Source organism: Methylobacterium sp. JK268, assembly GCF_054052225.1.
Map to the genome: position 1 here is coordinate 1 of NZ_JBSVZN010000035.1, position 110356 is coordinate 110356.

General features: G+C 72.5%; 97 protein-coding genes and 3 pseudogenes. 47 read left to right on the top strand and 53 right to left on the bottom strand.

What is annotated here, in order from left to right; translation table 11 throughout:
* Positions 1-230: 230 nt before the first annotated feature.
* Complete coding sequence (locus tag ACW9J6_RS27875; RefSeq protein WP_457119601.1) at positions 231-701, bottom strand: hypothetical protein; 471 nt, start codon at positions 699-701, stop codon at positions 231-233.
* Positions 702-1054: 353 nt separating this feature from the next.
* Between ACW9J6_RS27875 and ACW9J6_RS27880 the strand changes: the two genes are divergently transcribed.
* Positions 1055-1417 carry a hypothetical protein gene (locus ACW9J6_RS27880; protein ID WP_457119602.1) on the top strand — a complete coding sequence of 121 codons (363 nt, stop codon included), beginning with the start codon at positions 1055-1057 and terminating at the stop codon, positions 1415-1417.
* Positions 1418-1613: 196 nt separating this feature from the next.
* On the opposite strand, the gene ACW9J6_RS27885 is transcribed toward ACW9J6_RS27880, so the two are convergent.
* Complete coding sequence (locus tag ACW9J6_RS27885) at positions 1614-2939, bottom strand: SDR family oxidoreductase (RefSeq protein WP_457119603.1); 1326 nt, start codon at positions 2937-2939, stop codon at positions 1614-1616.
* A gap of 2 nt (positions 2940-2941) precedes the next feature.
* Positions 2942-3418, bottom strand: coding sequence for a DUF2269 family protein (locus ACW9J6_RS27890; protein WP_457119604.1), 477 nt, complete (start codon positions 3416-3418; stop codon positions 2942-2944).
* 180 nt (positions 3419-3598) lie between these two features.
* Here ACW9J6_RS27890 and rocF point away from each other — a divergent pair, with 180 nt between their 5' ends.
* Positions 3599-4528, top strand: coding sequence for an arginase (rocF, locus tag ACW9J6_RS27895; RefSeq protein ID WP_457119605.1), 930 nt, complete (start codon positions 3599-3601; stop codon positions 4526-4528).
* Positions 4529-4547: 19 nt separating this feature from the next.
* Here rocF and ACW9J6_RS27900 read toward each other — a convergent pair whose 3' ends face one another.
* Positions 4548-5177, bottom strand: coding sequence for a LysE family translocator (locus ACW9J6_RS27900; protein WP_457119606.1), 630 nt, complete (start codon positions 5175-5177; stop codon positions 4548-4550).
* 11 nt (positions 5178-5188) lie between these two features.
* On the bottom strand, positions 5189-5611 hold the full coding sequence (locus tag ACW9J6_RS27905) for a VOC family protein (protein WP_457119607.1): 423 nt from the start codon (positions 5609-5611) through the stop codon (positions 5189-5191).
* 425 nt (positions 5612-6036) lie between these two features.
* Between ACW9J6_RS27905 and ACW9J6_RS27910 the strand changes: the two genes are divergently transcribed.
* Positions 6037-7737, top strand: a complete 1701-nt coding sequence (locus ACW9J6_RS27910; protein WP_457119608.1) for a putative bifunctional diguanylate cyclase/phosphodiesterase — start codon at positions 6037-6039, stop codon at positions 7735-7737.
* A gap of 19 nt (positions 7738-7756) precedes the next feature.
* Entirely contained in the window at positions 7757-8572 is an 816-nt protein-coding gene (locus ACW9J6_RS27915; RefSeq protein WP_457119609.1) for a BLUF domain-containing protein, read from the top strand.
* 256 nt (positions 8573-8828) lie between these two features.
* Here ACW9J6_RS27915 and ACW9J6_RS27920 read toward each other — a convergent pair whose 3' ends face one another.
* Positions 8829-9482: a Pr6Pr family membrane protein gene (locus ACW9J6_RS27920; RefSeq protein WP_457119610.1), complete on the bottom strand. Its 654-nt coding sequence runs from the start codon at positions 9480-9482 to the stop codon at positions 8829-8831.
* A gap of 47 nt (positions 9483-9529) precedes the next feature.
* Entirely contained in the window at positions 9530-10465 is a 936-nt protein-coding gene (gene gcvA, locus ACW9J6_RS27925; RefSeq protein WP_457119611.1) for a transcriptional regulator GcvA, read from the bottom strand.
* 187 nt (positions 10466-10652) lie between these two features.
* Here gcvA and gstA point away from each other — a divergent pair, with 187 nt between their 5' ends.
* Positions 10653-11252 (top strand): glutathione transferase GstA, encoded by a 600-nt coding sequence (gstA, locus tag ACW9J6_RS27930; protein ID WP_457119612.1) that lies wholly within the window; start codon positions 10653-10655, stop codon positions 11250-11252.
* 31 nt (positions 11253-11283) lie between these two features.
* On the opposite strand, the gene ACW9J6_RS27935 is transcribed toward gstA, so the two are convergent.
* Both ACW9J6_RS27935 and ACW9J6_RS27940 read right to left on the bottom strand, forming a co-directional pair.
* The gene (locus ACW9J6_RS27935) at positions 11284-12024 is read right to left on the bottom strand and encodes a sigma-70 family RNA polymerase sigma factor (RefSeq protein ID WP_457119613.1); all 741 of its coding nucleotides are present in this window, start codon (positions 12022-12024) and stop codon (positions 11284-11286) included.
* Between the two features lie 120 nt (positions 12025-12144).
* Positions 12145-12843: a glutathione S-transferase family protein gene (locus ACW9J6_RS27940; protein ID WP_457119614.1), complete on the bottom strand. Its 699-nt coding sequence runs from the start codon at positions 12841-12843 to the stop codon at positions 12145-12147.
* A gap of 577 nt (positions 12844-13420) precedes the next feature.
* Here ACW9J6_RS27940 and ACW9J6_RS27945 point away from each other — a divergent pair.
* From ACW9J6_RS27945 to ACW9J6_RS27975, 7 genes and pseudogenes are all read left to right on the top strand, one after another.
* On the top strand, positions 13421-14074 hold the full coding sequence (locus tag ACW9J6_RS27945) for a 2Fe-2S iron-sulfur cluster-binding protein (RefSeq protein ID WP_457119615.1): 654 nt from the start codon (positions 13421-13423) through the stop codon (positions 14072-14074).
* A gap of 8 nt (positions 14075-14082) precedes the next feature.
* Entirely contained in the window at positions 14083-15048 is a 966-nt protein-coding gene (locus tag ACW9J6_RS27950) for an FAD binding domain-containing protein (protein ID WP_457119616.1), read from the top strand.
* A 16-nt stretch (positions 15049-15064) separates the two neighbouring features.
* Entirely contained in the window at positions 15065-17287 is a 2223-nt protein-coding gene (locus tag ACW9J6_RS27955) for a molybdopterin cofactor-binding domain-containing protein (RefSeq protein ID WP_457119617.1), read from the top strand.
* A 25-nt stretch (positions 17288-17312) separates the two neighbouring features.
* Positions 17313-18527, top strand: coding sequence for an oxalate decarboxylase family bicupin (locus tag ACW9J6_RS27960; protein WP_457119618.1), 1215 nt, complete (start codon positions 17313-17315; stop codon positions 18525-18527).
* Between the two features lie 21 nt (positions 18528-18548).
* Positions 18549-18842 (top strand): annotated as a pseudogene (locus ACW9J6_RS27965) (transposase); the annotation flags it as partial.
* A gap of 227 nt (positions 18843-19069) precedes the next feature.
* The gene (locus ACW9J6_RS27970; RefSeq protein WP_457119619.1) at positions 19070-19393 is read left to right on the top strand and encodes a nucleotidyltransferase family protein; all 324 of its coding nucleotides are present in this window, start codon (positions 19070-19072) and stop codon (positions 19391-19393) included.
* A complete protein-coding gene (locus ACW9J6_RS27975) occupies positions 19390-19779 on the top strand; it encodes a HEPN domain-containing protein (protein ID WP_457119620.1) in 390 nt (129 codons plus the stop codon). Before ACW9J6_RS27970 ends, ACW9J6_RS27975 begins: the two co-directional genes overlap by 4 nt.
* Before the next feature lie 349 nt (positions 19780-20128).
* Here ACW9J6_RS27975 and ACW9J6_RS27980 read toward each other — a convergent pair whose 3' ends face one another.
* The 5 genes and pseudogenes from ACW9J6_RS27980 to ACW9J6_RS28000 form a co-directional block, all read right to left on the bottom strand.
* The gene (locus tag ACW9J6_RS27980; RefSeq protein ID WP_457119621.1) at positions 20129-20488 is read right to left on the bottom strand and encodes a hypothetical protein; all 360 of its coding nucleotides are present in this window, start codon (positions 20486-20488) and stop codon (positions 20129-20131) included.
* 151 nt (positions 20489-20639) lie between these two features.
* Positions 20640-21110 (bottom strand): annotated as a pseudogene (locus tag ACW9J6_RS27985) (IS66 family transposase); the annotation flags it as partial.
* 162 nt (positions 21111-21272) lie between these two features.
* Complete coding sequence (locus ACW9J6_RS27990) at positions 21273-21503, bottom strand: hypothetical protein (RefSeq protein ID WP_457119622.1); 231 nt, start codon at positions 21501-21503, stop codon at positions 21273-21275.
* Entirely contained in the window at positions 21500-22279 is a 780-nt protein-coding gene (locus ACW9J6_RS27995; protein WP_457119623.1) for a Crp/Fnr family transcriptional regulator, read from the bottom strand. The genes ACW9J6_RS27990 and ACW9J6_RS27995 overlap by 4 nt, the downstream gene beginning before the upstream one ends.
* A gap of 66 nt (positions 22280-22345) precedes the next feature.
* The gene (locus ACW9J6_RS28000; protein ID WP_457119624.1) at positions 22346-23056 is read right to left on the bottom strand and encodes a Crp/Fnr family transcriptional regulator; all 711 of its coding nucleotides are present in this window, start codon (positions 23054-23056) and stop codon (positions 22346-22348) included.
* A gap of 316 nt (positions 23057-23372) precedes the next feature.
* On the opposite strand from ACW9J6_RS28000, the gene ACW9J6_RS28005 reads away from it, so the two are divergent.
* Positions 23373-24200: a Crp/Fnr family transcriptional regulator gene (locus ACW9J6_RS28005; protein WP_457119625.1), complete on the top strand. Its 828-nt coding sequence runs from the start codon at positions 23373-23375 to the stop codon at positions 24198-24200.
* A 98-nt stretch (positions 24201-24298) separates the two neighbouring features.
* Entirely contained in the window at positions 24299-24640 is a 342-nt protein-coding gene (locus ACW9J6_RS28010) for a hypothetical protein (protein ID WP_457119626.1), read from the top strand.
* On the opposite strand, the gene ACW9J6_RS28015 is transcribed toward ACW9J6_RS28010, so the two are convergent.
* Positions 24622-25320, bottom strand: coding sequence for an RraA family protein (locus ACW9J6_RS28015; RefSeq protein WP_457119627.1), 699 nt, complete (start codon positions 25318-25320; stop codon positions 24622-24624). The genes ACW9J6_RS28010 and ACW9J6_RS28015 overlap by 19 nt on opposite strands.
* Before the next feature lie 160 nt (positions 25321-25480).
* Between ACW9J6_RS28015 and ACW9J6_RS28020 the strand changes: the two genes are divergently transcribed.
* The gene (locus ACW9J6_RS28020) at positions 25481-26740 is read left to right on the top strand and encodes an allantoate amidohydrolase (RefSeq protein WP_457119628.1); all 1260 of its coding nucleotides are present in this window, start codon (positions 25481-25483) and stop codon (positions 26738-26740) included.
* Positions 26741-26910: 170 nt separating this feature from the next.
* Here the strand turns inward: ACW9J6_RS28020 and ACW9J6_RS28025 are convergent, their stop codons facing one another.
* The 5 genes from ACW9J6_RS28025 to oxlT form a co-directional block, all read right to left on the bottom strand.
* The gene (locus tag ACW9J6_RS28025; protein ID WP_457119629.1) at positions 26911-28995 is read right to left on the bottom strand and encodes a methyl-accepting chemotaxis protein; all 2085 of its coding nucleotides are present in this window, start codon (positions 28993-28995) and stop codon (positions 26911-26913) included.
* Positions 28996-29157: 162 nt separating this feature from the next.
* Positions 29158-29850, bottom strand: a complete 693-nt coding sequence (locus ACW9J6_RS28030; protein ID WP_457119630.1) for a GntR family transcriptional regulator — start codon at positions 29848-29850, stop codon at positions 29158-29160.
* A gap of 261 nt (positions 29851-30111) precedes the next feature.
* Positions 30112-30270, bottom strand: a complete 159-nt coding sequence (locus tag ACW9J6_RS28035) for a hypothetical protein (RefSeq protein WP_457119631.1) — start codon at positions 30268-30270, stop codon at positions 30112-30114.
* Positions 30271-30449: 179 nt separating this feature from the next.
* Positions 30450-30734, bottom strand: a complete 285-nt coding sequence (locus ACW9J6_RS28040) for a hypothetical protein (RefSeq protein ID WP_457119632.1) — start codon at positions 30732-30734, stop codon at positions 30450-30452.
* Positions 30735-30838: 104 nt separating this feature from the next.
* On the bottom strand, positions 30839-32113 hold the full coding sequence (gene oxlT / locus ACW9J6_RS28045; protein ID WP_457119633.1) for an oxalate/formate MFS antiporter: 1275 nt from the start codon (positions 32111-32113) through the stop codon (positions 30839-30841).
* Positions 32114-32597: 484 nt separating this feature from the next.
* Between oxlT and ACW9J6_RS28050 the strand changes: the two genes are divergently transcribed.
* Entirely contained in the window at positions 32598-33152 is a 555-nt protein-coding gene (locus ACW9J6_RS28050; RefSeq protein WP_457119634.1) for a L,D-transpeptidase, read from the top strand.
* 810 nt (positions 33153-33962) lie between these two features.
* On the opposite strand, the gene ACW9J6_RS28055 is transcribed toward ACW9J6_RS28050, so the two are convergent.
* The gene (locus ACW9J6_RS28055; RefSeq protein ID WP_457119635.1) at positions 33963-34166 is read right to left on the bottom strand and encodes a hypothetical protein; all 204 of its coding nucleotides are present in this window, start codon (positions 34164-34166) and stop codon (positions 33963-33965) included.
* 87 nt (positions 34167-34253) lie between these two features.
* Between ACW9J6_RS28055 and ACW9J6_RS28060 the strand changes: the two genes are divergently transcribed.
* The 5 genes from ACW9J6_RS28060 (at position 34254) to ACW9J6_RS28080 (ending at position 41021) form a co-directional block, all read left to right on the top strand.
* The gene (locus ACW9J6_RS28060) at positions 34254-36224 is read left to right on the top strand and encodes an aconitate hydratase (RefSeq protein WP_457119636.1); all 1971 of its coding nucleotides are present in this window, start codon (positions 34254-34256) and stop codon (positions 36222-36224) included.
* A 32-nt stretch (positions 36225-36256) separates the two neighbouring features.
* Positions 36257-37495 (top strand): CaiB/BaiF CoA transferase family protein, encoded by a 1239-nt coding sequence (locus ACW9J6_RS28065; protein ID WP_457119637.1) that lies wholly within the window; start codon positions 36257-36259, stop codon positions 37493-37495.
* Positions 37492-38418, top strand: coding sequence for a hydroxymethylglutaryl-CoA lyase (locus tag ACW9J6_RS28070; RefSeq protein ID WP_457119638.1), 927 nt, complete (start codon positions 37492-37494; stop codon positions 38416-38418). The genes ACW9J6_RS28065 and ACW9J6_RS28070 overlap by 4 nt, the downstream gene beginning before the upstream one ends.
* Positions 38419-38661: 243 nt before the next feature.
* Positions 38662-40017, top strand: a complete 1356-nt coding sequence (locus ACW9J6_RS28075; protein ID WP_457119639.1) for an MFS transporter — start codon at positions 38662-38664, stop codon at positions 40015-40017.
* Between the two features lie 62 nt (positions 40018-40079).
* Positions 40080-41021: a LysR family transcriptional regulator gene (locus ACW9J6_RS28080; protein WP_457119640.1), complete on the top strand. Its 942-nt coding sequence runs from the start codon at positions 40080-40082 to the stop codon at positions 41019-41021.
* 252 nt (positions 41022-41273) lie between these two features.
* Here the strand turns inward: ACW9J6_RS28080 and ACW9J6_RS28085 are convergent, their stop codons facing one another.
* Positions 41274-42185 (bottom strand): alpha/beta fold hydrolase, encoded by a 912-nt coding sequence (locus ACW9J6_RS28085; RefSeq protein ID WP_457119641.1) that lies wholly within the window; start codon positions 42183-42185, stop codon positions 41274-41276.
* 305 nt (positions 42186-42490) lie between these two features.
* Here ACW9J6_RS28085 and ACW9J6_RS28090 point away from each other — a divergent pair, with 305 nt between their 5' ends.
* The 4 genes from ACW9J6_RS28090 (at position 42491) to ACW9J6_RS28105 (ending at position 49276) form a co-directional block, all read left to right on the top strand.
* Positions 42491-45214, top strand: coding sequence for a bifunctional diguanylate cyclase/phosphodiesterase (locus ACW9J6_RS28090; RefSeq protein WP_457119642.1), 2724 nt, complete (start codon positions 42491-42493; stop codon positions 45212-45214).
* A gap of 77 nt (positions 45215-45291) precedes the next feature.
* Positions 45292-46596 (top strand): cytochrome c, encoded by a 1305-nt coding sequence (locus ACW9J6_RS28095; RefSeq protein ID WP_457119643.1) that lies wholly within the window; start codon positions 45292-45294, stop codon positions 46594-46596.
* A complete protein-coding gene (locus ACW9J6_RS28100; protein ID WP_457119644.1) occupies positions 46593-47078 on the top strand; it encodes a (2Fe-2S)-binding protein in 486 nt (161 codons plus the stop codon). Before ACW9J6_RS28095 ends, ACW9J6_RS28100 begins: the two co-directional genes overlap by 4 nt.
* The gene (locus ACW9J6_RS28105) at positions 47075-49276 is read left to right on the top strand and encodes a molybdopterin cofactor-binding domain-containing protein (RefSeq protein WP_457119645.1); all 2202 of its coding nucleotides are present in this window, start codon (positions 47075-47077) and stop codon (positions 49274-49276) included. Before ACW9J6_RS28100 ends, ACW9J6_RS28105 begins: the two co-directional genes overlap by 4 nt.
* Positions 49277-49574: 298 nt before the next feature.
* On the opposite strand, the gene ACW9J6_RS28110 is transcribed toward ACW9J6_RS28105, so the two are convergent.
* On the bottom strand, positions 49575-50978 hold the full coding sequence (locus ACW9J6_RS28110) for a diguanylate cyclase domain-containing protein (protein ID WP_457119646.1): 1404 nt from the start codon (positions 50976-50978) through the stop codon (positions 49575-49577).
* 512 nt (positions 50979-51490) lie between these two features.
* On the opposite strand from ACW9J6_RS28110, the gene ACW9J6_RS28115 reads away from it, so the two are divergent.
* Positions 51491-52051 (top strand): sigma-70 family RNA polymerase sigma factor, encoded by a 561-nt coding sequence (locus ACW9J6_RS28115; RefSeq protein ID WP_457119647.1) that lies wholly within the window; start codon positions 51491-51493, stop codon positions 52049-52051.
* Between the two features lie 6 nt (positions 52052-52057).
* Here the strand turns inward: ACW9J6_RS28115 and ACW9J6_RS28120 are convergent, their stop codons facing one another.
* The 9 genes from ACW9J6_RS28120 to ACW9J6_RS28160 all read right to left on the bottom strand — a co-directional run bounded on the left by ACW9J6_RS28120 (position 52058) and on the right by ACW9J6_RS28160 (position 60235).
* Positions 52058-52684 (bottom strand): 2,3-bisphosphoglycerate-dependent phosphoglycerate mutase, encoded by a 627-nt coding sequence (locus ACW9J6_RS28120; RefSeq protein ID WP_457119648.1) that lies wholly within the window; start codon positions 52682-52684, stop codon positions 52058-52060.
* 55 nt (positions 52685-52739) lie between these two features.
* A complete protein-coding gene (gene dapB / locus ACW9J6_RS28125) occupies positions 52740-53537 on the bottom strand; it encodes a 4-hydroxy-tetrahydrodipicolinate reductase (RefSeq protein ID WP_457119649.1) in 798 nt (265 codons plus the stop codon).
* A gap of 71 nt (positions 53538-53608) precedes the next feature.
* Entirely contained in the window at positions 53609-54346 is a 738-nt protein-coding gene (locus ACW9J6_RS28130; protein ID WP_457119650.1) for a MarC family protein, read from the bottom strand.
* A gap of 7 nt (positions 54347-54353) precedes the next feature.
* Entirely contained in the window at positions 54354-55106 is a 753-nt protein-coding gene (locus tag ACW9J6_RS28135) for a class I SAM-dependent methyltransferase (protein WP_457119651.1), read from the bottom strand.
* A gap of 198 nt (positions 55107-55304) precedes the next feature.
* Positions 55305-56084 carry an ABC transporter permease gene (locus ACW9J6_RS28140; protein WP_457119652.1) on the bottom strand — a complete coding sequence of 260 codons (780 nt, stop codon included), beginning with the start codon at positions 56082-56084 and terminating at the stop codon, positions 55305-55307.
* A 2-nt stretch (positions 56085-56086) separates the two neighbouring features.
* Complete coding sequence (locus tag ACW9J6_RS28145) at positions 56087-57262, bottom strand: ABC transporter permease (protein ID WP_457119653.1); 1176 nt, start codon at positions 57260-57262, stop codon at positions 56087-56089.
* Positions 57259-58326 carry an ABC transporter ATP-binding protein gene (locus ACW9J6_RS28150; protein ID WP_457119654.1) on the bottom strand — a complete coding sequence of 356 codons (1068 nt, stop codon included), beginning with the start codon at positions 58324-58326 and terminating at the stop codon, positions 57259-57261. Before ACW9J6_RS28150 ends, ACW9J6_RS28145 begins: the two co-directional genes overlap by 4 nt.
* Before the next feature lie 148 nt (positions 58327-58474).
* Positions 58475-59467 carry an ABC transporter substrate-binding protein gene (locus ACW9J6_RS28155; RefSeq protein ID WP_457119695.1) on the bottom strand — a complete coding sequence of 331 codons (993 nt, stop codon included), beginning with the start codon at positions 59465-59467 and terminating at the stop codon, positions 58475-58477.
* A 219-nt stretch (positions 59468-59686) separates the two neighbouring features.
* Positions 59687-60235 carry a cupin domain-containing protein gene (locus ACW9J6_RS28160; RefSeq protein WP_457119655.1) on the bottom strand — a complete coding sequence of 183 codons (549 nt, stop codon included), beginning with the start codon at positions 60233-60235 and terminating at the stop codon, positions 59687-59689.
* 175 nt (positions 60236-60410) lie between these two features.
* On the opposite strand from ACW9J6_RS28160, the gene hisD reads away from it, so the two are divergent.
* The 5 genes from hisD (at position 60411) to ACW9J6_RS28185 (ending at position 65904) form a co-directional block, all read left to right on the top strand.
* A complete protein-coding gene (gene hisD / locus ACW9J6_RS28165) occupies positions 60411-61706 on the top strand; it encodes a histidinol dehydrogenase (RefSeq protein ID WP_457119656.1) in 1296 nt (431 codons plus the stop codon).
* 868 nt (positions 61707-62574) lie between these two features.
* Positions 62575-63342: a hydroxyacylglutathione hydrolase gene (gene gloB / locus ACW9J6_RS28170; protein WP_457119657.1), complete on the top strand. Its 768-nt coding sequence runs from the start codon at positions 62575-62577 to the stop codon at positions 63340-63342.
* The gene (locus tag ACW9J6_RS28175) at positions 63342-63779 is read left to right on the top strand and encodes a thiol-disulfide oxidoreductase DCC family protein (RefSeq protein ID WP_457119658.1); all 438 of its coding nucleotides are present in this window, start codon (positions 63342-63344) and stop codon (positions 63777-63779) included. The genes gloB and ACW9J6_RS28175 overlap by 1 nt, the downstream gene beginning before the upstream one ends.
* Entirely contained in the window at positions 63776-65464 is a 1689-nt protein-coding gene (locus ACW9J6_RS28180; RefSeq protein ID WP_457119659.1) for a DUF4166 domain-containing protein, read from the top strand. The genes ACW9J6_RS28175 and ACW9J6_RS28180 overlap by 4 nt, the downstream gene beginning before the upstream one ends.
* On the top strand, positions 65461-65904 hold the full coding sequence (locus ACW9J6_RS28185) for a cupin domain-containing protein (RefSeq protein WP_457119660.1): 444 nt from the start codon (positions 65461-65463) through the stop codon (positions 65902-65904). Before ACW9J6_RS28180 ends, ACW9J6_RS28185 begins: the two co-directional genes overlap by 4 nt.
* Before the next feature lie 363 nt (positions 65905-66267).
* Here the strand turns inward: ACW9J6_RS28185 and yddG are convergent, their stop codons facing one another.
* Together yddG and ACW9J6_RS28195 are read right to left on the bottom strand one after the other, a co-directional pair.
* Complete coding sequence (yddG, locus tag ACW9J6_RS28190; RefSeq protein WP_457119661.1) at positions 66268-67149, bottom strand: aromatic amino acid exporter YddG; 882 nt, start codon at positions 67147-67149, stop codon at positions 66268-66270.
* Positions 67150-67205: 56 nt separating this feature from the next.
* Entirely contained in the window at positions 67206-70691 is a 3486-nt protein-coding gene (locus ACW9J6_RS28195) for an AsmA family protein (protein WP_457119662.1), read from the bottom strand.
* 216 nt (positions 70692-70907) lie between these two features.
* On the opposite strand from ACW9J6_RS28195, the gene ACW9J6_RS28200 reads away from it, so the two are divergent.
* The 4 genes from ACW9J6_RS28200 to ACW9J6_RS28215 all read left to right on the top strand — a co-directional run bounded on the left by ACW9J6_RS28200 (position 70908) and on the right by ACW9J6_RS28215 (position 74172).
* Positions 70908-72683, top strand: a complete 1776-nt coding sequence (locus ACW9J6_RS28200) for a carbamoyltransferase family protein (protein WP_457119696.1) — start codon at positions 70908-70910, stop codon at positions 72681-72683.
* Positions 72684-73074: 391 nt separating this feature from the next.
* Positions 73075-73353: a type II toxin-antitoxin system TacA family antitoxin gene (locus ACW9J6_RS28205; RefSeq protein ID WP_457119663.1), complete on the top strand. Its 279-nt coding sequence runs from the start codon at positions 73075-73077 to the stop codon at positions 73351-73353.
* A complete protein-coding gene (locus tag ACW9J6_RS28210) occupies positions 73350-73877 on the top strand; it encodes a GNAT family N-acetyltransferase (protein ID WP_457119664.1) in 528 nt (175 codons plus the stop codon). The genes ACW9J6_RS28205 and ACW9J6_RS28210 overlap by 4 nt, the downstream gene beginning before the upstream one ends.
* A 40-nt stretch (positions 73878-73917) precedes the next feature.
* Entirely contained in the window at positions 73918-74172 is a 255-nt protein-coding gene (locus tag ACW9J6_RS28215; RefSeq protein ID WP_457119665.1) for a hypothetical protein, read from the top strand.
* Between the two features lie 188 nt (positions 74173-74360).
* On the opposite strand, the gene ACW9J6_RS28220 is transcribed toward ACW9J6_RS28215, so the two are convergent.
* Complete coding sequence (locus ACW9J6_RS28220) at positions 74361-74705, bottom strand: hypothetical protein (RefSeq protein ID WP_457119666.1); 345 nt, start codon at positions 74703-74705, stop codon at positions 74361-74363.
* A 540-nt stretch (positions 74706-75245) separates the two neighbouring features.
* Positions 75246-78122: a preprotein translocase subunit SecA gene (gene secA, locus ACW9J6_RS28225; RefSeq protein ID WP_457119667.1), complete on the bottom strand. Its 2877-nt coding sequence runs from the start codon at positions 78120-78122 to the stop codon at positions 75246-75248.
* Between the two features lie 320 nt (positions 78123-78442).
* On the opposite strand from secA, the gene ACW9J6_RS28230 reads away from it, so the two are divergent.
* Entirely contained in the window at positions 78443-79672 is a 1230-nt protein-coding gene (locus ACW9J6_RS28230) for an ABC transporter substrate-binding protein (RefSeq protein WP_457119668.1), read from the top strand.
* Positions 79673-79793: 121 nt separating this feature from the next.
* Positions 79794-81839 carry a right-handed parallel beta-helix repeat-containing protein gene (locus tag ACW9J6_RS28235; protein WP_457119669.1) on the top strand — a complete coding sequence of 682 codons (2046 nt, stop codon included), beginning with the start codon at positions 79794-79796 and terminating at the stop codon, positions 81837-81839.
* A gap of 286 nt (positions 81840-82125) precedes the next feature.
* Here ACW9J6_RS28235 and ACW9J6_RS28240 read toward each other — a convergent pair whose 3' ends face one another.
* The 14 genes from ACW9J6_RS28240 to ACW9J6_RS28305 all read right to left on the bottom strand — a co-directional run bounded on the left by ACW9J6_RS28240 (position 82126) and on the right by ACW9J6_RS28305 (position 96822).
* Positions 82126-83007, bottom strand: coding sequence for a 3-hydroxybutyryl-CoA dehydrogenase (locus ACW9J6_RS28240; RefSeq protein ID WP_457119670.1), 882 nt, complete (start codon positions 83005-83007; stop codon positions 82126-82128).
* A gap of 178 nt (positions 83008-83185) precedes the next feature.
* A complete protein-coding gene (locus ACW9J6_RS28245) occupies positions 83186-84136 on the bottom strand; it encodes an electron transfer flavoprotein subunit alpha/FixB family protein (RefSeq protein WP_457119671.1) in 951 nt (316 codons plus the stop codon).
* A gap of 29 nt (positions 84137-84165) precedes the next feature.
* Positions 84166-84915: an electron transfer flavoprotein subunit beta/FixA family protein gene (locus ACW9J6_RS28250; protein ID WP_457119672.1), complete on the bottom strand. Its 750-nt coding sequence runs from the start codon at positions 84913-84915 to the stop codon at positions 84166-84168.
* Between the two features lie 200 nt (positions 84916-85115).
* The gene (locus ACW9J6_RS28255; RefSeq protein ID WP_457119673.1) at positions 85116-85691 is read right to left on the bottom strand and encodes a cob(I)yrinic acid a,c-diamide adenosyltransferase; all 576 of its coding nucleotides are present in this window, start codon (positions 85689-85691) and stop codon (positions 85116-85118) included.
* A gap of 102 nt (positions 85692-85793) precedes the next feature.
* Positions 85794-87551, bottom strand: coding sequence for a PAS domain-containing protein (locus ACW9J6_RS28260; protein ID WP_457119674.1), 1758 nt, complete (start codon positions 87549-87551; stop codon positions 85794-85796).
* Between the two features lie 91 nt (positions 87552-87642).
* Positions 87643-88227 (bottom strand): acyloxyacyl hydrolase, encoded by a 585-nt coding sequence (locus ACW9J6_RS28265; protein ID WP_457119675.1) that lies wholly within the window; start codon positions 88225-88227, stop codon positions 87643-87645.
* A gap of 186 nt (positions 88228-88413) precedes the next feature.
* Positions 88414-89457, bottom strand: a complete 1044-nt coding sequence (locus ACW9J6_RS28270) for a transporter (protein WP_457119676.1) — start codon at positions 89455-89457, stop codon at positions 88414-88416.
* Positions 89458-89459: 2 nt separating this feature from the next.
* Positions 89460-91100, bottom strand: coding sequence for an inorganic phosphate transporter (locus ACW9J6_RS28275; RefSeq protein ID WP_457119677.1), 1641 nt, complete (start codon positions 91098-91100; stop codon positions 89460-89462).
* 195 nt (positions 91101-91295) lie between these two features.
* The gene (locus ACW9J6_RS28280; protein WP_457119678.1) at positions 91296-91970 is read right to left on the bottom strand and encodes a hypothetical protein; all 675 of its coding nucleotides are present in this window, start codon (positions 91968-91970) and stop codon (positions 91296-91298) included.
* Between the two features lie 145 nt (positions 91971-92115).
* On the bottom strand, positions 92116-93597 hold the full coding sequence (locus ACW9J6_RS28285; RefSeq protein WP_457119679.1) for an amino acid permease: 1482 nt from the start codon (positions 93595-93597) through the stop codon (positions 92116-92118).
* 124 nt (positions 93598-93721) lie between these two features.
* Positions 93722-93967, bottom strand: coding sequence for a hypothetical protein (locus tag ACW9J6_RS28290; protein ID WP_457119680.1), 246 nt, complete (start codon positions 93965-93967; stop codon positions 93722-93724).
* Between the two features lie 209 nt (positions 93968-94176).
* Entirely contained in the window at positions 94177-95121 is a 945-nt protein-coding gene (locus tag ACW9J6_RS28295; RefSeq protein ID WP_457119681.1) for a hypothetical protein, read from the bottom strand.
* Positions 95122-95198: 77 nt separating this feature from the next.
* Complete coding sequence (locus tag ACW9J6_RS28300) at positions 95199-95873, bottom strand: alpha-ketoglutarate-dependent dioxygenase AlkB (RefSeq protein WP_457119682.1); 675 nt, start codon at positions 95871-95873, stop codon at positions 95199-95201.
* A 43-nt stretch (positions 95874-95916) separates the two neighbouring features.
* A complete protein-coding gene (locus ACW9J6_RS28305; protein ID WP_457119683.1) occupies positions 95917-96822 on the bottom strand; it encodes a LysR substrate-binding domain-containing protein in 906 nt (301 codons plus the stop codon).
* A gap of 169 nt (positions 96823-96991) precedes the next feature.
* Between ACW9J6_RS28305 and ACW9J6_RS28310 the strand changes: the two genes are divergently transcribed.
* The 9 genes from ACW9J6_RS28310 to ACW9J6_RS28350 all read left to right on the top strand — a co-directional run bounded on the left by ACW9J6_RS28310 (position 96992) and on the right by ACW9J6_RS28350 (position 105767).
* Positions 96992-98029 (top strand): ABC transporter substrate-binding protein, encoded by a 1038-nt coding sequence (locus tag ACW9J6_RS28310; protein ID WP_457119684.1) that lies wholly within the window; start codon positions 96992-96994, stop codon positions 98027-98029.
* 245 nt (positions 98030-98274) lie between these two features.
* On the top strand, positions 98275-99348 hold the full coding sequence (locus ACW9J6_RS28315) for an ABC transporter ATP-binding protein (protein ID WP_457119685.1): 1074 nt from the start codon (positions 98275-98277) through the stop codon (positions 99346-99348).
* 38 nt (positions 99349-99386) lie between these two features.
* A complete protein-coding gene (locus ACW9J6_RS28320; RefSeq protein ID WP_457119697.1) occupies positions 99387-100262 on the top strand; it encodes an ABC transporter permease in 876 nt (291 codons plus the stop codon).
* Complete coding sequence (locus tag ACW9J6_RS28325; RefSeq protein WP_457119686.1) at positions 100259-101083, top strand: ABC transporter permease; 825 nt, start codon at positions 100259-100261, stop codon at positions 101081-101083. The genes ACW9J6_RS28320 and ACW9J6_RS28325 overlap by 4 nt, the downstream gene beginning before the upstream one ends.
* A gap of 17 nt (positions 101084-101100) precedes the next feature.
* Positions 101101-102240 (top strand): NAD(P)/FAD-dependent oxidoreductase, encoded by a 1140-nt coding sequence (locus ACW9J6_RS28330; RefSeq protein WP_457119687.1) that lies wholly within the window; start codon positions 101101-101103, stop codon positions 102238-102240.
* Between the two features lie 326 nt (positions 102241-102566).
* Entirely contained in the window at positions 102567-102863 is a 297-nt protein-coding gene (locus ACW9J6_RS28335) for a (2Fe-2S)-binding protein (RefSeq protein WP_457119688.1), read from the top strand.
* The gene (locus ACW9J6_RS28340; RefSeq protein ID WP_457119689.1) at positions 102860-104278 is read left to right on the top strand and encodes an FAD/NAD(P)-dependent oxidoreductase; all 1419 of its coding nucleotides are present in this window, start codon (positions 102860-102862) and stop codon (positions 104276-104278) included. Before ACW9J6_RS28335 ends, ACW9J6_RS28340 begins: the two co-directional genes overlap by 4 nt.
* The gene (locus ACW9J6_RS28345) at positions 104275-105390 is read left to right on the top strand and encodes an NAD(P)/FAD-dependent oxidoreductase (RefSeq protein WP_457119690.1); all 1116 of its coding nucleotides are present in this window, start codon (positions 104275-104277) and stop codon (positions 105388-105390) included. The genes ACW9J6_RS28340 and ACW9J6_RS28345 overlap by 4 nt, the downstream gene beginning before the upstream one ends.
* Before the next feature lie 29 nt (positions 105391-105419).
* Positions 105420-105767, top strand: a complete 348-nt coding sequence (locus ACW9J6_RS28350; RefSeq protein WP_457119691.1) for a RidA family protein — start codon at positions 105420-105422, stop codon at positions 105765-105767.
* A 377-nt stretch (positions 105768-106144) separates the two neighbouring features.
* Here ACW9J6_RS28350 and ACW9J6_RS28355 read toward each other — a convergent pair whose 3' ends face one another.
* Both ACW9J6_RS28355 and ACW9J6_RS28360 read right to left on the bottom strand, forming a co-directional pair.
* Complete coding sequence (locus tag ACW9J6_RS28355; RefSeq protein WP_457119692.1) at positions 106145-106861, bottom strand: PhoH family protein; 717 nt, start codon at positions 106859-106861, stop codon at positions 106145-106147.
* Positions 106862-107251: 390 nt separating this feature from the next.
* Complete coding sequence (locus tag ACW9J6_RS28360) at positions 107252-109609, bottom strand: ATP-dependent helicase (RefSeq protein WP_457119693.1); 2358 nt, start codon at positions 109607-109609, stop codon at positions 107252-107254.
* A gap of 159 nt (positions 109610-109768) precedes the next feature.
* Between ACW9J6_RS28360 and ACW9J6_RS28365 the strand changes: the two genes are divergently transcribed.
* Complete coding sequence (locus ACW9J6_RS28365) at positions 109769-110029, top strand: hypothetical protein (protein ID WP_457119694.1); 261 nt, start codon at positions 109769-109771, stop codon at positions 110027-110029.
* A gap of 203 nt (positions 110030-110232) precedes the next feature.
* Here the strand turns inward: ACW9J6_RS28365 and ACW9J6_RS28370 are convergent.
* Positions 110233-110356, bottom strand: a pseudogene (locus tag ACW9J6_RS28370) (IS110 family transposase); the annotation flags it as partial.

Here is a 110356-nt window from a genome sequence, read left to right on the forward strand (position 1 = left end):
CCACCCGGAACGATGCGGACGTCGAGGGTCTTTGCGGCGACGTCCACTCCACAGATGATCTGGGTCACGGTAACCTGCCTTGTGCGTGCGATGGGCGATCAGGCGACTGTCCGGTCGTGCGTGACAGTGGCGACGGTCCCAAAGCTCACCAGCGGTTGCAGCCAGAGGGGGCGCGGGAGCCGTCCGCCACGCGCGGGGACCGGCGGCCGCCGGTCCCCGCGCAGCCCTCATCACATCATCCAAAAGGGCCGGCTTCCAGATACAAGGGGGCGTCCCTGCAGGAAATGGCCGTCGGCCGAGTACAGGTAAGGCGCGTCGTCCGGCCCCTTGCCGTAGAGGCAGTCGAGATCGAAGCGCGGCGTGCGGAAATCGACCAGGCCCTCCGGGTCGTCCTGCTGCTGCAGGCTGCTCGCCGGATCGAAGGTGAGGTCGTGGTCGACGAACTGGCCGAGATAGGTGTAGGCGGCCGGGATGCCGCTCTCCTCGGGGTCCGGCCCGTCCTTCACAGAGTCGGGCTTGGCCACCATCGCGGCGCCGAGCTTCCTTAGGTTCACCTCCGTCTCGCTGTCGCTCTCGCCGAATTCGCCCGGCGGCAGCGCGCGGAACATCCGCCCGAACTGACCACCGAAGAACTTCGATTCGCGCGGCAAGTTGAGCCCGCGCACCGTCGTCCCGTGAGTGTTTCTCTGCGGCCCTGCCATTGCTGTCTCCCACCCTGATGCTCTACGCGCTTTGGCGCAGCGACTTCCATGTTCGTCCTTATGATATGATATCAAAGCATGATTGCTCACAAAATGAGATAAACTGCAGCTTATCCGGCGTAAATCATATGAGTCGCGATCCTGTTCTGCATCATTCAAATTGATGACACGTGCAACTATAGGCCAAGGATGCGGATTAGCGGCCGTCGGCGCAGCATCCCGGGCCCAAGGCCCGGCGGCCGGTCTCCCGCGGCGCGGGCGGCCTGTGCCGGAACGACCCGCCCGACCTTGCGGTTGTGCCGGCGAGGGTCCGGTCGGGAAGCGGCCGGCCAGCCCACGGCACGAGGTAGAGCATGGCCGAGACCCGCACGGATCTTCCGCCGACCCACACGATCAAGCCGATGGCGCCGCCGCCCGCCGAGGGCGCCACGACGGCGCAGCTCAAGGCCGACATCGACAGCGGCCGCACGGGCGACAAGACGGAGGTGTTCGATCCCGGCCTGTCGCCGCTCGGCACCGACGACGAGGCGGCCGGCCACCCGCCCTCGCCCGAACGGGTGGCCCTGGCGCGGGCAAACGAGGGCGGGGCGCGCTGGCAGGGCGGGGCCGAGAAACCCTCCTACGCCCATCACCGGCAGAACAAGGTGCTGCCGTTCTTCATCGGCTTCATCGTGCTGGCCGCCGTGATCTTCGCCGTCGCGATGGGATTCAGGTAGGGGCGGGTGGACACCGGCCTGCGGAGCGATCGAGTCGGCGGGTGGCTCCCCTCCCTTTGCCGGATCTCTTGCGTGGGCGCTGCTCCGGGTCAGCAGTCCCGGTCAGCCAAATGCAGACTCTGACCAGGGCCGGGAGCAGCCCTTTCGGCACGCCGGCGACGGCCCCGTTGGTCGCGCACCGCGCGCCGAGGCCGCATCACCGCTCCTCCAGGATGGCGAGCGCCACGCCCGTGAGGATCAGGATCGGAATGACCTTGACCAGCGACCCGAGCGGGTCGAGCCACAGGTCGGGTGCCACCACCACCGCACCCGCGAGGTAGCCGAGCGCCAGGGCGAGGCCGGCGCGCAGGCCCGCCCGGCAGGTGCGGCGACGGGCGATCGCGACACCGACCGCGATGTCGGCGAGGGCGGTGGCCGCGGTGAGCGCGCGGGCGAGACCGCCGGGCAGGCCGTGCGCCGTCAGGATGGCGGCGGCCGGCGCGAAGGCGGGGAGCAGGGCGACGAGGCCGGAGACGAGCCAGAACGCCGCGAGCCCCCCGATCACCAGCGGCTTGAGGAGGAACAGCCGGGCGAACCAGCGCTCCTGCACGGTCGCCGGCAGGGCCGCGAGCGCGGCCTCGAGGCCGGTCGGCGCGAGCCCGGTGGCGGCCGTCCAGCCCCGCGGGTCGCCCGCGACCCCGCGCCTCATCTCCGCCAGCGCCGTCGTCCGCACGGGCGGGGACCAGCCGAGCCGCGCGACCGCGTCGCCGGCCCGGGCGCCCGCCCGGAGCAGCGGGGCCGGCAGGGTCAGGCGCGGGGCGGGGCCGCCGAAGCGGCGGCGGAAGGCCTCCACGACGGTCCCGACATCGGGCGGCGGCGCCTCGATCGGGTCGAGCACGGCCCGCCAGTCCCGCTCCCCCGCCTCCCAGCGCCGGGCCAGCACGGCGATCGTCCCGGCGATGTCCGCGAGCGCCGTCGTGCCGAAGGGACGCGCGGCGACGGCCCCGGGCAGCCGGACCGGGAGAGCGGCGAGCGCCCGGACGAGCGCGCTGCCGCCATAGGCGGCCGGCGCGATCACGAAGCCCGGCCGCAGGATCACGAAGCACGGGCAGTCCCGCAGGATCGCGGCCTCGGCCTCCCGCTTCGTCCGGCTGAAATCGGTGAGATCCTCCGCCGGCGTGCCGGGCACCGAGACCTGGACCAGGAGGCAGGGACGCTCCCGCGCCGAGAGGGCCTGGACGAGCCGCCGCGCGAAGCCGCCATGCACGTCCCGGGTCGCGCCGCCGGGCCCGTCCTGCAGGATGCCGACGGCGTTGACGACGATCTCCGCCCGCGTCGCGGCGATCAGGTCCGCGAGGGCGGCCGCGTCGAGGGCGACGACCGGGCGCGTCACCGCCCGCGGGCCGTGAAGAACCGCCTGGGCCGGCGTGAAGCGCCGGGCGACGGCGATGACCGGGAACCCCTCGCGGTGCAGGGCCTCCGCCACGCCCCCGCCGATCAGGCCCGCGGCGCCGAGGATCGTGATCCGCACCGGTTCGGCCATGGTCAGCTCCCGAGACCCGGCTTGGCGACCATCAGCCAGAGGATGGCGAGGACGGCGCCGAAGCCCGGGATGCCGCAGGCGAACCACAGCCGGAAGAGCCGGTGATAGGCCGGCGGCAGCGGCGCGCCGGCGGCGGCGGCCCCCGCGGCGAGGTCCCGCATCCGCGCCTGCATCCACACGACGGGCAGCCAGACCAGGCCGGCGGTGCCGTAGAGGGCGAGGGAGGCCGCGAGCCAGCCCTCGCCGAGACCGAACCCGGCCTCGCGCGCCAGCAGCAGGCCGCTGACCGGCTGCGCGATGACCGCCGTCGCGGTGAAGAGCGCGTCGGCCACCACCACGGTCCCGGCGGTGCGGGCCACGAAGGCGGCATCGCGCGAGCGATGGGCCATCAGCATGAAGAAGGCGATCCCCGTCCCGGTGCCGAGGATCACCGTCGCCCCGAGGATGTGCAGGGTCTTGAGGATCGGGTAGGCGCTCACCGTGAGGGATCCGAGGCGGCGCGCCGCGATGGGGCCGCGTGGCTGCCGGGTGCGGCCGGCGCGGAGGTCCGGGGCGATGCCCGGTCATCCGATCGGCACGCCCGGACGTTAGGGAACAGGGAACGGGTTGCCAATCCGGCGCGTCCGCCGGGCCGGACCGCGAGGAGAAGGGAGTCGGGCATGCGCGGAGCGCGATGCGTGCTGGTGGGGGTTCCGGTGCAGGAGGGGACCGGCCGGCGCGGCTGCGACATGGGGCCGAGCGCCTACCGGGCCGCCGGGATCGCCGAGGCGGTGAGCGACCTCGGCTTCGCGGTGGTCGATGCCGGCAACCTCTCGGCCCCGCCCTGGCCGGCGCAGATCCACCCCAACCCCGCCATCCGCCACCTGCCCGAGGTGGCGGGCTGGACGGCGACCCTCGCGGAGGCCGCCGAGCGGCTCGCGGCCGACAGCCTGCCGCTCTTCCTCGGCGGCGACCACAGCCTGTCCGCCGGCACGGTGGCGGGCCTGAGCCGGCGGGCACGGGCCGAGGGACGGCCGCTCTTCGTGCTCTGGCTCGACTCGCACCCGGATTTCCACACCCTCGACAGCACGCAGAGCGGCAACCTGCACGGCGTGCCGATGGCCTACGTCACCGGACGGCCGGGCTTTGCCGGCTACTTCCCGCCCCTCGACTCCCCCGTCGACCCGCGCCGCGTCTGCATGATCGGGCTGCGCAGCGTCGACCCGCCGGAGCGCGCGGCGCTCGCCGCGGCCGGGGTCACGGTGCACGACATGCGCAGCATCGACGAGGAGGGCATCGCCCGGCCGCTCGCCGGCTTCCTCGACCGGGTCGCGGCCGAGGGGGGCCTGCTGCATGTCAGCCTCGACGTGGACTTCCTCGATCCCGGCATCGCGCCGGGCGTCGGCACGACCGTGCCGGGGGGCACGACCTTCCGGGAGGCGCATCTCGTCATGGAGATGCTGCACGACAGCGGCCTCGTGCGCGCCCTCGACCTCGTGGAACTCAATCCCTTCCTGGACGAGCGCGGGCGCACGGCGCTGCTGATGGTCGACCTCGCCGCGAGCCTGCTCGGCCGGCGCGTCCTCGATCGGCCCACCCGCAGCTACTGAGCCGGTCGCGCGGACGGGATCAGGTCCGCGCCGCGAGGAGCCGCAGGCCGGCGCAGGCGAAGAGCACCGCGAACGTGCCCTCGATCCAACGGCGCAGCCGCGCATAGGCCGCGATCATTGGGGCCGTCGAGAAGACCACCGCGTAGGCGCCGAACACCAGGATTCCGAGGAGGGCGCAACCGAGCACCATGGCCGGCAGGATCCCGGCGGAGGCGTCTGATCCCAGGCCCAGGGACATGATCGCCGCCCAGGCGATCACGGCCTTCGGGTTGCCCACATGCATGAGGAATCCCTGCCGGAAGCGGGACCCGGTCGTCCGACCGACCGGCCCGCCGGCCCTCGCCGGGGCCGCCTCCGGCCGGAGCGCGGACCGGCCGGAGCGCCACGCCAGGTACAGGAGGTAGGCCCCGCCCCCGACCCGCAGCGACCAGAGCACCGCCGGAGAGGCCGCGAGCAGTGCGGCGATGCCGCTCGCCGCGACCATCGCCCAGGTCATCGAGGCCGCGACCACGCCCGCGGCCAGGACCAGCGCGGGGCGCCGCCCCTCCCGCATCGCCGTCCCCATGATCGCCATATTGCTCGGCCCCGGGCTGGCCGTCGCCACCAGGTAGGCCGCGTAGACGGGAAGCAACTGACTGGCCTGGCTCATGGGTCACGCTCTCAGGGATGGGGCCGAACGGGAAGGGACGGGAGGTCGCCACGGAACACGACGTGGATCTTGTTGCCGTCGGGATCCCGCAGGTAGGCGCCGAAATAGCCCCGCCCGTAATGCGGGCGCGGTCCCGGCGCGCCCTCGTCCGTCCCGCCGGTGGCCAGCCCCGCCATGTGCGACGCCGTCACGGCCGCTTCGGCGGGAGCCAGGAACGCGACCATGCTCCCGTTTCCGACGCCCGAAGGGGCGCCGTCGAACGGCAGGCACGCGTAGAAGCGCGGGAGCACGTCGTCGCCGACCCAGCAGAGGCTGGGTGCGCCGCCGTCGGGGGTCACCGGGCGCTGCTTCAGCCCGAGAGGGGCCAGGACGGCATCGTAGAACCGGGCCGCACGCCCGAGGTCGCGAACACCAACCATGACATGGCTGAACATGACACCTCCGGTGGGGCGCGGTCCCGGGCGGAACGATGCCGTCTTCCTTGCGGAAGGCGACGGCGAAAGACGTCGACAGCTTCTGCGCCTCACCCCGACGATGCAAGGGGCGGCACCGAGAGACCGGCCAGTTCGTGCGGCGCCTGCGGGGGCCGTCCCTTCCATTCCGTCAGGGAGGCCACGAAGGATCCGCGTCCGGGTGGCAACGGCACGGATCGCGACCATCAGACCGCTCCTTTAACAAATGTCTTCCGCGCCTTTGAAAATAACATGAGCGATCAGATCCGTTATTATCAACAAAACACGCGCCCGGATCCGAAGCGTTCTCCTGCCGTCAATTGTTCATTAGGACTTGCCCCCTACTCCGTGACAGTACTCTGGCCGGCCCGGGCGGCGGGGCGGTGAGGATCCGGAGACTGACCGTGATGGCGTCGGGTGCGCGGCTCGTCGAGGCTTCCACGATGCGGCCGGACCCGGCCGGACGGGCGCTGGGACCGCCCGCGCTGCTCGCCTGCCTCGACACGCTGCGGCCCGGCCTCGTGGTCGTCGATGGGGCGGGGCGCATCGGCCTGTGCACCGCGCCGGCCCGCGCGCTCCTCGCGGCGATCGCGCCGGAGGGGGAGGCGCCGCGCTCCGGGCGCGGGTTGATCCGCGTCCTCGACCGGACCGGCGCCCTCCCGCGGGCCGAGCTGCTGCGCGCGATCCGCCGGGCGCGGGCGGGCGAGGCGGCCACCCTCGACCTGCGCCGCGGCGACCGCGCCGTCCAGATCTCCCTCGCCCGGGTTCCGGGGACGGGCCTCCTCGTCACCCTGGAGGATGTCAGCGACCGCCGGGCCGCGGAGGCGAGCGCCGCCGACACGGCGCGGCGCGACCCCCTGACGGGGCTGCCGAACCGCCTGCTCCTGCGCGAGCGCCTCGCGGCCGCCCTCGGGGCGGGGGACCGCGGGCAGGGCTGCGCGCTCCTCCTCGTCGACCTCGACCGGTTCAAGCCGGTCAACGACACGCTCGGCCACCCGGTCGGCGACGCGCTGCTGGAGAAGGTCGCCGACCGCCTGCGCTCGGCGGTGCGGGCCGAGGACACGGTCGCGCGGATCGGGGGCGACGAGTTCGTGATCCTGCAGGCCGGGCTGCGGGACCCCGCGGCGGCCGAGGCCCTGGGCCGGCGGATCGTGGACCTCGTCGGCCGCGCCTACATGGTCGAGGGCCACCTCGTCAGCATCGGGGCGAGCGTCGGCATCGCCCTGGCCCCGCGGGACGGCGAGGATCCCGACCGCCTCCTCAAATGTGCCGACCTCGCCCTGTACTGCGCCAAGCACGACGGGCGCGCCACCTTCCGGTTCTTCGAGCCGACCATGGACGCGCAGATGCAGGCGCGCCGCCGGCTCGAACTCGACATGCGCCAGGCCCTGGCCCGGCGCGAATTCGCGATCCACTACCAGCCCCAGCTCAACCTGCAGGAGAACCGCCTCACCGGCTGCGAGGCGCTGCTGCGCTGGCACCATCCCGAGCGCGGACTGGTCTCGCCCGCCGACTTCATCCCGGTCGCAGAGGAGATCGGCCTGATCGTGCCGATCGGCGACTGGGTCATCCGGCAGGCCTGCCACGACGCCGCGCGCTGGCCGCAGGCCCTCACGGTCGCGGTCAACGTCTCGCCGGCGCAGTTCAAGGGCGAGCGCCTCGTCGACACGGTGACCTCGGCGCTGGCCCGCGCCGGCCTGCCCGCGCGGCGGCTGGAGATCGAGATCACCGAGGGGCTGCTGCTGCAGGACGACGCCCACACCCTGCGCACCCTCCACCGCCTGCGCGACCTCGGGGTGCGCGTCTCGATGGACGATTTCGGGACCGGCTACGCGTCGCTCAGCTACCTGCGCGCCTTTCCGTTCGACAAGATCAAGATCGACCGCTCCTTCGTGCGCGACATGGCGCAGAAGCCGGACGGCGACGCGATCATCCGGGCGATCGCCGGTCTCGGGCGCAGCCTCGGCATGACCACGGTCGCCGAAGGCGTCGAGACGGAGGAGCAACTGCGCCGCATCCGGCAGGAGGGCTGCACGGACGTGCAGGGCTACCTCGTCAGCCGCCCGATCCCGGCCGACGCCCTCCTGGCGCTGCTCGCCCGCTCCTGATCCCCCGCGGAGTTCCCCGATGGAAGACCTCTACCGCCTCGTCTATGCCAGCCGGAACCTGCTGAAGCCCGGCGAGGCGGAGGCCGCCATCGCGCAGATCCTCGACGCCTCCCGGCGCAACAACCGGACGGCCGGGGTGACGGGCGCCCTCATGTTCAACGCGGGCGCCTTCGCGCAGGTGCTGGAGGGGCCCCGGCGCGGCGTGGAGGCGACCTTCGAGCGCATCCAGCGCGACCTGCGCCACAGCGACGTCACGGTGCTGCAATGCGGGCCCGCCGAGCGGCGCGGCTTCGCCGACTGGGCGATGGCCTTCGTCGGGCAGTCCGAGGAGGGGCGGGCGCGGTGGAGCCGGCTCGCGCGCGAGAGCGGCTTCGACCCCGGGCGCCTCGACGGCGACGCGGTGCTGGCCATGCTGCACGGCCTCGTGCTGGAGGAGGAGGATCTGTGCGGCCCCCCCGGCCCGCTCCCGGAGGCGCCGGCCGAGCCGTCCGGATCCTTCGACGCGGACCAAGTGCGGGCCGAACTCGTCGCCCTGCACCCGGCCCCTCCGCCCGCCGCCCCGCCCGCCGCCGCGTCCGCCTCCGAGGGGGCGCTCGCCGTCCTGCGCGCGGCGCTCGCCGAGGAGCGGGGCCGCACGACGCAGCTGCGGGAGGAGGTCGACGGGCTGCGAATCGCCCTCGCCCTCGCCCGCGACGAGGCGGAGGTCCTGGCGCGCGAGCGCGGCGCCTGGGCCGAGCGCGCCCGCCTGCTCGCGGCCGCTCTCCACCAGGAAGCGGCGGCGGCGGTGGCGGAAGCCGGGTCGGCGACGGGCCGGACCGCCCGAACGGCCGCCTGACAGGGCCGATTTGCGCACAAAAATGCCAGGAGCCCTGCCCTGGCGCACAATTGTGCTTGTCGGGCCCGCCCGTGCCGTCTAAGACACTGGGGCCCAAGGCAGAAAAAAAGGCCGCCCTTGCGAGCGGCCCGAAGTCTAGGGAGGAAACGCCCAAAGAGGGCAATCGCCGCCGCGACGCCATCGCGGCGGCGATGTCGTTTGTATGCCACGTTGCAGTGCAGCACACAACCCACTTGCCGCTGGGGCAGCCATGCCGTTACCGCATGGCGCTGCGCGCGGCCGCGCGCCGGGCGAGGGCGCGATCGGCGACGACGAGGAGCCCACCCGCGGCCAGGAAGGACAGGGCGATCCCCGCCGCGTTGCCGGTGACCGCCGACCAGCCGATCCGGTCCGGGTTCATGAACGGGTAGGGGTAGCGCCCGGTGAGCCCGCCGCGCAGGAGCGCGTAGGCGAAGTAGGCGAGGGGATAGAGGGCGATCAGCAGGGGATCGCGGGGCCGCAAGACGCCCTTGGGGACGAGCGCCAGCCAGTAGGCCGGGACGGCGATCGGCAGGACGGCGTGCAGGGCGATGTCCGCCACCACGTCGGCGCCCTGGAGCGGGCGCAGGCCGCGCAGCAGCAATCCCTGCACCACGCCGACGAGGATCGTGCAGAGCACGGCCGCCCCGACCCAGCGCGCGGCCGCGAACTCCGTCCGCCCGGACTGCGCGACGCCCGTCCGCGCGAGGGCGGTGAACAGCACCGCCACGAACAGGCCGGTGGTGTTGGTGAAGTAGCCGAGCATGATCCAGGCGGCGAGGCCCGGCGACCCGGTGCGGCCGAGCACACCCGCGAAGCCCGCCGCGAGCCCGATCCAGGCGGCGAGCGCGATCAGGGCCGCGGCGGCACGGGGGAGGGTCGGTCGTCGCATGGCGCGGTCCGGGAGACGTGGCGCCGCGCTCCTGGCAGCGCTTCGCGTCACGGGCGTGACGGGGCGCCCATCGCCGCCGCGGCGAGCAGCCAGGTCCGGAACGCCCGGACGACCGGCCGGTCCGCCGTCTCCCGCGGCGAGACCACGTAGAATCCCGCCCGTGCCGGAACGGTCGCCGCGAAGGGCGCCACGAGGCGACCGGCGCGGAGATCGGCCTCCACGTAGGCCGTCCGCCCGATCGCGACGCCCAGCCCGTCGATCGCCGCCTGGATCGTGACGAGGTTGAGGTCGAAGGTCAGGGCCGGTCCGCGGAGGGCCGATCGGGCCAGCCCGGCGGCCGTCAGCCAGTCGTCCCAATCGGTCCCCGTGACGCCGCTGGTCCGCAGCAGGGTGTGCTGGGCGAGGTCGCCGGGCGTCCGCAGGGCGCCGCCCCGGCACAGCGCGGGGCTGCAGACCGGGAACAGCGCGTCCGCCATCAGCCAGTCGGCGCGCAGGGCGTCCCAGGTTCCCGCCCCGTAGCGGATGGCGACGTCGACGCCGTCGCGCCCGAACGTCGTCAGCCCCGTGCCGGTGACGACGCGCAGGTCCACCTCCCCGTGCCCGGCCCGGAAACCCTCCAGGCGCGGCAACAGCCACTTCGCGGCGAGCGACGCGAGCGTACTCACCACGAGGACCGGGCCGCGACCGCGCCCCGGCAGCCGGGACGTCGCGTCCGCCAGTTCCCGGAAGGCGTGGCCGACGCGCGCGAGGTACTGCGCGCCGTCGTCGGTCAGCGACAGCGCATGGCTGCGCCGGACGAAGAGCCGGATGCCCAGGTCCTTCTCGACCCGGCCGACCTGGTGGCTGACGGCGCTCGGGGTGACGTGCAGTTCCTCGGCCGCCCGGGTGACGCTCAGGTGCCGGGCGACGGCCTCGACGACTCGCAAACCGTTCAACGAGGGAAGTCGGTCTCCCACGCCGTGCTCCGCATGAGATTTTCTCATGTCCTAACGGTGCCGATGTCGTTTGCCAAGCATCGCGACCGCACCGTAGTCATCGACACGATCTCGACCGGAAACGACGTCGCCGACCCGCCGCATCACGGGCGATCGCCGCGTCGTGAGCAGATGTCGGTCGGCACGAAGCCCTCGATATCGGCCGGGATCATGAATTGGCGCCGGGAGAGGACCCATGAAGCTGTTTTACGCGCCCAACACGTGTTCCCTGTCGCCGCACATCGTGCTTCGCGAGCTGGGGCTGCCGTTCGACCTGGTTCGCGTCGACAACCGGGCGAAGACGCTGCCGGACAGGTCCGATTACCGGACGATCAACCCCAAGGGTTACGTGGCGGCGCTGCAACTCGCGAATGGCGACGTGCTCACCGAGGGTCCCGCGATCGTCCAGTATCTCGGCGACCTGCGGCCGGATGCGGGCCTGGTTCCGCCCAACGGCACCTGGCCGCGCGTCCGGCTCCAGGAGTCGCTGAACTTCATCACCAGCGAGCTCCACGCGGCGTCGAGCCCGCTGTTCGACCCCGCGCTGCCCGACGACACGCGAGAGCGATTCCGCTCGAAGCTGCTGAAGCGGCTCGAGATCGTCGCGGGCGATCTCGCGCCGACCGGGCACCTTCTCGAAGGCCGGTTCACGGTGGCCGACGCCTACCTGTTCACGGTCCTGCTGTGGATGGACGGCTTCTCCATCCGCCTCGATCCTTGGCCCTCGATCGTCACCTTCATGGAGCGGATCCGGGCACGGCCGAGCGTGCAGGCCGCGCTCGCCGCGGAACGGTGAGCGGCCGCGCGGTCCGCGACGCCGAGCGGCCTCACCCCCGCGGGGCGGTCCGCGAGGTGAGCGCGGATTGGATCAGCGCGTCCGCCTGCAACTCCCGGCCGGTATAGCCGAGCAGGCCGGCGAGGCGCGTGCGGGCGCGATTCACCCGGCTCTTGATGGTGCCGACCGCCACGCCCATCATCGTCGCCACCTGCTCGTAGGTGAGTTCCTGCACGCCCACCAGGACCAGGGTCTCGCGCATGTCGGGCGGCAGGCGGCCCAGCGCCTCCTGGACCTCCACCAGGCTCACGCCGTGGTCCTGCCGCGGCGCCACCGCCAGCGTCGCCGCGTACTGGCCCTCGTCGTCCTCCACCTCCCGCGACCGCTTGCGCCGCAGCGAGTAGAAGTGGTTGCGCATGATGGTGAAGAGCCAGGCATCGAGGTTGGTCCCCGGCGTGAAGCGGTCGCGGTTCTGCCAGCCGCGCAGCACCGTCTCCTGCACGAGGTCGTCCGCCTCCGCGGTGCGGCCCGCCATGCTGATCGCGAAGGCGCGCAGCGACGGCAGCGCCTTCAGGAGCCCCGCGTGGAAGGCGCGCAGGTCCGCGTCGGATTGCGCGTCGAGGGCGTCCGTGAGTTGGTCGAGGAGCGCCCTCAGGGACGGCGACAGGTCCTCGGACACGTGGGTCCGGTAGAGTTCCCGCAGGGCGTGGCCGAGATGGTCGCGGACCGGCTCGGGCAGCAGGGCGCCGTCGCCCGCGTCGGGGGATGCCGGGGCATCGGGGGAGAGGAGCACGGGGCCTCCGCATACTAGCAAGGAGTATATATGCGGAGGCAGCTATGGCGACCAGGTCCGGCGTCAAGGCGCCGGACGGCAGGTCGGGCCGCCGCGGGCGCGGCGGCCGGGCCGGGATCCTCAGGCGGGCAGGAAGCGGAACATGTGCCGGCGCGCCTCGTCGTCCATCTCGGTCTTGAAGGCGTGGCGGTCCTTGATGGCGAGGGCCGCCTGGGCGGCCGGGCGGGCCGAGACCGTGTCGAGGAGCCGCTTCAGGTTCGGGAAGTCCGGCCAGACGCTATCGTCGGCCGGGCTGGCGCCGAGCACGAAGGGCACCATGCGGGCCCAGCCCCACACCGCCATGTCGACGATGGTGTAGGTCTCGCCGAGCACGAAGGGCCGGTCCTTGAGTTGCGCGTCGAGGATCGTCCAGTGGCGGCGCGCCTCGAAGGCGTAGCGGGTCACGCCGTAGTCCTGCGGCTGCGGCGCGAAGTGGCGGAAATGGACCGACTGGCCCGAATAGGGCCCGATGCCGGTGGCGACGAACATCAGCCAGGACAGGAGGTCGCCGCGGGCGGCGGGCGTGGCGGCGGGCAGGAACCGGCCGGTCTTCTCGGCGAGGTAGAGCAGGATGGCGTTCGAATCGAACACCCGGGCGCCCGTCTCCTCGTCCAGGATGACCGGGACCTTGGCGTTGGGATTGAGCGCCGTGAAGGCGGGATCGTGCTGCTCGCCCTTGCGGGTGTCGACGGGCTTGGCCGTGTAGGGCAGGCCCATCTCCTCCAGGCAGAGGGCGACCTTCATCGGGTTGGGCGCGAGGCTGTAGTAGAAGGTGATCACGCGGGCTCTCCTCTCGGGCGGATCGTCGCGGATCCGCGAGGCGGACAGGACATCGCACGGCGCGGCCGCAACCTGAAGGGGTGGGGCGGTTCGCGCCTCCCCGTGTGCGGGGGCGCGGATTCACGAATCCTTGCGGCCGGCCGATCAGCGGAACGCTTCTGGAACGCCCAACACCCCTCATGCTGAGGTGCGACCACAGGGAGCCTCGAAGCACCCCTGACCGTTCATCCAAGACAACGACGACCTGGACAGACTGTTCTGGGGTGCTTCGAGGCTCCCTATGGTCGCACCTCAGCATGAGGATGGGGTCGCCTGCCATCAGCGTGGTCTGATGCGGTCGCTCACCATGATCTGTCCGGATGAAGCCCGCCGGTCCTCAGACACATCGAGCTTGACGGCGCCCCACACACCCACACGGCCCTTCCTTCCTGGGGGACGTGGACGGCTCAACCCAAACGCCCGCACCAGGACCTCTCGCCGCAGCCGGATCTTCCCCTCGCAACGGCGCGTTGTGCCGGCTGATCTCCCGGCGTTGCTCCCCTCGCGACGCCGCCCCCCGAGTCCCGGAACCGCATCCATGGACGACGCCACCGTCTCGCGTCCGACCCGGCGCACCGTGCTGGAGAGCGGCGTCGCCGCGGCCGCCCTGCTCGGCCTGTCGGGGCCGAGCCCGGCGCGGGCCGACGCCGCGCCGCAGCCCGGCGATCCGCCGCTGCAAGAGCTGCCGGTGACCCTGCGGATCAACGGGGAGGCGCGGGCGCTCACCCTCGACACCCGCACCACGCTGCTCGACGCCCTGCGCGAGCATCTCGCGCTCACCGGCACCAAGAAGGGCTGCGACCACGGCCAGTGCGGCGCCTGCACGATCCTGGTCGACGGGCGGCGGATCAACGCCTGCCTGACGCTGGCGGTGATGCACGAGGGCGACGACATCCGCACCATCGAGGGCCTCGCCTCCGGCGACACGCTGCACCCGCTCCAGGCTGCCTTCCTGCACCGTGACGGCTTCCAGTGCGGCTACTGCACGCCGGGCCAGATCTGCTCGGCCGCCGGCATGCTCGCCGAGGTCAAGGCCGGCTGGCCGAGCCACGCCAGCCCCGACCTCGCCGCCGCCCCGACCCTCACCGACGCGGAGATCCGCGAGCGCATGAGCGGCAACATCTGCCGCTGCAGCGCCTACCCGAACATCGTCGCGGCGATCCGCGACGCCGCCGGCTCCACGGCTCTCTGAGGCATCCCATGAAGGCCTTCACCTACGAGCGCCCCGACAGCGCCGCCGCCGCCACCCGGGCCGCGGCCCGGCCGGAGGCCCGCTTCATCGCCGGCGGCACCAACCTCCTCGACCTGATGAAGCTGCAGGTCGAGACGCCCGCCCACCTCGTCGACGTCAACCGGTTGCCCCTCGGCGAGATCGCCCCCACGCCGGAGGGCGGATTGCGGGTCGGCGCGCTGGTGCGGAACGCGGACCTCGCCGCCGACCCGCGCGTGCGCCGCGACTACGGGGTCCTGTCCCGGGCGCTGCTCGCGGGCGCCTCCGGCCAACTGCGCAACAAGGCGACCACCGCCGGCAACCTGCTCCAGCGCACCCGCTGCCCCTACTTCACCGACACGTCCCGCCCCTGCAACAAGCGCCAGCCGGGCTCGGGCTGCTCCGCCCTCGACGGGTTCAACCGCAACCTCGCGGTGCTCGGCACCAGCGAGGCTTGCATCGCCACCCACCCGTCCGACATGGCGGTGGCCATGCGGGCGCTGGACGCCACCGTCGAGACCGTGACCGGCGAGGGCAGCGAGCGCCGGATCCCCATCGCCGCGTTCCATCGCCTGCCCGGCGACACGCCGCAGATCGAGACGGTGCTGCAGCCCGGCGAACTCATCACCGCCGTCACCCTGCCGCCGCCGGTGCCCGGCCGGCACATCTACCGAAAGGTCCGCGACCGGGCCTCCTACGCCTTCGCCCTCGTCTCGGTCGCCGCGGTGATCGACGTCCGCGGCGGCAAGGTCGGCGCGGCCCGCCTCGCCTTCGGGGGCCTTGCCCACAAGCCCTGGCGGGTCGAGGCGGCGGAGGCGGCGCTGGTGCGGGACGGCGCCGGGGCGGCCGGGGAGGCGGCCCTCGCGGGCGCCGCCCCGCGGGGCGCCAACGCCTTCAAGATCCCCCTCGCCCAGCGCACGCTCGCGGCCGTCGTCGCCGAGGCGACCCGGGCCTGACCGCAGGAGATCCGTCATGGAGATGAACCAGCCGGTCGGCGCGACCCCGCTCGATCGCGAGGGCGGCCTCGTCGGCCGGCCGATCGACCGTGTCGAGGGCCCGCTCAAGGTCACGGGCCACGCTCCCTACGCCTACGAGAGCCGGGAGCTGGGGAACCCGGCCTACGGCTTCGTGGTGACGGCGAGCATCGCCCGCGGACGCATCCGGGCGATCGACGCGGGCGCCGCCGAGGCGATGCCGGGCGTGGTCCACGTGCTCACCCATCGCAACGCGCCGCCCCAGGGCGAGAAGAAGGAGCAGGTGGCGCCCCTCCTCACCGGCCCCGAGATCCGCCATGTCGGCCAGCCCGTCGCCCTGGTGGTGGCGGAGACCTTCGAGCAGGCCCGGGCGGCGGCGGCCGCGATCCGCATCGCCTATGACGGCGAGGCGCCCCGCGCCGTCCTCCGGGACGCGATCCCGGACGCGCAGGTGCCGCCCCAGGCCGCGAGCCCGCCGGATTCGAGTCGCGGCGACTTCGACGCCGGCTTCGCCGCGGCCCCGGTGAAGCTCGACGTCACCTACACGACGCCGGTGCAGTCGCACGCCATGATGGAGCCGCACGCCACGATCGCGGCCTGGGCGGGCGACCGGGTCACGCTAATCACCGCCAACCAGATGCCGAACCGCGGCCAGGGCTCCCTCGCCTCCGTGCTGCGCCTGCCGAAGGAGAATGTCCGGCTGATCAGCCGCTACATCGGCGGCGGTTTCGGGGCGAAGCTGCAGCCGCAGGCGGATGCCATCCTGGCGGCGCTCGCCTCGCGGAACCTCGGCGGGCGCCCGGTGAAGGTCGCGCTCACCCGCCAGCAATGCTTTGACGCCACCACCCGCCGCTCCGACACCGTGCAGCGGATCCGCCTCGGGGCGGAGCCGGACGGGAAGCTCCTCGCCATCGCGCACGAATCCTGGTCGGACACCACGACGGGCGATTCCTTCTACGAGACCGCCGCCAACGCCACCCGCGCCCTCTACGAGGCGCCGCACCGGCGCACCGCCCACCGGCTCGCCCATCTCGACCTGCCGGTCTCCTCCTCCATGCGGGCGCCCGGCGAGGCGGTGGGGCTGCTCGCCCTCGAATGCGCCATGGACGAACTCGCCGCGGCGCTGAACCTCGACCCGGTCGAGCTGCGCATCCGCAACGAGCCCGCGCAGGATCCCGAGAAGCAGGTGCCGTTCTCCACCCGCGCCCTGGTGCCCTGCCTGCGGGAGGGCGCGCGGCTGTTCGGCTGGGAGAAGCGCCAGGCGCGGCCCGGCTCCGTGCGGGACGGGCAGTGGCTCGTCGGGATGGGGATGTCGGCGGCCGCGCGGCTCAACCCGCTCCAGCCCGCCAAGGCGCGGGTGCGGCTCGACCCGGACGGCACGCTCACGGCCCGGATGGCGATGACCGATATCGGCACCGGCACCTACACGATCCTGAGCCAGATCGCCGCCGAGATGCTGGGCCTGCCGGTGGCGCAGGTGCGCATGGTGCTGGGCGACACCGCCGACCCGCCCTCCTCGGGCTCGGGCGGCTCCTTCGGGGCGGCGAGTTCGGGCTCGGCCCTCTACGTCGCCTGCGAGGAATTGCGCCGGCAGATCCTGGCGAAGACCGACCTCGAACCGGCGAATGCCGTCTTCGCGGAGGGCCGCGTCGCCTCCGGCAACCGCTCGCAGGACCTTCGGGCGCTGATCGGCGCCGGCCTGGAGGCGGAGGGCGAGATCAAGCCCGGGCAGAACAGCAAGGCGTTCTCGCAATATTCCTACGGCGCCCATTTCGCGGAGGTCGGGGTCGATGTCGACACCGGCGAGATCCGCCTGCGGCGGATGCTCGGCGTCTTCACGGGCGGCCGCATCCTCAACGCCAAGCTCGCCCGCTCGCAGGCGATCGGCGGCATGACCTTCGGGGTGGGCGCCGCCCTGATGGAGGCGGTCGAGGTCGATCCGCGCTTCGGCCACTTCGTGAACCACGACCTCGCCGAGTACCACGTGCCGGTCCACGCGGACCTGCCCGCGATCGACGCGGTGTTCCTGCCCGAGCGCGACGAGCGGGCGAACCCGCTCAAGAGCAAGGGCCTGGGCGAGCTCGGCATCTGCGGGGCCGGGGCCGCGGTGGCGAACGCCGTCACCAACGCCACCGGGGTCCGGGTGCGCGATTATCCGTTGACCCTCGACAAGCTGCTCCCCGGCCTCGCCGAGCGGGAGGCAGGACAGCGCCGCGCCTGAGGCGCGTTTCCGAAAGGCAGACCGAATGACCGACCTCTCGCGGCGGGGATGGCTGGCGGGCGCCGCCGGCGGCGCGCTCATCGGCGCGCAGGCGCGGGCCGCCGGCGCCGCGGAGCCGCTGCGCGGCCGGGACGGGGCCGACATCCTGGGACCCCGCAACCCGTCCCGGCAGGGCGAGGAGCCTTTCACCACCGCCCCGCCCCGGACCGATCACGGCACCCTGCCGAACCTGAAATGGTCCTTCACCGACAGCCACATGCGGCTGGAGGAGGGCGGCTGGGCGCGCCAGACCACCGTGCGGGAGCTGCCGGTCTCCACCGCGATGGCGGGCGTCAACATGCGCCTCAAGGCCGGGGCGGTGCGGGAGATGCACTGGCACAAGGAGGCCGAGTGGGCCTACATGCTCAAGGGGCGCGCCCGCATCACCGCCGTCGACCAGGCCGGCCGCACCTTCGCGGACGACGTCGGCGAGGGCGACCTCTGGTACTTCCCCTCCGGCATCCCGCACTCCATCCAGGGCCTCGCGGGCGGTGAGGACGGCTGCGAGTTCCTGCTCGTGTTCGACGACGGGCACTTCTCGGAGGATTCGACTTTCCTGATCACCGATTGGCTGGCCCACACGCCCCGCGACGTGCTGGCGAAGAACCTCGGCGTCGCCGAGGAGGCGCTGCAGTCGATCCCGGAGAAGGAACGCTACATCTTCCCCGCCCCGCAGCCGGGCCCCCTCGCGCAGGACCGGATGGGCGGGGCCGGGCCGGTGCCGCAGACCTTCAGCCACCGGATGCTGGCGCAGTCCCCGATCCAGACGAAGGGCGGCACCGTGCGGATCACGGATTCGGCGGTCTTCCCGGCCTCGAAGACCATCGCGGCGGCGCTGGTCGAGCTCGCGCCGGGGGGCCTGCGCGAGCTGCACTGGCACCCGAACGGCGACGAGTGGCAGTACTACCTGGAGGGCCAGGGCCGCATGACGGTGTTCGGCTCGGAATCGAAGGCGCGCACCTTCGACTACCAGGGCGGCGACGTCGGCTACGTGCCCTTCGCGATGGGCCACTACATCGAGAACACCGGCACCGCGCCGCTGCGTTTCCTGGAACTGTTCCGCAGCCCGGTCTACGCGGATGTCTCGCTCAACCAGTGGATGGCGCTCACGCCCCACGCCCTGGTGCGCGCGCATCTCGGGCTCGACGAGGCCGTGCTGGCGGCGCTGCCGGAGGGCAAGGTGCCGGTGCTGCCGGGCTAAGCTGGTTGGCACACCACGTCGGCCTTGCAGGTGGCGGAGGCCATCACGATCCTGACCTTGCCACCGTACTCGCCGGAACTGAACCCGGCAGAGACCATCTGGCAGTCCTTGCGTCAGAACGAGCTCGCCAATCGGCTGTATGCCTCCGACGAGGCGATGGTCGAGGCGTGCTGCGACGCCTGGAACAGCTTCGCCCAGGCGCCGGACCTGATCCGCTCCATCGCCGGGCGCGATTGGGCAAAAGTGTCAGGAATTTTGGCGGTTCGTATTATGTCTCGAAAAACATCGTTCCGGTATCCGACCTGCCCTGACTGATCGCGTCCGTCCACGCTGCGCTGAGCGGCCTTGGCCAGCCGGTGCCGACACCCGAAAGCGGCTGTTCACGCGCCGGCCCCTCGCGGTTGTCCGAAGAAGGCACGTGCCACTGCGGAATGACACCGCGCCGGGTTGAACGCCACCGCCGCGCGCCGCACACGCCTTGGGGCGCAAGGTGGTATCGTTTCGCAACCATCGGCGGCCCGGTTGTGCTATCATGATGGCCGATGACGTCGCCAATTACCCACGATCCGATCCTTTCCCGCTTTCGCGCAGCACTCGCCGAAATCTACGGCGCGCGCCTCGATCGCGTGGTGCTCTACGGCTCGCGCGCGCGGGGCGACGCGCGGCCCGACTCGGATTACGACGTGGCCGTCTTCCTCAAAGACGATGCCGGTCTCTGGCAGGAGAGCGGAGTCCTCGCCGAAATCGAAACCACGATCCTCAACGACACGGGGGCCATCATCAACGCCCTGCCGTTTCCGGCTGTGGCCTATACGGCGCGAACACCGCTGATGCATGAGCTACGCCGGGACGGACTCGACCTGTGAAGCGCCCCGAAACCGCCGCCTACCTCGCCAAGGCCCGTCAGTCGCTCAATGAGGCCGCGATCGTCGCCGCGAATGGTTTAGTCGAGGCGGCCGGCCGTGCTGCCTATCATGCCGCCTATCATGCCGCCCAGGCTTACATCTTTGAGATTTCCGGCCGTGCGGCGAAAACGCATAATGGTGTCCGCAGCGAATTCGCACGCCTCGCCAGAGAAGAACCGCGCATCGAGCGGTCACTTTCGACTTTCCTGGCTCGCGCCTACTCCCTCAAGGAAGCGGCCGATTATGCCATTGGCCACGATCCTCACCTCACCCTTGCTGAAGTCGAGCAGGCTATAGAAACCGCCCGAAATTTTGTTGACAGCATCAGCGATCTGCTTGGAGCATAGCAACAACTATCGAACTTTAGGTAGATTTCTACTTGGATTGCACATGCATCACACGACGCTATGATGTCGGTTTATATGTAATACATCCAGCTTTATGATATTTTGCGTGGATCTCTAAGTTTTTGAATCGTTCTCTTTCGGCTTACGATCAATCATCTTATGTTTCTCGTCAAGTGTGGTTGCGCCTTTTCTGAATTCATTAAGTAAATGGAAAAGTCCCAAAACAAATAAGACAAAGGCCGCTGCCGCAAATAAACCTTAAACTTGACAATCATTTATACTCATTGGCAGTGCAACGATATGAGCAGTCATGGCGAGAAAAATCAGCCATAAAGCTACTCTTAAATCTTTATAGCGCTTTAAAAGAATAATCATTCTGAGTATAAATACTGTTAAGGCGCATCTCAAGAAGGTCAGCGGGCCCTGTTTTTGAATCAGTTGTCGTATTATTGATATTTTCAATCTTCCTGTCCACGTACTCTCGGCTGAACAGGCGGAACCGAGTTGCTATGTCAGACTGCTGAATGTTCACCATCGCCAGAACAGTCGTGCAAGCGGCGATGAACGGTGTACCGGCAACCCCAATGACAGAGCAACTAAGATCGCAGAACGACTTGACAGGAGGCACCATCGCGGCGTGTCCGGCGATATCCGTAAATTGATCAAGCGAGTGTTTCGCCATCGAGTCAAGGCCCGTTGAACTGCGCATCGAGCAGTGATTTCCGATTTTTCCGGCCCGCACCGACTCCCTCAAGGAAGCGGCCGATTACGCCATCCGCCATGATCCTCGCTCCACCCTTGTCGAGGTCGATCCGGCTATAGAAACTGCCCGATGCCTTGTTAATGGGTAAGCGATGTTCTCAGGCTGCGGCCGTCGCTGCGTGGGTGGTGGGATAGGCCCAGGGGAGCAGGTCGTCGCGGCGGCTGTTGGGATGCCCCTCGACGATGCGGGTGATCACGTCGGCGAGGGAGGCGCGCGGTTCGATGCCGGCGAGCTTGCACGTCTCGACCAGCGAGGCGGTCACCGCCCAGTGCTCCGCGCCGCCGTCCGACCCGGCAAACAGAGCGTTCTTTCTCGTGAGAGCCAGGGGTCGGATGACGCGCTCGACCACGTTCGAGTCGATCTCGACCCGCCCGTCGGCGAGGAACAGGCTCAGCCCCACCCAGCGGTTCAGGGCATAGCGGATCGCCCCGGCCAGCTTGCTCTTCTGGCTGATGAGCCCAAGCTTCTCGCGCAGCCAGGGCTCCAGAGCCTCGAGAACCGGTCGGCTGCGGGCCTGACGCGCGGCGCGGCGCTCCTCCGCCGGGCGGCCGCGGATCTCGGCCTCGATCCAGCTCTGAGGTGACGCGCGGGTTGGAATATTCGGCGTTGACGGTATCCTCGTCGGCAGGTTGCCCGGGGATCGCTTCGCCAAACACGGTGGTGGAGGTGTGACGAGCGGCCGGTTCGAGCCTTGGAGCGCAGCTCCGAGCGCCTCGACCGCCCGCCGATCCTACTGGCAGTTGGCCACGGAGTTCGCGAAGGTATGGTCGAAGGCGGCGTGAATGACGCCATCGCAGGCTGCGGCGCCCGCGCGCAGGCTACCGAGGTCTTCATGGTCGCCCCGATGGGCCTCGGCGCCGGCGGCGAGCAGTTGCCGGGCTCCTGCATCCGAACGGGTCAGGCCGAGGACGTGATGCCCGGCGCCGATCGGTTCGGGCACGAGCTTGGCGTGGCGGCTCACGCCTCGGCCTCGATGAGGCGGGCATGCTCGGCCTCGGGGACGCCGTAGCCCTCGCCGGCCACCCCCATCAGCGCCGGCCGGTCGAGGAGCGTGATGCGCCCGCGCCGCGCCCGGATCGTCCCGCGCCCCTCCAGGGCCTGGAGGGCGAGCGTCACGCTGGTGCGCTGCACCCCGAGCATCAGGGACAGGAACTCGTGGGTGAGGAGGAGATCCTCGCTCTCGGTGCGGTCCTGGCACATCAGCAGCCAGCGGGCGAGGCGCGCCTCGATCTGCTGCGTGGCGTTGACGAAGGCGGTCTGCGCCATCTGGACCATCTGCACCTGCACGGTGCGCAGGAGCAGGCGGCGCAGGTCCGGGGAGGCCTCGACGGCGTCGAGGAGCGCGGCGCGGGCGATGCCCAGCATCAGGCCGGGGCTCTGCACCCGGTGCTCGTAGGGAGCCCGGTCGCCGCCGAGCAGCACCGGCGCGGCGCCCACCAGCCCCTCGTGCCCGACGAGGGCGATCTCGCCGCGGCCGCGCGGGCCGACGGTGGTCATGGAGCTGTAGCCGGTCTCCGGGAAGTACAGGGTCTCGATCGGGAGATCGGCGGCGATCAGGAGCTGGCGCAGGGCGGTCTCGACCGGCCGCAGATGCGGCCGCAGCCGCGCGAAATCGGCGGGCGCGAGCCGGCGCAGCAGGCGGTTGCGCACCGCCTCCCGGCGCGGCCCGTCCGGGTCGCCCCCTCCGGCGGCCGGAACCGCGGCGCCTTCGCCCGGGACGTGCGACCCGCTGACCATCGCGATCCTCCTTCTTCGCCAGCCCGGACGACGGCGTCGCGCGGGGAAAGCCCCGATGCTCCGGCATCAGGCCTCCCCGAACAAACGCCGGTACTCGGCCTCCGGTACCCCGTAGGTCCCGGCGGCGGCCGCCTCCAGGGCGTCGCGCGCCAGGATGGCGATCCGCCCGCGCCGCGCGCGGATCAGGCGCTCGCCCTCCAGGGCCTGCAGGGCGAGCGTGATGCTGGTGCGCTGCACCCCGAGCATCAGCGCCAGGAACTCGTGGGTGATCGGGAACTCGTCGCCCTCGCTGCGGTCGTGGCACATCAGCAGCCAGCGGGCGAGGCGCGCCTCGATCTGGTAGCCCGCGTTGACGAGGGCGGTCTGCGCCGCCTGGACCAGCTGCACCTCGATGTAGGACAAGAGGAGGCGCTGCAGGCGCGGGCGCCGCGACGCGGCCTCGCTCAGCACGGCGGCGTCCACGGCCAGGAACGCGCCCGGCCCCTGCACGAAGTGAAGGCAGGGCGTGGATTCGGCGCCCAGCAGCACCGGGGCGGCGCCCACCACGCCCTCCGGGCCGATCAGCCCGACCTCGGCCTGGACCCGCCCCGCCGTGACGACGGACACGAAGCCGGTCAGCGGGAAGTAGACCTGCCGCACCGGCTCGTTCGGGGCGATCAGCACCTGCCGCAGCGTCGTCGCGACCGGTCGGAGATGGGGCTGCAGGGCGGCGGCATCGTCCGGGGTGAGGTGCCTGAGCAGGGTGTTGCGCGGGACGGGGAACTGCAGCGGGACCACGACACGTTCCAACGCGGGCGGGAGCGCACATCGCCTCCCGACTGCCCCGCGCCCATAACTGGGGTCCAGTCGAGGGTTTATCGCCATCACGGCCCACAAAGGCAATTTGCCGTTTCGGCTCTGTCTGATACCCGACACTTCGCTGAATGTCGGGTATCACACTGAGCCTGCATTGGAGCGTCCAGGTAATTGACGACGCTTCACAGCCCCCGCCATTTATTCACGGGCGGAAATTCGGTTCGACTTGGGAAATGGCTGCGGACAGTACTGGAAAGGCGGGTCCGGTGCCGAGGGCAGGAGCGGTGCGTCGGGTGCGATGAAACGGTTCGACAGGTCCGGGCCCCGACACGGGGAACCGCATGACGACGAGGCGCCGGGGAACGGCGCCGCCGACGCCCCCTCACTCCTCGGCGAGCCCGATTGCGGCGGGCCCAACGCCTTCCTGCGCCGGATGGCGCTGAGCGTCGCGCTCTCGCCGGCGGAGAGGATCGTGCTCGGCCGCCTGGGCACGGCCGCCCGGGCGATCCGGCCGCGCACCGACCTCGTGCGGGAGGGGGAGGATCCCGGCGGCGCCACCGTGATCCTCGCGGGCGCGGCCTGCCGCTACAAGCTGCGCCCGACCGGGACGCGCCACATCGTCGGCTACCTGCTGCCGGGCGACATCTGCGAGGCGGACGCGGTGCTGAACCGCCGGGCCGACGCCTCCTTGGCGACCCTGTCGCCTTGCACGATCGTCTCCCTGCCGCGCGCCGCCCTGGCGGAGATGCTGTCCCTTCACGCGGGCATCGCCCGCGGCCTGCGCGCCGCCAAGCTCGTCGAGGAGGCGACCCTGCGGACCTGGCTCGCCAATCTGGGCAGCCGGTCGGCCCTGGAGCGCACCGCGCACCTGTTCTGCGAGATCGGCACCCGCCTGCGCATGATCGGCCTCGCGCAGGAGGCGCAGGTCGACCTGCCGATGACGCAGCTCGACCTCTCCCTGACCCTCGGGATGTCGACCGTGCACATGAACCGGACCCTGCACGAACTGCGCCGCCGGGGGATCGCCGACCTGCGTGGCCGGACGCTGCATCTCCTCGACCGGGCCAGGTTGGAGGCGGTGGCGGAGTTCGACCCGGGCTACCTGTCCCCGGTGCTCGCGCCCTGAGACCGATTCCCGCGGACGGGGGATCCGGCCGCGCGGGGCGTTGCGCCGCCGGGCGGTTCGGGCTCTCCTGGGTGCCCGCCGCCAGCCCGGGAGGACCCATGATCCGCCGCCTCGCCCTCGCGCCCTGGCTGATCCTCGCCCTCGGCCTCGGGCCGGCCCCCGGCCAGCCCGAGGCGGCGCGCACCTTTCTGCGGGCGGGCACGGGCGAGACCCTGCGCCTCGGCCCCGGCCCCGCGGTGGCGAGCGGGGCGCTGGGCGCGATGACGGCCCAGGCCTGCACGTCGCCGCAGGCCACCCTGTGCGTGTCGGGCGCCGGCGCGATCTGCAGCTTCCGGACGGTCCTGGCCGAGGGCGGGGCCGGCCTGACCCTCGACCTGATCGCCGGCAACCCGCCGGAGGCCTGCGCCCGCCTCGCGGGACGCTACACGCCCGCGCCCTGATCCGACTTCGGCGCGGGGACCGGCGCGGGGAGGCCGAAGGTCTCGCGCATCGAGCGGCCGGCGGCGAAGCTCGCCTCCCAGCCGGCCTCGCGGGCGAGCTTGGCCTCCGCGTCGCCGATCCGGGCGCGGGCCTGGTCGGGCGTGAGGACGACGAGCCCGTCATCGTCGCCGATGACGAGGTCGCCCGGCGCGACGAGGGCGCCGCCGACCACCACGGCGGCGTTGACCGCGCCCCGTTCGGCCGAGGACGGCCCGCGCGGGGTGACGCAGCGGGTGAAGACCGGCAGGTCATCGAAGCCCGCGAGCACGCCCACGTCTCGCACCGCGCCGTCGCAGACGAGCCCGACCCCGCCGCGCCGCCGCAGGTGGCCGCCGACGATCTCGCCGATCATCGCCGTCTCGGCGTGGCCGCCGGCGGCGATCACCAGCACGTCGCCGGGGGCGATCGCGTCCACGGCGTGCAGCACGGCGCCGAAATCCGGCGGCTCGCACAGGGCCGTGACCGCCCGCCCGAACAGGCGCGGCTGCTGCCCGGCCGGGCGCAGCGGGCGGATCGCCGGGTCGACCTGGCCGATGGCGCGGGCGAGGTCGACCGCGACCGCCACCGGCACGGCGCGCCAGCGCGCGACCAGGTCGTCCGGGAGGCTGTCGGCGGGGGCGGCATGGAGGGTCACGGGCATGGTGGCGTCTCTTCCCGGGATGGGCGGCGCGGTCCGCCGCTCCCGTGAGGAGTGCCACGCGACCGCCCGGATGTCTCGCCCCGCCCGAGGCGGTTTCCCGCACGGCGCGTCCGGGCTAACCCTGGCACCGGCGAACCGCCCGCCCCGGGAGCGAGACCGCATGACCGATGCCCACCGCCTCGGCGCCCGCGTGATGGCGCTGATCGACGACCTCGCCCAGCACACCGACGAAGCCGGCCGGCTGACGCGGCTCTACCTGTCTGTCGCCCACCGGGCCGCTGCCGAAACCGTGGCCGGCTGGTTCGCGCAGGCCGGCTTCGCGACCCGGATCGACGCCGCCGGCAGCGTGATCGGGCGCCGCGAGGGGCGGGAGCCCGGCCTGCCCGCCCTGATCCTCGGCTCGCACATCGACAGCGTGGTGGATGCCGGGCGCTACGACGGCCCCCTCGGGGTGCTCGGCGCCCTCGTGGCCGCCGAGGCGGTCCTGGCCCGCGGCGCGGACCTGCCTTTCGCCCTCGAACTCGTGGCCTTCGGCGACGAGGAGAACGTCCGCTTCCCCACCAGCCTCTCGACCGCGAAGGCGCTGGCGGGCCGCTACGACCCGGCCTGGCTCGACGCCCGGGACGCCGCCGGCACGCCGCTGCGGGCCGCGCTCGCCGCGTTCGGGGGCGACCCGGGCGGCATCCCCGCCCTCGCCCGCGCCCCGGGGAGCGTCGCGGGCTACCTGGAGATCCACATCGAGCAGGGCCCGGCGCTGGAGGCCGCGGGCGAGCCCCTCGGCGTGGTCACGGCCATCGCCGGGGTCACCCGGGCGCAATGCAGTGTCACCGGGGAGGCGAACCACGCCGGCACGGTGCCGATGGGGATGCGCCGGGACGCGCTGGCGGCCGCCGCCGCGATGGTGCTCGCCGTCGAGCGCTGCGCCGCCGCGGAGGCCGGCGCGGTGGCCACGGTCGGTCGCCTGCGGGTGGTGCCGGACGCGATCAACGTCATCCCGGGCCGGGTGGACTTCTCCCTCGACCTGCGGGCGCCCGACGACGGCGTGCGCGGCCGCCTCGCCGCCGCGATCGACGACGCCTGCCGGGAGATCGCGGCGGAGCGGGGCGTCGGTCTCGCGGTCGAGCGGTTCATGGACACGCCGGCGGTGGCTCTCGACCCGGCGCTCGGGGCGGTGCTGGAGGCGAGCGCCCGCCGTCTGGGCTACGCGCCGCCGCGCCTTGCCTCCGGCGCCATCCACGACGCCGCGGCGATGGCGGCGATCGCGCCGGCCGCGATGCTGTTCGTCCGCTGCCGGAGCGGGATCAGTCACAATCCCGCCGAGTCGATCACCGTCGCGGATGCCGATGCGGCGACGCGGGTGCTCGTGGACGCGGTGCTCAGCCTCGCGGCGGCGCGCGGCGGGGCGGGGCAGGGCGCCTGAGGCGGGGAGCGCAGCACGCCCGCAGCGGTCGCGGCAGCCCGCGATGGAGGCACTTGGCAAAGGGCCGCAGGCCGAGCACCAGGAGCGCGGCGCGGCCGTCCGCGATCTCCGCCTCGTAGGAGCCGTCGACCGGGGCTCGCCGCGGGATCACGTGGCGGCGCCCGCGATCCTCAGGCGGCCCGCACGCCGGAGAGGAACCGTCCAACCTCCTCGCGCAGGTACTCGGACTGTCCCGACAGGTTGGCCGCCGCGTCGAGCACCCGGCCCGCCGCCGCGCCCGCCGCGGCGGCCGCGTTCGCGGCTCCCGCAATATTGTCCTTCACGGCGCCCGTGCCGGCGGCGGCCTGCGCGACGTTGCGGACGATCTCCCGGGTCGCCGCGCCCTGCTCCTCCACCGTCGCCGCGATCGTGGTCGCCACGGCGTTCATCTCCTCGATGCGCGTGGTGATTCCGCGGATCGCCCCGACCGCGCGGCCGGTCGAGGCCCGGATCGCCGCAACCTGGTCGGTGATCTCCTCGGTGGCCTTGCCGGTCTTGGAGGCGAGGGCCTTGACCTCCGCGGCGACGACCGCGAAGCCGCGGCCGGCCTCGCCCGCCCGCGCCGCCTCGATCGTGGCATTGAGCGCGAGCAGGTTCGTCTGACCGGCGATCGAGGAGATCAGCCCCACCACGTCGTCGATGCGGGTGGCCGCAGCGGTGAGGTCCTGCACCAGGGCTCCGGTCTCGCCGGCCGCCGTCACCGCCGCCTGGGCGAGGTTCGCCGAGCCTTCGACCTGCCGGCCGATCTCCTCCACCGAGGCCCCCATCTCCTCGGCCGCCGCCGCCACCGTCGCGACATTCGCGGCGGCGCGCTCGGCCGCCGCCGTCGCATCCGCCGAACGGCCCGTCGCATCCCCGGCCGTGTGGGCCATGGCCTCGGCGGTGGACCGCAGGTCGGTGGCGGCGGATGCGACGGAGCCGAGGATGCCGCCCACCGCCTGCTCGAAGCCGTCCGCCATCGCGCGCATCGCCTGCCGCCGCTGCGCCTCGGCCTCGCCCCGCGTCCTCGCGGCCTCGGCCTCCAGCGCCCGGTTGCGGATCAGACCCTGCCGGAAGACTTCGACGGCCGCTGCCATCTCGCCGAGCTCGGTCCCCTGCGCCGCGCCCGGGATCGCCACCTCCGTCTCCCCGGTCGAGATCCGGGCCATGGCGACGGCCATGCGCCGCATCGGCGTCGAGACCTGGCGCACGCAGACCACGCTCACCATCAGGCAGAGGACGAGCCCCGCGAGGCCGCCGAGAAGGTTCCAGACCAGCTCCGACCGGGACGCGCCGATGCGCCCGTCGACATGCTCGTCCAAGTGGGTGAGGAACGCGTCGCGGAACGCCACCAGGGCACCCATCGCGGGCACGTATTGTCCGACGAAGTCCTGGACCGTGAGACCGGGTGCCCGCCCGTCTGTGCTGTCCTGGACGATCCGCGCCAGGAGATTGCGCCCCTGATCGAAGTAGCGGTCGCTCACCTCGCCGATCAGGCTGTCGATCCGCGGGTCGCCCCCGAGCTTGCCGCGGGCGAGCATGAGCTCGCGCAGCTGCGCCTCGACCTCGCCGCTCAGCCGCTCGTAGCGGCGGATCTCCGCCAGCGTCATCGGCCTGCCGGCGACGAGGGCCGGCGTGAGGACCGACCCGACCCGGCCCGCGTAGTCGCGCAACTCGGTCGCGGTTCGCACGATCGTCAGCCAGGCGCCGAGCCCCGAGACGGCGCTCGTGGCCATGTCGTCGGTCGCGTCGAGCGCTCCGTCCAGGGCCGGGATCGCGCGGATCATCGCGTCGACCACCGCCGCGACCTCCTCCGCGCGGCGCGCGGCGCGCGGCCGGTCGAGGAGAGCATCGGCGCTCCGGCGCGCCTCGGCCAGGCTTCCCGCGGCGGCGTCGAGGGACCGAGTGGCGCGATCCCGCCAGCGCCGCGGCAGGTCCGCTGCATCGCGTGTCGCACGGGCGAGCGCCGCATCCGTCCGCGCGCGCTGGTCGGCCAGGATCGTCCGGGTCGCTTCGGGGAGCGGGACCTCGGCGCCGAGCGCCCCGTTGGTGGGGCCGCGCTCCGCGGATATCTGTGTCGAGGCGGCGAGGATCGCCCGCGTCACCGCCGCGCCCTGCCGCGCGGCGAGGTGGCTCCGGGAGATCTCCCACTCGTTCAGCAGCACGCGACCCGTCAGGATCCCGCAGATGACGCTGACGGACGCCATACCGAGCACGATCATGGTCGAGAGTCGCAAGGAAGATCTCCGTCAGGTCCTCGCGATATCGTAAGGGCAGCGCGCTAAGGATGACCTAACGATCACACGGGCGCGCGGGGGAGGCCGTCACGGCGGGGCTCCCGGCTTCGTTCGCCGATCCGCGATCGCGAGCGCCGCGCGTGGACGCGTCCCGATCGTGAGTCACTCCAGGAAGTCGCCGTAGCGCTCGACATGCTCGGCGAGGCCCAGCGCGTGGTCGCGCACGAGGCGCTCGGCCAGGGCCGCGTCCCGCGCCTCCAGGGCCGCGATGATGCGGCGGTGCTCCTCGATCGAGGTCTTGGCCCGGTCGCCCTGCGTCAGGGCGATGTTGCGGATGCCCCGCACGTGGATGAGCAGGTTGCTGGCGAGGCTCTCGATCACCTCGCAGCGGCCGAGCGCGATGATCGTCTGGTGGAAGCGGATGTTGGCGTCGGAATACTCGGTGAGGTGCTCCGACCGGGCGTCCTGGAAGAATTCCGGGAAGGCGGTGCGCAGGGCCCGCAGATCCTCGTCCGAGGCGCGCGCGCAGGCGAGACGGGCTGCCATGCTCTCAAGCCCCGCCCAGGCGTGGATCATCCCGAGGATCTCCCGCTTCGTCTTGCGGACGATGAAGACCCCGCGGCGCGGCTCCGAGCGGACGAAGCCCTCCTGCTCCAGCACCGTGAGCGCCTCGCGCACCGGCGTGCGGCTGACCCCGAGATCCTGCGAGAGCTTGCGCTCGTCGAGCCGGATCTCCTCGCCGCTGCTGTAGATGTCCATGTTCGTGATGGCCGATTTCAGAGCCTCGTACGCCAGGGTGCGCAGGCTCGAATTCGTCACGATCGGTTTAACGGCGAAACTCTTGTCGCTTGCCATCGCCTGCACCTGACGCTTGCCGCGGCCGGCGCCACTCCGGCCCTCCGGCCATCCCGGAAGGCGGGACGGCAGACGATCTCATAAAGCAGACGACCGTGGCATGCCAGCGAGACGATATGGCAGACCGGTCCACCGGACCGAGGGTCACCGGCTCGGCGGAGGGCCGGTTCACCCGGCCGAACCTCCGCGCATCTTCGGAGCGGCGCGCGAGACCCTGCCGGCCGGCGCCTCCGCGCGGAGACAAGCTCCGCGCTGCTTCCCTCAGGCGAGGCTGGCGTAGCGGCCGTGCGCCGGGGCGGCGGCGCGGGGGGCGGCATCGCGGCCGTCGGCGGCGGGCGTCAGCCGGTCGGCGAGCCTCACCACGAGGATCGCCTGGATGCCGATCAGGGCGGCGAGCAGGAACAGGGCGGAGAGGATCATCGGGCGGGTCCTGGTACGGCGTCCGGCCGCGGGGCCGAACGATGGTGCAACGCACATATGCCGTGGTGCGCCGCAGCTTGGTATACCAGACACCACAACCAGGGTATTCCGCCCCTGCATGGCTCCTCCGGCGGGACGCGCGTCCCGGGCGGGTGGGCCGCCGGAGGAGGGGAGGGGGATCAGGCGGCGCTCGCCTCGTCGCAGGGGCTGATGCGCAGGTCGTAGCCCTGCACGAACAGGCCGGTGGCGCGGGCGTGCCACGCCTGGCTGAAATAGGCCCGGCAGGCGGCGGCGCTCTCCCAGATGCAGATGCACAGGAGGTTGCCGTCGCGCACCCGCAGGTGCCGGGTGAGCAGGCCCGGCGTGATGCCGAGGGACGGCAGGAGGCTGCGGCTCGCGGCCGAGGCCTCGTCCTCGCCCTCGGCGGCCACCGGGCAGTTGAGGACGGAGAGATGCTTGTCCATGGCGACTTCCTCCCGTTGCGGCCCGCCCGTTCGGGGTCGTGGCCCGGATCCGGGCCGCCGGCCCGCAGCGCGCGCCGGTCGGCCCGTCGTGGTCCGCGGGCGGCTCAGGCGGCCGGGGCCGGCGTCAGCACGGCGGCGGTCTTGGTGTAGGCGGCCCGCATCGGCTTGAGCACGAGGAGCGCCATCAGGGCCGCCACGATATTGAGGGCGGCCGCCGCCAGGAACACCGCGTGCCAGCTCCCGGTCCAGGTGGTGAGCACACTCGTGTAGGGCACGATGAGCGCGGCGGTGCCCTTCGCGGTGTAGAGGAGCCCCGCATTCGTCGCCGCGTACTTCGTGCCGAAGGTGTCGCCGCAGGTGGCCGGGAACAGCGAGTAGATCTCGCCCCAGGCGAAGAACACGAGGCCGGTCAGCACCACGAAGGCGACCGGGTCGCTGCCGAACACGCTGAGCGCGTAGATCCCCAGCCCCTCGATGGCGAAGGACAGGAACATGGTGTTCTCCCGACCGATATGGTCGGAGACCCAGCCGAAGAACGGCCGCGTCACGCCGTTGAGCACCCGGTCCAGGGTGGCCGCGAAGGTGAGCGCCGGCAGGGTGACGCCGAGCAGGCTCACCGGCACGTCGGCGATCCTGAAGTCCTTGGCGATCGGGCCGAGCTGGGCCGTGGCCATCAGGCCGCCCGCCGCCATCATGACGAACATCGCGTACATGACCCAGAAGATCGGGGTGCGCACCATCTCGCCCGGCGTGTAGTCGCGCCGGCTCTGGCTGACGCGGGCCACCACCGGCACCGCACCCTTGGCGGGTGCGACCAGGAACAGGGCGAGCAGGCAGACGACGAGGCCCTGGCCGATGCCGAAGACGAAGAAGGCCTGCTCGTAGCCCTGGGTGCGGATCATCCACTGGATCGGCACCACGGTGAGGGCCGAGCCGGCGCCGAACCCCATCGCGGTGATGCCGGCCGCCAGCCCGCGCCGGTCCGGGAACCACTTCAGGGAATTGCCCACGCAGGTGCCGTAGACCGCCCCCGCCCCGGTGCCGCCGATCGCGGCCGCGACGTAGAGCACCGTCAGCGAGGTCGCGGAGGAGTTGATCACCCAGGCGATGGCGCAGAGCGCGCCGCCGATCAGCGTGACGATCCGCGGACCGTACTTGTCCACGAACCAGCCCTCGATCGGCACCAGCCAGGTCTCGGTGACCACGAACAGCGTGAAGGCGACCTGGATCGCCGCCCGCTCCCAGCCGTGCCGCTCCTGCATCGGGTTGACGAAGAAGGTCCAGCCGTACTGCATGTTGGCGATCATGCACATGCCGATCACCCCGAAGGTGAGCTGCAGCCAGCGGCCCCCCGGGGCCGTGCCTCCTGTCGTGGACATGGGCGTCTCTCTCCTGGTCGTTCCAGCGTCGAAGGTCGTCTCACGCACCGCGGCGGCTCTCGCGTCCGCGCGTCGGCACCAACCTGTCCGGGGAACGCCGGTCCCCGGGCGTTCGCCGCGTCTCCGCCCGTAGGTCGACGGTATACCAACAGAGTGTGGTCCGAGCGCGCCGCCGCTGTCAATCGGTCGCATCACCGGATCGTCCGGTTCGACCGGGCCTGGTCAGGATTTCACCCGGGCCGATCAAGTCATGCGAGCCATTCCGTCCAACGAACGGTGTCGATCTTGCCGTACCGCCTTGACCGCCCCCTCCTTCACGGGGCGAAGACTGAGGTTGGACGGAGTCACACCACAGGGCCGGGCCCTCCACAAAGGCGGACAATGGTCCAGATCGGCCCGCCGGCTTGACCCGCGCGGCGCGACGGGGAACCTTGACCTTGCGCGGTCGGCGTCCGGAGGGGCGCGGCCGACGGAGGATTCGACCATGGGACCGAGGGCAATCCTGGCGGCTTCGTGCCTGTGGCTGGCGGCGGGTCCGGCCTTCGCCGACCTGCTGGTGACGGTCGACAAGGCGGCCCAGCGCATGACGGTCACGGTGGACGGGCAGGAGCGCTACGCCTGGCCGGTCTCGACCGGGGCGGCGGGCTACGCCACGCCGACGGGCCAGTTCACCCCGTCCCGGATGGAGCGGGAGCATTATTCCAAGGAGTGGGACGACGCGCCGATGCCCTTCTCGATCTTCTTCACGGAGGCGGGCCACGCGATCCACGGCAGCCGCGCGGTCGGCCGGCTCGGCCACCCGGCCTCGCACGGCTGCATCCGGCTGGCGCCCGGCAATGCCCGGATGCTGTTCGGGCTGGTGCAGGCCCAGGGGCTTGGCCGCACCCGGATCGAGGTGAGCGGGGAGGAGGGGATCGCCGAGGGCGGGCCGGGCGTCCCGGGCGCACCGCTGGATTACCGGCGGCTGACCAGCTTCAATCCCCTCGTCACCGGCATCCTGGCGGGGGAGCCCGGCGTGAAGCCGCGGGCGGCGCCCTGACCCGTCGGGTGCGCCCTCCGGGGGATCGAGGAGCCGTCGGCCGTGCCCGGTGTGGGCCCACCTGTCGCGGCGGAGGCGCGTGACGGGTGAAAGGAACAGGCCCCTACGCGCTGCCGTGTGCACACAGCATTGGAAAATTTGTTTTTATCAAGAGGTTGATCGTTCCTCTCGATCAGATTCCGAGCGGATCCGTCATCGCTCAGCCGCATTCGCTGCGTGATCGCCAGAATGGCATCGCAGGGCTCGATGGACGCCGATCGGACTGAAGACCCGTCGATCTCATCCCGTCAAGCGACAGCGAGGTACAGCATCAGACCCGACTGATGGCAACAAATCCACGTCCTCATGCTGAGGTGCGACCGAAGGGAGCCTCGAAGCACCCCTGGCCATAAATCCAACACAAGACCTGCTTGGACCGTCTGTTCTGGGGTACTTCGAGGCTCCCTTCGGTCGCACCTCAGCATGAGGAGTGTTGTGTCGTCCAGAAGCGTTCAGCTGATGAGCCGGCTCCAAAGATGTGTGCATGCGGTCGCCCGCCTGGGAGCGGGGCCCGCCGCCCCGATCGACAGGAGATCCGATGACGCATCCCCTCGTCGCGCCGCCGCGCTCGCCGCCTTCCCGGGCGGCCTCGCGCTTCCGGCCCGAGCCCTGCCGCTCGCCGCGGGGCCGTCGTCGGCGATGCCCCGGCGGTGACGCCGGTCGCCAGCGGCCGCGGCCCGGGCTTTCATCGGCCCCTCTGGGGAGCCTGCCGCCCGAATGTCGGACCGCGCCCCTCTTGAGGCCCACGCCGCTTCGACGGCCCGCGCGGCTTCATCCGGCCAACCCCTGGGGACCGCGCCGGGTCTTGCCGCTCATCCGGACGGCGCGCCGCTCTCCCGGCGCGAATCCGCCGCGTCCACCCCGCCGGAGCGTGGCAATTCCGGTCATGGCCATAAGATCGAGCGATACCCGCAAGACGTAAATTGAATAATCGACTGTCTTGCCTGTCTGTTTCAGGCGCTCTACTTCAAGCATCGATCGCTTCCTTGCAGATCCGCCCCGCGGACATGCGCCCCGGCGCCCTGGAGCGACGATGGCCCGCCGCGTGCGGGCGAGGGAGGGATGCCCGTGGCTGCGAACCTGGCGCAGAAGCTGATCCGCTCGCACCTCGTTGAGGGACGCGCCGTCCCGGGCGAGGAGATCGCCCTGAAGGTCGACCAGACCCTGCTGCAGGACGTGCTCGGCACGCTCGTCATGCTCGAGCTGGAGGCGATGGGGATCGAGCGGGTCAAGGTCGGCCTCGCCGCCCAGTACGTGGACCACAACCTCGTCCAGAACGACCACCTCAACGCGGACGAGCACCTGTTCCTGCGCAGCGCCTGCCGCCGCTTCGGCGTCTGGTACAGCCGGCCGGGCAACGGCATCAGCCACCCGGTGCACATGCAGAATTTCGGCAGGCCCGGGGAGGTGCTGGTCGGTTCCGACAGCCACACGCCCGCGGCCGGCTCCCTCGGCATGCTGGCCTTCGGGGCGGGCGGCGTCGAGGTGGCGCTCGCCATGGCGGGCGAGCCGCTCTACCTGCGCATGCCGCGGGTCTGGGGGGTTCGCCTGACCGGCAGCCTGCCGCCCTTCGTCAGCGCCAAGGACGTGATCCTGGAGATGCTGCGCCGCCACGGCGTCGAGGGCGGGTTCGGCCGCATCATCGAGTATCACGGCCCTGGCCTCGCCGGCCTCTCGGCCATGGACCGGCACGTGATCGCCAACATGGGCGCCGAGCTCGGCGCCACAACCAGCGTCTTCCCCTCCGACGAGGCGACCCGCCGCTTCCTCGCCGGCCAGGGCCGCGAGGCGGACTTCGTGCCGCTCGCGGCCGACGAGGGGGCGGCTTACGATCTCCACGAGGAGATCGACCTCTCCACCCTCGAGCCGCTGATCGCCAAGCCGTCGAGCCCCGGCAACGTGGTGCCGGTGCGCGAGGTTGCGGGCGAGGAGATCTATCAATCCTACATCGGCTCCTCGGCCAACCCGGGCTACCGGGACATCGCGGTCGTGGCCGAGATGGTGCGGGGCCGCCAGGTCCACGACCGGGTCTCCCTCGACATCAACCCGTCCTCCCGGGCGGTGCTGGAGACGCTGATCCGCGACGGCCGACTCTCGGACCTCGTCCACGCGGGCGCGCGCATCCACCAGGCGGGCTGCAACGGCTGCATCGGCATGGGCCAGGCCCCGGCCTCGGGCCGCAACTCCCTGCGCACGGTGCCGCGCAACTTTCCCGGCCGCTCGGGCACCCGCGAGGACAGCGTCTTCCTGTGCAGCCCGGAGACCGCCGCCGCCTCGGCGCTCACCGGCGTGATCACCGATCCGCGCAGCCTCGGCCTCACGCATCCGACCGTCGCCGAGCCGGAATCGCCGGTGGTGAACCGCGCCATGCTGGTGGCGCCGCTGCCCCCGGCCGAGGCCCGCGCCGCGCGCCTGGAGAAGACCCCGAACATCACCACGCTGCCCGAGCTCGGGCGCATCGGCGACGCGATCCGGGTGCCGGTCCTGCTCAAGGTCGGGGACGACATCTCGACCGACGACATCATGGCGGCCGGCGCCCGGGTGATGCCCTACTGGTCGAACATCCCCAAGACCAGTACGTTCACCTTCGAGGGGATCGACCCGACCTACCCGGAGCGGGCCAAGGCCGAGACGCGCGGCCACGCCATCGTGGCGGGCACCAATTACGGCCAGGGGTCGAGCCGCGAGAACGCGGCGCTGGCGCCCCGCTACCTCGGCCTGCAGGTGGTGCTGGCCAAGGCCTTTGCGCGCATCCACTGGCAGAACCTCGTCAATTTCGGCGTCCTGCCGCTCGCCTTCGCGGATCCGGCGGAGTACGACGCGCTCCAGCCGGGCGACGTCGTGGCGATCGACGGGATCGCGGCCGCGCTCGCGGCCGGCCCCGACGTCACGGCGCGGGTGAACGACGGCGCCCGCACGCTTCGCCTGCGGCACGACCTCTCGCCCCGCCAGATCGACCTGCTCCTGAAGGGCGGCGTCATCAACTGGCTGCGGGAGCGGCTCGGCACCGCGCCCCTCGCCGCCAGCGCCTGAGCCCCGATCCATCCCATCAAGGAGCGCGCCCGATGTCCGCGACCCCGTCCCCCGCCTCCGGCCCGCTCGCCGGCCTCCGGGTCATCGAACTCGGCCACTTCGTGGCGGCGCCCTTCTGCACGCGGCTGCTGGCCGATCTCGGCGCCGAGGTGATCAAGGTCGAGCCGCCGGGCGGCGACCCGGTGCGGCAATGGGGCCGCCAGGTCGAGGGCGCCGGCGCGCCCTGGTGGTCCATGCACGCGCGCAACAAGCGCAGCATCGTCCTCAACCTGAAGCATCCGAAGGCGGTCGGGATCGTCCTCGACCTCGTGCGCGGCTGCGACGCGCTGGTGGAGAACTTCCGGCCCGGCCAGCTCGCCAAGATGGGGCTCACCCGCGACAAGCTGGAGGCGGCCCGCCCCGGCCTCGTCATCGCGCAGATCTCCGGCTACGGCCAGGACGGGCTCTACCGCGACCGCGCCGCCTTCGGGGTGATCGGTGAGGCGATCGGGGGCCTGCGCTACCTCACCAACCAGGCGGCCGGCACCTCGGACCTGCCGCCGGTGCGGGTCGGGGTCTCGATCGGCGACTCGATCGCCGGCCTCTACGCGGCCTTCGGGGTCGTGGCGGCGCTCTGGGCCCGCGACCGCCGCGAGGGCGGGGACGGGCGCGGGCGCGTCCTCGACGTGGCGCTCACCGAATCCGTGCTCTCGATGATGGAGGGCATGCTTCCCGAGTACGGCGTGTTCGGCACCGTGCGCCAGCCGGCCGGCGCCCGCATCCCCACCGCCGCCCCGTCCTCCGCCTACCCGACCGCCGACGGCGGCTGGATCCTGATCGCGGGCAATTCCGAGCCGATCTTCGAGCGCCTGACCGCGCTGATGGGCCAGCCCGAACTCGCCCGCGATCCCCGCTTCCAGGGCAACCGGCTGCGGGTGCAGAACGTCGAGGCCCTCGACCGCCTGATCGGCGAATGGTCCGCGCGCCACAGCGCCGCCGACCTCGACCGCATGCTCGCCGAGGCGGACGTGCCGGCCACCATCGCCTACACGGCGGCCGAGATCGCCGCGGACCCGCAGTTCCGCGCCCGCGGCATGGTGCGGGAGGTGGAGGATCCGGCCTTCGGCACCGTCCTGCAGGCCGGCATCGTCCCGCACGTGCCGGACGATCCGGGCACCGTGCGCTGGGCCGGCCCGGCGATCGGCGCCCATACCGACGCGATCCTGAGCGGGGACCTCGGCCTCTCCGCATCCGAGATCGAGACCCTGCGCGCCGAGGGAGTGGTGGCATGACGGAGAGCGTCACGATCGTCGAGGTGGGGCCGCGCGACGGCTACCAGGGCATCGGCCCCTTCATCCCCACCGCGCGCAAGCTCGACCTGCTGGAGCGCCTGCACGGGGCGGGGCTCACCCGGATCGAGATCGGCTCCTTCGTGAGCGCCTCGGCCCTGCCGCAGATGCGCGACACGCCGGAGATCCTGGCCGCCTGCAGCCGTTTCCCCGACCTCGCGCCGCAGGTGCTGGTGCCGAGCGAGCGCCGGGGCCGCGACGCGGTGGCGGCGGGCGCCGAGCGGCTCGTCTTCGTGCTCTCGGTCTCGGAGGCGCACAACCGCAACAACGTGCGCCGGTCGCCGGAGGAATCCGCCGAGGAATACGCCCGGCTCCTCGCGGCGATCCCCGCGACGGTCGCGATGCGCCTCGACCTCGCGACCTCCTTCGACTGCCCCTTCGAGGGCCGCATCCCGGTGGAGAAGGCGCTCGCCCTCCTCGACCGGCTGGTACCGGCCCGGCCCGACGCCGAGATCTGTCTCTGCGACACGACCGGTCGCGCCGACCCCGCCCACGTCGCGGACCTGGTCGCGGCGGCGCGGGCGCGCTTCCCGCAGGTCGGCGCCTGGGCGCTCCACGCCCACGACACCTACGGGCTCGGCCTCGCCAACGTGATGGCGGCGTACGGGCAGGGCGTGCGGGTGTTCGACGCCTCCTTCGCGGGGCTCGGCGGCTGCCCCTTCGCGCCGGGCGCCACCGGCAACGTCGCCACCGAGGACGTGGCCTGGATGTTCGCCCGCATGGGCGTGCCGACCGGCATCGACCTCGACGCGCTCATGCCCGTCGCGCTGGAGGGCGCGGCGATCCCGGGCGGGCAGTCGGGCGGACGGGTGCGCGCAGCGCTCTCGGGCCGGCCGGAGGCCTGCGCGGCGGTGTCGGCGGCTTGAGCCGACCGGACCTAACCCTCCCCCCTCTGCGGGGGAGGGTGCCCCGCGGAGCGGGGCGGGAGAGGGGAACCCCGGTGCCGGGTCGACCTGAAGGGTAGTGAAGGGCGCCCCATCGTGAGGCGTGGTTCCCCTCTCCCGGCTCACTCCGTTCGCCAGCCTCCCCCGCAGAGGGGGGAGGGTTCGCGTCAGCGCCACCCGCTCCACACCAACCAACGCTCAAACAACCCCCGAGGGAGGAACGCCATGTCCGTCACCACCGCCCTGCCGCAGGAGGGCGCGGCCGCGCCCTGGTACGCGGGGCTCACGCCGCGCCACTGGCGCATCCTCTGGGGCAGCTATCTCGGCTGGATCTTCGACGGCTACGAGGCGGTCGCCCTCGTCTACGCCCTCGGCCCGGCGCTCACCAGCCTGCTCACCCCCGAGCAGGCCCAGGCCAAGCCCTTCTACGTGGGCGCGGCGATCGGCATCACGCTGCTCGGCTGGGGCATCGGCGGGCTGCTGGGCGGCATCGCGGCCGACTACATCGGCCGCAAGCGCATGATGATGCTCTCGATCCTCGGCTACGCGAGCTTCACGGGGCTCACCGCCTTCGCGGACAGCTTCTTCACGCTCGCGCTCCTGCGCTTCATCACCGGCATCGCCATCGGCAGCGAGTGGAGCACCGGCATCGCCCTCGTCGCCGAGACCTGGCCGAACAAGGCGCGGCCGAAGGGCTGCGGCTTCCTGCAATCCGGCTTCGGCGCGGGCGCGGTGCTCGCCGCGATCGTCTGGCTGGTGCTCAGCGCCACCAACCCGCTCGGCGCGGAGAGCTGGCGCATCATGTTCGCGCTCGGCGCGCTCCCGGCCTTCGTCTGCCTCTACCTGCGCCGCGCGCTGGAGGAATCCGAGCGCTGGATGACGGCGCTGAAGGAGCAGCGCTGGGCCGCCACCGAGGAAGATGCCGAGCACGGCGCCGCCCGCACGAGCGCCCAGCGCCCCTTCACCCTGGCGGAGATCTTCCGCGAGCCGGAGAGCCGGCGGCGCGTGCTGCTCGCCACCGCGATGTCCTTCGCCACCACCGTCGGCTGGTGGGCGGTGTCGTCCTGGCTCCCGGCCTACACCGAGGCGCTCGCCAAGGCGGCGGGCGAGCCCGCGGGCGTCTGGGGGCCCCGCATGGGCATCATCTACAACATCGGGGCGATCTCGGCCTACGTGGTCTCGGGCTTCGTCGCCGACGCGATGGGCCGGCGGCCCTTCCTGCTCCTCACCTATCTGGGCTCGATCGCCACCTCGCTGCTGGCCTATCTGTGGACCGGGGGCCTCGCCCCGTTCATGGTCATCGCCTTCCTCAACGGCGCCTTCACGCTCGGCTTCGCCTTCAGCTGGATGGCGATCTACCTCGTCGAATTGTTCACCCCGGCCGTGCGGGCGACGGCGGCGAGCTTCGTGTTCAACGGGGCGCGGCTCATCGCCTGGGTCTTCCCGATCATCGCCGGCCAGATCGTGACCTCCTTCGGGGGCGTCTCCCGGGCGGCCCTGATCATGAGCAGCGTCTACGTGATCGGGCTGATCGTGCCGTGGTTCGTCCCCGAGACCGCCGGCAAGCCCCTGCCGGAGTGATCCCCGGCTTCGCCTCCCCGGCCGGACCCGCTAAGGTTGCGGCCTGCGGCGGGGGAGGGGCCATGGATCTGCGCCAGTTGCGCTACTTCGTGGCGATCGTCGAGCAGGGCTCGCTGTCGCGGGCGGCGCAGACGCTCCGGGTGGCGCAGCCGGCCCTGAGCCAGCACCTGCGCAACATGGAGGAGGAACTGGGCGTCGTGCTGCTCCACCGGGGCAGCCGCGGCGCCCTGCCGACGCCGGCCGGCACGCGGCTCCTCGCCCTCGCCCGCACGATCATCGCCGAGTTCGCCACGATGCGCGACGTGGTGCGGGGCGAGGATGACCTGCCCTCCGGCACCGTGCATCTCGGGCTGTCCGGCACGGTGAGCGAACTTCTCGGCGTGCCGCTGATCGAGGCGGTGCGCAGCCGCTACCCGGGGATCCAGCTGCGGGTGCGCGAGGCGATGAGCGGCTTCGTGCTCGACTGGCTGCGCAAGGGCGACCTCGACCTCGCGGTGGTCTACGGGGTCGCCGACCCGCGGGGCCTCACCGTCCGCCCCGTCCTGACCGAGGATCTCTGCCTGATCGGGGCGCCGGCTCTGCGGGGCGTGCTGGCCGGGGAGGGGGAGGAGATCCCGCTCCGCCGGGCCGCCGCGCTTCCCCTGATGCTGCCGAGTCCCGCCCAGGGCCTGCGCGCGGTGATCGACGCCGCGGCGACGCAGGCCGACCTCGTCCTGTCGCCCGAGATCGAGGTCGATTCCTACGCCCAGCTCAAGCTCCTGGCGGTGCGGGGGCTGGGCTTCGGCATCCTGCCGGAGGCCAACGTGCAGCAGCCGGTGGCGAGCGGGGTTCTGACGCGCTGGCGCCTCGTCGATCCGCCGATCCGCCGCGAGGTCTGCCTCGCCCACCCGGCCGAGCGCCCGCTCTCGGCGGCGGCCCGGGCCGTGGTGGAGACCGCCTGGGAGACGATGCGCCGGCTCGTCCGGGAGGGAATCTGGGCGGCGGTGCTCGCCGGGGAGGCGTGATTTTCATTCAGTTTGGCGATGGTGAGCCAAAGCATCATAGCCGGCAGATGGCAACAAATCGACCTCCTCATGCTGAGGTGCGACCAAAGGGAGCCTCTGGTGGGCCGCAGGCCCGCACGCACCCCTCAACAGCCCATCCAAGACGGCCTTCACTTGGATTGACCCTCGGGAGTGCTTCGAGGCTGCTGCGCAGCACCTCAGCATGAGGTGTGTTGTGTCTTCCAGAAGCGTGGGAGAGGGGCGGGCCGCCCGCTACCCCGCCGCCATCCGCCCCGCGAAGAACCGGGCGATTTCCTCCGCCGCGCGGTCGGGCGCCTCCACGTGGACGAAGTGCCCCGCCTCCTCGACGCGGTCCGCCTGGAGATCGGAGAAGGTCCGGTCGAGGCAATCCATCCACGCGACCCGGATGATCGGGTCGCGGGCGCCCCAAAGCACCCGGGTCGGCACGGGGATCGGCGGCAGGGCCGGGGCCTCGCCGGCGATCACCTGCTGGCGCGAGGGAGCCGCCGACAGGTACCAGTCGAACCCGCCCTGCAGGTTGCCCGGCCGCATGAAGTTGTCGATGAAACGGTCCATCATCGGCGCGAAGGCGGCCGGATGGGCGCTCCAATGGCGCAGGAAGTGCCCGATATAGGTCGCGCAACTCTCCCGCGAGGCGCCGACCAGCCCGGCCGCGAAGGGCTGCTGGTTGAAGTACTGGTACCACGTCTCCTTCAGGTGGGAGGCCTCGGCCCAGCGCGGCCCGATGCCCGGCGTCGGGCAGTTGAAGAAGAACAGGCCCGCCAGCCGCTCCGGATGCCGCCGCGCGAAGGCCTGCATCACGTAGGCCCCCACGTCGTGCCCCACGAGCCCGACCCGCGCGAGGCCGAGGGCGTCGAGGAGCGCCAGGAGGTCGGCCGCGTGGGCCTCGGCGTCCACGTGCGGGTCGGGCGGGGCCGCCGGGTCGCGGCCGGTCTCCCCGAACCCGCGCAGATCCGGGGCGATCAGGTCGAACCGCCCGGCGAGGCGCCCCATCAGGGGCTCCCAGGACGCCCAGAATTCCGGCCAGCCGTGCAGGAGCACCAGGGGCGGTCCCTCGCCCGCCCGCGCCACGTGCTGGCGCAGGGACGGGAGGGTGACCGTGGCGTGGCGGATCGCCGGGGCCGGACTGGTCGAGGTGGGCATGGCATCTCCTCCGGTCCGGGTGCGGGCCGCCGCTCTCCGGATCCCGACCTCATCTTAAGGCGGATCCCGCCCGTCGTCCCGGTCGGACCCGGAGCCGCGCCGAAAGTCGCAACGTGTCAAAGTTATCTCGTCATTCTGCGATCCATTTAATCTCCGATCAGCATTCAATCGCTATCCTCCATCCTTAGATCAATGCTGATCGGTCAGCATATCCAAAGACACTTCGTCGCTTCGGTCCGTCACCGCGGATCCGGGGCGCATCGGCGGGGGATGTCGCGACGTCACGCGGCGGGCGGGAGGGCAGGATGGAGCGAGGAGCGGGCGCCCGGATCACGCGCGGGGCGGGGGCGATGGCGACCGCCCTGCGCCCGCGCCCGGCCGCGCTCCTGGCGGCGGCCGGCGCGCTGCTCGCCCTGCTGATCGCCGGGGCCGCCGGCCTCCTGGTCAAGGACCTGCACGACCGGGCGATCGCGGATGCCGAGCAGGACCTGACCCGCCTGTCGATCGTGCTCGCCGAGCAGGCCGACCGGGCGCTCCAGGCGATCGAGATCGTGCAGCAGGGCGTGATCGACGACGTGCGCTCCGGCCCGGCCGTCACGGAGGAGGCCTACGTCGCGCAAGTCTCGACCCGCGCCATGCACGACCTGCTCCGGGCGCGGATCGCGGCGCTGCCGCAGGTCAACGCCATCACGGTGATCGACGCGACCGGCCGCCTGCGCAACTTCTCCCGCTACTGGCCGATCCCGGACGTCACCATCGCGGACCGCGACTACTTCACGGCGCTCGCCGCCGACCCGGCCCTGCAGCGCTTCGTGAGCCGGCCGGTGCAGAACCGCGGCGACGGCGCCTGGACGATCTACATCGCCCGGAAGGTCTCGGCGCCGGACGGCCGCTTCCTCGGCCTCGTCCTCGGGGCGGTGGAGCTGCGCTACTTCGAGCGCCTCTACGGAGAGATCGCCCCGGCCCCCGACTACGTGATGTCGATGTTCCGCACGGACGGCACGCTGCTGGTGCGCCATCCCCACCGCGAGGGCACGATCGGCCGCAGCTTCGGCGGCGCGGGCGCGCCGCTCATCGCGGCCCTGGGCGCGGCGAGCGGGGTGCTGCGCAACGTCAGCCCGATCGACGGCCAGGACCGGCTGATCGCGGCCCGCGGTCTCGCCAACGTCCCGGTCCTGTTCAGCATCAGCCGCACCACCGGCGCCGCCCTCGCCCCGTTCCGGCGGCAGGCGGCGGTGCTGGCCGCCGCCGCGCTCCTCCTCGATCTCGGGATCCTCGGGCTCGTCCTGCTCGGCGCCCGACAGTTCCGGGGACAGGAGCGGCTGGCCCGGGCCGAGGCGGCGCGGGCGGCGGCCGAGGAGCGCGAGCGCGGCGAGCGGGATCTGCGCACGCATTACGCCCGCTTCGGCACCGCCCTCGACAGCATGACCCAGGGCCTGTGCCTGTTCGACCGGGACGACCGGCTCGTCCTGACGAATGCCCGCTTCGCCGCCATGCACGGCGTGCCGCCCGCGCTTCGTCAGCCGGGCACGCCGCTCGCCGACCTCCTCGCCCACCTCGCCCGGGACGGGTCGGAGACCGCCCGGCGCCTGCTGCCCCGGCCGGGGGGACCGGACGCGCCGGCCGCCTTCACCTGCGACCTCGCGGACGGGCGGGCGCTGGGCGTCGTCTGCGCGGCGATCCCCGGCGGGGGCTTCGTCTGCACCCACGAGGATGTCACGGAGCGCCATCGCAGCGAGGCGCGCATCGCCCACATGGCCCGCCACGATTCCCTCACCGGCCTGCCGAACCGCATCCCCCTGCGCGAGTGGATGGAGGAGGCGCTGGCCCGGCACGGGGCCGGCGAGGTCGGCGCGGTCCTCTGCCTCGACCTCGACGGGTTCAAGATCGTCAACGACACGCTGGGCCACCCGGCCGGCGACGCGATCCTGCGCCGCGTCGCGGGCCGCCTCGCGGAGGTCGTGGGGGCCGGCGACCGCGTGGCGCGGCTCGGCGGCGACGAGTTCGCGATCGTGCAGGCCGGCGCCGCCCAGCCCGCCGGGGCCGCCGCCCTGGCGGCGCGGATCGTCGAGGCGCTGCGGCGGCCCTTCACCCTCCAGGGCCAGCAGGTGGCGATCGGCACGAGTCTCGGCATCGCCACGACGGGGCATGCCGCGCCCCATCCCGACGCGCTCCTGCGCAGCGCGGACGTCGCCCTCTACCAGGCCAAGGCCGCCGGCCGCGGCACCTGGCGGTTCTTCGATCCGGCCATGGACGCGGAGATCCAGCGCCGGCACCGCCTCGCCGCCGACCTGCGCCGCGCCCTCGACGAGGGCCAGTTCGAACTCCACTACCAGCCCCTCGTCGAGGCGAAGGGGTCCGCCCTGCGCGGGTTCGAGGCTCTCCTGCGCTGGCGCCATCCGGACCAGGGCCTCGTCAGCCCGGCCGAGTTCATCCCGATCGCGGAGGAGATCGGCCTGATCCGGCCCCTCGGCGCCTGGGTGCTGGCCCGGGCCTGCGCGGACGCCGCGTCCTGGCCGGCGCCGGTCAAGGTCGCGGTGAACCTCTCGCCGGTGCAGTTCAGCGGCGGCACCCTCGTGGAGGATGTCCGCGCCGCCCTGCTCGCCTCCGGCCTCGACCGCGGCCGGCTGGAGCTGGAGATCACCGAATCCGTGCTGCTGCAGGACAACGAGGCCACGCTCGCGGTGCTGCACGCGCTGCGGGCGCTCGGCGCGCGGATCGCCATGGACGATTTCGGCACCGGCTACTCGTCGCTGAGCTACCTGCGCAGCTTCCCGTTCGACAAGATCAAGATCGACCAGTCCTTCGTGCGCAGCCTCGCCGCCGAGGCGGGCAGCGTCGCGATCGTGCGGGCCGTGATCGGGCTCGGCCGGGCCCTGGGGATGAGCGTGCTGGCGGAGGGCGTCGAGACCCCGGAGCAGCTCGCCATCCTGCGCCAGGAGGGCTGCGACGAGGTGCAGGGCTACCTGTTCAGCCGGCCGCGTCCGGGCAGCGAGATCGCCGGGCTCTTCGCCGCGCGGGCGGCCTGACCCGGGAACCGCGGCGGCCGGCGAGCACTTGACGCCCAGGGTTGCGGTCGCGGCCGCCCCGCCCCGGAGCCCTCCGCTTGCGCCTGCGCCCCCTCGCGACCCTGGCCCTGGCCGCTCTCCTGCTCGCGGGGGCGGGCCTCGCGGCGCTGGCCTGGCACCCGGCGATCGATCCCGTCGAGGCCCAACCCGTCCCCGATCCGGCCCTGGTGCGCCGGGGCGAGCGGCTGGCCGGGCTCGGCTACTGCGCCTCCTGCCACACCGCCGAGGGCGGGCGCCCCTACGCGGGCGGGCGGCCCCTCGCCACGCCCTTCGGCACGATCCACGCCACCAACATCACGCCCGACCCGGGCACCGGCATCGGCCGCTGGTCGCTGGCGGCCTTCGCGCGGGCGATGCGGGAGGGCGTCGACCGGGAGGGCCGCCAGCTCTATCCGGCCTTCCCCTACACCCACTATACCGGCCTCTCCGACGAGGACGTGGCGGCGCTCTACGCCTTCTTCGCGAGCCGCGCGCCGGTGAGCGCCCCCGCGACGCCCAACGACCTCGCCTTCCCGTTCAACCTGCGGCCCCTCGTGGCCGGCTGGAACCTGCTCTTCCTGCGCGCACGCCGCTTCGCCCCGGATCCGGCCCGCGACGAAACCTGGAACCGGGGCGCCTACCTGGCCGAGGCGCTGAGCCATTGCGGCGCCTGCCACTCGCCCCGCAACGCGCTCGGGGCCGAGGTCGCCTCCCGCGCCTATGCGGGCGGCGAGGCCGAGGGCTGGTGGGCGCCGCCGCTCGCCCCCGCCTCGCCGGCCCCTCTCGCCTGGGACGAGGCGAGCCTCGCCCGCTACCTGCGCGATGGGGACCCGCTTCACGGCGGGGCGGCCGGCCCGATGCAACCGGTCGTCGCCGCGCACGCGGCGGCCGACGACGCCGACCTCCGCGCGCTCGCCCGCTACACCGCCGGCCTCTTCGCCGGGCAGCGGGCGCCCGGCCCGGTCGACCGGGCCGTTGCCGACGATCCCGCCCTGGCCCGCGGCGCGCGGATCTACGCGGGGGCCTGCGCGGTCTGCCACGAGAGCGGCGGCGGCGCCTTCGGCGGCGTGCCGTACACGACGCCGCATCTGGGCCACCGCACCGCCCTGGCGGCGCCCGACCCGCGCAACCTCCTGCAGGTGGTGCGCGACGGGGTCGCGCCGCGTCCCGGTGCGGTCGGGCCGATCATGCCCGCCTACGGCGCGACGCTCACGGCCGCGCAGGCGGCGGACCTCGCCGCCTACCTGCGGGCGCGCTTCTCCGCCGCCCCGCCCTGGCCGGACCTCGCCGGGACCGCGGCCCGGCTCTGGCCCGCCCCGCCCGCCCGGCGCATCGCCGACACGTCGAGGGAGACGCGCCCGTGACCACGCTCGCGCTCAACGGCGAGACCCGCCGCATCGAGGCCGACCCGGAGACGCCGCTCCTCTACGTCCTGCGCGACGCCTGCGGGCTCAACGGCGCCAAGTTCGGCTGCGGGCTCGGCCAGTGCGGCGCCTGCACGGTGGTGGTCGACGGGCGGGCGGTCCTGTCCTGCGTCACGCCGCTGGGCGTGCTGGAGGGGCGCGCCGTCACCACCGTCGAGGGGCTCGGCACCCCCGAGGCGCCCGGCCCCCTGCAGGCCGCCTTCATCGCCGAGAACGCCGCCCAATGCGGCTACTGCATCGCCGGCATGGTCATGCGCGCCCACGCGCTGCTCCTGGAGAACCCCAATCCCGACGCCGCCGCGGTGCGCGAGGCCCTGCGCCTCAACCTCTGCCGCTGCGGCACCCACAACCGGATCGTCGCGGCGATCCTGCGCGCGGCGCGCCGGCAGGCCGCCGGGCTTTCCGGGGAGGAGACGCCGTGACCGGCTGCACCGTCTCCCGCCGGGCGCTGCTGGGCGGCGGGGCCGCCCTGGTGGTCGGGTGCGCCCTGCCGCGCGCCGCCCCGGCGGCGGAGGTGCGGGCCGGCAGCCTCAAGAGCCTTCAGGCCGCGCCCGGGGTGGAGGCCTGGGTCCAGGTCGGCAGCGACGGGCGCGTCACGGTCCTCACCGGCAAGGCGGAACTCGGCCAGGGGATCAGGACGGCGCTCCTCCAGGTCGCCGCCGAGGAGCTCGGGCTCGACCCGGACGCCCTCACCCTCGTCACCGCCGACACCGCCCGCACCCCCGACGAGGGCTACACGGCGGGCAGCCACTCGATGCAGGATTCCGCCACCGCGCTCCGGCAGGCGGCCGCCACCGCCCGCGCCCTCCTCCTGGCGGAGGCCGGGACCCGCCTCGGCCTCGATCCCGGGACGCTGCGCCTCGACCAGGGCGCGGCGATCGCGCCGGACGGGCGGCGCCTTCCGGTGGCCGATTTGGCGGCGGGAGCCGCCCTGAACGGGCCGGTCTCGCGGGAGGCCGCCCTCACCCCGCCGGACCGCTACCGGGTGGTCGGCCGGGCGCTGCCGCGGGTCGACATCCCGGCCAAGGTGGCGGGCGGCCCGGCCTACCTGCACGATCTGCGCCCGGAGGGGCTCGTCCACGCCCGGATCCTGCGCCCGCCGCGGCCGGGGGCGCGGCTCGTGCGCCTCGACGCGGAGGCGGTGGCGCGCCGTCCGGGCGTGCTGGCGGTCCATCGCGACGGCGGCTTCGTCGCCGTGCTGGCCGAGCAGGAATACGCGGCCGTGACGGCCCAGCGCGCGCTCGCCCGGGCGGCCGTGTGGGAGGGCGGCGAGACCCTGCCGGCGGATCTCTTCGCGGATCTCGCCGCCCTGCCGGCGCAGCGCACCGTGATCCATTCGGCCGGGCCGGAGGCGCCGCCGCCGGGCCGGTCCTACCGGGCGCGGTTCCGCCGCCCCTACCAGATGCACGCCTCGATCGGCCCCTCCTGCGCCCTCGCCCTCTTCGCGGAGGGGCGCCTGACGGTCTGGAGCCACGCGCAGGGGATGTTCCCGCTGCGCACGGCCATCGCCGAGATGCTGGGGCTGCCCGAGGAGGCGGTGCGCTGCATCCATGCGGAGGGCTCGGGCTGCTACGGCCACAACGGCGCCGACGACGCGGCCGGCGACGCGGCGCTCCTCGCCCGGGCGCTTCCCGGCCGCCCGGTGCGGGTGCAGTACACCCGCGAGCAGGAGCATCTCTGGGAACCCTACGGCACCGCGATGATCACCGAGGTCGCGGCGTCGCTGGGGGAGGACGGGCGCATCGCCGGCTGGGACTACGTGGTGCGCAGCCCGACCCACCTGACCCGGCCGCCCGGCGCCGGCCAGCTCCTGTCGGCGCGCCTGCTCGCCAAGCCCTTCGCGCCGCCCCCGCCGAAGCCGATCCCGCAGCCCGAGGGCGGCGGCGACCGCAACGCCATCCCGCTCTACCGCCTGCCCCAGGCCCGCATCGCCCACGACTTCGTGCCGGCGATGCGCCTGCGGGTCTCGGCCCTGCGCAGCCTCGGCGCCTACATGAACGTGTTCTCGATCGAGAGCGCGATGGACGACCTCGCGGCGCTGGCCGGGCGCGACCCCGTCGCGTTCCGCCTCGACCACCTGGACGATCCCCGCGCCCGCGCGGTGGTGGAGGCGGCGGCGCGGGATTTCGGCTGGGGGCGGGTGCTCGACGCGGAGCGCGGGGCGGGCCTCGCCTTCGCGCGCTACAAGAATCTCGGCGCCTACGCGGCCATCGCGGTCGAGGTGGCGCTCGACCGCGACTCGGGGGCGCTGCGGCTCCTGCGCGCCCAGGCCGCCGTCGATGCGGGCCAGGCGGTGAACCCGCACGGCATCCGCGACCAGATCGAGGGGGGCATCATCCAGGCGATGAGCTGGACCCTGTTCGAGGAGGTGCGCTTCGACCCGGAGGGGATCCGCAGCCGCGACTGGAGCACCTACCCGATCGCCCGCTTCCCGCAGATGCCCGAGCGGATCGACGTCCGGGTGATGGACCGGCCCGGCGAGCCCTTCCTCGGGACCGGCGAGGCGGCCCAGGGCCCGACCGCGGCGGCGATCGGCAACGCCCTGCGGCAGGTCTCGGGCCTGCGCCTGCGCGACCTGCCGCTGCGGCCGGAGCGGGTGAAGGCGGCGCTGGAGGCGTGAAACGGTTTCCGCGCGATGGCATCGCCGGGCGGAACGTCATGGGTCTTCGCCGGCAAAGCCGATCCTGGCGGATGGATCCAAGAGGCATCCCCTCGATGCCGGACGCCCCTTTTCCGGACGACTGTAGCGCCCATCGCCGTTGCTGATGAGCGGACGCTTCGCGGAGTCTTGCGCTGGTTTCCGGGTCGCATTCCGCTGACGCTGCATGCGCCCGGAAAAGGGGGAGGTGATGGGCAGGGTCACGCCATCGGACTGCCCCGCGAGCCGGTTCAACCCGGGCGATCGACCGGATCGCGCCTCAGGACTCGGGCCGCTCCCCGGCGGACGGCACGAAGCGCAGCCGGCCGCGGCCGGCGGCCTTGGCGGCGTAGAGGGCCTGGTCCGCGAGGCGGTAGAGGGCCCCGGCATCGTCACCGTCGCGTGGCGCGAGGGCGATCCCGATGCTCGCGCCGACCGACGCGGGCCCGTGCTCCCCGAGGTCGAAGGGCGCCTGCAGCGTCGCGATCAGGCGCTGGGCCAGCGCCCGCGCGTTCTCCACTTGCGCCGTCCGGGTCTGGAGGACCACGAACTCGTCGCCGCCGATCCGGGCGGCGGTGTCCTCGGTGCGCACCGTGCGGCGGATCCGCTCGGCCACGGCGCAGAGGAGCGCGTCCCCGGCCGCGTGGCCGAGGCGGTCGTTGACCTCCTTGAACCGGTCGAGGTCGAGGCAGAGTAAGGCGAAGGCGCCGCCGTAGCGCTGAACCAGCGCCAGTTCCTGCAGGAGACGGTCGCGGAAATGCAGCCGGTTCGGGAGGCCGGTGAGCGGGTCGTGGAGCGCGAGATGCGCGATCCGGCTCTCCGCCTCCTTGCGCTCGGAGATGTCCCGCAGGGCGGCGACGGTGCCGGTCGGGGCGCCCGCCGTGTCCCGCGTCACCCCGAAGGTGGCCTCGACCCAGACGTAGCGCCCGTCCTTGCGCCGGAGGCGCTGCTGCCTCACCCCGCGCTCCAGCTCGCCGCGCATCATCCGCCCCATGAGCAGCCGGTACGCCTCCGCGTCCTCCGGATGGACGTCCTCGACCGCCCGCGTGCCGACGAGTTCCTCCGGCGCGTAGCCGAGCAGGGCGCGCGCGGCCGGCGACACGTAGCGGCGCGTGGCATCCGCGTCGGCGAGCACGATCATGTCCGTCGCGCACTCGGCCAGGAGCCGGAACTGCGCCTCGCTCGTGCGCAGGGTCTGCTCGGCGTGGTGCAACCGCAGATGCGCCGTCACCATCGCGGCGAGGTCCGCGAGGCGGGCGCGATCCTGCGCCGTGAAGGCCCGCGGCTGCGCGTCGATCACGCACAGGGTGCCCAGGCGCAGGCCCGGCCGCAGGACGAGCGGCGCCCCCGCGTAGAAGCGCATCGGCGGCGTCCCGGTCACCAGGGGGCTGTCCGCGAAGCGCGCATCCGCCGCCGCATCCTCCACGACGAAGAGCTCGTCCGACTGGATCGTGTGGGCGCAGAACGACAGGGCGCGGGGCGTCTCCTCCGCCGGCAGGCCGCAGCGAGCCTTGAACCACAGCCGGTCGGCCTCGACCAGCGAGACCAGGGCGACGGGCACGCCGAACAAGGCCGCCGCCGTGCGGCACACGGCGTCGAAATGCGGTTCCGGTGCGCTCCCGACGATCTTCAGGTCGCGCAGGAGGGCGAGGCGCTCGGTCTCGGTGGCAACCTTAGATTTCATTTACTCTATCCACAACCCAGACGAGATTTGCCGACGCTATCTGACCGGCTGGATAGGGTGTGTATCGCAAAAATACCTTTAAGTTCGCAAGGAATCCCGCGTTCGACTCAGGTTTCACGCTTGCTGGAGCGCAGGACTTACGTGTGGTGCCGGCCTAACAACAATGCATTAATGAGACGGGATGCACTCCCGATAGGTCAATCCTAAGCCTGTTGAGAGATGCCAGCGGGCATCGGCGCCGTTCGGACTTACCCACACTGGTCCGTCCGCACCAAGCCGGCGAAACGAAAGCCTTACACGCAATCGGCGCGGCCAAGACTCATGCAAGCGTGCGATATCCTGCACGTGGCGAAGACTTACATCGCGTGGATGTGATCGTGCGTGAGACGATACTGGTAGGGACTGATCAATGTCCTATGCACCACCGACACCATGTGGCGGCAACGGCCTAGGGTGCACCGCTCCCGCAGGGCCGATCCGTCCTTCTTCCCGGAGATGAACCGGTCACCGCCATGGGCACCACCTGCGCGTTCCCGTCCTCCCTTCCGGCGCCCGCCTGTCCCCCGGCCGCGATTCGCGCGGCGGAGGACGAGGCGTTCCGCCGGGCCCTCCTCGCGGCGATCCCGCGCCTGCGCCGCCACGCCGCCTACGTGGTGCGCGATCCCGGGCGCGCCGAGGATCTCGTCCAGGACACGCTCCTGCGCGCCTGGGAGCACCGCGATCGCTTCACGCTGGGGACGCAGCTGATGGCGTGGCTGCGCGTCATCCTGCGCAACACCGCCGCCAATGCCCGCCGCCGCCATCGGCTGGAGGTGGAGGACCCGGACGCGCGGCTCGCCGCCCGCGCCGCGGTCCCGGCCGGGCAGGACTGGCGGCTCGACCTCGACGACGTCGCCCGGGCGCTCGGGCGGATGCCGGCCGAGCAGCGCGAGGCGCTGCTCCTGATCGGGATCGAGGACCTCTCCTACGACCAGGCGGCCCGGATCCTCGGCTGCGAGCCCGGCACGGTGAAGAGCCGCGTCAGCCGCGGCCGCGCCCGCCTCTCGGACATGGTGGGGCGCGACGCGGCCTGACCCGTCTCACGCATCCGCGGCGAGCACCTCCTTGCTCTCGACGGTGGTGTCGGCCTTGAGCCGGTAGACGAGCGGCACGCCGGTATGCAGCTCCACGCCCGGGATGGTCTCGGTGGTGAGCCCGTCCAGCACCATCACCAGCGCCCGCAGGGAATTGCCGTGCGCGGCGACGAGGACGCGCTCGCCGCGCATCACCCGCGGCAGGATCTCGCGCATCGTGTAGGGCAGCACCCGCGCCACCGTGTCCTTCAGGCTCTCCCCGCCGGGCGGGGGGACGTCGTAGGAGCGGCGCCAGACATGGACCTGCTCCTTGCCCCAGCGCGCCCGGGCGTCGTCCTTGTTGAGGCCCGCGAGGTCGCCGTAATCGCGCTCGTTGAGGGCCGCGTCCGCGATGGTCGGGAGGTCGGACTGGCCGAGTTCCTCCAGGATCAGGGCGGCGGTGCGCTGGGCCCGGGTCAGGGCCGAGGTGAAGCAGACGTCGAACCGGATGCCCCTGGCCTTGAGCCGCCGTCCCGCCGCCCGCGCCTCGGCGACGCCGACCTCGGTGAGGTCCGGGTCGCGCCAGCCGGTGAAGAGGTTCTTCAGGTTCCACTCGCTCTGGCCGTGCCGCGCGAGGACGAGGAGGCGCTCCATGATCTTCCGTATCGCTCCGTGAGAGGCCTAGGCCGTCAGACGTCCATAACAGCCTCTAGATGCCGAGGACGTCGTTCATGTCGTAGAGGCCGGGCTTCTGCGGCATCGCCCAGAGGGCGGCCCTGACCGCGCCGCGGGCGAAGAGGCCGCGATCCTCGGCCCGGTGCGTGAGTTCGATCCGCTCGCCGGCCCCGGCGAAGATCACGCTGTGCTCGCCGACCACGCTGCCTCCGCGCAGGGTGGCAAAGCCGATCGTGCCGGGCACGCGGGCGCCGGTATGCCCGTCGCGCACGGCCACCTTCCGGTCGGCGAGGGCCACCGCCCGGCCCGCCGCCGCCGCCTCGCCGAGGAGGAGCGCGGTGCCGGAGGGCGCGTCGACCTTGTGGCGGTGATGCATCTCCAGGATCTCGATGTCGAACTCCTCGCCGAGCGTCGCCGCCACCTTGCGCACCAGCCCGGCCAGCAGGTTGACGCCGAGCGACATGTTGCCCGAGCGCACGATGCGCGCGTGGTGCGAGGCCGCCTCCAGCGCCGCGAGATCCTCCGCCGAGAGGCCGGTGGTGCCGACCACGTGGACGAGGCGCGCCTGCGCGGCGAGTTCGGCGTAGAAGGCCGTCGCGGCGGGCGCCGTGAAGTCGAGCACCCCGTCGGCCTCCGCGAAGGCCCGGAGCGGGTCGTCCGTGACCGCCACGCCGAGCGGGGAGAGGCCCGCCAGCGTGCCGGCATCGGCGCCGAGCGCCTCCGCGCCCTCGCGCTCGATCGCCCCCGCGAGCGTGCAGCCCTCGGTGCCGGCGACGGCCTGGATCAGCATCCGGCCCATCCGCCCGGACGCGCCCACCACCACGAGCCGCATCGCCTGCGCTCCCCCGAAGGTCCAACCCGACGGCGAGGCTCTACAGGCCGCCGCGCCCCCTGCCAACCCGCTCAGCGGCCGCGGGCGGCCAGCAGCGGGCCGAGGACGTCGGTGACGCCGGTGAGCGTGATCTGGGTGCCGACGCACAGGAGCAGGAAGGCGGAGAGCCGCCCGAGCACCCGCGCCCGGGCATGGCCGATCCGCGCCACGACCCGGTCGGCGGAGGCGTAGGCGACGCGCACCGAGAGCGCGATCGCCAGGGCGGCGAGGCTCGCCCCGACCAGGAACCCGTAGCGGTCCGCGCCGCCCTCGGGCCGGCTCGCGCCGAGCGCGATGGCGACCGAGATCGTGCCCGGGCCGGTGGTGAAGGGCAGCGTCAGGGGGAAGAAGGCGATCTCCTCCAGCCCCGCCCGCGGCAGGTCCCCGGGATCCCGGTCCGGGTCGCGGCCGGCGCCGTCGCGGGGCTTGGCCGGCTCCGCCTGGGCGGTCTTGCGGGCCTCGCGCTCCTCGGGCACCGAGAGGAGCCGCCAGGCCTGGGCCGCCACCACGAGCCCGCCCGCGATGCGCAGGGCCGCCAGCGTAATGCCGAAGAAGCTCAGGAGCGCCGCCCCGGCCCAGAGCGAGATCAGCATCACGGCCGCCGCGTAGCCGCCGATCCGCCGCGCCAGGAGGGCGCGCTCCGCGTGGCTGCGGCCGCCCGTCACCTCGGCGAAGATCAGCGCCGCCCCGAGCGGGTTCACGATCGAGAACAGGGACGGCAGCGCGAGCAGGAAGCTCTGGAGGGCCGCGTCGAGGCCGGGCCGCAGCATCGGACCGTCATACCCCGCCCGGCACCGGGGCGGGCGCCGGGGCCGGGACCGGCACCAGGACGGGCGCCCGCAGCCGCGCCGCCCGGCGGGCATGGACGGTGACCGGCCGGTGCAGCTGCTTGATGGCGTCCACCACGTGCAGCCCCGCGAAGGGCAGCGACAGGCCGGTGCCGACGCGCTCCCAGGCGCTCGCGGTGCGCAGCGTGATCCAGCCCTCGACCGGGGGCACGTAGAGCGTCTCCGCCCAGCCCTCGGCCGAGAACAGGGCCTCGCGCATCAGGCGGTTGAGCTGCGAGCGGCTGTAGGGCTGGCCGTGGCCGAAGGGCGTGGCGTCCCGCCGCGCCCACAGGCCGCGGCGGTTGGGCACCACGAGGACGAGGCGGCCGCCCGGGGTGAGCACCCGCCAGACCTCCTGGAGGAGTTCGCCGGGGCTCTCCACCGCCTCGATCGCGTGGACCAGGATCACCCGGTCCACCGCCGCCTCGGGCAGCGGCATCATGGTCGGATCGACGAGGGCGGAGGCCGAGCGCCCGCTGCTCGGCCAGTTCACCACGCCCTGCGTCGCGGGCATCAGGGCGAGGGTGCGCTCGGCGGCGTGCCGCACCGGCCCGAGATACGGCACCGCGTAGCCGAGCCCGAGCACCCGCAGGCCCGACACCGAGCCGAGGAAGCGGTGCACCGTGCGGCCGACGAGGCGCTGCGTCACGGCGCCGAGAGGCCCGCTGTAGAAGGCGCGGAGATCGGTGACGTCGACGCTCATGGAACGCGGGACACTCGGGCTCGCGCGGCGAAGGGACCGGTCCCGGCCGCGCATCTTCGGGTCATCAATGGGCGCTGTCGGCCCCGGCGGCAAGGCGTGGCCCTGGCCGGCGCCCCGCGCCTCCCCGCAATTCCCGCGCGCCGTCCCCCGCCGCGCCACCCCCCGCGCGAGCGCCGCGGGGCCGGCGGCGCGTCCGCCTCACCCCCGCGCGGCCAGGCGCCGCTGCACCGCCAGCGCGACCGCGGCGGTGAGCACCGTGCCGGCGACGAACAGGAACGCGGCGGCCGCGATGGCGGGGCTGATGTTCTCGCGGATCGTCGAGAACATCTGGCGGGCGAGGGTCCGCTGGTTGGGGCCGGCGACGAACAGCGTGAGGACCACCTCGTCGAGCGAGGTCGCGAAGGCGAAGACGGCGCCCGACAGGATGCCGGGCAGCGTCAGCGGCAGCGTGACCGTGCGCAGGACGGTCGCGGGCGCGGCGCCGAGGCTCGCCGCCGCGCGCTCGACGCGCCGGTCGACCCCCGCCAGCGCGGCCGAGACGTTGACGACCACGAAGGGCACCGCGACGACCGTGTGCGCGACGATCACCCCGAGAGAGGTGTTGGCGAGGCCCAGGCGCACGAACAGCACCTGCATGCCCACGCCCAGGACCACCGCCGGGATGACCATCGGCAGGAGGCAGAAGATCCGCACGACGCCCGTGAGCGGCAGCAGCCGGTCGCGCATCCCGAGCGCGGCGAGCGTTCCGAGCCCGGTCGCGAGCACCGTCGTCCCGCCGCCGATGAGCAGGCTGTTGACGATCGACCGGCGCCAGATCTCCGCCGTGAACAGTTCCGTCATCCAGCGCAGGGACAGCGCCGGGATCGGGTACTCGAGGAACAGGCTCGACGTGAAGCCGAGCGGCAGGATCGCCACCAGCGGGGCCAGCAGGAAGGCGACCGCGAGACCGCCGAACAGGACGCGCGCGGGCCGCAGCATCGTCAGGCCCTCTCCGGCGTGTCGGCCGACAGGTGGTGATACACCGCGTAGAGAACGATCGTGATGGAGAGGAGCACGAGGCCCAGCGCGCTCGCCATCCCCCAGTTCGCAGTCTGCAGGGCGTAGAAGGCGATGACGGACGAGATCATCTGATCCTGCGGCCCCCCGATCAGGGCCGGCGTGATGTAGTAGCCGATCGCCGCCATGAAGACGAGGAGCGCACCCGCCACGATGCCCCGCGCGCAGAGCGGCAGCAGCACCTCGACGAAGGCGCGGACCGGGTGGGCCCCCATCGATCCCGCGGCCTGCATCAGGTTGCGCGGGATGCCGAGGAGGACGCTGTAGATCGGCAGGACCATGAAGGGCAGGAGGACGTGGGTCATCGCGATCAGGACCCCGGTCCGGTTGAAGATCAGCGGGAGCGCCCCGACGCCGACGGCGCGCAGGAGCCCGTTCACCGGGCCGTTGTCCTGAAGCAGGATGAACCAGGCAGCGGTGCGCACGAGGAGCGAGGTCCAGAGCGGCAGCAGGACGGCGGCCAGCAGGACCTGACGGCGCCAGCCCGCGGTGCTCGCCATCAGCAGGGCGTAGGGGAGCCCGATCAGCAGGCAGGCCCCGGTCACGAGGCCGGCGATCGCGAAGGTGCGCAGCAGGATCTGCCGGTTCGCCGAACTGCCCTCCGGCATCGACCGGATGGTGCCGGCCTCGTCGCGCTGCAGGTCGATGGCGGCCAGGAGGTTGGCGTCGGCCCTCGCGCTGCCGGCCGCCGCCGCGATGGGCCGCCAGAAGGCGGGGTCGGTCCAGCGGGCGTCGATCGCGGCGAGGTCGGCGGACCCGTCGGTCTCCCGCAGGGCGGAGACCGTCCGGGCGATCAGCGTGCGGTAGCCGCTCTTGGCGCTGTTCAGGGCCTGGACGACGCCCGACAGCCCCTGATCGTCGCGCGCCGCGCGCAGGTCCGCGACGAGCGCCGCGCGCATCGCGGCGGTGGGCGGCGCGGTCCTGTCCCAGGCCGCGACCGCCTCGGCCGTCCGCGGCAGGCCCCGCGCCACCACGGATTGCGGGATCGCCTCGGCGCCCATCGTGAGCAGCGGCCAGGCGAAGAAGAGCGCCAGGAAGAGCAGCAGCGGAAGCACAAGCGCCAGGGCGGCGAGCCGCTGCCGGAAGCCGCGTCCCGTCATTGCGGCAGCACCCAGCCCTCGCCGGGCGCGACGCTGGCGAAGGCCCGGGTGCCGGGGGTCCACTCCACCGCGCCGCGCGGCACCCGCGCGATCAGGTCCCCGGTCGGCGCCGCGATCCGGACCCGGATGTGGTCGCCGTGGTACACGCTGTCGGCGATCTCGGCCGGCAGGGCGTGCGGCGCGTCGGGGGAGGGGCTGAGCCGCAGCCGCTCGGGCCGCACCGAGACGGTGACCGGCTGGCCCGGGGCCAGCGCCCGGACCGTCGCGGCCTCGATCGTGCCCTCTCCGGCGACGCGGATCGTCGCGGTGCCCACGCCGGCCCTGTCCACCACCCCCTCGACGAGGTTCGTCTCCCCGATGAATTCGGCGACGAAGCGCGTCCGCGGATGGTCGTAGATCTCCCGCGGCCCGGCGATCTGCTCGATCCGGCCCTTGTTGAACACGGCGATGCGGTCCGACATCGTCAGCGCCTCGCTCTGGTCGTGCGTGACGAAGACGATGGTCAGGCCCAGCCGCCGGTGGATGTCGCGGATGTCGAGCTGCATCTGCTCGCGCAGCTGCTTGTCGAGAGCGCCGAGCGGCTCGTCCATCAGGACCACGGAGGGCTCGAAGACGAGGGCGCGGGCGAGCGCCACGCGCTGCTGCTGGCCGCCCGACAACTGGGCGGGCCGCCGGGCCGCGAAGGCGCCGAGCTGCACCATGTCGAGGGCGCGCGCCACGCGCTCGGCGATCGCCGCCCGCGCCATCCCGCGCATGCGCAGCGGGAAGGCGACGTTCTCGGCGACCGTGCGATGCGGGAAGAGCGCGTAGCTCTGGAAGACGACGCCCATGTTGCGCCTGTGGGGCGGAAGGCGGTCGATCCGCTTCCCGTCGAGGGACACCGTCCCGCGCGTGGGGCTCTCGAAGCCCGCGAGCATCATCAGGATCGTCGTCTTGCCGGAGCCGGAGGGCCCGAGCAGGCTGACGAACTCGCCCCGGTCGATCGCGAGGTCGAGGTCGTCCACCACCGTGACGGCGCCGAACGCCTTCGACACCCGGTCGAGGCGAATGAAGGGTTCGCTCATCCAGCCCGCCCCGTGAGGTCCGACATCCTGCCGGGATTTCCGACGCGACGCGTCATCGTCAGCGCATCCCCTCTCTCCCCGCCCGTGGAGAGAGGGGTCGCCCCTGCCGATCCGCGCCGGACTGGTCTCCGCTTCGTCGGGACGGGCCCTACTGCGCAAGCCAGGCGTTGAACCGCTTCGTCAACTCCTCGGTGTTGTCGACCCAGAAATCGACGTTGATCGGGATCGCCCCGGCGGTGTTCGCCGGATCCGTCGGCAGTTCCTTGGCGTAGGCGGCCGGCACGAGCGCGCCCGCGGCCTTGTTGGGCAGGCCGTAGGCGATGTATTCGGGCAGCTTCGCCTGGTTCTCGGGCTTGCTCGCGAAGGCGATGAAATCCGCGCCGGCCTGCTTGTTCTCGGCGCCCTTGAGGATCACCCAGCTGTCGACGGCGTAGATGCTGCCCGGCCAGACCACCTTGAAGTTCTTCTTCTCTGAGCGGTTGAGGCCGCTGATCCGGCCGTTATAGGCGGCCGTCATCACGACCTCGCCCGACGAGAGCAGCGAGAGCGGCTGCGCGCCCGACTCCCACCAGACGATGTTGGGCTTGAGGTCGTCGAGCTTCTTGAAGGCGCGGTCGACGCCCTTGGGCGTGCCGAGAACCGCGTAGACCTCCTCCGGCTTCACGCCGTCCGCCATCAGCGCGAATTCGAGGGCGTATTTCGGGCCGCGGCGCAGGCCGCGCTTGCCGGGGAACGTCTTGGTGTCCCAGAAATCCGCCCAGGAGGCGGGCGCCGTCTTCAGCCGGTCGGCGTCGTAGCTGAGGGCGGTGCTCCAGACGATGGCGCCGACGCCGCATTCGTTCACCGCCGAGGGGATGAAGGCGTCCTTGCCGCCGAGCTTGCTCCAGTCGAGCTTCTCGTAGAGCCCGTCGGCGCAGCCGAGCGCCAGCTCCTCCGCCTCCACCTGGACCACGTCCCAGTTGGGGCTGCCGGCCTTGATCTTGGCCTGGAGGACCCCGATGCCGCCATCCCAGCTCTCGTCCAGGACCGGCTTGCCGCTGCCCTGGGCGAAGGGCGCGAAGTAGATCTTGCGCTGGGCGTCCTGGTAGGTGCCGCCCCATGAGACGACCGTGAGGTCGCGGGCGAGGGCCGGGCCCGCCATCGCCACAGCGAGGCCGGCGAGCGCCGTGCCGCGGGAGACGGACTTCCAGAATTCACGCATCGTTTCTTCCCCTGATCGTGCCCGCCCTGATCGTGCCCGAGCGGCGCGATGACAGCATATTTCTCCGGCCGGCGAAGCGGGCGGTCGCGTTGTGGCGATTATTCTGACCAGCCGTTTCGGGCCGGACCGGCGGCATTCCTCGCTCGGGCGGAGGCCGTCTCAGTAGGTCGGCGGCGTCACGGCGCTCAGGATCTCGCTCGTCTCGTCGGCGACGTTCCGGAAGCGGTGCGGAGAGCGGCTGTCGAAATAATAGGCGTCCCCGGGCCGGAGCACCTGCCGGTGCGTGTCCACGGTGAGTTCGACGGCGCCCTTCATGACCATCCCGGTCTCCTGCGCCGCATGGGCGAAGGCCGCTCCGGTATCCGCGCCGACCGCGTAGGTCTCGTGCAGCATCAGGATCTGCCGGTTGGGATGGTTCATGCCGATCATCCGGTAGGAGATCGCGTCCGCCCGGCCGATCTCGACCAGATCCCTGGCGCGGTAGAAGGGCGTGGAGGGCGCGTCGGCCTGCAGGTCCGAGAAGAAGGCGGTCAGCGTGCTGCCGAGCGCGTCGAGGATCGCGCTCAGCGTGTCCACCGACGGGCTCATGCGATCGCGCTCGATCAGGGAGATGGCCGAGTGCGAGATGCCGGACCGGGCGGCGAGCTCCCGCCCGCTGAGGTCGCGCCTCCGCCGCAGCTCCCGGAGCTTCTCCCCGACCTTCGCCATCCTGTCGCCCCACCCGCCCCCTCCGCTGATCGCGCGCCGGGCGGCCGGACCGTCAGCGTTCGCCCGATGAGACTGGCAAGAATAATGAACGCTGTCCAGCCGCGCGGTTGTTCGGCGGGGCGCCAGGGAGAATGCTGTCGGCCATCGCAGTCGAGACGTCGGGAGAGTGCGCCTCATGGCATCCGCGAGAGACTTCGCCGGCAGGGTCCGCCACATCAAGGCACCGAGGCGCGACGCCGTCGCGGACACCGCCTCCATCGAGGCCACCGTCAAGGCCATCCTGGCGGATGTCCGGGACCGCGGCGACGCGGCGGTGCGGGACTCGTCCCGGCGGTACGACCAATCGGACCTCGACCGTTTCGAGGTCACGGCGGCCGAGCGCGCGAGCGCGGTCGACGGGTTGGACCGGCAGACCCGCGCCGACACCGAATTCGCCATCGCCCGGGTGCGCGCCTTCGCGCAGGCGCAGCTCGACACGATCCGGCCCCTGGAGATCGAGGCGCTGCCGGGGCTGCGGCTCGGCCACCGCGTCATCCCGATCCGGACGATCGGCGCCTACGTGCCCGGCGGCCGCTACCCGATCCTGTCGGCGCCCGTGATGACGATCGTTCCGGCGAAGGTGGCCGGGTGCGACGAGGTCGTCGCCTGCCTGCCGCCGACCGCCCACCCCGCCATGATCGCCGGCTGCCACCTGTCGGGCGCCGACCGCATCTTCCGGATCGGCGGCGCCCAGGCCATCGCGGCGATGGCCTTCGGCACGGAGTCGGTCCCGGCGGTCGACAAGATCGTCGGCCCCGGCAATGCCTTCGTCAACGAGGCGAAGCGGCAGGTGTTCGGCCCGGTGGGGATCGACCAGCTCGCCGGGCCGAGCGAGATCTTCGTGGTCGCCGATGCGACCGGTGATCCCGAGATGATCGCCGTCGACCTCCTCGCCCAGGCCGAGCACGACGTGCGGACCCGCGTCGGGCTGATCACCACCGACGCCCGGCTGGCCGAGGAGACCATGCGGCACGTGGAGGCGCAGCTGCGGACCCTGCCCACGGCGGACGTGGCCGGCGTCGCCTGGCGCGACTACGGCGAGGTCGTGGTCTGCGCCGACGAGGCGGCGATGATTGCCTACTCGGATTTCATCGCCGCCGAGCACCTTCAGGTGCATACCGCCGAGCCGGAAGCCCTGTCGGCGAAGCTGCGCAATTACGGTTCGCTGTTCATCGGCCCCCTGTCGAGCGTCGTCTATTCCGACAAGTGCTGCGGGACCAACCACACGCTCCCGACGATGGCGGCCGGGCGCTACACCGGCGGCCTGTGGGTCGGCTCCTACGTCAAGGTCTGCACGTACCAGGTGCTCGACGAGCGCGGCGTCGCGGCGGTCGCGCCGCCGGCCGCGCGCCAGAGCGCCACGGAGGGGATGGAAGGCCACCGCCGCGCCGCGGCCTTCCGCCTCGGCCGGGAGCAGGCTCCGGCAGGCTGACGGGCCTGCCGTTTCCCGTAAGGAGCGAACCCATCCACTTCGCCGGGTGAAGCGCGGGGGCCTCCTCTCTCCACATGCGGCACGGGTGTCCGGGGAAACGCGGAGGCTTCTATTCGGGCGCTTTGGCTCCCGAAGAGTTCTACGTTAACAACACACGACGCCATTCCAGCTCGCGCGGGATCCCCTCTCCCGAGTGGGAGAGGGGTAGGGGTGAGGGACGGACGCTTCAGCAAGAAGGCAGGACCATGCCGCTGGCAGCTCGACGGTTCTGAATACTTGTTAAGACCGAGCCACCCTCACGCGGGATCTCCGATCCCCCGACCCCTCTCCCACTCGGGCTAGCGTGTTCACACCTCGCCTATCGACATGAAAAAGATCTTCTTGCGCAGTCGCTTGAACGGAACCGAGGGGACCCGCGGGATCCCCTCTCCCGTGCGGGAGAGGGGTAGGGGTGAGGGTCCCGGACCGTGCCGTCATCAAGCGTAGACGGTCGAGTTGGCAGCGAGACACTTCAGAATACTTGCTGAACCACCTGGACCCTCACCCCTGCCCCTCTCCCGCACGGGAGAGGGGTTCCCCGCGCCGCACCCGGCAACCTTCGTGTGTCAACATAAGCATCTGGCTTGTTTATATTTTTCGCGTTCTGCGCATCCGCTAGCCCACTCGGGAGAGGGGAGACGTGCCTGACATTGTCCCCGGACAGCCGTGCGCATGCGGGGAGAGGGTATGCTCACGCCCCGACATGGGAAGCCGCGAGCGTGACGGGACGGGAATCACCCGCGACCCCGTCGCGGATCCTCCCGGCCGGAATCCCCGCCACCGCGCGCCGCCCTATCTTCGGATCCGCGACGACGCGACGGAGACGCCCATGCCCGAGATCCGCACCTTCCTGTGCCGGAGCGACAATATCGGCGTGCTGATCCGCGATCCCGGCACCGGGGCCTGCGCGGCGATCGACGTGCCCGAGGCCGGGGCGGTGTTGCGGGCCCTCGACGAGACCGGCTGGACCCTCACCGACATCCTGGTCACCCATCGCCACCACGACCACGTCGAGGGCATCCCCGCGGTGAAGGCCCGCACCGGCGCCCGGGTCACCGCCCCCGCCAAGGCCGGCGATGCCGTGCCGGAGGTCGACGCCACCGTGCGCGAGGGCGACGTGGTCACGGTCGGCTCGCTCGTCGCCGCGGTCTGGGAGACGCCCGGCCACTGCGCCGACCACGTCACCTACTGGTTCGAGCGCGAGCGCATCGCCTTCGCGGGCGACACCCTGTTCACCCTCGGCTGCGGCCGGGTGCTGGAGGGGCCGCCCGAGGTCCTGTGGCGCTCGCTCAGCCGCTTCCTCGCCCTGCCGGACGAGACGCAGGTCTATTCGGGCCACGACTACGTGCTGTCGAACGCCCGCTTCGCGCTCGCCGCCGACCCGGAGAACCAGAACCTCCGGGCGCGGGCGGACCTGGCCGAGCGGGCGAAGCGCGACGGGCGCTTCTTGATCCCGACCACCCTCGGCGAGGAGAAGGCCACGAACCCCTTCCTGCGCGCCGCCGAGCCGGCCCTCGCCCGCGGCGTCCAGATGGCGCCGGGTTCGGATCCGGCCGCGGTCTTCACGGCCCTGCGGGCGTGGAAGAACCGCTTCTGATGCCCGACTGGCGCCCGCGCCCCGCCGCCGGCCTGCCCGCCGGGCTGATCCTCTACGACGGAGTCTGCGTGCTCTGCTCGGGCTGGGTCCGCTTCGTCGTCGCGCGCGATCCGGGCGGGCGCTGGCGCTTCGTGCCGGTGCAGTCGCGGTTCGGGCGCGACCTCGCGGCGCGGTTCGGGATCGATCCGGAGGCGCCCGAGACGAACGCGGTGCTGCGCGACGGCCGCGTCCACTTCAAGTCCGACACCGTGGCGGCGGTGCTCGGGGACCTGCCGGGCTGGGGCTGGGTCCGGGGGCTGGCGCGCCTGCCGCGGCCCCTGCGGGACTGGGCCTACGACCGCGTCGCCCGCAACCGCTACCGGCTGTTCGGCCGCCACGCGGCCTGCACGCTGCCGCCGCCGACCCTCGCGGCCCGGATCCTCACCGAGGCCCCGTGACGGCGCCCCGGCTCCTCGTGGTCGGCGGCGCGGGCGCCTTCGGGCGGCGCCTCGCCGCGGGACTCGCCGCCACCACCGCCGCCACGGTGGTGATCGCCGGCCGCGACCTCGCCCGGGCGCAGGCCGCCGCCGCGGCCATCGCCCGCGACCATCCGGGGAGCCGGGTCGAGGCGCTGCGGCTCGACGCCCGGGCGGTCACGGCCGAGACCCTGCGGGGCCTCGCGCTCGCGGGCGTGATCGACGCGGCCGGCCCGTTCCAGGACGACGGCACCTACGCGCTGGCGCGCGCGGCGATCGGCGCCGGGCTGCCCTATGCCGACCTCGCCGACGCCCGGAGCTTCGTCGCGGGGTTCTCACGGCTCGACGCGGAGGCGCGCGCCGCCGGCGTGGCGGCCCTCACCGGGGCGAGCAGCACGCCCGCCCTGTCGCACGCGGTGCTCGACGTTCTCACGGCGGGCTGGGCGCGCGTCGACGCGGTCGAGGTGCTGCTCAGCCCCGGCAACCGGGCACCGCGGGGGCGCGCCGTGATGGAGAGCATCCTGTCCTACGCGGGCCGGCCGGTGCGGGTCTGGCGGGAAGGCGGCTGGCAGGAGCGGCCCGGCTGGGGGCTCACCGCCCGCGTGGCGATCCCGGGGCTCGGCCGCCGCCTCGCCTCCCTGTGCGAGACGCCCGACCTCGACCTCCTGCCCGCCCGCTTTCCCGAGGCGCGCGAGGCCGTGTTCCGGGCCGGGCTCGAACTGCCGGTGCTGCATCTCGGGCTCACCCTCGCCAGCCTGCCGGTGCGGGCCGGGCTGCTGGCGTCGCTGCGCCCCTTCGCCGGGCTCTTTCTGTGGGCGGCCCGCCTCGCCCAGGGGCTCGGCAGCGACCGGGGGGCCATGCTGGTGCGGGTGGAGGGGCGCGACGGCGAGGGACGACCCGCCCGCGCCACCTGGACGCTGATCGCCGAGGGCGGGGACGGTCCGGTCGTGCCGACCCTGCCGGCCCTGGCGGTGGCGCGGCGCTGGCTCGACGGGCCGCCCCTCGCGCCCGGCGCCCGGGCGTGCCTCGGCGCGGTGGACCTCGCGGCGATCGAGGCGGAGATGGCCCGCTACCGCATCCGCACGACCCTCGGCCGCGAGGCGGCCCCGCCGCTCTTCGCCCGCGCGCTGGGCGCCGCCTTCGCGGCCCTGCCCGCAGCGGTCCGGGAGGTCCATGCCGGCGCCGCCGTGCTGGCGGGTCGCGCCCGCGTGACGCGCGGAGGCCACCCGCTGGCCCGCCTCGCCGCCGCGCTGGCCGGCTTCCCGCCGGCGGGCGAGGACGTCCCGGTCCGTGTGACCATCGCGCCCACCCGGGACGGCGAGATCTGGACACGTTTTTTTGCCGGCAAGACATTCCACAGCCGGCTCAGCGACGCCGATCCCGGCGCGGTGGAGGAGCGGTTCGGCCCGCTCACGTTCCGCCTTCGCCTCGCCGCCGACGGGGCGGGGCTGCGGCTGGTGGTGGAGGGCTGGCGGCTCGGCCCGCTGCCGCTGCCCCGCGCCCTGGCGCCGCGCTCCGAGGCCGGCGAATCCGTCGACCCGGAGGGCCGCTTCCGCTTCGACGTGCCGGTGCGCCTGCCGCTCGCGGGGCTGGTGGTGCATTATCGCGGCTGGCTCGTGCCCGAGGGCGACGCCGTCCGCGCTCCCGTGAAGGATCCCGTGCCGTGACCGATCCCAGCCTCACCGCCGCCGCGGTGATCCGCCTCCTCGACCTCAAGCCGCATCCCGAGGGCGGCCACTACCGGGAAACCTTCCGGGACCCGCGCGAGGTCGAGGGCCGGGCCGCCTCGACGGCGATCTACTACCTGCTCGATGTCGGCGAGACCTCGGAATGGCACCGGGTCGACGCGGCCGAGCTGTGGTTCTGGCACGCCGGGGCGCCGCTGGTGCTGACGACGAGCCCGAACGGCCACGACGCCCAGGCGCAGCATCTCGGCCCGGACCTCGCGCGCCGCCAGCGCCCGCAGCTCGTCGTCCCGGCCGGCCATTGGCAGACCGCGACGAGCCTCGGCGCCTGGACCCTGGTGAGCTGCACCGTGGCGCCGGGCTTCCGCTTCGAGGGGTTCGAGATGGCCCCGCCGGGCTGGCGGCCGCTGCCGCGGGGGTGACACGGCGCGGAGTCGGCCGTGTGAACTCTTCCCGTCTTGCGGACGATCGTGTGCACACAACTCCGAAACATTCCTGGTCATCAGGAGAATAGACGGAGCCAAAACACAGAATAAGATCCCAGAGCCGGCAATAAACCCACCTCCTCATGCTGAGGTGCGACCGCAGGGAGCCTCGAAGCACCCCGGAACAGTCCGTCCGAGGCACCATTCTCTTGGATTGGCGGTCCGGGGTGCTTCGAGGCAGCGGCGATCTTCGATCGCCGCAGCACCTCAGCATGAGGGGTGGTGTGTTTTCCAGTTCCGTCCAGCCGCCTCCCGGGTGTGTGCGGAGGATCATCTCAGCTAGGCCGGAATCCAGAGCCCCTACGCCACCCGCTCCCGCCGCGCGCCCGCCCGCGTGGCGACCAGCGCCCCCGCCACGATGAGCGCGCAGGCGAGCGCCAGGGAGAGCGTGGCCGGCGCGTAGCCGGCGGCGACCAGGATCAGCGTCGAGAGCACCGGCGCCGCGTAGGAGCCGACGCCGAGGAGGCGGATGTCGCCGCGCTTCACGCCGATGTCCCAGAGGTAGAAGGCGGCCCCGACCGGCCCGAGCCCGAGCGCCGCCACCGCCGCCCACTGGCTCGCCCCCGCCGGCCAGACCGTCGTCTCGAAGGCGAGGTGGCAGACGAGGCTGAGCAGCGCGGTGGCGAGGCAGAAGCCCGCCACCGCGTCGGTCGGCACCTCGCCGACCCGGCGCGACAGCACCGAGTAGCCCGACCACAGGAAGGCGCAGGCGAGCGCCGCGAGGTAGCCCGGCAGCGCGGCGGGATCGAAGTGGAGCGACCCGCGGCCGAGGAACAGCGTTACGACGCCCGCGAGGCCGAGGAGCGCGCCGACCACGTGCGCCGGGCGCAGGCCCCCCTCGCCCGGCAGGAGCGCCGAGAACAGCACGATCAGGAGCGGCCAGAGATAGCTGATCAGCCCGGCCTCCGCCGGCGGCGCGAGGCGCAGCGCCGCGAAGTAGAGGGCGTGATAGCCGAACAGGCCGCCGAGCCCGAGCGCCCAGACCGCCGGCCGCTGCCGCAGCGCCGCGATCCCGGCGGGCCGCAGCAGCCAGCTCGCGCAGCCGAGGAGGCCGCCGATCAGGAAGGTCATGGCGGCGAGCTGGAACGGCGGCACCGCGCCCGAGGCGGCGGTGAACAGGGCCAGCAGCGACCAGAGCAGGATCGCCCCGGAGCCGATCAGGGTGGCGGTGCGCGTCGTCATGCGGGACCGTTACCATGCGGCAGAAGGCCGGCGCATCCGGAATCCCGCGGCGCGCCTCAGTTGTTCTGCTCCGCCGGCGCGGCGTCCTGGGCCCTGGCGGCGTCCTCGGCCCGGCGGCGCGCCTCCTCGGCGGCCCGTGCCGCGGCGGCCCGCTCGGTCGCCTTCGCCTCCTCCGCCTGACGGCGCGCCCACTCCGCCTCCGCGGCCGCGCGGGCGCGGTCCAGCTCCAGGCGGCTGCGGCGGCGGGCCATCTCGTTGCGGTCCGCGTCCACCGTGTCGATCTTGTCGAGTTCGCGCTGCAGCACCACCGCGGCGAGCGCCGTGGTCAGGGGGGTCGCGTCGATCTCCCGGGCGGGCTTGGCGAGGGGGCCGGTCAGCGCCAGCGCGAGGCTCGGCGGCGGCGCCGTCCAGGCCCGCGGCACCTGCTCCAACGTGAGGGTGCCGCGCGCGTCGAGCCGCAGCGCCCGCAGGTCGACCTGCGCGAGGCCGCTCCAGCGCGAGGGTCCGGGGTCGAGGGTGAGGCTGCCGCTGCGCAGGACCCCACCGACGAGCGCGGCCGGGACCCGCAGCGGGCCGGCGAGCGTCAGCGCGCCCCGCCCCAGCTCCTCCGACACCACCTGCTCGACCCGGCCCGAGCGCAGGGGGTCGTCCTCGGCGAGGAGGCGGGTCAGCGCGCGGTCCGGGCCGGCGGGGTCGAGGGCGCGGACCGTCAGGTCGGCGAGGCCGATCTCGCCGCTCCCGGCGAGGTTGCCGACGAGCGCCGCCAGCGACGCTCCCGCCGCCCCGAAGCGCAGCGCGCCGGTGAGGCGCCCGCCCACGACCTCGCCGCCCGTGAGCGCCGGGATCACGAGGTCGGCGAAGGACGCCTCGCCCGAGACGGTGGCCTGGTCGCCCTGCCGGGCCAGGGTGACGCGCCCGGCGAGCCGCCCGCCCGCCACGGCGCCCTCGTAGAGGTTCAGGGACAGGCCGTCCGGCCCGAGGCCCAGATCGAGCTGCGCCGCCTCGGCGACGAGCCCGCGGCCGAGATCGAGGTGCCGCACGGTGAGGCCGAGACTGCCCCGCACCGGCAGGGCCGGAACCGGGCCGAACCGCGTCGCCGGCCAGGCCTCCGTTCCGCCGCCGGGCAGGTTCAGCACCAGGGCCGAGGCGGCCCAGGGCAGGGAGAGCCGGTCGAGCTGCGCGGTTCCCGCGAGGCTGCCGTCCGGCGCTCGCAGGAGCGTCGCCGTCACGGGCGCGCCGAGCACGCTCCCGGCCAGGGCGATCCGCGGCCGGTCGCCCTGGCGGCCGAGGCCGAGGGTGAGCCGGGCCGGCACCGGCCCGGAAGGGGCCGCGTTGCGCCCGAGGATCCCGGCGAGGGGCCGCAGGTCGGGGCTGTCGAGCGTGACCTCCCCGTCCCGGGGCAGGGCCGGGCCGTCGAGGGCGAGCGGGCGCGCGGTCGCGATCGTCGCCCCCGCGAGGTCGCCCGCCACGGTCACGGCGAGGGGCGCGTCCGGCGCCGCGTCCCGGCGCCCGCTCACGCGCAGGGAGGCCGGCATGGCGAGGGCGGGGTCGTCCGGACGGCCGAGCCAGGTGCCGGAGCGGAGCCGGTCGAGGCGCGCCTCGATGCTCTCGACCCGGTGGGCACCGGTGACGAGGGAGAGGCCGAGTCGCCCGCCCCCCGCCTCGCCCCGGGCGTGGCTGCGCAGCCGTCCGGATTCGCCCGTGCCGGACTCGCGCTCCAGCGTCACGTCGAGGGAGAGCGGCCCGTCCCGCAGGAAGCCCGGCACCAGCTCCGCCTCGGCCAGGACATTGCGCTGCAACAGGTCGAGGAGCGGTGCCGCCACCGGTGCCGCCACGTGCCCGGCGATGCGCCCCGAGCCGTCGGCGGCGATGCGCCCGGACAGGCTGGCCTCGGCCCCGGCGAGGCCCTTCACCTCCAGGCTGTCGAGCCGGAGCGCCGCGCCCTCGGATTGCAGGCTCGCGGCGATCGCGCCGGTGCGCGGCCCGGTCGGGCCGTAGCGCAAGTCGCGGGCCTGCAGGGTCAGGCCGAGGTCGTGCGCGTGGAGCGAGTCGAACAGGCCGCGCAGGGGCGGCAGTTCGGCGAGGTCGAGGCCGTCCGCCACGATCTGCGCGTCGAGGCGCGGCCGCGCCCCGGCCTCCTCGGCCGGGCTGTAGCGGGCGCTCCCGCTGAGATGGGCCTGGCCGAGCGCCACCCGGGCGTTGCGCAGGGACAGGACCGGCAGGGCGGCGGTGACGTCGGCGGCGGCCTCGAAGGGGCGGCCGTCGAGGAGGCGCAGCAGCGGGCTGCCGAGGCCGGCCTGGTCGAGGAGCCGGGCGAGTCGGTCCGAGGCCGGCGCCGCGACGGTGAGCCGGCCCGCGAAGCTCCCGGGGCCCGAGAGGTCGCCGTCGAGGGAGAGGCGGGTGCCGCCGGGGGCGGTCGCCTCGAAGCGGGTGAGCGACAGGGCGCCGGAGGGGCGCAGCAGCGCCGCGGCGGTGATGTCCGACCACTCGCCCAGCGCGACCGCGGCGCTGTCCACCACGAGGTCGAGCGCGACGGTCCCGGGGAGCGGCGGGCCGAACCCGTCGAAGCCGCGAGAGAGGAGCGCCTGACCGTTCGGCGAGGCCAGGAAGGCGTCGAGGTCGAGGCGGCGCGCCTCGAGGGAGAGGGAGGCCTTGAGGTTCGGCAGGTCGAGGCTGCCGCGCCCGGTGAGCCGCAGCGGCGCCCCGCCTCCGGCGATCTCGAGCGCGAGCCCGTCGAGGGCCGCGACCCGGCCCTTGGCCTTGAAGGCGCCCTGGAGGGCGAAGGGCAGGAGCGGGCCGGCGGCCTGCGCGGGCGGGCCGACCACGAGCCGCAGGGTGCCGGTCGCCTCGGGGGCGAGGCCCCGCACGGCATCGCCCGCGAGGCCGATGCGGGCATCGACCTCGATCCGCGGGACGGTGTCGCCCCCCGCCGTGACCTTGACCGGGACCGTCCCCTCGGGGGTCGGCTCGCCGGTGACGAGGCGGAACGGGATGCCGCTCGCCTGGCCCTCGATCCGCCAGGGGCCGGCGAGGCGGGGGCTCGCCAGCCGCACGCCCTCGGCGTGGAACTGGTCGGTCCGCCCCGTGGCGGGCACCCGCGTCGTGACGAAGAGCTGGGTGATCCGCAGGTCCTCGACCGCGAGGTCGCGCCCGGCGAGCGCCGCGCCGAGATCCGGGGGCACGACCACGGCGCCGCCCTCGGTCACCGGCACCGTGACCTCGGCGCGGCCGATCCGCGTCTCGGTGAAGCGGATCTCGCCCGAGAGGAGCGGGGTGAGCGCCACCTCGGCCTTGACGAAGCGGGCGTCGAGGCCCGGCCGGCCGGGCGCACCGAGGACGAGGTGGTCGATGCGCAGGCGCGGGGAGGGCAGGAGGCGGATCTCCAGCCGGCCGTCGCTGCGGGCCGGCAGGCCGAGGGAGCGGCTCACCGCCGCGTCGACCGACTCCCGCTGCCCCTCCCAGTTCACGAAGGGCGGCACCGCCACGGCCGCGGCCAGGACGAGGATCACGAGCCCCGCCAGGACGGTCAGGATGTCGCGCACGAGAACCCCTTCGCCTCCCGGCCGGGCCGCTCCGGCCGGCCATAGCCGCCTGTCCGGCCTAGCATATCGGGGTCCGGGCCGCGGCCCAATCCGCACCCTGCCGCAGCGGGTTGCCCCTCGCGGCGGTCCGGCGATGCCGGAATGCCACGGCCTGACAGGGCGGCGGCGGCCTGTTAAGCGCGCCGGATGCCCCGCGCGGAGACCCGGCCCTTCCCGATGCGCTACTATCTCGGCCTCGCCACCACCTTCCACGATCCGGCCCTGGCGCTGATCGGGCCGGACGGCCGGATCCTGTTCGCGGAGGCGACCGAGCGCTACCTCCAGTACAAGCGCGCCCCGAACTGCGAGCCGGATTCGGCGCCCCGCATGGCCGGGCTCCTCGGGCGATACCTCCCGAAGGGCGCGGAGCTCGTCGTCGCGACGAGCTGGGGGTCGGACTTCACGCAGTTCCTGGCCCAGTCGGCGGCGTCGGGGGCGTTCGGGCTCGACGCGCTGGCGGCCCACGCGCCGGACCTCAACCGCTCCCTGGTGCCCGAGCGGGCCGAGCGCACCTTCATCGCGGAACTCGGCATCGCGCAGGCGCGGGCCGGCTACGGCACGCTGCTCGGCCTCGACCGGGCGCATGGCGGCGCGAGCCGGATCGCGGGGTTGCGGCGCTACCCGCACCACCTCGCGCACGCGGCCTACGGGCTGTGGGGCAGCCCGTTCCGGGACGCCACCGGCCTCGTCGTCGACGGCATGGGCGAGACCGGCGCCTCGGCGATCTACCGCATGGAGGCCGGGCGCATCCGGGAGGTCAAGCGCCACCGGGGGCGGGAATCGGTCGGGTTCTTCTTCGGCCTCGTCACCGACCTCGCCGGCTTCGACCAGGCGGCGGGCGAGGAGTGGAAGATCATGGGGCTCGCCCCCTACGGCCGCCCCGATCCCGCGCTGATGGACCTGCTGCGCCGCCTGTACCGGATCGAGGGCGGGCGCCTGCGCTTCCCCGATGCCGACACCGTGCGGGCGACCGTGGCGGAGATCCTGGCGCGCCGGCCGGCCGAGGCCCGGGAGGTCGGCTGGGCGGACCTCGCCCGCTGCGGCCAGGACGCCTTCGCGGAGATGATGGACGCGCTGGTGGCCCAGGCCGAGGCCCTGGCGCCGGGCGAGAACCTCGTGATCACCGGGGGCTGCGCCCTCAACTCCTCGTACAACGGGCGGGTGCTCGGCCGCAGCGGCTTCACTGCCCTCCACGTGCCCTCGGCGCCCGCCGACGACGGCAACGCGGTCGGCGCTGCCTGGCTCGCCTTCGCGGAGGACCACCCGGACTGGACCGGGCCGCAGGAGGGGAGGCAGGAGGGGAGGGCGCTGACGCCCTATCTCGGCTCGACCGTCTCGACGGAGCCGCTGGAGCGGATGGCGGGCTCCGAGCCGCGCCTGCGCCGCCTCGGCCACGCGGGCGTGACGCGCGCGGCCGCCGCGATCCTGGCGGCGGGCGGCCTCGTCGGCTGGGTGCAGGGCCGGGCCGAGTTCGGCCCGCGGGCGCTCGGCAACCGCTCGATCCTGGCCGATCCGCGCCCGGCCGACGCCAAGGCCATTCTCAACGCCAAGGTGAAGTACCGCGAGGCGTTCCGGCCCTTCGCGCCCTCGATCCTGGCCGAGGCCGGCCCCGACTGGTTCGAGGATTACCAGGACAGCCCCTACATGGAACGCACCCTGGTCTGGCGCGAGGCTATGCGCGACCGGGTGCCGGCGGTGGTGCATGAGGACGGCACCGGCCGGCTGCAGAGCGTGACGGCGGAGCGCAACCCGGCCTACGCGGCCCTGATCGACGCCTTCGCGGCGCTGACCGGCGTGCCGATCCTGCTCAACACCAGCTTCAACGTGATGGGCAAGCCGATCCTCCACACGGCGGAGGACGCGATCCTGATGTTCTACACGACCGGGCTCGACGCGCTGGTGGTGGAGGATTGGCTGCTGGTGAAGGACCCGGCGGCGCTGTCGGCGGCGTGAGGCGCCGGCCCGCGGTAGCGGAGGGCGGATCAGTTCGGCATCGGCACAGCGGACCCTGGCAGATGAAACCCTGAGGCGCCCGCTTCTGTTCAGGCTCCCCTTTTCCGGACGACTGAAGCGTCGGCGGAAGGAGATTTGGAATCCAGCGTAAGAACAGGCCGTGTCTGCTTGAGCGAGGAGCAAATCCGCCTTTCCGAAGAAATCGAGCGGATTTGGGATGATGCGGCTCGACCGTGCGGCAGGAGACGGCGAGTACGCTGCGCCGCCCGGGGCCTCCGCACGCGCCGCCGGCATCCTGCTGACACGAGCGGACGGACCGGCGGGTCCGCGACCTTGCCGATGAGGTGCGGTCGACGTACGCTTTCAAGAAGTACGAAGAGGAGCCGTCGGCATGCCCCGGACTGCCGTGGATGACAGCAAGCGCATGAACCTGCGCGTCTCACCGGAGGTGAAGGCCAAGCTCGTCCGCGCCGCAGCCTTGCGCGAGACCGACCTGACCACCTTCATCACCCAGATCGCGCTTCGTGAGGCCGAGGCGGTGATCCAAGAGGATGAAATCCTGCGATTGACGGAGCGTGATCGCGCGCGCGTCCTCGACCTGATCGAGAACCCGCCCAAGCCCAACGCGAAGCTGCGGGCCGCGATCGCGGCGCTGCCCGACGCGCTATGACCTTGCCCGCTTGGCGGGAAGAGGCCGTCGCGACGTCGCATCATCGTCGGGCCTTCGACTGCGGCGATGTGGCGATGAACGACTTCCTCCAGCGCTACGCCCGCCAGAGCCACGAGCAGAACGCGTCGAAGACCTTCTGCGCGATCGATGTCGAAGCCCCCAACCGCGTGCTCGGCTTCTCCACCATCACCCCGTCTGCAGTGGCGCATGGCGCGGTCCCGGCCGCGATGATGCGGGGCCTCGCGCGGCACGAGGTGCCCGCCTTCAAGCTGGCCCGGATCGCCACCGACCGCTCCGTCGCGGGCCGTGGTCTGGGCGGTCAGCTCCTGGCAGCCGCGGCGCTTCGATGCCTTCGCGTCGCGAAGGAGGCCGGCGGCGTGCTGCTCGTCATCGACGCCAAGGGAGAACGCGCGGCACGGTGGTACGCAAGCTATGGTGCGGAGCCGCTGCAGGACAGACCGCTGACGCTGGTGATGCCGCTCGCCACCTTCGCGGGCGGCCTGCAGGCTCGAGGCCTGCTGTAGCTCTTCGAGATCGTGGCCGGTGCCCGAAGGAGGGGGATCGATGCGAGATCAAGGCCGTGGTGGAGAATCGCCCCTGGACGCCGCGTGCGCTGCGGCGGCCGGCAAGGTTCCGCGAGAGGTCATCGAGGCGTCGTTCGGCATCATCCTGGAAGGCGACTGGCTCAAGGGGCCGTTGCGCGCCCGTGTCGAGGCGCTCGCCGCACAATACGGCACGACGTTCGACCTCCTCATCCCATGGGTGAGGCACGTGATCTCGGAGCGCAATCGAACCATCGATATCGATGACTATTTGTAGATGGGCATCGCACGAGAGAGCGGCTTCCCTCGACGCCGTTGTCGGCGCGGCACGACAATAGAGATGACGCGAAGATCAGAAGCGGCATTCTCGCGCAGCGCGATCGATTCCGCTCTCGACGGGAGGCGCCAGAACGACGAAGGGCGCCGTCTCCGGCGCCCTGGTCCCGTTTCGCGATGAGCTGCAGCTTACTCGCAGACCTCGACGCGACGATAGGTGAAGGACTCGTCGTCGAGCCACACCTTGCGGCGCTCGAAGTGGCAGACCGGACCGCGGCGACGGACCACGACGGTCTCGGTGGGCTCCTCGACGTAGACGCGGCGCGGCGGGGGCGCCACGTAGACCGGGGGCGGCGGGGCGGCCTGAGCGCCGTTGATGATGGCGCCGGCGGCGACGCCGCCGAGCACGCCCGCCGCGGCGCCGCCGAGGATCGCGGCGCCCACATTGTCGCGAGCCGAGGCGGCCTGGGGGGCCGCCGCGAGGGTCACGGCGGCGAGCGCCGCACAGAGGCCGAGGGAAGACAGGGCGCGCACGCTGGATCTCCGGAAGAAGTCGGGCTGAGGATGGCGGCGAGTGCTTAAGGAACCGCCAAGGACAATCGGACGTGAACGAAGGAAGCGTGTCCTTCGCGACGATGATCCGGAGCCTGGGGGCGGTTTGCGGCAATTTCCGGGTGCCGGACCCGGGGGAACGATGCGGGCCGGCGGGTGTGGTGCGGGTGCATCAGGGGCGGATGGGGGCGGCCTCTCGAGAGCAGGCCGCATCGGCTCGGCGGCTGTGGAACCCGCACCGATCCTCATGCTGAGGTGCTGGCGAAGCCAGCCTCGAAGCACCCCGGACCGTTTGCCCAAGGCAATGGCGCCTCGGAACTGCTGTTCAGGCGTGCTTCGAGGCCGCCTGCGGCGGCACCTCAGCATGAGGATCGAATGTTGGTGCCATCGATGGGACCTGATGACGCCGGTTCATCGCGTTGAATTCCGGAGACCATCGCCTCGCCAGTGACGAGCGGCCCTCTACGGAAACGGCCCGGCCGCTGTCGCGGCCGGGCCGTTTCATCGTCGAACCCCTCTGCCTCACGCCTCGCCGCTGAACCGCCCGTGGCAATGCTTGAACTTCTTGCCCGAGCCGCAGGGGCAGGGCTCGTTGCGCCCGACCCGGCCCCAGGTGGCGGTGTCGGTCGGGTCGCGCTCCAGCACCGCCCCGTCCGCCGCCAGCCCCTGCGCCGCGTAGCCGTAGGCGCCGCCCGCGCCACCGAAGCTGCCGCTGCCCTCGGGCAGGGCGAACTCGTTCTCGCCCGTCGCCGGGTCGAGGTGCTGGGCGAACATCGGCGGCAAGCTCGGCGCCTCGGGCTCCTGCGCCATCACCTCGATGCGCATCAGGTGCCCGGTCACCTGCTCGCGCAGGGAGCCGATCAGGCCGTTGAACAGCTCGAAGGCCTCGGACTTGTACTCGTTCAGCGGGTCGCGCTGCGCGATGCCGCGCCAGCCGATCACCTGCCGCAGGTGATCCAGGGTGACGAGGTGCTCGCGCCAGAGATGGTCGAGGCTCTGGAGCAGCACCTGCTTCTCCACGTAGGCCATCAGCTCGGCGCCGTTGCGCTCCACGCGCTCCGCATAGGCCTCGTCGGCCGCCTTGCGCAGGCGCTCGCGGATCTCCTCGTCGGCGATCCCTTCCTCCTTGGCCCAGTCCTCGACGGGCAGGTCGAGGTTGAGCTGGGCCTGGACGCTCTCGCGCAGGCCCGCCACGTCCCACTGCTCCGGATAGGCGTTCTCCGGGATGTGCTGCGCCACCACGTCGTCCACCACCCCGTGGCGCATCTCGTCGACGGTCTCGCGCACGCTCTCCTGGGCCATGAACTCCCGGCGCTGCTCGAACACGACCTTGCGCTGGTCGTTCATCACGTTGTCGTACTTGAGCACGTTCTTGCGCATGTCGAAGTTGCGGGCCTCGACCTTCTGCTGCGCCTTGGCGATCGCCTTGTTGATCCAGGGGTGGATGATCGCCTCGCCCTGCTCCAGGCCGAGCTTCTGCAGCATGCCGTCCATGCGGTCGGACCCGAAGATCCGCATCAGGTCGTCCTGCAGCGACAGGTAGAACTTGGAGCGGCCGGGATCGCCCTGGCGGCCGGAGCGGCCGCGCAGCTGGTTGTCGATGCGCCGGCTCTCGTTGCGCTCGGTGCCGACGATGTAGAGGCCGCCGGGGAGCGCGCTCTTGCGGCCCGCCTCCGGATCCGCCGGCTCGCCGGATCCCAGCACGCGGGTGCGGTTCTCGTCGATCTCGCGCTTGATGGCGGCGATGCGCGCCTCGCGCTCGGGGCCCTCCGGCACCTCGGCGAGTTCCTGGGCCACCCGCATCTCGACGTTGCCGCCGAGCTTGATGTCGGTGCCGCGCCCGGCCATGTTCGTCGCGATGGTGATCGCGCCGGGCACGCCCGCCTGCGCCACGATGTAGGCTTCCTGCTCGTGGAAGCGGGCGTTCAGCACCGCGAACTTCTTGGTCACCCGGCCCTCGCGGGCGGCCGCGTAGACCTCGTTCATGGCCGAGGCGTTGCTGTAGTCGAGCGGCACGTAGCCGTGCTTCACCAGGAGCCCGGCGATGTGCTCCGAGCGCTCGATCGAGCCGGTGCCGACCAGCACCGGCTGGTGGCGCGCATGGGCCTTGTCGATCTCCGCGATGATCGCCGCGTACTTCTCCTCGGCGGTGCGGTAGACCTCGTCGTCCTCGTCGACGCGCTCGACCGGCTTGTTGGTCGGGATCTCGACCACCGAGAGGTTGTAGATCTCCTGGAACTCGTCGGCTTCGGTCGAGGCCGTGCCGGTCATGCCGGCGAGCTTCTTGTAGAGCCGGAAGTAGTTCTGGAAGGTGATCGAGGCCAGCGTCTGGTTCTCGGGCTGGATCGTGACCCGCTCCTTGGCCTCGAGCGCCTGGTGCAGGCCCTCCGAGTAGCGCCGGCCCGGCATCATGCGGCCCGTGAACTCGTCGATGATCACCACCTCGTCGTTGCGGACGATGTAGTCCTTGTCGCGCGTGAACAGGGTGTGGGCGCGCAGGGCCTGGTTCACGTGGTGGACGAGCGTGATGTTGTGGGCGTCGTAGAGGTCGCCCTCCTTCAGCACGCCGGCCTCGCGCAGCAGTTCCTCGATGTGCTCGTTGCCGCTCTCGGTGAGCGACACGGTGCGCTGCTTCTCGTCGAGGTCGTAATCCTCCCGCGCGAGCCGCGGCAGCAGCGCGTCGATCGAGACGTAGAGGTCGGAGCGGTCGTCGATCGGCCCCGAGATGATCAGCGGCGTGCGCGCCTCGTCCACCAGGATCGAGTCGACCTCGTCCACGATCGCGAAGGCGTGGCCGCGCTGGACCATCTGGCCCAGCTCGTACTTCATGTTGTCGCGCAGGTAGTCGAAGCCGTACTCGTTGTTCGTGCCGTAGGTGATGTCGCAGGCATAGGCCGCCTTGCGCTCGGCGTCGTCGAGCCCGTGCACGATGATGCCGGTGGAGAGCCCGAGGAAGCCGTAGACCCGGCCCATCCACTCGGCGTCGCGGCGGGCGAGGTAGTCGTTCACCGTGACCACGTGGACGCCCTTGCCGGCGAGCGCGTTGAGGTAGGTGGCGAGGGTCGCCACCAGCGTCTTGCCCTCGCCGGTCTTCATCTCGGCGATGCCGCCCTCGTGCAGCACGATGCCGCCGATCAGCTGCACGTCGAAGTGGCGCTGCCCGAGCACGCGTTTGGCCGCCTCGCGCACGGTGGCGAAGGCCGGGACCAGGATGTCGTCGAGGGACTTGCCGGCGGCGAGTTCCGCCTTCAGCGCGTCGGTGCGGGCGCGCAGGGCCTCGTCGCTGAGGGCCTCCATCTCGGGTTCGAGGGCGTTGATGGCCGCGACACGGGGCCGGTAGCCCTTCACCCGACGGTCGTTGGACGACCCGAAAATCTTCTTGGCGATGGCACCGAGCATCGTGGACCTGCGATCGATCGAAACGTCTGACGCGAGCGTGATGGCGCGCCTTATAGAGCCATATAGGCATCCGCGCACCAGAAAGGGACCGGGCCGCACGGGGAGGGTTGCGCCTGCTGCGAAAGGCTGAGGCGGGCAAGCGCGGCGGGACGCTTGATTCGGCGCCGCGGGAGCCCTCTAAGTGTCTCTCACGAAACTCCCGATCACCGTCGTCGCTCGCCGTGGCGCCTCCAGCGCGGCGGGAGTTTTGTGAGGTGCACTGACGTGCAGCACGATCAAGAAGGTGGGCCGTCCGTGCCGCCGATCGGGAGAGGGACACCATGAGGACATCGACCCGGGCGCTGACGCGCTCCACCGCCCTCGCGCTGGCGCTCGCCGTCGCCGCGCCGGGCGCCTTCGCGCAGCAGAAGGGCGCCTCGGACGGCGTCGTGAAGATCGGCATCCTCAACGACCAGTCGGGCGTCTACGCCGATTTCGGCGGCCGCGGCTCGGTCGAGGCGGCCAAGATGGCGGTGGAGGATTTCGGCGGCAAGGTGCTGGGCGTGCCGGTCGAGATCGTCGACGCCGACCACCAGAACAAGCCCGACGTCGCCTCCAACATCGCCCGCCAGTGGTACGACACCGACAAGGTCGACGCGATCATGGAGCTGACGACCTCCTCGGTCGCGCTCGCCGTGCAGGGCCTGTCCCGCGAGAAGAAGAAGATCACCATCGTGGACGGGGCCGCGACCACGGACCTCACCGGCAAGCAGTGCACGCCCTACGGCTTCCACTGGGCCTACGACACCCACGCGCTGGCGGTGGGCACCGGCGGCTCGCTGGTCGAGGCCGGCGGCGACACCTGGTTCTTCCTCACCGCCGACTATGCCTTCGGCACGGCGCTGCAGGCCGACACGACCAAGTACGTCGAGGCCAAGGGGGGCAAGGTGCTGGGCGCCGTGCGTCACCCCCTGAGCGCCCAGGATTTCTCCTCCTTCCTGATCCAGGCCCAGGCCTCGGGCGCCAAGATCGTCGGGCTCGCCAATGCCGGCCTCGACACCTCGAACTCGATCAAGCAGGCGGCGGAGTTCGGCATCGTCTCGGGCGGGCAGCGGCTGGCGGCCCTGCTCTTCACCCTGGCGGAGGTGCACGGGCTCGGTCTCAAGGTCGCCCAGGGCATCGTGCTCACCGAGGGCTATTACTGGGACCTCGACGATCAGGCCCGCGGCTTCGCCAAGCGCTACATGGCCCGGTTCGGGCGGATGCCGAGCATGATCCAGGCCGGCACCTACTCGTCGGTGCTGCACTACCTCAAGGCCGTGAAGGCGGCCGGCACCGACGAGACCGAGGCGGTGGCCCGCACGATGCGCGAACTGCCCGTCGACGACTTCTTCGGGCGCGGCGGCAAGGTCCAGGCGAACGGCCGCATGGTCCACGACATGTACCTGTTCCAGGTCAAGACGCCGGCCGAGTCGAAGGGCCCGTGGGACTACTACAAGCACCTCGCCACCATCCCGGGCGACAAGGCCTTCCTGTCGGCCAAGGACAGCGGCTGCCCGCTCACGCAGTGAGCGCGGCCCCCTGGCGGCGGGGCGTGCCCATGGTCGCCGCCGAACAGGGAGCGGTCCGCCCCGCTTGCCCCGGGGCGCCGGATCGGCTCCTTCGCATCGCGACGCGGAGGATCGGTCCGGGATGACGACGGCGACCAGGCGGGCGGTCCTGCGGGGCGGCCTCGCCGCGACCGGATGCGCCGCGGCGGGGACGGGCCCCCTCGCCGCGGCGCCCCGCCGCCTGCACGTCGCGCCGAGCGGGGACGACCGCAACGACGGCGCGCCGGAGCGGCCCCTGCGCAGCCTGGGGGCCGCGCGCCGGCTCGCCCGGCAGCAGGGCCCGGCCGAGGTGGTGATCGCGGACGGGGTCTACGCCGAGACGCTGGCGCTCGGGCCGGAGGATTCCGGCTGCACCTACCGGGCGGCGCCGGGCGCCCGGCCCGCCCTCACGGCGGCCCGGCGGATCGCCGCCGAGGCGTTCCGCCCGGTGACGGATCCCGCCGCCCTGGCGCGGCTGCAGCCGCAATACCGGGAGCGGATCGTCGCTCTCGACCTGCGGGCGCAGGGCCTGCGCCGGACCGGCCCCTACCCGGACCTCTTCACCGGTCATGGCGGCCTCCTCGAACTCTACCTCGACGGGAAACGGGCGCCCCTCGCCCGCTACCCGAAGCGCGGCAGCATGACCGTCCGCACCGTGCTGGCGACCGGCGAGGCGGGCGGGCCGGGCCGCTTCGCCTACCGCGATCCCCGCCCGGCCCGCTGGATCGGGGCGCTGGCGCCCGGCCTCTGGCTGCGCGGCACCTGGAGCGTCCCCTGGCGCGGCGAGGCCGTGCGGGTGGCGGCGATCGATCCCGCTGCGCGCACCATCACCCTCGCCGCCCCGGTGCCCGGGGGCATCGGCAGCGCCCAGGCCCGGCCGGCCGGCAGCGGGCGCGAGCCCTTCCACGCCTTCAACCTCCTGGAGGAGCTGGACCAGCCGGGCGAGTGGTGCGTCGATGTCGACAGCCGCACCCTCTACCTCTACCCGCCCCGGCCGCTGGCGGACCTCGACATCCGGATCGCGGACGAGACCGGCCCGGTGCTCGCCGTGACCGGCGCGACGGGCGTGACCGTGGCCGGTCTCGCCCTCGGCGAGTCCCTGGGCGACGGCATCCTGGTCGAGGGCGGCTCCGGCAACCGGGTGACGGGCTGCACGGTGGCGAACGTCGCGCGCTACGGCATCCGCCTGAAGGACGGGCGCGACCACGCGGCTTTCGGCAACGATGTCCACGACACCGGGGCGGGGGGAATCTGGCTCGGGGGCGGGGACGAGGCGGCCCGGCCGCGCGTCCCGGCCGGGCACCGCGCGGAGAACAATCACGTCTGGAACGTCGGGATCCTCGACCCGGCGGAGGCGCCGGGGATCAATTGCGGCTTCACCGGCGGGCATACCGGCGGGCACCACGCCGCCGTGGGGATGCGCGTGGCGAACAACCTGATCCACGACGCGCCCCAGGCCGCCATCCTGCACGGCTCCTGGGACTCGGTGATCGAATTCAACGAGATCTTCCGCTGCGGCAGCGTGTTCAACGACACGGGCGGCATCGCCTGCCACGACCTCTCCGCGCGGTCCGGCAACCGGCGGATCCGGTTCAACTTCCTGCACAACCTGCCGATCGGGGACGGCATCGCCTTCGACGGCGACAGCCGCGACGACGTGGTCGAGGGCAACGTCGTGTGGCGGGTGGCGGGGGCGGCGGTCTCCTTCGGGCGCGGGATCTCGGCCGAGAACCCGCTGCTGCTCGCGGTGCTGTCGAACCTCGCGGTCGATTGCGGCACCGGCTACCGGCTCGCGGCCCGCCGCGGCAGCCGGATCGCCGGCAACCTCGCGGTGCGCTGCCGGGTGCCCTTCGACTGGCTCACCGGCCCCGGACCGACCGGGCAGGACCCGCAGGGCGACGTGTCGAGCGGTCCCAACGCCGCCTTCGTCACCAATCCGGGCTTCGCCGACGATGCCCGCCACGACTTCGCCCTGCGGCCGGATTCCGCGCCGGTGCGGCAGACCGGCTACCAGCCGCCGCCGCTCGCCCGGATCGGCCTGATGCGCGACGCGTTCCGCTCCAGCCTGCCCGACCCCGCCGCGCTGCGGCGCTGGAACGACCCGGACCCGGCGCTGCGGGTGACGACCGCAATCAAGGACCGGCCGTGAGGGGCCGCAGGACATTGCCGGCCATGAGGCCGGAAATCGGCAGGTTTCATCCGGACAGACGAGGATGAGCCGTCACATCAGACCACGCTGATGGCAGCCAAACCGGTTCCTCATGCTGAGGTGCCGCCGAAGGCGGCCTCGAAACACCCCTGAACAGGGTGTTCCAGCAGCCTCCGTCTTGGATCAACGGTCCGGGGTGCTTCGAGGCTCGCTTCGCCAGCACCTCAGCCTGAGGAGCGTCGTGCCTTCCCGATCCGTTCAGCCGATGACGCGGCGCCCGCCGCCCTCACCGCGTCGGCACCGGCTCCGGCCCGCGGTAATCGTAGAAGCCGCGCTTCGTCTTGCGGCCGAGCCAGCCGGCCTCGACGTACTTCACCAGCAGCGGGCAGGGCCGGTACTTCGAATCCGCCAGCCCCTCGTAGAGCACCTGCATGATCGACAGGCAGGTGTCGAGGCCGATGAAGTCGGCGAGCTGGAGCGGGCCCATCGGGTGGTTGGCGCCGAGCCGCATCGCCGTGTCGATCGAGTCCACCGAGCCCACGCCCTCGTAGAGCGTGTAGATCGCCTCGTTGATCATCGGCAGCAGGATGCGGTTGACGATGAAGGCCGGGAAATCCTCCGACACCGTCACGGTCTTGCCGAGGCGGCTCACGAAGGCCCGGGCGGATTCGTAGGTCGGGTCCTCGGTGGCGATGCCGCGGATCAGCTCCACGAGCTGCATCACCGGCACCGGGTTCATGAAGTGGATGCCGATGAAGCGCTCCGGCCGGTCCGTCGACGCGGCGAGCCGGGTGATCGAGATCGAGGAGGTGTTGGTCGCCACCATCGTCTCGGGGCGCAGCGACGGGCAGAGCGCCGAGAAGATCGAGCGCTTCACCGCCTCGTCCTCGGTCGCCGCCTCGATCACGAGGTCGCAGGGACCGAAACCCTCGAAGCTGTCGACCGGCTGGATGCGCGCGATCGCGGTGCGGCGGGCATCCTCCGTGATCGTGCCCTTGGCGACCTGGCGCTGCAGGTTGCCGTTCACGGTGGCGAGGCCGTTCTTCAGGCGCTCCGGGTCGCGGTCGTTGAGGCGCACGTCGAGGCCCGACATGGCGCAGACATGCGCGATGCCGCTGCCCATCTGGCCGGCCCCGATGATCCCGACGGTCTTGATCTCGATGCCCATCGCCGCTTCGCCCCGTCCCCGCACCACCAGGAGCCGACCGGCAGCGGGGCCCCTCTCTCGAACGCGTCCACTCTACCACGCCGCACGGGGCCGCGCCGTCTCCCGAAGACGACAGCCGGCCCCGCCCGTTCTCCGCCTCGGTCGGGCGCGCCCGCAGGCCCGCCCGCCGTCCCCGAGACTAGTCCTTCGCCTTGGCGATCGCCTCGCGGAGCTGCGGCACGACCTGGAACAGGTCGCCGACGAGGCCGTAATCCGCCACCTGGAAGATCGGCGCCTCCTCGTCCTTGTTGATCGCCACGATCACCTTGGAATCCTTCATCCCGGCGAGGTGCTGGATCGCCCCGGAGATGCCCACCGCCACGTAGAGGTCCGGCGCCACCACCTTGCCGGTCTGGCCGACCTGCCAGTCGTTGGGCGCGTAGCCCGCATCCACCGCCGCCCGCGAGGCGCCGACCGCCGCGCCGAGCGAATCCGCCAGCGGCTCGATCAGCTCCTTGAACTTCTCCGCCGAGCCGAGCGAGCGCCCGCCCGAGACCACGAACTTCGCCGAGGCCAGTTCCGGACGGTCGGACTTGGCGATCTCCTCGCCCTTGAACGACGATTTCGGCTCCGGCACGGCCGCCGCCGCGGCCGGCTCGATCGGCGCCGCCGCGCCGCCCGCCTCCGCCGCCTTGAAGGCGGCGGTGCGCACGGTGATGACCTTCTTGGCCTCGCTCGCCTGCACCGTCTGGATCGCGTTGCCGGCGTAGATCGGGCGCTCGAAGGTGTCGGGCGCCACCACCTTGATGATGTCCGAGACCTGCGCCACGTCGAGGAGCGCGGCCACGCGGGGCAGCACGTTCTTGCCCTCGGTGGTCGCCGCGGCGATCACCGCGTCGTAGGTCGCGGCGAGTTCCGCCACCAGGGCGGCGGTGGGCTCGGCGAGGAGATGGTCGAAGGCCGCGTCCTCGGCCAGCAGCACCTTCTCGACGCCGTCGAGGGCGGCGGCGGCCTCGGCGGCTTGCCGGCTGCCCGCGCCGACGACGAGCGCGTGGACGGGGGCGCCGAGTTGCTTGGCGGCGGTGAGCGCCTTCAGGGACGCGTCCTTGAGCTTGCCCTCGGCATGCTCGACCAGGAGGAGGGTGGCCATGGGGGAATGTCCTCTTCTCGGGAGGCGCGTCAGAGGACGCCGGCCTCGACCTTCAGCTTGGAGACCAGTTCGGCCGCCGAGGCGACCTTGACGCCCGCCTGCCGCCCGCCCGGCTCGACGGTCTTGAGCACCTTGAGGCGGGGCGCCACGTCGACGCCGAGCGCCTCGGGCTCGACCGTGTCGAGGGGCTTCTTCTTGGCCTTCATGATGTTGGGCAGGGACGCGTAGCGCGGCTCGTTGAGGCGCAGGTCCGTGGTGATGATCGCGGGCAGCTGCAGGCTCAGCGTCTGGAGGCCGCCGTCGATCTCGCGGGTGACCTCGACCGCGCCCTCGCCGACCTCGAGCCGGAACGCGAAGGTGCCCTGCGGCCAGCCCAGCAGCGCCGCGAGCATCTGGCCGGTCTGGTTGGAATCGTCGTCGATCGCCTGCTTGCCCAGGATGACGAGGCTCGGCCCCTCCTTGTCGACCAGCGCCTTCAGGAGCTTGGCGACGGCGAGCGGCTCGACGGCGGCGTCGGTCTTGACCAGGATGCCGCGGTCGGCCCCCATGGCGAGCGCCGTGCGGATGGTCTCCTGGGCCTGCTGCGGGCCGATCGAGACGGCGACGATCTCGGTGACCTTGCCCTTCTCCTTGAGGCGGATCGCCTCCTCGACGGCGATCTCGTCGAAGGGGTTCATCGACATCTTGACGTTGGCGAGCTCGACGCCCGAGCCGTCCGGCTTCACCCGGATCTTGACGTTGTAATCGACGACCCGCTTCACGGGCACCAGGACCTTCATGACCGTCGTTTCCTTCCGGGCCGGAACGGGCGTGCGGCTCTGCGCCATCTCCGCGCGGATCCGCCGACCATCCCTTTGGGGAGCAAGGTGCCGGACCGTAGCGGCCGATTTTCCGAAATGTCAACGCGCCCCGAAGAGGGGGTGCGCCCCTCCCGCCACGGCAGCCGCGCCGCGGTTTCGAAAATCCGGTATGGCCGCGCTCAGGTCCGGTTCTGGCCCGGCACCCAGAGCACGTCCCGGGCGCCGCCCGCATTGGCCACCCGCGAGGCCACGAACAGGAAGTCGGAGAGGCGGTTCAGGTACTGGACCGCCACCGGCGAGACCCGCTCGCCGGGCGTCGCGGCGAGCGCCACCGCCAGCCGCTCGGCCCGGCGGCAGACCGTGCGGGCGAGGTGCAGGGCGGCCGCGGCGGGCGTGCCGCCCGGCAGCACGAAGGAGCGCAGGGGCTGCAGGCCGGCATTGAGCGCGTCGATCTCCCGCTCCACCCGCTCCACCTGCGCGGCGACGAGGCGCAGGGGCTCGTAGGGCAGGGGGGTGTCGCTCTCCGGCGTGGCAAGGTCCGCGCCGAGGTCGAAGAGGTCGTTCTGCGCCCGCGACAGCATCGCGTCGAGGTCGCCCTCCGTGTGCAGCCGGGCGAGGCCGAGGCACGCGTTGGTCTCGTCGACGGTGCCGTAGGTCTCGATGCGCAAATCCGCCTTCGAGCGGCGCTCCCCGCTCGCGAGGGCGGTGGTGCCGGCATCGCCGGTGCGGGTGTAGATGCGGTTGAGGACGACCACGGCGCGACGGACCTCGTGCGGTTTCTCGAGGCCGTTAGGGCCCGCGGACCGGTCTACACGAGGCGGGGGGCGGTTCCAATCGGACGCGGGGAGGGGGCCCGCTCAGCCACCCGCCGGATCGGCCAGCGGCAGGTCGATCGCGCAGTGCAGCCGCGTCTCGCCGAGGTCGTAGCGGGTGCGGGCCTGGAGGGCGTAGGGCAGCGCCCGCTCGATCAGGTGGCGGCCGAAGCCGTCGGGCCGCGGCGGCGCGGACCGCCGGATGTCCTCCTCGATCCAGTCGAGGGCGAGCCGCCGGCCCTCGCCATCCGCCGCGACGCGCCACGTCACCGAGAGGCGGCCGGCCTCGCACGCGAAGGCGCCGTGCTTGCGGGCGTTGGTGGCGAGTTCGTGCAGGGCCAGCGCGAAGGTCTGCACGCTCCCCTTGCGCAGGCGCACCTCCGGCCCGGCGAGCCGGACGCGGTCGCCGAATCCCGCGATGCCGAGCGCGTCGAGTTCGGTGCGGATCAGCATCGGCAGGGTGATCGGCTCCTGGTCGGAGCGGGAGAGCAGGCCCTGCACCCGCGACAGGGCCGAGAGGCGGTCGTTGAACTGCTCCCGGAAGCGCTCGGTCGGGCCCGTCCGGGCCAGGGTCTGCTCGGCGATGCTGCGCACCACCGAGAGCAGGTTGCGGGTGCGGTGCTGCAGTTCCGCGATGAGAAGCTCCTGGCGCTCGGCCCATCCGCGCCGCTCGGTGGTGTCCATGATGACGCCGATCATCCGGACGGGCCGCTCCCCGTCGTAGAAGAAGCGCCCCCGCGCCATGCACCAGCGCACCGTGCCGTCGGGATGGACGAGGCGGAACTCGTGCGCGTAGGGGTGGCGGGCGTCGCGGGCCGCCGCGATGCGGGCGGTCGCCGGCAGCAGGTCCTCGGGATGCACCCGCGCCGCCCAGGCCTCGAAGCTCGGCGTCACCTCGCCGACCGCGTAGCCCTGGATCCGGTAATGCTCGTCGGACCAGTCGACGGCCCCGGTGGCGAGATCCCAGTCCCAGGTCCCGAGGCCGCCGACCTCGACGGCGAGCCGCAGGCGCTCCTCGTTGGCGCGCAACTCCTCCTCGGCGGCCTTCGTGGCGCTGATGTCGACGCAGACGCCGAGCATCTCACGCACCCGGCCGCCCTCGTCCCGGATGGCCGCCACGCTGTTGCGCACCCAGACCGTACGCCCGTCCGGGCGGAGGCAGCGCTCCTCGATGTCGAAGGGCCGGCCCGCCTCGCGCGCGCCCTCGAACAGCGCGCGGTTGCGGGCGCGGTCGTCCGGATGCGTGATGGCGAGCAGCGGCAGGCCGGCGAGCAGGTCCTCCGCCCGGCGCCCGACGATCTGGCAGTAGCGCGGGTTCACGCGGGTGAAGCGGCCCTCCGCGTCCATCACCGCGAAGCCGGCGGCGGATTGGGCGAAGATCGCCGCGTGCTGAGCCTCGCTGTCGCGCAGGGCCCGCTCGACACGCCGGCTCTCCGTCCGGTCGAGGGCGACGCCGACGAGGCGCCGGGGCGCCCTCGCATCCTCGACGCCGCCCCGCATCTCGACCTCGCGCGGAGTGCCGGCCGGGGTGAGGACCCGGTAGATCCCCGAGAACCCGGCGCCCGCCGCGGCAGCGCCCGCCACGGCGTCGGTCAGCAGGCGGCGATCCTCCGGGTGCAGAACCGCCAGGAGGTCGTCGTAGGAGAACGGGAGGTCCTCCGCGCGGCCGAAGATCCGGCGGCAGAGGGCGGAGGTGGCGAGGTGTCCGGCGTCGAGGTCGAGGTCCCAGAGCCCGAGGCCGCCGATCTCGACGGCGCGCGCGAGCCGCGCCGCCTCGTCCGGGCCGCCGCGCCCCTCGTCCATCGCCGCGCTCCGCCCTCGCCGGTCCGGTCGGAGCCTGACGGATCGCGCCCGGCCCCGCCCTGCCGCAGGTTAAGGTGAGGCCGACCCCGGCTCAGAACGTGTAGGCGATCTTCCCGCCCACATTGGTCAGGCCGCGGTTGTTGACGCAGAGCCCGGCATTCGACTGGTGCTCGATCGTGGCGAGCACGGCCCAGTGCGCGTCGATGCGGAAGCCGACCGAGGCGGCCTCGCGGAACAGCGGCGAGCAGCCGAGCGCGTTGAAGTTCACCGGAACGAAGCGCCCGGTATTGCCGTCGTGGAAGGAGCCGCCGAAGAAGCCCTCGACGAAGATCCGGTCGGTGACGTCGAAGGTCCAGGTCGCGCCCAGATAGGCGTAGCTGGTGCGGCCGGCCGTGTTGTAGCTGCCGCCGACGGTCGGACGCGGGATGAACTGGTTCCAGAACGGGTCGGGCGTGAGGGTCGGCTTGGCGAGCAGCACCTCGCCGACGACGTTGCCGCTGCCCCGCTCCGGGCTCCAGGGATCCTGGGCCGAGCCGCCGATGCGCAGCTCGGAGACGATGCTCAGCGGCTGCACCGGCGCGGTGTAGGCCGGCACCGGCGCCGCGAGGTCGGCGGCCGGGGCGCCGGAGCCCATGGCGATCGTGAGTGCCGCGAGGCCGAGGAGCGTGGAACGCATATCGTGCAAGACCCGAAACGCTCCGTCTAGGAGCGTTGCATATCCTAGCGGTTGCAGACCGCCGCCGTCTCGGCACGCGGCGGGACCGGTTTTGATTTCCGCGTGTTGCGGCGGGGCGGCCACACCCGGACCGCGACCCGGCCCGCACAGGCGATGGCGCGGGGCGGCCGGAGGACACGCCGGCCGTCAGCGCCGCGGCGCCTTCAGGCCCAGGAAGCGGATCACCAGGTAGACGATCACGGCCGAGACGGCGGCGATCGCCAGCGCGATCGTCGTCCCGTCCTCGTAGTCGCTCAGGTAGAGCCCCTTGGTGTTCATGCCGAAGAACCCCGTCACCAGGGTCGGCGGCAGGAACAGGGCGGTCAGCACCGAGAGGGTGAAGAGCTGGCGGTTGGTCTCCTCGGCGAGCCGGTCGGAGAGCTCCTCCTGGAGCAGGCGGCTGCGCTCGGCCATCGCCACCATGTCCCGGTCGAGGGAATCGAGGCGCTGGGCGATGCGGGAGGCGGTCGCGAGTTCCCGGTCGGCCAGCCCCTCGACGGCCCCGTCCTGCTCGAAGCGGTGGAACACCGCCCGCAGGCCGAGGAGCTGGCGATGGAGCCGCACCGCGTCGCGGCGGATCGGGCCGATCCGCCGCCGCTCGTCGCGGGCGGCCTCGTCGATGATGTGGTCCTCGATCGCGTCGAGTTCCTCCGACAGGGCGGTGCCGCGCTGCGCGATCGCCGTGACCACGTGGCCGACCAGCGATTCGAGGAGGCGGATCGGCGCCTGGATCGGCTCGCCCTCCTGGGCGGCCTCCCGGGTGGCGTCGGGCGCGACCACCGGGTGGCGGCGGCCGCTCACCAGGAAGCGCGGGCCCATCACGAAGTGGAGCCGCCCCGCCGGGTCGGGCTTGGCGGCCTCGCGGTCGCGGACGAGATCCGCCACCACGCCGCCCACGAAGCCGCCCTCGACGGCGATGCGCTGGTGCTCGTCGCGCGCGAAGGCCGCGGCGGCGAGCCGCGGCGGGCCGAGCCGGCCCTCCGCGATCATGCCCTCGATCCGCGCATCGACGAGGTTGAGGTGCAGCCACAGGAAGCCCTCGCCGAAACTGCCGAGGTCCGGCAGGGCCTCGTCGCGGGAGACGGGGCGGCCGCGCCCGGTCTCGTCGAAGACCATCGCGAAGAGCAGGCCCGGAAGGGTCGGCTCGTCGCAGAGGAGGCGCGGGGTCGCCGCGGCCGCCGTGGCGGTCATCGTCAGAACACGCGGACGAAGATCGCGTAGAGCACGCCCGAGAGCAGCATCGCCACCGGCAGGGTGAGGATCCAGGCCATGGCGAGGTTGCGCAGGGTCGAGACCTGCAGGCCCGAGCGGTTGGCCGCCATGGTGCCGGCCACGCCGGAGGACAGGACGTGGGTGGTCGAGACCGGCAGGCCGTACATGTCGGCGGCCGCGATGGTCGTGGCGGCGACGAGCTCGGCCGAGGCGCCCTGCGCGTAGGTCAGGTGCGTCTTGCCGATCTTCTCGCCCACCGTCACGACGATGCGCTTCCAGCCCACCATGGTGCCCAGCCCGAGCGCGATCGCCACCGCGACCTTGACCCAGGTCGGGATGAACCGCGTCGCCTCGTCGAGGCTCTTCTTGTAGGCGTTCAGCGTGCCGACCTCGGCGGCCGAGAGCTCGCTCTCCTTGTCCTTCATCAGGAAGCGGATCGCCTCCGAGGCGAGGTACATGTCGTTGCGGGTGTTGCCCACCACCTCGGCCGGGACCTTGGCCAGCGAGCCGTAGCGGTCGATCTGCCCGGCGATGTCCTTCACCAGCACGGCGAGCGACGGGTAGGTGCCGCCCTCGATCTTGTGGGCCGAGACGTAGGCGGTCACCGCCGGGCGGGGGTCGCCGATGATGTCGTAGCCCGCGGCCTTCGTGGCGATGACGCCCGAGGCCGCCTGCGAGGTCAGGCGGAACTGCGCCAGGGAGGAATCCGGCAGCGAGCGGTTGAGGGCGTAGGCGGTGGGCACGGTGCCGATCAGGATCAGCATGATCAGGCCCATGCCCTTCTGCCCGTCATTCGACCCGTGCGCGAAGGACACGCCCGTGCAGGTGGCGATCAGCAGGCCGCGGATCCACCACGGCGGCGGCTCCTTGCCCTTCGGCTCGGCGTAGAGGGCGGGGTTGCGCACCACGAACTTGAGCACGAGCAGGAGTGCCGCGGCGGCCATGAAGCCGACGAGCGGCGAGAGCAGCAGCGACCAGCCGATCTCCGTCGCCTTCGACCAGTCGACGCCGGAGGTGCCGTCGCGGCCGCGCATCAGGGCGTTGGCGACGCCGACGCCGATGATCGAGCCGATCAGCGTGTGCGAGCTCGAGGCCGGCAGGCCGAAGAACCACGTGCCGAGGTTCCAAATGATCGCCGCGATGAGCAGCGCGAACACCATCGCGAAGCCGGCGCTCGACCCGACCTGCAGGATCAGCTCCACCGGCAGCAGGCTGACGATGCCGAAGGCCACCGCGCCCGAGGAGGTCAGAACGCCGAGGAAGTTGAAGAAGCCGGACCACACCACCGCCACGTTGGCGGGCAGCGAGTGCGTGTAGATCACGGTCGCCACCGCGTTGGCGGTGTCGTGGAAGCCGTTCACGAACTCGAAGCCCAGCGCGATGACCAGCGCCACGAAGAGCAGGAGGAAGGGCAGGTAGGTGACGACCGCGGTCCCGGTCTCGGTGACGTCGAGTCGGATGCTGTAGGCGACGTAGAGCAGCGCTGCCCCGAGCACCGCCAGGAAGATCACGGCGGCGAGGCCGGAGGTCCGCCCGTCGAGGTTCGGCCGTCCCTCCGGCGAATGCTGCGTTCCCGAAGGACCCGACAACGAGCCCAAGTTGCCGATTGCCGAATTCGACATCGCCGCTCCCCCTATGGTGAAGGGACTCTGCCACGCGTCCCCGCCGGGACCCTGATCCCGGAGGGACGACACTCGTGTGACAGGCGGCGGGGCGGGATTTCACTTCCGCTCCCCATGGGCATGCTGTCCACGGCGCCGGCGCGGAGATCCCGCCGGCGACGGCCGGCGCGGGGTCGCTCCCGCGCCGGCCTCGGCTCACTCCATCATGTTCATGAGGTCGCCGACGCGCATGTCGCGGATGGAGTCGAGGGACATGCCGCCCATCCCGCCCATGCCCTGCATCCCGCCCATCATGCCGCCGATCTGGCGCATCCAGTAATTGGCCTGCCGCATGGCCGAGCGGCTCTGCGGCCCGCCGAGCCCCCCGAGGCCGCCGGGCACCCCATAGCCGCCCGCGTAGCGGCGCCGGCCCGCGACGTGGCGCGCCGGGCGGTGCAGCATCGCCATGCGGCCGTCGCGTCGCATCGCCATCCGGGCCGGGGCGGCGCGGGAGGCGGCGAAGCGGGGCGTGGCCTGGGCCGCGAGGGCGCGGGACGCCATCGGCCGCGGCGTCGCCCGCGCGGCCGTCCGGCTCTCCGCCAGGCGGCGGGGCGTCGCCCGCGCGGCGAAGCGGGGCGTCTCCGGCCGCGGCGCCGCCGCCTGCCGGGTCGCGCCCTGGGCCTCGTTCATCACGGTCCGGCAGGCGGGGCTCAGATTCGCGGATTCCCGCCGCAGGCAGGCGGTGATCGCCCCCACGTTGGGGATCGCGGAGGCGCAGAGGCGCCACGCATCCGACGTGCAGGCGGCCCGCTGCTGGGCGGTGCCCTGCGCGAAGGCGGGCGGTCCGGTGAGCAGCAGCGCCACCACCGCGACGATCGAAGAGGATCTCATGGACATGTTCCTCCAACCCGGGAGACAGACAGCTTCGTCGAAGAAGCCGTCTTTGTCTCGCCCCTCGCCAGTCGTGAGGCAGTGTGACGCCGCACGCCGGCTGGATGCTCTTTGCGATTCGGGTCGAGGACTGGTCGATTCGGGTTCAGGGGGCCGGATGCGCGCGGGCGGCGTCGCGGCCGACCCGGCTGTGCCGGCGGCTGTAGCCGAAATAGATCGCGAGCCCGATCGCCAGCCAGATCACGAGGCGCAGCCAGGTCTCGCCGTCGAGGGAGGCCATCATGGCGAGGCAGACCACGATGCCGGCGATCGGCACGAGGGGCACGGCCGGGGCGCGGTAGCCGCGCGGCTCGTGCGGGTGGGTGCGCCGCATGATGATGACGCCCGCGCAGACGATCACGAAGGCGAGCAGCGTGCCGATGCTCGTCATGTGGCCGAGCTGGCTGATCGGCAGGAAGCCCCCGAGCAGGCCGGTGAAGACCATGAAGACGAGGTGCGAGCGGTAGGGCGTGCGCCAGGCCGGGTGGATCGCCGCGAAGACCTTCGGCAGCAGCCGGTCCTGGGCCATGGCGTAGAACACCCGCGACTGGCCGTAGAGCAGCACCAGCATCACGGTGGTGAAGCCCGCGATGACGCCGAGCGTCACCAGCACCTGCAGGAAGGGGAACGGGGTCTGGGCGATCGCGGTGGCGACCGGGGCGGCGTCGCCCTTCATGGCGTCGTAGCGCACGAGGCCGGTGAGCACCGCCGCGAAGGCGATGTAGAGGACGGTGCAGATCGCCAGCGAGCCGAGGATGCCGACCATCATCGTGCGCTGGGGGTTCTTGACCTCCTGGGCCGCCGTCGAGACCGCGTCGAAGCCGATATAGGCGAAGAACACCACGCCCGCCGCCCGCATGATCCCGCTCCAGCCGTACTCGCCGAAGCTGCCGGTGTTCTCAGGGATGAACGGCACGTAGTTCTGCGCCTTGACGTAGAACAGCCCCACCCCGACGACGGCGAGCACCACCGCGACCTTCACGACGACGATCACGGCGTTGACCCGGGCCGATTCGCGCACGCCGCGGATCAGCAGGAGCGAGATCAGGCAGAGGATCAGCACGGCGGGTAAATTGACGAGGCCGGTCGTGGCGGTGCCGTCGGCGAGCTGCACCGTCTCGAAGGGCGAGTGGAGCAGCCGGGGCGGCAGGGCGATGCCCCAGCCCTGCAGCAGGGTGGCGACGTATTTCGACCAGCTCACCGAGACGGTGGCGGCCCCCACCGCGTATTCGAGGACGAGGTCCCAGCCGATGATCCAGGCCACGAACTCGCCCATCGTGGCGTAGGCGTAGGTGTAGGCGCTGCCCGAGACCGGGATCATGCTGGCGAGTTCGCTGTAGCACATGCCCGCGAAGGCGCAGCCGAGGGCCGCGATGGCGAAGGAGATCACCACGGCGGGGCCCGCATGCTCGGCCGCCGCGATGCCGGTGAGCGAGAACAGGCCCGCCCCGATGATCGCCCCGATGCCGAGCGCCACCAAGCTCCAGGCGCCGAGGCTGCGCTGGAGCCCGTGCTCCCCCGCCGCCGCGTCCGCGTTCAGCCGCTCGATCGGCTTCGTCCGCAGCAACCCGCCCGCCCCCTCGGCCATCTCCGCCTCCCAATCCGGATCAGCGCGCGAGGATCGTTGCCCGCCTGATCATCAGCGTAGAACGCGCGAGCTGCCGCAAAGGTCAATGACGTGCGGACGGCGATGCCGGACGCGGAGCGGGCACTCAGGCCGGGGCGAGGACCGGATCGGCCGCGGCCTCCTCGACCTCCTCCGCCGCCTCGTCCCAGGGCGTCCGGGCCGGGCCGCCGAGCCGGGCGAGCAGGGCCTCGATCTCCTCCGGGAAGACGCCGCTGCGGTCGAGGCCGAAGGCCGCGTCGAGGACCGGGGCGAAGCTGTCGATCAGACGGGAGGGGTCCCCCTCCGCGGCAGGCCGGGCGGATGGCTCGGGCGGGAACGCGGGGGCGAGCATGGCGGGGGCCGCTCCGGGACGCGCGACGCCGCGCGCCGGGAGCGGCGCGGGGGCGGCGACGGTCGGTGTTCGATGAAGCGGGACTATAGGGCGGCCGGATGAACGGCGGCTGACAGATCCCGTCCGGCGCCGGTCAGGCGAGGGCCGGAGACGGTTTCTTCACAGGTCCCGCGGTGCCCTCCGGAGGGGCCTCTCGGAGGCGGGGCGCCTCACGGGAACTGGATGGCGTCCACCACCTGCCGGAAGCGCGGCAGCAGCTTCTCGCGGTCCTCCGCCCGCACCACGCCGACCGCCCGGAAGTAGCCGTCGGGCTTGAAGCGGATGGTCTGCGAGACCACCACGGGCGTGCCGGAGGGAACGTCGGTGGCCCGCGCGACGATCTCGTGCCAGTCGGCGCCGTTCTGCCGGAAGCCCTGGGAGCGCTCGATGGCGAAGTCCTTGAGGGTCTGGTTGGAGTAGAGCGCCGCCTTGGCGAACGCGTCGCGCTGGTCGGCGGGAAGCGCGGGCTGCACCGCCTCGGCGAGGACCAGGATCGGCTGCTCCAGGCTGGCCATCTGGTCCTTGGGCCCGTCGGTGTAGAGGACCGAGTTGCCGGCGAGCACGCGCACGGGCCGCAGGCCCGCGGTGTCGGTGACCCGGAACGGGAGGGCGGAGACCTGCTGGTCGAGGCTCAGCGCCGGGCGCAGCTTCACGCTGGTGAGCATCTTGCGCATGGCCTCGTCGGTCTCGCTGCCCGGCAGCATCTGGCCGATGACGAGGCCGGTCACGGTCGGATCGGCGACGAGCATCACCCACTTGGCGATGGTGGGCGCGCCGGGCTGCTCGATCGGCTGCTCGCCGGTGAACAGGATGCCCTTGGTGCCGCCGTCGAGGGCGAGTTCCTCCCGGTTCTTCACGGTGAGGCCCTGGGCCTTGAGGCTCTCCGCGGTGAAGCTCGCGGTGAGCGCGGCGTAGTCCTGCGGCGGCAACTCGACCACCGAGACGGTGGCGCCGCCCCCGGGCCGCTCGAAGCCGGTGAAGCGCCGCGACACCTGCATGTCCTGGATCGGCTCGAAGCCGAAGCGGGAGCCGGGCGGGAACACCGCGTCGGCGGCGCGGGCCGCTCCCGACAGGGCGAGGCTCACGAGCAGGGCGGCGAGGACGCGCAAGGACATGGTCGCGATCTCCTGCGGCCGGCCTGAGGGGCCGGCCGGGTCTGGCGGGCGATGGGTCGGCCCGCGGCCCGCCGCTGTCAAGCGGAGACCCGTCGCAGGGTGAGGTTGAGGCGGCCCCCGGGCGGCACCGCCGGCAGGGGCGGGGCGGCGAGGAGGTCGGGGGCTTCGGCGAGGATCCGGTCGACGCCGTGGAAGATCAGCCGCGAGGCCCCGCCGATCACCAGGGCGTCGCCGCTGCGCAGCCGGATCGACCGCGTCGCGTCGTCGCGCCGCGCGCCGCCGTAGCGGAACAGGGCGGTCGCGCCGAGGGACAGGGACAGGACGGGCGCGGCGAGGTCGGCCTCGTCCCGGTCCTGGTGCAGGCCCATGCGGGCGCCCGGGGCGTAGAGGTTGACGAGGCAGGCCTCCGGCGGCCGGGCGTCGCCGGCGAGGTCCGCCCAGGCGGCGAGGAGGGCGGGCGGTATCGGCGGCCAGGGGGCACCGGTCTCCGGGTGCCGCGGCTGGTAGCGGTAGCCGGCGCGGTCGGAGACCCAGCCGAGGGGTCCGCAATTGCTCATGCGCACCGAGAACGGCTTGCCGCTGCGGGGCATGGTCGGGGTGAAGGGCGGCGCGGCGGCGAGCAGGCCCGCGAGGTCGGCCGCAAGCGCCGCCTGGCGGGCGGCGTCGAGGTAGCCCGGATGGTGGATCAGGCCCGGGGCGAGTTCGATCAGGAGGGGTCTCCGTGGCGGGGGCGGCGCGGCGGAGGCTAGCATGGTCCGGACGCCGAGGACGAGGCGGCGGCACCGCGGGCGGCCGCTAGCCGGCCGGCCGCTCCGCCGCGAGCGCCCGCCGCACGGCCTCCACGAGGTCGAGCGCCACCGGCGAGGGGCTGCGCTGGGGCGGGAACACCGCGGCGAACTCGAAATCGACCCGCGGCGCGAAGGCGCGCGCGACGACGCCGCGGCCCTGATATTCCCGCGCCGTGAAGGGATCGCACAGCCCGACCGCGATCCCGGACGACACGATCCCGCACATGATCTCCGACAGGCTGGTCTCGATCCGCAGCACCCGCCGGACGTCGTCGCGCTGGAACGCCTGATCCACGAGGTGCCGCCCCGTCGAGCCGGCGGTGAGCGACACGAAGGTCTCGCCCTGGAAGTCGCGCGGCTCCAGCAGCGCCTTCGCGGCGAGCCGGTGCCCCTCCGGCAGGACCGCGACCCGCGCCACCGGGGGCAGGCGCCGGATCGGCAGGCCCGGATGGGCGATCGGCAGCTCGGCGAAGCCCACGTCGCACTGGTTGTTCAGCACCCAGTCGATCACGATCGGCGAGATGACGCCGAAGAAGGACAGGTTCAGGTTCGGCCGCTCCATCAGGAAGCGCCCGGCGAGGCGGGGCAGGTAGCCGTTGGCGAGCGCCGGCAGGGCCGCCACCCGCAGCGATCCGGTCCGGCGGCTGCGGATCTCCTCGGCGCTGGCCGCGATGCGCTCCAGGCCCACGAAGGAGCGCTCCACCTCCGTGTAGAGGGCCGTCGCCGCCGCGGTCGGGACGAGCCCGGTGCCCCGCTTCTCGAACAGCGGCATGTTCAGCACCGCCTGGAGGTCCCGCAGCAGCCGGCTCACCGCGGGCTGCGTCACCCCCATCCGGGCCGCCGCGTCGGTGACGCTGCCGGTCAGCATCATGGCCCGGAAGGCCTCGACCTGCCGCAGGTTGATGCGTGCCATCCCGCCCCCGAACCATAACAATTCCACATCAACAGCGTGCCATTATGCATTGGACGCTGAAAGCCCTCCTCGGCAGGTTTTGCCTTGTTCGAGGGCATGGCGCGTTCCTGGGCAATCTCACCGCTCCCGGGACCAGCGCCGGATGCAGGCGCGAGGAGATCGGTCCGACATGAAGCAGCTTGGCCTCCTGACCGCTGCCGGCCTGCTGGCCCTCGCCGGGTTCCTCGGCCCGGCCCGGGCCGAGCCCCCGGTGCTCTACGTTGCGGGCTACGGCGGCTCCTTCGAGAAGACCATCCGGACGGACGTGATCCCGGCCTTCGAGAAGGCCCACGGCGTCCGGGTCGAGTACGTCTCCGGCAACTCGACCGACACGCTCGCCAAGCTGCAGGCCCAGAAGGGCAACCAGCAGATCGACGTGGCGATCGTCGACGACGGCCCGATGTACCAGGCCATCGACCTCGGCTTCTGCGGCAAGGTCGAGGGGCTGCCGGCGGGCGACCTCTACGACCTCGCCCGCTTCAAGGACGACCGCGCGGTCGCGACCGGCCTCGTCGCCACCGGGCTCATGTACAACACCAAGGTCTTCGCCGAGCGGGGCTGGGCGCCCCCGACCTCCTGGAACGACCTCAAGGACCCGAAGTACCGCCAGCAGCTCGTCATCCCGCCGATCAACAACACCTACGGGCTGAACGCGCTGCTGATGCTCGCCCGCATGAACGGCGGCAGCGAGCGGAACGTCGATGCCGGCTTCAAGATCTTCAAGACCGACATCAACCCCAACGTGCTCGCCTACGAACCGTCGCCCGGCAAGATGACCGAGCTGTTCCAGTCGGGCCAGGCGGTGCTGGCGGTCTGGGGCACCGGCCGGGTGCAGTCGCTGGCCGCCACCGGCTTCCCGGTGGACTTCGTCTACCCGAAGGAAGGAGCGGTGACGCTGCTCACGGTCGCCTGCCCGATCGCCAAGCCGAACGCCTCGCCGCTCGCCTCCGCCTTCATCAAGGCCCTGCTCGATCCCAAGCTGCAGCTCCTGATGCTGAAGGAATACGGCTACGGCCCGGTGCTGAAATCGGTCGAGGCGCCCCCGGAAGTGGTCAAGATGGCCCCGGTCGGCGCGCGCGCCGCCGCGCTCTACACGCCGGACTGGTCGATCATCAACGCCAAGCGCGAGGAATGGACGAAGCGCTGGAACCGCGAGGTCGAGCGCTGATCGCACCGCCATCCCCCCTGTCCCGGACGACTGAAGCGTCAGCGGACGGAGATCCGGGAACCAGCGCAAGGACTCGCCGCGAAGCGGCGCCGCATGCCGGCACCGTTGCAGACAAGCGGTCGCTTCGCGTCTTCCTGTGCTGGTTTCCGGGTCGCATTCCGCTGACGCTGCATGCGCCCGGAAAAGAGTGGTGAGGCAGCGTCGAACCCTCCGCCCCCCGGCCCCTTCCGAGCCCCGGACAGACCATGCCGACGGATTCCCACCCCACCCCCGCGCCGATCCTCGAACTGGAGCACGTCGCCAAGGCCTTCGGGGCGCATGTGGCGGTCGAGGATGTCAGCCTCGCCGTCGGGCGCGGCGAGTTCATCTCCTTCCTCGGCCCCTCGGGCTGCGGCAAGACCACGACGCTGCAGATGATCGCCGGCTTCCTGGCGCCCTCCCGCGGCGCGATCCGGCTGGAGGGGCGCGACCTCGTCGCGGTGCCGCCGGCCAAGCGCGGCCTCGGCATCGTCTTCCAGAGCTACGCCCTGTTCCCGCACATGACGGCGGCCGAGAACGTCGCCTTCGGTCTGGAGATGCGGGGCGTCAGACGGGCCGAGCGCGAGGAGCGGGTGCGCGCGGCCCTCGCGCTCGTCGGGCTCGCCGGTTACGAGGACCGCCATCCCCGCCGGATGTCCGGCGGCCAGCAGCAGCGCGTGGCGCTCGCCCGCGCCCTGGTGATCCGCCCGAGCCTGCTCCTCCTCGACGAGCCCCTGTCGAACCTCGACGCCAAGATGCGCGAGGAGATGCAGATCGAACTGCGCCAGATCCAGCGCAACCTCGGCACCACGACGATCCTCGTCACCCACGACCAGACCGAGGCGATGGCGCTCTCCGACCGCATCGTGGTGATGAGCAAGGGCCGGATCGAGCAGATCGGCACGCCGCAGGACACCTACGAGCGGCCGGCCTCCGCCTTCGTGGCGCAGTTCCTCGGCAAGACCAACGATTTCTCCGCCGCGATCGACCGCGCCGCCTCGCCCGCCCGGCTGGTCGCGGGCGACTGGAGCGCGCCCGCCCCGGCCGGGCTCGCGGGCGGGCCGGTGGTGCTGAGCGTGCGCCCGGAGCGGATCGGCTTCGGGGCGGCGGGCCTGCCGGCCCGGGTCGCGGCCCGGATCTTCCAGGGCAACCACTGGCTGTTCCAGTGCGAGACCGCCTGCGGCCCGGCCATCGTCATCCGGCCGAACGACGGTTCCCCCCAGCCCGGCGAGGGCGCGGCGGTCGGGCTCCTGTGGCGACCGGAGGATGCGAGCGTCCGTGCGGGCGGAGCGGCCCCGTGAGCACGGCCACCGCCGCCATCCCGGCCGCGCCCGACGCGGTGAGGCCGCGGGCGCGCCGCCGCGTCGCGCCCCTCGCCCTGCTGCTGCCGGCGCTGATGCTGTTCCTCGGCGTCGTGCTGGTGCCGCTCGCGATGACCGTGCTCCTGTCGTTCCACGACTGGGGCCAGTACAAGGGCATCGAGCCGGTCCTGGTCCTCAAGAACTGGCAGGAGATCGCCACCGACCCCTACTACGCCGAGATGTTCGGGCGGACCTTCCGCATCGCCCTCGTCACGACCGGGGTCACGGCGCTGCTCGGCGCGCCCGAGGCCTATATCCTGAGCCGGATGGATCGGCGCTGGCGGGGGCTGTTCCTGCTGCTGATCCTCGGCCCGCTGCTGATCTCGGTGGTGGCGCGCACGCTCGGCTGGGCGCTGCTCTTCGGGGGCAGCAACGGTCTCGTCAACAAGCTCCTGATGTCGCTCGGCCTGATCGGGGCGCCGCTGCCCTTCCTCTTCTCCGAGACCGGCGTGATCGTGGCCCTCGTCCACGTGATGATGCCCTTCATGGTGCTGTCGGTCTGGGCGGCCCTGCAGAACCTCGACCCGCAGATCGAGCACGCGGCGGCCTCGCTCGGCGCCGGGCGCGCCACGATCCTCACCCGCATCGTCCTGCCGCAGATCATGCCCGGCCTGTTCTCGGGCGCCATCATGGTCTTCACGCTCTCGGCGAGCGCCTTCGCGACCCCGGCGATCATCGGCGGGCGGCGCCTCAAGGTGGCCTCGACGCTCGCCTACGACGAGTTCCTGAACACCCTGAACTGGCCCCTCGGCGCCGCGGTGGCGGTGCTGCTGCTCGCCGCCCTGGTTCTGATCGTGGTCGGCGCCAATGCCCTCGTCGAGCGCCGGACCGGCGCCCGGGAGGCCGCCCGATGAGCCGCAACGGCCCCCTCGCCCTCGTGTTCCACGGGCTCTTCGTCGCCTTCATGCTGGCGCCGATCCTGGTGGTCTGCCTCGTCGCCTTCACGCCCGAGGGCTACCTGTCGCTGCCCACCGCCGGCCCGTCCCTGCGCTGGTTCCGGGCGATCGCGGACTACCCCGAATTCGTCCATGCCTTCTGGGTCAGCCTCGGGCTGGGCGCGCTCTCCTCCACGGTGGCGGTCGTCATCGCGGTGCCGGCGGCCCTGGCGTTGACCCGCTACGACCTGCCGGGGCGCGGGGCGCTCGCCGCCCTGTTCCTGTCGCCGCTGATGATCCCGCACGTGGTGCTGGGCGTCGCCTTCCTGCGCTTCTTCACGATGCTCGGCGTCGGGGGCACCTTCCCGGCGCTGATCGCCGCCCACGTGGTGGTGGTGTTTCCCTTCGCGTTCCGCCTCACGCTGGCCTCCGCGAGCGGCCTCGACCCGTCGATCGAGCGCGCGGCCCTGTCGCTCGGGGCGGGCGGGCTGACGCTGTTCCGCCGGGTGACGCTGCCGCTGATCCTGCCCGGCGTCGTCAGCGGCTGGGCGCTCGCCTTCATCCAGTCCTTCGACGACCTCACCATGACGGTCTTCCTGGCGGCGCCGGGCACCGAGACGCTGCCGGTGCGGATGTTCCTCTACATCCAGGACAACATCGATCCGCTGGTGACCTCGGTCTCCGCCTGCGTCATCGCCGTCACCATGGCGGCCCTCGTCCTGCTCGACCGCCTCTACGGGCTCGACCGCGTGCTCGCCGGCAAGGGCACAGGCATGGGCTCCGGCGATCCCGGAGCCTGACCCCGATGGGAGACACCATGTCCAAGGATTACGACGTCGCCGTCGTCGGCGGCGGCCTGCTCGGCTCGGCGATCGCCTGGGGCCTGGGCCGCCTCGGCCGGACGGTCGCCGTCCTCGACGAGGGCGACGCCGTCAAGCGCGCCTCGCGGGCGAACTTCGCCCTCGTCTGGGTGCAGAGCAAGGGGCTCGGCCTGCCCGCCTATACGGGCTGGACCGTGCGCGCCGCCCACCAATGGGGGAGGCTCGCCGAGGAGTTGCACGAGCAGACCGGCCTCGACGTGTCGCTGCAGCAGAATGGCGGCTTCCACATCACGCTGGGCGAGGCGGAGTTCGAGCGCCGCGCCGCGCTCGTCGCCCGGATGCACAACCAGACCGGCGCCGCCGATTACCGGATGGAGATGCTCTCCGCCGCGCAGGTGGGGGCGATGCTGCCGGGGATCGGCCCGGAGGTCTCGGGCGGCAGCTACTGCCCCCTCGACGGGCACGTGAATTCCCTGCGCACCTTCCGGGCCTTCCACGCCGGGATGCGGCTCTTGGGCGTCGACTACCTGCCCGAGCGGCCGGTGACGGCGATCGCCCGGACGGGGGCTGAGTTCCGGCTGACGACGGCGCAGGGCGAGGTCCGCGCCGGCCGGGTGGTGCTCGCCGCCGGCAACGCCAACCAGACCCTGGCGCCGATGGTCGGGCTCTCGGCGCCGATGGGGCCGACGCGGGGGCAGATCATCGTCACCGAGCGCACGGCGCCGTTCCTGCCGCACCCGCTCTCGACGATCCGCCAGACCGACGAGGGCACGGTGCTGGTCGGCGACAGCAAGGAGGACATCCTCGACGACCGCGGCCTGAACCACGGCGTCAACGCCGTGATGGCGGACCGGGCGCAGCGCACCTTCCCGCATCTCGGCCGGCTCAACGTCGTGCGGACGTGGTCCGGCATCCGGGTGATGCCGAAGGACGGCTTCCCGATCTACGACCAGTCGGAGAGCCATCCGGGCGCCTTCGTGGCCTGCTGCCACTCGGGCGTGACGCTCGCCTCCAACCACGCCTTCGACATCGCCCGCATGGTCGCGGCCGGGAGCCTGGAGTCGGACCTCACCGGCGCCTTCTCGGCGCGGCGCTTCGACGGCGACGCGGCCCGCACGGGCAGCGGCTATTACTAGAGGAACTGGCTGTTCCGGAGATCAGGATGGCCTGCCGTCCCCATCAAACGCCCCTTTTCCGGGGGCATGCAGCGACAGCGGAATGCAACCCGGAAACCAGCACAAGACATCGCGAAGCGACCGTCCGTTGCGACGGATTTGAAAAGCCGAGCCGCTTCGCGGTGATTCCTGTGCTGGTTTCCGGATCTCCTTCCGCTGGCGCTGCAGTCGTCCGGAAAAGGGGAAATTGTATTGAGGCAAGCGCCTTTCGACGTCGTCGGTCTGGGTCCGCTGTGCCGTTGAGAACCGATCCCAACGAGAGGGCTCAGGCAGCCCGGAGACATCCGATGTTCAAGCGATCCGAACAGGATACGAGGCGGCCGGTCCGCATCTTCGTCGAGGGAGCCGCGATCGAGGCACGGGAGGGCGACAGCGTCTCGGCGGCGCTCCTCGCGAGCGGCCGCGACGTGCGCCGCGCCACCGCGGTCAGCGGGGCGCCGCGCCTGCCCTACTGCATGATGGGCGTGTGCTTCGACTGCCTCGTCACCATCGACGGGATCGGCAACCGCCAGGGCTGCCTCGTGCCGGTGGCCGAGGGCATGCGGATCGAGATCCAGACGGGCAAGCGGGAGATCGGCCGATGAATACGGGTCCGCAGCGCGACGCCTACGACGTCGTCGTCATCGGCGCCGGCCCGGCCGGGCTCGCCGCCGCCGCCGGGGCCGCGCGGGCCGGCCTGACCGTGCTCCTCCTCGACGAGAATGCCGGGCCGGGCGGCCAGGTCTGGCGGTCGATCGGCGCGACGCCGCTCACCGCCCGGACGCAGCTCGGCCGCGACTTCTGGGCCGGCGAGCCCCTGGTCGCGGAGCTGCGGGCGAGCGGCGCCGAGATGATCCACCGCGCCACCGTCTGGAGCCTCGACGAGACCCTGGAGGTCGGCGTCTCGGTGGGCGGCGGCTCGGCCTTCGTCCAGGCGCGGCGGGTGATCCTGGCGACGGGCGCCCTCGAGCGGCCCTTCCCGATCCCCGGCTGGACGCTGCCCGGCGTGATGACGGCGGGCGCCGCCCAGACGCTGCTCAAATCCTCCGGCCTCGTGCCGGACGGGCGCACGGTGGTGGCCGGGCAGGGGCCGCTCCTCTGGCTCCTGACCGCGCAGATCCTGCGACTCGGTGGCCGGATCGAGCGCGTCCTCGACACGACCGAGCGCGCCAATCTCCGCGCGGCCCTGCCCCACGCGCTCGCCTTCGCGACCTCGCCCTACCTGCTGAAGGGGCTCGCCCTGATGCGGGAGGTCCGCGCGAAGGTGCGGGTGGTGGGCGGCGTCACCGACCTCGCGGCGGAGGGGGAGGGGCAGCTCGCCCGCGTCACCTACGCGGCCGGCGGCCGGCGGGAGACGCTCCCGGCCGACCTCCTGCTGCTGCACCAGGGCGTGGTGCCGAACGTCAACCTCGCCATGGCGGCCGGCGTCGCGCATCGCTGGGACGACGTCCAGCTCTGCTTCGCGCCGGTGCTCGACGCCCAGGGCGGCACCTCGGTGGACGGGATCGCCATCGCGGGCGACGGCGCCGGCATCGGCGGGGCCGAGGCGGCCGTGATCCGCGGCCGCCTCGCCGCGCGGGCCGCCGTCGAGGCCCTGGCGCCGGAGGCCCTCGACCGGCTGCAGCCGCTCGCCGCCCTGCGGGCGGCCCTCGCCCGGGCCGAGCGCGGCCGACCCTTCCTCGACGCGCTCTACCGGCCGGGCCGGCACTTCCGCGTCCCCTCCGACGACACCATCGTGTGCCGCTGCGAGGAGATCACCGCGGGCGACATCCGCCACTCCGTCGCCATGGGCGCCACGGGGCCGAACCAGCTCAAGGCCTACCGGCGCACCGGCATGGGACCCTGCCAGGGCCGGCTCTGCGGCCTCACCGTCACCGAGCTGATGGCCGAGGCGCGGGGCAAGACCCCGCAGGAGATCGGCTATTACCGCCTGCGCGCGCCCGTGAAGCCGATCGCGCTGTCCGAACTCGCCGCCCTGCCGAAGGACCGGGCGAGCACCGAGGCGGTAGTGCGCGGATGAACATCCTGCGCGATGCCATCGTGGTCGGCGGGGGCATCCACGGCTGCTCCACGGCGCTGCACCTCTGCCGGGCGGGCCTGCGGCCCGTGCTGATCGAGAAGGACCATGCCGGCCGCCACGCCTCGGGCGTGAATGCGGGCGGCGTGCGCCAGCTCGCCCGGCACGTGGCCGAGATCCCGCTCTCGCTCCGCTCCATGGACCTCTGGGAGCGGATCGAGGACCTCGTCGAGGACGATTGCGGCTTCGAGAGCCACGGCCAGGTGCTGGTGGCCGAGACGGAGGCGGAGTTCGACGCCTGCCGGGCGCGGGTCGCCGACCTGACCGAGCGCGGCTTCGGGCACGAGGAGCTGATCGGCGCCGCCGAACTGCACCGGCTGGTGCCGGCCGTGTCGGAGACCTGCCCGGGCGGCATCGTCTCGCGCCGCGACGGGGCGGCCCAGCCCGCCCGCACGGTGGCGGCCTTCCGCCGCCGGGCCGAGGCGCTCGGCGCCGAGATCCGCGAGGGCGTTCCCGCCGCGCGGATCCGCCGGGAGGACGGGCTGTGGAAGGCCGATGTCGGGGCCGAGACCTACGCGGCGCCGGTGCTGGTCAACGCCGCCGGGGCCTGGGCGGGGCGGATCGCGGCGGATCTGGGCGAGCCGGTGCCGGTCGAGACCGTGGCGCCGATGCTCATGATCACCTCGCGGGTGCCGGCCTTCATCGACCCGGTGGTGATCCTGCGCGGCCGCAAGCTCTCCTTCAAGCAATTCGCCAACGGCACCGTGCTGATCGGCGGCGGCCACCTCGCGGTGCCCGACGCGGAGCGCGGCACCACCCGGCTCGCGTGGCGCAAGCTCGCGGAGAGCGCCCGCACGGTGTTCGAGCTCTTCCCGGTGATGCGCGAGGCGACGATCCTGCGCGCCTGGGCCGGCATCGAAGCGAAGACGCGCGACGACCTGCCGGTGCTCGGCCCGAGCCTGCGCCACGAGGGGCTCTATCACCAGTTCGGCTTCTCGCTCCACGGCTTCCAGCTCGGGCCCGCCGCCGGCGCGGTCATGGCCGAGCTGATCGTCGCGGCCGGCACCCAGACCCGGATCGGCGACCTCGGCATCGGGCGCTTCCGGGCGTCCTGACCGTTCCTTTCCCCACACAGGAGATCCTGATGACCATCACGCGCAGCATCCGCACGCCGATCATGCACCGGGCCGTCGAGACGGGCGGCCTCGTCTTCGTGGGCGGCACGATCGCGGACGACACCAGCGTCCCGATGGGCGCGCAGACCGAGAACATCCTGGGCAAGATCGCCGGCTATCTCGAGGAGGCCGGGACCACCGCCGAGCGGATCGTCAGCGCGACGATCTTCGTGACCGACCTGTCGAAGAAGAAGGAGATGGACGCCGCCTGGACCCGGTTCTTCGGCGACGCCCTGCCGGCCCGGGCGACGGTGGGCGTCGCGGATCTGGGCGGCGGCGCGCTGATCGAGGTGGTGGTGACCGCCGCGAAGGGGTGAGCCCCACGCCATAACCCTCCCCCCTCTGCGGGCTCCGTGTAAACACAGCAGCCGAAAAATCCCAATGAAACAGGGATTTGCTCAAGCGCATCGTCGATGAGTCAGGCGCGGGGAACCCCTCTCCCGTGCGGGAGAGGGGCAGGGGTGAGGGTCCCGGACCCTTCAGAATTGAGCGTCGAGCGTCGTGCTGGCAGCGGGACGGTTCAGTCTTCTTGCTGAACCACCTGGACCCTCACCCCTACCCCTCTCCCGCACGGGAGAGGGGATCCCGCGATCCACCTTGCAGCCATCCTCGGCTTATTGCTGGATCACGCTTTCATGCTTCCGAGCACGATCTGTGCAGACGGTCGCGCAGAGGGGGAGGGTTCGGCGCGCCCCTACACCCGCGCCTCCTCGAAGGCCCGCACCCACTCGGCGCAGATGCCGGAGCGCACGATGTCGTCGAGGCCGAACTCGACGATCGGGATCGCCATCATCCGGCTCTTCACCAGGTGGATCACCGTACGCAGGCCCGAGGTCTCCCGCAGGTCGGTCTGCGACACGTCGCCGTTGATGATGACCTGGCAATCGTCGCCGATGCGGGTCAGGAACATCTTGATCTCGGCCGGGGTGGTGTTCTGGGCCTCGTCGAGGATCACCAGGCAGTTCTTGAAGGTCCGGCCGCGCATGACCTCGAAGGGAACGATCTCGATGTCGCCGGACTTGAGCGCGATGTCGAAGGCGCCGGCGCCCATGCGCTCCTTCATGGTCTCCGTGAGCGGAGCCACCCAGGGGGCGATCTTCTCTTCGAGGGTGCCGGGGAAGTAGCCGAGGGAGCGTCCCGAGGGGACGTTGGGCCGGGTGATCACCACTTTGGCGATGCGGCGCTGGCGGAGAAGGTCCGCGGCGCGGGTGCCGGCGATGTAGGTCTTGCCGGTACCGGCCGGCCCGAGAACGATGACTTGTGCGTGGGAACCGAGGGCTTCGAGATATTCGGCCTGGCGGGCCGTCATGGGTTGGATCGGCGGCGGGTTACGCTCCTCCTCGAACCGGGTTCTCTGCATCCGGATCGGGCGGTCTTCAACCAGTTCAAGTCGTGCGCGTCGTCTCTTCATAGATCAACACTCCCACTGGACTTGTGGTGCCGCGGTATCGTGTGCCCTCTCGTGTCCCTCGACCTCCTTCTGCTCGGTCAGCAGGTAAAATCCGTCACCCCGGACGGGTTCCAGGTCCGAATGACGCGGGCGGTGGACAAGTCCGCTTCGCGTCTACCGCAAGGGTATGACGTGAAAGGTTGACCAGCAATTCCCGCGCCGCGCCGCACAAGTCGGTTTTCGCGCCTGCACAGATTAGCTCGAGGTCTGTGTCGGAAATCACACAGGACGGCGGCGGGACCAGGTTCCGAAACACGATCCGGAGCGTCGTCGCGCCGCCGGATCCGGGAAACCAGATGTCCCAATGCACAGCCTCCGCCCGCGTGACGCAGGGACAGCTCCGGAACCGGATCAGGCCGGTTGCACGAAACTGTCGAGGACCATCTTCCGGCCGGCCTTGTCGAAGTCAACGGTGAGCTTGTTGCCATCGACCGCCGCGACCGATCCGGGTCCGAATTTCGTGTGGAAGACCCGCGCGCCGGCTACGTAGTCTGACGCCGCGCCGGTGGACTTGGCCACCAGGGTGCCCTCGATCTGCCGGGGGCCGCCGCGGCCTCCCCGGCCGCCGAAGCGATCGCCCTCGAAGCGCGTCTGGGCGGCACTGTTGGCCTGCGCCCGCTGCCAGCCCGGCGTGGCGTAGGAGGAGCCGAAGGGCGTCGGCTGCCGGTCGAAGCGCGAAGGGCCGTGCGAGAAGGTCGCCGGCGCGTCCACCACGTCGACGCTCGCCTCCGGCAACTCGTCGATGAAGCGGCTCGGCTGCGTCGTCGACCACAGGCCGTGGATGCGCCGGTTGACCGCGAAGGAGATCTTGGCGCGCTTGCGGGCGCGGGTCAGGCCCACATGGGCGAGGCGGCGCTCCTCCTCCAGGCCCGCCCGGCCGCTCTCGTCGAGCGCCCGCTGGTTGGGGAAGAGGCCGTCCTCCCAGCCCGGCAGGAACACCGTGTCGAATTCGAGCCCCTTGGCGGCGTGGAGCGTCATCAGGCTCACCCGCTCGCCGCCCTCCGCCTCGTTGGCATCCATCACCAGCGCGATGTGCTCCAGGAAGGCCGGCAGGTCCGGGAATTCCTCCAGCGAGCGCACCAGCTCCTTCAGGTTCTCCAGGCGCCCGGCCGCGTCGGCGGTCCGCTCCTTCTGCCACATCTCGGTGTAGCCGGATTCCTCCAGGATGGTCTGCGCCACCTCGGAATGCGGCTGGGTCTCCAGGAGCTTGGCCCAGCGTGCGAAGCTCTGCACCAGGGCCCGCAGGGTCGCGCGGGGCTTGGGCTTCAGCTCGTCCGTCTCGACGATCAGGCGGGCGGCGTGCAGGAGCCGCACGGATTGGCGGCGGCCGAGGCCATGCAGGGCCTGCAGGGTCGCGTCGCCGAGGCCGCGCTTGGGCGTGTTGATGATCCGCTCGAAGGCGAGGTCGTCGTCCGGGTTGGCGGTGAGGCGCAGATAGGCGAGCGCGTCGCGGATCTCGGCCCGCTCGTAGAAGCGCGGGCCGCCGATCACCCGGTAGGGCAGGCCGAGCTGCACGAAGCGGTCCTCGACCTCGCGCATCTGGGCGGAGGTCCGCACCAGCACGGCGATCTGCGCCAGGGAGTGGTCCTTGCCCTGCAGGCGCTCGATGGTCTCGCCGATGAGGCGCGCCTCCTCCTCGGAATCCCAGGCGCCCGTGACAGTGACCGGCTCGCCGGCCTCGGACTCGGTGCGCAGGGTCTTGCCGAGCCGGCCCTCGTTGCGGGCGATCAGCGTCGAGGCGGCGGCCAGGATGTGGCCCGTCGAGCGGTAGTTGCGCTCCAGGCGCACCACCACGGCGCCCGGGAAGTCGTGCTCGAAGCGCAAGATGTTGTCGACCTCGGCGCCGCGCCAGCCGTAGATCGACTGGTCGTCGTCGCCCACGCAGCAGACGTTGCGGCGCCCCTGCGCCAGGAGCCGCAGCCACAGGTACTGCGCGACGTTGGTGTCCTGGTACTCGTCGACCAGAATGTAGCGGAAGCGGTCCTGATAGTTCGCCAGGATGTCCGGATGCGCCCGCCAGAGCTTGAGGCAGAGGAGCAGCAGGTCGCCGAAATCCACCGCGTTCAGGGTGGCGAGGCGCTCCTGGTAGGCCGCGTAGAGCGCGCCGCCCTTGCCGAAGCCGAAGGCGCCCGCCTCGCCGGGCGGGACCTGGTCGGGGAGGAGGCCGCGGTTCTTCCAGCCGTCGATGGTCTGGGCCAGCGAGCGGGCGGGCCAGCGCTTCTCGTCGATGCCCGCCGCCTCGATCACCTGCTTGAGGAGCCTCAGCTGGTCGTCGGTGCCCAGGATCGTGAAGTCGGACCGGAGCCCGACCAGCTCCGCGTGGCGGCGCAGGATCTTGGTGCCGATGGCGTGGAAGGTGCCGAGCCAGGGCATGCCCTCGCCGGCCGCCCCGATCAGCGCACCGATGCGCTCCTTCATCTCCCGGGCGGCCTTGTTGGTGAAGGTGACGGCCAGGATGTCGAAGGGCCGGGCGCGGCCGATGGCGATGAGGTGGGCGATGCGGGTGGTGAGCACCCGGGTCTTGCCGGTGCCGGCCCCGGCCAGCACCAGGACCGGCCCCTCGGTCGCCTCGACGGCGCGGCGCTGCTCCGGGTTCAGCCCGTCCAGGTAGTGGGCGCCGGGAGGCGCCACGGCGGCGCGCGCGCGGGCGGCGATCGAGAGGGGGGCCTCCGAGGGGGGGGCTTGGGCCCCGGCAGCATCGCGAGTCATAGCAGCATCACTGGACCAAAACGCGAACGGCGTCGAGGGTGCGCGCCGCGAGTGCGGATGCGGTGGCGGAGAGACGCAGGGTTGCGTCGCCGGGAACCCCGCGGCCGTCCGGCGCGTCGGACCGGTATCTACGAACCGTCCGTAACCCGGAGTCACGCCATGCGCCGCCTGTCCGTCCTCTCTCTCCTCGCCGTCGCCCTCGCGGCGGGCCCCGCCCTGGCCCAGAGCCAGCGCACCACGACCCCCGCCGAGCGCACGGTCGACAGCCTCAACAGCTCGATGAACAGCCGCAGCGAGATCCGCGGCATCCAGGAGCAGAACCGCTTCGAGCAGAACCAGATCCGCGGCGACATCCAGCGTCAGCAATCGATGCCGGCGCCGCCGGCCGCGCCGGGGATCGTCGTCGGCCGGCCGCGCTAAGGCGGGTCTCCCGAACCCTCCCCCCTCTGCGGGGGAGGGTGCCCCGCGGAGCGGGGCGGGAGAGGGGAACCACGCTTCAGGATTGTTCGGGACCGTTCTGACGGGCGCTCACTGGATCGGCGTCGCGCCGGCCCCTCTCCCGGCCTGCTCCGCAGGCCACCCTCCCCCGCAGCGGGGGGAGGGTTGAGCGACTGTCTGGCGTGTCAAGTCTGGGCGGCGAGTTGGGCGCGGACATCACGGGCCTTGGCGTTGAGGCGCACGAGCAGCTTGTGGGCGAGAGCGATGCGGATGACCTTTGGGGGCTTTCCGGCTTGGCGCAACCGTTGG

Bases quoted from the DNA above. Each gene is read 5' to 3' on its own strand.
- ACW9J6_RS27875 (WP_457119601.1), bottom strand. From the start codon at position 701: ATGGCAGGGCCGCAGAGAAACACTCACGGGACGACGGTGCGCGGGCTC.
- ACW9J6_RS27880 (WP_457119602.1), top strand. From the start codon at position 1,055: ATGGCCGAGACCCGCACGGATCTTCCGCCGACCCACACGATCAAGCCG.
- ACW9J6_RS27885 (WP_457119603.1), bottom strand. From the start codon at position 2,939: ATGGCCGAACCGGTGCGGATCACGATCCTCGGCGCCGCGGGCCTGATC.
- rocF (WP_457119605.1), top strand. From the start codon at position 3,599: ATGCGCGGAGCGCGATGCGTGCTGGTGGGGGTTCCGGTGCAGGAGGGG.
- ACW9J6_RS27900 (WP_457119606.1), bottom strand. From the start codon at position 5,177: ATGAGCCAGGCCAGTCAGTTGCTTCCCGTCTACGCGGCCTACCTGGTG.
- ACW9J6_RS27905 (WP_457119607.1), bottom strand. From the start codon at position 5,611: ATGTTCAGCCATGTCATGGTTGGTGTTCGCGACCTCGGGCGTGCGGCC.
- ACW9J6_RS27910 (WP_457119608.1), top strand. From the start codon at position 6,037: ATGGCGTCGGGTGCGCGGCTCGTCGAGGCTTCCACGATGCGGCCGGAC.
- ACW9J6_RS27915 (WP_457119609.1), top strand. From the start codon at position 7,757: ATGGAAGACCTCTACCGCCTCGTCTATGCCAGCCGGAACCTGCTGAAG.
- ACW9J6_RS27920 (WP_457119610.1), bottom strand. From the start codon at position 9,482: ATGCGACGACCGACCCTCCCCCGTGCCGCCGCGGCCCTGATCGCGCTC.
- gcvA (WP_457119611.1), bottom strand. From the start codon at position 10,465: ATGAGAAAATCTCATGCGGAGCACGGCGTGGGAGACCGACTTCCCTCG.
- gstA (WP_457119612.1), top strand. From the start codon at position 10,653: ATGAAGCTGTTTTACGCGCCCAACACGTGTTCCCTGTCGCCGCACATC.
- ACW9J6_RS27945 (WP_457119615.1), top strand. From the start codon at position 13,421: ATGGACGACGCCACCGTCTCGCGTCCGACCCGGCGCACCGTGCTGGAG.
- ACW9J6_RS27950 (WP_457119616.1), top strand. From the start codon at position 14,083: ATGAAGGCCTTCACCTACGAGCGCCCCGACAGCGCCGCCGCCGCCACC.
- ACW9J6_RS27955 (WP_457119617.1), top strand. From the start codon at position 15,065: ATGGAGATGAACCAGCCGGTCGGCGCGACCCCGCTCGATCGCGAGGGC.
- ACW9J6_RS27960 (WP_457119618.1), top strand. From the start codon at position 17,313: ATGACCGACCTCTCGCGGCGGGGATGGCTGGCGGGCGCCGCCGGCGGC.
- ACW9J6_RS27970 (WP_457119619.1), top strand. From the start codon at position 19,070: ATGACGTCGCCAATTACCCACGATCCGATCCTTTCCCGCTTTCGCGCA.
- ACW9J6_RS27980 (WP_457119621.1), bottom strand. From the start codon at position 20,488: ATGCGCAGTTCAACGGGCCTTGACTCGATGGCGAAACACTCGCTTGAT.
- ACW9J6_RS27995 (WP_457119623.1), bottom strand. From the start codon at position 22,279: ATGGTCAGCGGGTCGCACGTCCCGGGCGAAGGCGCCGCGGTTCCGGCC.
- ACW9J6_RS28005 (WP_457119625.1), top strand. From the start codon at position 23,373: ATGAAACGGTTCGACAGGTCCGGGCCCCGACACGGGGAACCGCATGAC.
- ACW9J6_RS28010 (WP_457119626.1), top strand. From the start codon at position 24,299: ATGATCCGCCGCCTCGCCCTCGCGCCCTGGCTGATCCTCGCCCTCGGC.
- ACW9J6_RS28015 (WP_457119627.1), bottom strand. From the start codon at position 25,320: ATGCCCGTGACCCTCCATGCCGCCCCCGCCGACAGCCTCCCGGACGAC.
- ACW9J6_RS28020 (WP_457119628.1), top strand. From the start codon at position 25,481: ATGACCGATGCCCACCGCCTCGGCGCCCGCGTGATGGCGCTGATCGAC.
- ACW9J6_RS28030 (WP_457119630.1), bottom strand. From the start codon at position 29,850: ATGGCAAGCGACAAGAGTTTCGCCGTTAAACCGATCGTGACGAATTCG.
- ACW9J6_RS28035 (WP_457119631.1), bottom strand. From the start codon at position 30,270: ATGATCCTCTCCGCCCTGTTCCTGCTCGCCGCCCTGATCGGCATCCAG.
- ACW9J6_RS28040 (WP_457119632.1), bottom strand. From the start codon at position 30,734: ATGGACAAGCATCTCTCCGTCCTCAACTGCCCGGTGGCCGCCGAGGGC.
- oxlT (WP_457119633.1), bottom strand. From the start codon at position 32,113: ATGTCCACGACAGGAGGCACGGCCCCGGGGGGCCGCTGGCTGCAGCTC.
- ACW9J6_RS28050 (WP_457119634.1), top strand. From the start codon at position 32,598: ATGGGACCGAGGGCAATCCTGGCGGCTTCGTGCCTGTGGCTGGCGGCG.
- ACW9J6_RS28055 (WP_457119635.1), bottom strand. From the start codon at position 34,166: ATGCTTGAAGTAGAGCGCCTGAAACAGACAGGCAAGACAGTCGATTAT.
- ACW9J6_RS28060 (WP_457119636.1), top strand. From the start codon at position 34,254: ATGCCCGTGGCTGCGAACCTGGCGCAGAAGCTGATCCGCTCGCACCTC.
- ACW9J6_RS28065 (WP_457119637.1), top strand. From the start codon at position 36,257: ATGTCCGCGACCCCGTCCCCCGCCTCCGGCCCGCTCGCCGGCCTCCGG.
- ACW9J6_RS28070 (WP_457119638.1), top strand. From the start codon at position 37,492: ATGACGGAGAGCGTCACGATCGTCGAGGTGGGGCCGCGCGACGGCTAC.
- ACW9J6_RS28075 (WP_457119639.1), top strand. From the start codon at position 38,662: ATGTCCGTCACCACCGCCCTGCCGCAGGAGGGCGCGGCCGCGCCCTGG.
- ACW9J6_RS28080 (WP_457119640.1), top strand. From the start codon at position 40,080: ATGGATCTGCGCCAGTTGCGCTACTTCGTGGCGATCGTCGAGCAGGGC.
- ACW9J6_RS28085 (WP_457119641.1), bottom strand. From the start codon at position 42,185: ATGCCCACCTCGACCAGTCCGGCCCCGGCGATCCGCCACGCCACGGTC.
- ACW9J6_RS28090 (WP_457119642.1), top strand. From the start codon at position 42,491: ATGGAGCGAGGAGCGGGCGCCCGGATCACGCGCGGGGCGGGGGCGATG.
- ACW9J6_RS28110 (WP_457119646.1), bottom strand. From the start codon at position 50,978: ATGAAATCTAAGGTTGCCACCGAGACCGAGCGCCTCGCCCTCCTGCGC.
- ACW9J6_RS28115 (WP_457119647.1), top strand. From the start codon at position 51,491: ATGGGCACCACCTGCGCGTTCCCGTCCTCCCTTCCGGCGCCCGCCTGT.
- ACW9J6_RS28120 (WP_457119648.1), bottom strand. From the start codon at position 52,684: ATGGAGCGCCTCCTCGTCCTCGCGCGGCACGGCCAGAGCGAGTGGAAC.
- dapB (WP_457119649.1), bottom strand. From the start codon at position 53,537: ATGCGGCTCGTGGTGGTGGGCGCGTCCGGGCGGATGGGCCGGATGCTG.
- ACW9J6_RS28130 (WP_457119650.1), bottom strand. From the start codon at position 54,346: ATGCTGCGGCCCGGCCTCGACGCGGCCCTCCAGAGCTTCCTGCTCGCG.
- ACW9J6_RS28135 (WP_457119651.1), bottom strand. From the start codon at position 55,106: ATGAGCGTCGACGTCACCGATCTCCGCGCCTTCTACAGCGGGCCTCTC.
- ACW9J6_RS28140 (WP_457119652.1), bottom strand. From the start codon at position 56,084: ATGCTGCGGCCCGCGCGCGTCCTGTTCGGCGGTCTCGCGGTCGCCTTC.
- ACW9J6_RS28145 (WP_457119653.1), bottom strand. From the start codon at position 57,262: ATGACGGGACGCGGCTTCCGGCAGCGGCTCGCCGCCCTGGCGCTTGTG.
- ACW9J6_RS28150 (WP_457119654.1), bottom strand. From the start codon at position 58,326: ATGAGCGAACCCTTCATTCGCCTCGACCGGGTGTCGAAGGCGTTCGGC.
- ACW9J6_RS28155 (WP_457119695.1), bottom strand. From the start codon at position 59,467: ATGGCGGGCCCGGCCCTCGCCCGCGACCTCACGGTCGTCTCATGGGGC.
- ACW9J6_RS28160 (WP_457119655.1), bottom strand. From the start codon at position 60,235: ATGGCGAAGGTCGGGGAGAAGCTCCGGGAGCTGCGGCGGAGGCGCGAC.
- hisD (WP_457119656.1), top strand. From the start codon at position 60,411: ATGGCATCCGCGAGAGACTTCGCCGGCAGGGTCCGCCACATCAAGGCA.
- gloB (WP_457119657.1), top strand. From the start codon at position 62,575: ATGCCCGAGATCCGCACCTTCCTGTGCCGGAGCGACAATATCGGCGTG.
- ACW9J6_RS28175 (WP_457119658.1), top strand. From the start codon at position 63,342: ATGCCCGACTGGCGCCCGCGCCCCGCCGCCGGCCTGCCCGCCGGGCTG.
- yddG (WP_457119661.1), bottom strand. From the start codon at position 67,149: ATGACGACGCGCACCGCCACCCTGATCGGCTCCGGGGCGATCCTGCTC.
- ACW9J6_RS28200 (WP_457119696.1), top strand. From the start codon at position 70,908: ATGCGCTACTATCTCGGCCTCGCCACCACCTTCCACGATCCGGCCCTG.
- ACW9J6_RS28205 (WP_457119663.1), top strand. From the start codon at position 73,075: ATGCCCCGGACTGCCGTGGATGACAGCAAGCGCATGAACCTGCGCGTC.
- ACW9J6_RS28210 (WP_457119664.1), top strand. From the start codon at position 73,350: ATGACCTTGCCCGCTTGGCGGGAAGAGGCCGTCGCGACGTCGCATCAT.
- ACW9J6_RS28215 (WP_457119665.1), top strand. From the start codon at position 73,918: ATGCGAGATCAAGGCCGTGGTGGAGAATCGCCCCTGGACGCCGCGTGC.
- secA (WP_457119667.1), bottom strand. From the start codon at position 78,122: ATGCTCGGTGCCATCGCCAAGAAGATTTTCGGGTCGTCCAACGACCGT.
- ACW9J6_RS28230 (WP_457119668.1), top strand. From the start codon at position 78,443: ATGAGGACATCGACCCGGGCGCTGACGCGCTCCACCGCCCTCGCGCTG.
- ACW9J6_RS28235 (WP_457119669.1), top strand. From the start codon at position 79,794: ATGACGACGGCGACCAGGCGGGCGGTCCTGCGGGGCGGCCTCGCCGCG.
- ACW9J6_RS28240 (WP_457119670.1), bottom strand. From the start codon at position 83,007: ATGGGCATCGAGATCAAGACCGTCGGGATCATCGGGGCCGGCCAGATG.
- ACW9J6_RS28245 (WP_457119671.1), bottom strand. From the start codon at position 84,136: ATGGCCACCCTCCTCCTGGTCGAGCATGCCGAGGGCAAGCTCAAGGAC.
- ACW9J6_RS28250 (WP_457119672.1), bottom strand. From the start codon at position 84,915: ATGAAGGTCCTGGTGCCCGTGAAGCGGGTCGTCGATTACAACGTCAAG.
- ACW9J6_RS28260 (WP_457119674.1), bottom strand. From the start codon at position 87,551: ATGGACGAGGGGCGCGGCGGCCCGGACGAGGCGGCGCGGCTCGCGCGC.
- ACW9J6_RS28265 (WP_457119675.1), bottom strand. From the start codon at position 88,227: ATGCGTTCCACGCTCCTCGGCCTCGCGGCACTCACGATCGCCATGGGC.
- ACW9J6_RS28270 (WP_457119676.1), bottom strand. From the start codon at position 89,457: ATGACCGCCACGGCGGCCGCGGCGACCCCGCGCCTCCTCTGCGACGAG.
- ACW9J6_RS28275 (WP_457119677.1), bottom strand. From the start codon at position 91,100: ATGTCGAATTCGGCAATCGGCAACTTGGGCTCGTTGTCGGGTCCTTCG.
- ACW9J6_RS28280 (WP_457119678.1), bottom strand. From the start codon at position 91,970: ATGAGATCCTCTTCGATCGTCGCGGTGGTGGCGCTGCTGCTCACCGGA.
- ACW9J6_RS28285 (WP_457119679.1), bottom strand. From the start codon at position 93,597: ATGGCCGAGGGGGCGGGCGGGTTGCTGCGGACGAAGCCGATCGAGCGG.
- ACW9J6_RS28290 (WP_457119680.1), bottom strand. From the start codon at position 93,967: ATGCTCGCCCCCGCGTTCCCGCCCGAGCCATCCGCCCGGCCTGCCGCG.
- ACW9J6_RS28295 (WP_457119681.1), bottom strand. From the start codon at position 95,121: ATGTCCTTGCGCGTCCTCGCCGCCCTGCTCGTGAGCCTCGCCCTGTCG.
- ACW9J6_RS28300 (WP_457119682.1), bottom strand. From the start codon at position 95,873: ATGCTAGCCTCCGCCGCGCCGCCCCCGCCACGGAGACCCCTCCTGATC.
- ACW9J6_RS28305 (WP_457119683.1), bottom strand. From the start codon at position 96,822: ATGGCACGCATCAACCTGCGGCAGGTCGAGGCCTTCCGGGCCATGATG.
- ACW9J6_RS28310 (WP_457119684.1), top strand. From the start codon at position 96,992: ATGAAGCAGCTTGGCCTCCTGACCGCTGCCGGCCTGCTGGCCCTCGCC.
- ACW9J6_RS28315 (WP_457119685.1), top strand. From the start codon at position 98,275: ATGCCGACGGATTCCCACCCCACCCCCGCGCCGATCCTCGAACTGGAG.
- ACW9J6_RS28325 (WP_457119686.1), top strand. From the start codon at position 100,259: ATGAGCCGCAACGGCCCCCTCGCCCTCGTGTTCCACGGGCTCTTCGTC.
- ACW9J6_RS28330 (WP_457119687.1), top strand. From the start codon at position 101,101: ATGTCCAAGGATTACGACGTCGCCGTCGTCGGCGGCGGCCTGCTCGGC.
- ACW9J6_RS28335 (WP_457119688.1), top strand. From the start codon at position 102,567: ATGTTCAAGCGATCCGAACAGGATACGAGGCGGCCGGTCCGCATCTTC.
- ACW9J6_RS28340 (WP_457119689.1), top strand. From the start codon at position 102,860: ATGAATACGGGTCCGCAGCGCGACGCCTACGACGTCGTCGTCATCGGC.
- ACW9J6_RS28345 (WP_457119690.1), top strand. From the start codon at position 104,275: ATGAACATCCTGCGCGATGCCATCGTGGTCGGCGGGGGCATCCACGGC.
- ACW9J6_RS28350 (WP_457119691.1), top strand. From the start codon at position 105,420: ATGACCATCACGCGCAGCATCCGCACGCCGATCATGCACCGGGCCGTC.
- ACW9J6_RS28355 (WP_457119692.1), bottom strand. From the start codon at position 106,861: ATGAAGAGACGACGCGCACGACTTGAACTGGTTGAAGACCGCCCGATC.
- ACW9J6_RS28360 (WP_457119693.1), bottom strand. From the start codon at position 109,609: ATGACTCGCGATGCTGCCGGGGCCCAAGCCCCCCCCTCGGAGGCCCCC.
- ACW9J6_RS28365 (WP_457119694.1), top strand. From the start codon at position 109,769: ATGCGCCGCCTGTCCGTCCTCTCTCTCCTCGCCGTCGCCCTCGCGGCG.